This is a genomic window from Gilliamella sp. B3783 (genome assembly GCF_026536125.1).
GTDB lineage: Bacteria > Pseudomonadota > Gammaproteobacteria > Enterobacterales > Orbaceae > Gilliamella.
This window is the reverse complement of sequence record NZ_JAFNOU010000001.1, coordinates 286,623-401,965: the sequence shown is the minus strand read 5'-3', so window position 1 is coordinate 401,965 and position 115,343 is coordinate 286,623. Positions and strand designations below refer to the sequence as shown.

Sequence of the window (115,343 nt, the reverse complement as noted above, 5' to 3'; positions counted from 1 at the left end):
ATGGTTGCAATAATGCGATTTAACATTCCGCTTTGGGCATTTTTTTCAATTTTGTTATCCGTGTTAATGAGTTTTATAAATGCGTTGTAAACTTTTTCAACATTGGTACCAATAACAATCTGAATTTGTCCACCTTTTTCAACTACCGTGATGACTCCTGGCATTTTAGCAATGGTTTCTTTAGCGTGTTCAGGTGTTTTTTGGGTAACAATTCGTAGACGCGTAGTACAGCGAGCTACGGTAACAATATTATTTTCACCTCCTAGCTCATTTAGAATATCAATAGCGAGTTGATTATAGTCTCTGATTTTTGACGACATCGATTTTACTCCTCAAAAAGGTTAGTAAGCTTATCTTATCGATAAAATTGAAATTGTTAATGACCAATTATATTGTTTGTGATCTAGATCTAACTTTTCATTCGCTTAGTTTAAAAATCTTATTAACCTGTATAAAATATATAACATTTACTTATAAGAAGAATAAAGAGTTCGCCATGCTGAAATATCAAGATGTTGCTGAAAAAATTAAGCAAACTATCTATCAACAAAAAATGCCTAAAGATACCCAGTTACCTAATATTGAAGGATTAATAAATCAATATCAGGTTAGCCGGACTACGATTATAAAAGCCCTTAATCGTTTAGAGCGTCATGGTGTTATTTACCAGATTCAAGGTAGCGGTATTTTTGTTCGTCAACCTAAAAAGAGTGGTTATCTTAACTTTCTAGAAAGCCATGGCTTTAGTGTTGATTTAAATGATCTACCCGGATCGTCCGAAGTGTTTAATGTTGATATCATTAAGCCCAACCAGAAAGTTAAAGAAAATCTGCAATGCAGTGATGACGAAGACGTATACTTTATTAAACGTTTACGTTATGTCGATGGTGAAGTCTATGGCTTTGAACAATCTTATTATCGCAAAAAATTAGTCTCTTATTTGAATAAACAAATAGCAGAGCATTCTATATTTAGTTATGTACAAGAGACGTGTAATATCAATATCGGATTTTCGGATAAATATTTTAACGCGATAAAATTAGAGCAAGATGTTGCAACCTATTTAGGGTTAAAAGCGGGTGATCCCGCGCTATGTGTTGAGGAGATCTTTTATACTTCGGCCGGTGAGCCTTTCGATTTTTCCCAGATCATTTATCATTATGATAATGCCAAATTTTATGTGCAAAGTCATTCGAAGTAATAGTTAAAAACCTTTCACCCTCATTTAGTCGATTAACTTATTTATTACTATTGTTTTATCACTGTTTAAGATAAAAAAAGCGCTTTAAAAGCGCTTGATTGAATCTATTTTTAAACAACATCAGCCAGTAATTACCTTATACCATATTCCGCGCGATAAGCCTCGACCTGTTTAACTTGGTCTTGGCGGGCAGGATCTTTATATAAATATTGAATCAAGTCATCTAGTGTGATGATTGAAATGACATCACATTGATAAGTTTGTTTAATCTCCTGAATAGCTGAAAGGTCACCGCGGCCTTTTTCTTGACGATCCAAGCAGATAAGCACACCCGCTAATTTAGATTTGTTGTCTTCAAGTATTCGCATTGATTCACGAATGGCTGTACCGGCTGTAATTACATCGTCAACTAACATAACTCGTTGTTGATAAATAGAACTTCCTACTAAATTACCGCCTTCACCATGATCTTTCGCCTCTTTGCGATTAAAACAGTAAGGCACATCAACATTATGGTGTTCTGAAAGTGCAACAACCGTTGATGAGACGATAGGAATACCTTTATAGGCTGGACCAAAAATGACATCATATTGTAAATTAGCATCGGTTAATGCTGCTGCATAAAAACGACCTAATAAAGCGAGATCTTTGCCAGTGTTAAACAGTCCTGCATTAAAAAAATAGGGGCTTTTACGACCCGATTTTAAGGTGAATTCACCAAATTTTAATGCTTGCCTTTCTAAAGCAAATTCTATAAATTCACTTTTATATGATTTCATCGATTATCTCCAATTAATCTTTTAAGGCCTGCTTTTGTGCTTCAATAATAGCGGCAATGCCGTTTTTAGCTAGATCTAATAATTTCAATAATTCATCGTGGCTGAACGGTTCGCCTTCGGCCGTGCCTTGTACTTCAATTATTCGACCATCGTCGGTCATGACCACGTTCATATCGGTTTCTGCGTTAGAATCCTCAATGTATTCCAAATCACATAATGCTTCGCCTTCAACAATACCAACAGATACCGCAGCGACTAAAGATTTGATTGGGTTTTGTTTAATTTGTCCTTTAACCAACATTTGGTTGATGGCATCATTAAGCGCGACACAAGCACCAGTTATAGACGCCGTTCTGGTGCCACCGTCAGCTTGAATGACATCGCAATCTAAAGTAATGGTATATTCACCGAGTAATTTAAGATCAATCATTGCTCGTAATGAACGCGCTATAAGGCGTTGAATTTCCATTGTACGGCCTGTTTGTTTACCTTTAGCTGCTTCGCGTTGATTTCGTGAATTGGTCGCGCGCGGTAACATACCATATTCGGCGGTAACCCAACCTTGATTTTGACCTTTTAAAAAGCGTGGAACACCTTCATCAACAGTGGCATTACAAAGTACCTTGGTTTCACCAAATTCAACCAATACAGAACCTTCTGCATGCTTAGTATAATGACGGGTTATTTTGATTGGGCGGACTTGTTCCGCAGATCGACCAGACGGGCGCATGCAATTCTCCAGCAGTTTAATTTAAAAAATTATCGTATTGAGCTAATCATTTAGGAGGACATCAACTGGATTACGTTGATGTTTAGCCTAAGCTAAGAGCATATTATACAGAATTTGTGATACAATGCCCAGCAAGTTTTTCAATTTTAGGGTGCAATTATGATTTCAAGTATGACGGCTTATGCAAGAAAAGAACTAAATCAACAATGGGGTAATGCTTCGTGGGAATTACGTTCAGTCAACCAACGATATTTAGAAACGTATATCCGTTTGCCAGAACAGTTTCGATCGTTAGAGCCTATTATTCGTGAACGCTTACGTAATCGTTTAACTCGAGGAAAAATTGAATGCAATTTGCGCTTTGAATTAGACCCTGCTGCACAAGGTCAAGAATTATTACTCAATAAAGAATTAGCAAAACAAATTTTAACTGCTGCTGATTGGATTAAAACGCAGCACCAAGCTGCTGAAGTCAATCCTATCGATGTGTTGCGTTGGCCTGGTGTGTTATCAGCAAAAGAGCAAAACCTTGACACGATTTCACAAGAGATTTTGGCCCTATTGGATATTACTATTGATGAATTTATCACCGTTCGTGAACGAGAAGGTCAAGCTCTTCGTGATTTAATTATTCAACGATTAGAAGGTATTACAGAACAAGTTAGTAACATTAAAAAGTGTATGCCTCAAATACTGGAATGGCAAAAAGAGAAACTGAAAAGTAAACTTGAAGAAGCGAATATAGAACTTGATAACTCTCGTCTTGAGCAGGAAATACTTATGCTTGCCCAACGTATTGATGTGGCAGAAGAGCTTGATCGTTTAACAACGCATGTGAAAGAAACCTATTCGATTTTAAAGAAAAACGAAGCAGTGGGTCGTAGATTGGACTTTATGATGCAAGAATTTAACCGTGAATCGAATACAATTGCCTCTAAATCAATCAATGCTGAGGTGACAGCAAGTGCTATTGAACTAAAAGTTCTCATTGAACAAATTAGAGAACAAGTACAAAACATTGAGTAAAAAACTAACTCACTTTAAGCCACAATGAATCGTTCATACGGTGTTATTGCCGTCATATTGGCATCAATCTTATGGGGTACAACAGGTACGGCAGCAACGTTAGCCCCATCACTCTCTCCTTTATTTATTGGTTCCTTTGCCATGGGGGTAGGGGGATTATTACAGTCTATTTTTGCTCTATCTAATATATTTAAAGAACGTAGGTTAATAGCAAATCACTTAGGTTTTTTACTGGTTGGAAGTATTGCTGTTTCCCTTTATCCGCTAGCATTTTACTCTTCTATGCGACTATCTGGTGTGACTGTTGGTACAGTAGTATCTATTGGAACGGCACCGATTCTTTCAGCAATAATTGAGTATCGTAGCAAGGATTTTCATATTACTAAACAATGGGTTATTGGCGCGGCTTTTGGCATTTTAGGCATTATGCTTCTTTGTTTTTCTGAAAATAGTGCGACATCAACGCAATATAGTCATTTGGCTATTGGTATTTTGCTTGGTTTAATTGCTGGATTCACTTATGCATTATACTCTTGGTCGGCTCGTCAAATGATGTTAAAAGGTATATCTAGCAAATCAGCGATGGGAACGACATTTGGATGCGGAGGTTTATTGTTAATTCCAGTTATGATTTTAGCAGGATCTCAGTTGTTTGATTCATTAATCAATATAACCATAAGCCTTTATATGGCATTGATTCCCATGTTTATCGGGTATTTGTGTTATGGTTATGGGCTGTCAACAATATCATCTAGCACAGCAACGACTATTACACTATTGGAGCCGGTTATTGCAGCTATTTTGGCCATGTTAATTGTCGGTGAGTATCTATCTTTTTTAGGTTGGTTGGGGGTGATATTTATTTTTATTTGCCTTGTTTTAGTTACGCTATCGACCTTAAGTAAAGCATCAGTTTAGACTCAAGATAATTAAATACATTGTTAGTAAATAGTAGTTGTCCTCCACCGATATATTTATAAAATTCATATTATCATTAAATTTTTCATAGCAAAGAGTTACCCTGAAATCAATGACCTATTTTTATTAAATAATTTTGATATTAGTCAAAATTATTAATGCTATCATTTGTTATTAGACAATAATTTTGACAATATTACCAAGTACAACAATAGAAAATAATATAAATTATTTAACCTATAAAGATGATAAGGAAAAAACATGAAAAAAATATTCACCACAAGCTTACTGTTTTTGTTTTTAGCGGGTATAGCCAATGCAGAAACCTCTTTAGAAGATATAGAAAAACTGCCTCGAGAAGAAATTATTAAACTTGCTAATGAAAAAAATGATGCTAAAGCACAATACTCTTTAGCACAAGATTATCAAGACGGTATAAATGTTGAGAAAGATCAAGCTAAAGCGAGAGAATTATACGAAAAATCAGCGGCACAAGGTTATGCACCGGCACAGTCTAATTTAGGTGTTTTTTATGAAAATGGTATTGCTGGTGAACAAAGTTATGAAAAAGCTAAACAGTTATATGAAAAATCAGCAGCGCAAAATGATCAGCATGGTCAATACAATTTAGCAACCTTGTATCAAAATGGTCGTGGTGTATCGCAAAATTTTGCAAAAGCCCAAGAGCTTTTTGAAAAATCTGCAGAACAAGGTTTTGTTAATGCACAATATCAATATGGTCAAATGTATTTGTTAGGCGAAGGTGTCAAAAAAGATTACAATAAAGCAAGAGTTTGGATGGAAAAAGCTGCACAGCAAGGAAAACCAGAAGCACAATTTAACTTAGGTGTGATGTATCAAAACGGTATGGGTGGTTTACCAAAAGATGACGACAAAGCATCAGAATGGTTTGAAAAAGCTTGTGAAAATGGTGTTAATCATCCAATTTGTAAATAATAAACAAAATTTAACTCACTACACGGAGGCAGTCGCCTCCTAAATAATTACGACAACCCCAGTATTGTTTTCATATTTTGCCACTATCGTCCATTTTAAGCATAAACGTAATTTAATAAACTTAATTAAAATTAATTGGTAATCATTATTTATATTGCTAGAATAAAATGTAAATACGATAATCTAAATAATATAACTATCTCGTAGTTAAGGAATAAGAAGTGAAAAAATTATACACAATTATTTTATTTTTTTTATTTTTAACTAATGCAGTAAGTGCACAAGATATCAAAAATTTAAGCATCAACGATTTGTCTAACTTAGCATCAGAACAAAACGATCCTGAAGCACAATTTTATTTAGGTGTTATGTATGAACAGGGTAAAGGTGTTGAACAGGACTATGAAAAAGCTAAGCAATGGTATGAAAAAGCGGCATCGCAAGGTATTGTTGAGGCTCAATTCAATTTAGGACAAATTTACTACACAGGTATGGGAAGTGCTCCAGATTATGTTCAATCTAAAAACTGGTTTGAGAAAGCCGCATCACAAGGTGATGTTGATGCGCAATTTAATTTGGGCATGATGTACGAGAATGGTAGAGGTGTTGAACAAGATTTTACTCAAGCAAAAACATGGTACGAAAAAGCAGCTGCACAAGGTTTTGTCGATGCTCAATTCAATTTAGGCATTATGTATGACACTGGAGAGGGAATAGAGCAAAATTATACCAAAGCAAAAGAGTGGTTTGAAAAGGCAGCACTTCAAGGTGATGCTGAAGCACAAACTAATTTAGCGTGGATATATTATGAAGGCAAAGGCGTTGAAAAAGATTTAAAATTGGCGAAAGAGTGGTTTGAAAGAGCCGCAGCTCAAGATCAACCCGAAGCTCAGTATAATTTAGGTATCATGTATGAAGATGGAAATGCGGTAAAAAGAGATCCAGAACAAGCCCAAAAATGGTACAAAAAAGCATGTGAAAATGGACTGGATAGTGAAATTTGTAAATAAGCTATCAATCCAAAGAACATTTGGTCTAAAGTAAATCTATTTTAATTGAAAAATCGATTACACGGTTTTGTCATCAAATCCATGTTTAATAAAATCTTTCCTGATGCAGAAATACATCTTTAGATTCCTAATTTTCTCTATATCGTTTATGCTTATCATAATAAAACAATTTAAACTGTTCGGTATAAACTTGTTTTCTGAGGTAATAATAATCAAGGAACAAAATAAGAAATGAAGAAATATCTACTAATATTATTACTCATGTCAATAAATTTGGTTCATGCCAATGAGCAAGAAAATTTAAAATTAGATGAGTTGTTACAGTTGGCTTATGAACAACAAGTTCCAAGTGCACAATATGAGTTAGCGGTTCGATATCAAGAAGGCAATGGTGTTGAAAAAAACTATCTAAAGGCTAAAGAATTATTTGAAAAGTTAACTTCGCAAACCAACAATGATGTTAAATTTAGAGTTGGTTTTTTGTATTTTATCGGTGATGAAGGATTAGAAAAAAATTACGCTAAAGCTAAAGAATGGTTTGAAAAAGCAGCCGCTGAAGGTGATAGTAATGCTCAATTTTATTTGGGCGTTTTATATCAACATGGATATGGTGTAATAAAAGATTATAGATTAGCAAGAAAGTGGTTTGCCAGTGCTGCTAATAAAGGTCACAGTGATGCTCAAGCTAATTTAGGGCAGTTTGCACTTTATGGTATAGGGCAGATGCAATATATTGATGGTGCCAAATATTGGCTAAACATTGCCGCTCTGCAAAATCATCCCAAAGCTCAATACTACTTAGGCATAATAAACTATGCAAAAGCACAAGAAGATGCAAACTATTATATTGACGCTAAAAATTGGTTCGAAAAATCTGCTAAGCAGGGCTATGCTTATGCACAATATAAATTAGGTCAGCTATATCTACGTGGTGAAGGGGTAAAGCAAGACGAAAACATTGCTAATCAGTGGTTTGAGGCTGCACGTCAACAAGGTTTATCTCAAGCAGAATTTAACAAAATAGATAACAATGAAGATGTTGACGACCTTAGTCAGGATTATAGTAAAGTTCAGCAATGGTATGAAAAAAGATCATTACAAGGCGATATCAATGCAATGGTATCTTTAGCTTTTAGTTATACCAATCAAGAACCATATGGTGTTGATGTCAATTTTTCCAAAGCCAAACAATGGTTCGAAAAAGCCGCAGAACAAGGCGATCTTGATGGTGAATACGAAACAGGTATCTACTATTATTATGGTATTGGTTCAGAACAAGATTATGTACAAGCTAAGCAATGGTTAGAAAAATCAGCTAAACGAAATGATAAATTGTCGCAATACTTTTTAGCTATGCTGTATAAAAATGGCAATGGTGTAAAACAAGATTTTGTCAAAGCTAAAGAGTTGTTTGAGAAAAGTGCAGCACTTCCTGACTCAAGACCGCAAGAGCAATTAGGATTACTTTATTTAAATGGCGATGGGGTAAAACAAGATTATGTAAAAGCCAAAGAGTTTTTTGAAAAAGCGGCAACAAAAATTAGTGATCATGCTGAATTTAATTTAGGTCTAATGTATCAAAATGGTAAAGGTGTTAAACAAGACTATGTCAAAGCTAATGAGTGGTTCGAAAAAGCCGCTTCACGAGGCAACTCTAATTATCAGTTTTATCTAGGTGAAATATATAAAAAGGGACAAGGTACTGAAATTAATTTCACTAAAGCTCAACAATGGTATGAAAAAGCCGCTTTACAAGGTAATGTGAATGCACAATATGCTTTGGGCAAATTTTATCAATATGGTTATGGTGTTACGCAAGATATTATTAAAGCTAAGCAGTGGTATGAACAAGCGGCGCAGCAAGGGCATGATGATGCGCAGGTGCAATTAGCAAGTTTGTACTTAACAGCGAATGGTACCGATCAAGATTATGTAAAAGCTAAACAGTGGTTTGAAAGAGCTGCTTTAAAAAATAACATGGATGCACAACTAGCATTGGCTAATTTGTATGAAACAGGGCAAGGCGTTGCCCCCAATCCTGCTAAAGCTAAAGAGTGGCGAAAAAAAGCAACAAATAAATCCGAAACTGTAGATGATGTAACAAAAGAAACAACGCTATTATCGCATGAAGCTAAAATGTTAGCCTTGAATGAACAGTTAGCGCTACAAGGCGATGTAACCGCTCAGTTACAGTTAGCATTTTTATATGCAAAGAATAATAATGGAGTACAACAGAATAATAAGAAAGCTAAAGAATGGTTTGAAAAGGCGGCACTACAAGGTAATGCTGATGCTCAATATAATATCGGAAAATTTTATCTTGAAGGTATTGGTGTTGAGCAAAATTCGACCATTGCTAAAGCGTGGTTCGAAAAAGCAGCATTACAAAATGATAGTCGTGCTCAACTGGCGTTAGGACTGATTTATGCCAAAGGTAAGGGGATCGAACAAGATTACACTGCTGCAAAACAATGGTTTGAAAAGGCTGCCGCACAAAATGATGCTAACGCAGCATTCAACTTGGGCTTAATATATGACAAGGGCTATGGTGTTGAACAAGATTATACTAAAGCCAAACAGTGGTACCAAAATGCTGCATTGATGGGGAGTGATGAGGCCCAATTTTATCTAGGTGAAATGTATCGAATGGGGCATGGCGTACCTCTAAAAAACTATACTGAAGCTAATTATTGGTACTGGAAATCCGCTGACCAAGGTAATGTTAAAGCATCATATATGGTGGCTTATTTCGATTTTTATGGTCTAGATAGTACCGAGTTTAATGGATATTCATTAGATTATTTTCTAAATGCCGCTTATCAAAATCAACCTCGCGCTAACAGCGCCTTGGGACAAATTTACTATTATGGCGTTGATGATAAGAGTGGCTATAATAATTATGTTATCAAGCCAGATTTTACTAAAGCAAAACAATTTTTTGAACAGAGTGCAGCACAAGGTTTTGCGCATTCCCAGTATTATTTAGGGGTAATGTATTTACATGGCTTAGGCGTCAAAAAAAATCCTAAATTAGCTAAGCAATGGTTACAAAACGCTTGCGAAAATGGCTTTCAACATCAAATTTGTCAATAATCAAATAGATGATGTGTATATTCAATAAAAAATAGTATTTAAATAAAATAACCTGTTAGCGCTTTTACCTGAGTAAGGGTTTAATCAAAGATAGTTGAAGCCACCATTGTTATGACCTAACAACGGGGATTTCAAGTAATGGAGTTTAGAAATAAAAGATGAATAAAAATGTAACTGCTTTACTCTTATTTTTATTGTCTGTGAGTTCAGCCAACGCTAATGAATTAAAAAAATTAAGTAATGATGAACTTTTGCAAATGACAGCTGAAAGTTTACCAGAAAAACCGCAATATGATTTTGGCATTCAATATCAATATGTTGATGGTAATGAGCTACAAGATAGTATTAAATTAAAACAATGGCTTGACGCTGCTGCTTTACAAGGTGATGCTGGTGCAGAATTTGATTTAGCCACATTGTACCAAAATAGCATTGGTATTGAACACAATAGTCACTTAGCTAAGCAATGGTATGAAAAATCAGCACAACAAGGAAATGCTGATGCTCAATATGCTTTAGGCTGTTATTACTTTTATGGGTATGCTGGTGAACAAGATTATGCTAAAGCAAAAGTGTGGTATGAAAAAGCGGCTCTACAAGGTGATGTACGTGCACAATTGCAATTAGGTTTAATGTTTACAAATGGGTATGGTGTTGAAAAAGATTATCAGCAAGCAAAAAGTTGGTTTGATAAGTCAGTTGCACAAAACGATAATCGCGCTAAAGTAATGTTAGGTCTAATGTATTTAAATGGTAACGGCGTTGAGAAAAATTATAATGATGCAAAATCATGGATTATAGACAGCGCCAAATTAAACATTGAAAATGACCTTGCTCTTATGTATATAAATAATGATGGCAGCCAACCAGATTATGTTCAAGCGATAAAACTATTTGAAGATGCTGCAAAAACTGATGTTCATGCAAAATATTACTTAGGATTAATGTTTATTCAAGGTGTTTTTGTTGAGCCAAACTATGTCAAGTCAACACAATACTTTATTCAAGCATGTGATGACCCTGATGTTGGTGATATTCCAATTTGTTTTTGATCTTTAACCTTAAAACTGGTCATAATTTATATCGATTAAAAAAGTAATGAATTTATTTTTTTATACTAACTATTGGTGACATCGACTCTTTATCGATTTGAAATACCAAAATAGTACCGTAAATGCAACGCCAGTTGATAAAAGATCTGCTGTTGGTGATGAGGCCCAAACTCCATCTAATCCAAAGCATAACGGTAATAGGTATAGTGTTGGCAATAAGATCAAAATTTGTCGGGAAAGACTTAATAAAATGGATATTTTTGCCATACCAATACACTGAAAAAAGCTTGTGGTAACCATTTGAAAACCGACAAAAGCAAACGATAAAGTCGTGTATCGTAAAGCTATCGCCGATATGTGCACTAAATCCTCATCAGAACTAAATGCGCGCACTAACACATCTGGAACAAAAAATCCTAAAATAAAGCCAATGCTAGTAATGACTGTTGCAACTTTGACCCCATAGAAGAAAGTGGCTTTAACTCGTAGATAGTCTTTCGAACCATAGTTATAGCCAATAATCGGTTGCATTCCTTGATTGATACCAATAACAATCATAATAATCAATGTAATTAATCGATTAGCATTGGAATAACCTGCAATTGCATCATCACTTGAAACGTTTGACAAAGGAGCATAATGGGTAAGTTGCCAATTAATAAACACAACCACAATAGAGGCGGCGACTTGCATCGCAAAAGGTGACATACCAATTGATAAAATTGATTTAATATATATCCAATTAAGTCTAAAGTTACATCGATACAGTTTGATATTACTATTTTTACTGATAAAGTGCTGCATCACAAATAAAAAGCTAATGAACATCGATAAAGTAGTTGCAAAAGCTGCACCACGCATCCCCCAACCAAAGCCAATGATAAAAATAGGTGCTAAAATGATATTGGCAATGACACTAATAAACATGGTGACCATTGCTTTAAATGGGTAACCGCTTGCCCGCATCATGTTGTTATAATTAAATGTTAACGTAATAAATATGCTACCGGGCAAATATACTTGCAAAAACTCTTTAGCATATTGATGATTGGTTGGGCTGGAGCCGACAAAATGTAACACGGGATCAACAAAGTAGAGTAGTGATGCTAAAGTTATACCGCTTAAAACAGCCGTTAACATAAATGATGTGCCAGCAATTTTTTCGGCTTTATCCGTTTCTCCACGACCTAAAAAAATCGATATGCGACTGGCTGACCCAATACCTACAAGCATACCGATACCCGCGGTCAGGTTCATTACAGGTAAAATAATACCAGCTCCACTCAGTGCCTCACGACCAATCCAGTGACCAATAAATATCCCATCAATAATGTTATACAGTGTATTGACAATAGTACCAATTACCGCCGGTAAAGCATACTGCCAAAATAACCAACTAATTTTTTTATTTTTGAAATCATTGTAAACATCTTGAGAGTGAGTCATCGATTCTATTTTCCCACAGTTAAATGTTGTAAAAAATATTAAAAAAGCGCGATATTTGCGTTTGAAATAATTTAAATTGCATGACTAAAGGGGTATTAAAAGCGTAATGACTGATCTCAATACCAACTAATTTAAATTTATTTAGTCTAACACGTTATAACAAACGTTTAATAATTCTATCAACACGAATGCGACTTAAGCGTTTAATCAATTTATGTACCTGTTTTGGATAAAATTGACTAGCTTGAATTTGTTGGAAATGAGTAACCAACGTCGTTTTTTGACGAATGGTATCGAGTTCCTGCTTAATTTGTTTTTGTAACTCTTGTTTAGGGTCATGAACTAAAATGCCATTTTCCAGATCTAAACGCCAAGCACGCGGATTAAGATTATTGCCTGTAATAAGCATCCATTGATTGTCTACCCAAACACCTTTAAGGTGATAAGTTTGATCTTCATCTTTCCACAAACGAATAATTAATTGTTGTTTATCAATATAAGGTTGTAAGCGTTCAATAAAGTTTCTTAAATTGATTTCGTATAAATAAGGTAATCCACCCGAAATATTAAAAGGTTTATCTGGCGGAATATAAAAATCATTTGCTTCTTTATCGCCAATAATAATTTCCACTTGTCTCCCTTTTCTAAGTAATCGAATAATATCGCGAACCAAGATATTGGGTAAATTGAAATAAGGGGTACAAAATATAACGTTATGTTGTGTTGTATTAATCAGATGATGAATAATTTTATTTAAACTATTATTGCGCCCAAGTCCTGCAATAGGCGAGACGGTTAATTCATTGTTACTTGCATAACTTTCATATTGATAATTTGCTTCACTAAGGTGTTGGCGTAATGTTTTTATTTCAGCTTTAATTTGTTTACGGGTTTTATGGTGTTCTACATCTAAACGCTGTAATCCCTCAAAAGGTAAAAAATTATCATTGACATATTTTATCATGCAATCAGCTAGCGTTTTATTTGTGATAAAATGGTATCTATCATACCGATATTTATTGAACTTATGTAAATAGACATTATTGATACTTGCCCCGCTATATATGACTGTATCATCAATAATTAACCCTTTAAGATGTAACACACCAAGTACTTCTCGACGGTTAATGGGTACACCATAAACTGGAATGTCAATATCGGGATGCTGCTGCTTCATCTGATTATAATAACGAGCATTGGTTTGGTTTTTATCTTCTCCAAACCGTCCGCGTTGTGCTCGATGCCAGTCGACAAAAATTTTAATGTCTAAATTTGGTTTTTGTTTTTTTGCCTGATAAAGTGCATTTAAGATTTCTTGTCCAGCTTCATCTTGCTCTAAATATAACGCTATTATGTAAATTCGGTGTTGTGCTTTATAAATACTGTCGAGCAAAGCAATTCTGTATGAATTTGGATCAAATAAAATGCGGTATTGACTAGCATCTTGAGGAATTTTTGCTAAATCATCAAGATGCTTTTGATGGTTATATCTAATAAAAGGTATTCTCATTATTTATATATTATTGTAACTGGACTATGTAGTAGCATAGCATAAAATACACCAGAAAATAATACTCCTTTTTACATTACATTAAGGGCATAAATCAAGTTTGTAACAAGCTTCGATTAATGACTATTCAACTTTATTGTTAAGCTTGTTCATCGACCCATGATTCAATAAGCTTATAAGTCAATGCTAACACAACTGGACCGATAAACAATCCCATAATACCAAAGGCGAGTATTCCTCCAATAACACCAAACAATATGAGCAAAAATGGTAAATCGGCGCCTTTTTTTATTAAATATGCACGCATTACACTATCAAGTGTGGTTAAAATAATCGCAACAAAAATTAATACAATCGCCGAAATGGTATTTCCATCCCAAAATTGCCAGATAATGCAGCCTATCATGACAATGACCGGACCAATTTGCGCCACACAGCAGATAAATAAAATGAGCGTCAAAATGCCAGGGAAAGGCATGTTAGTAAGCACAAAACTGATGCCACCAATTAGTGCTAACGTAATGGCGGTAACGACAACACCTAAAGCTACGGCTCTTATTGCTTGACCAGCTAAAGTAACGGTTGTTTTACCATAGTGTTTTGATAAACGATTAGCAAAAACATAGACGTATTTTGTAATACTTTCACCTTTAAGAAATAATAATAAACTAAAAATGATCATTACACCGGCATGGAAGATGAATATACTGATATTGGTCGCTTGTTCTAAAAGCCATCCAACCAAAATACCGATATATGGCTGGATATCAGAAATCAGCTCCGATCCATCTGTTTGAATGATTTCTAGCCACTTTTGGTGTAATTCATTTCCAAACATAGGTAGGCTGCTTAACCAATCTAATGTCGGTAATTCACGATGAGGTAGTGTTCTGGCCCATTCAATTAAATAATGGCCATTTTGTGCAACACTACTAATAATTAATATAAATGGTATAATACAAACGAAAGCCAAAATTAGTGCCATGACTAATAGTGATAACCAGCGTTTATTAAATAATTTTTGTTGGATTTTGATCATTAATGGCCAAGTGGCAATTACCACCATGACCGCCCAAAAAAAACCAAACAAAAAAGGTTCAACTACACGATAAGTAATAATGATTAGTAATCCTATTATTAATAGGTTTAGAATCAATTTAAGTAAATCGTACGTATTGTTTTCAGCTGGCATTTTTGTACCATATTATTTAGTCTAGAAAATGTTATTATACGCAATAAGATTCAAAAAGCATATGTTGTATGTTAACCATTATACTTTTTTCGGAGGTGTAAAAATGAAGAAAATAATGTTATTAATGATGATGAGTGTTGCATTAGCGGCGTGTTCGACATCACCAAAATCAGCTAAAGTTGTACAAAATGTAAATGATACAGCACCTTTCCCAGAAGCCATGCCTGGCTATACTCGCTATGCTATTCATCTTCCTGCATTAAAAGATGAAAATAGTGCCCGTGTCGAAGTATTAGTTGGTAAAGATATGAATGTTGATTGTAATGCGCATAGCCTTAGCGCGACTATTAAACAACAAGAATTAAAAGGTTGGGGATATTCATATTATGTGGTAGATAAAGCCAAAGATGGCATATCAACACTCATGGCTTGCCCAGAAAGTGCTAATAAAAATCAATTTGTAACTATCGGTAACAATATTGGAACGCTAAATTATAATAGCCGTTTACCAATCGTTTTTTATGTACCAAATGATTTAACTGTTAAATATCGTGTTTGGCAAGCAGATGCCAAAATTTTGCAAGCGACTGCCGAATAAAACAGCTAAATTAATTGTCAATTTATGATAAATAGTGGGTTGAGCGGTCAAAATATCGTCACTCAACCCCGAAACTTAGGATATTTGATATTTTAAGTAGACATCTCAAAAAAAAAAGGTATTTTATCCCTCGTAATGCAAGGTTAGCTCTACTCGTTCATTAAATTTATTAATGACTTGTGATTGCCTGATTACCTCGGTTTCGCCATACTTTTTAACGAAGTTATTGGTAAAATTTGGGGGTCCATTGAAGTTATCCAATGGGCTTGTGTCTAACATGTAATATCCCTAAACTAGAGGAGAAGTGGTGAGCATGTTTACTCAACGTAAAACAATTCTTTCAATCGTAGCTGGTGTTTCACTAGCGTTATCTCAATCAGCAATAGCTAAAGATCGAGTCGTCCATTTTTATAATTGGGCAGGACAAATCGGTTCACAAACTATCAGTGATTTTGAAAAATCAACAGGTATAAAACTGGTTTATGATGTTTATGATTCAAACGAAGCATTAGAAGGAAAACTCATGGCAGGGCATTCAGGTTTTGATGTCGTATCGCCTTCTGATAGCTTTTTAGCTAGACAAATTAAATCTGGAATTTATTTACCGCTAGATAAAAGTAAATTACCAAATTGGAAAAATCTAGATCCTAATTTAATGAAATTGATGGCTAACCACGATCCTGATAATACCTATGCCATTCCTTATGTTTGGATGACAACGGGTATTGGTTATAACATCGATAAGGTGAAAGAACGTTTAGGCGATAATGCACCTGTAGATAGCTGGGACTTAGTGTTTAAACCCGAAAATATGGAAAAACTCAAAGATTGTGGAGTCGCATTTTTAGATGCTCCGACCGAAATTTTTGCTAGTGCTCTTCAATATTTAGGTAAAGATCCAAATAGTACAGATGCTAAAGATTACACTGGTGCTGCTTACGAGTTGTTAGAAAAAGTGAGACCGAATATTCGTTACTTCCATTCCTCACAATATATTACAGATCTTGCTAACGGCGATATTTGCGTTATTTTAGGTTGGTCAGGCGATATTTTACAATCCCGAGATAGAGCAAACGAAGCGAAAAACGGCGTACATATTGGTTATCAAATTCCAAAAGAAGGGGCATTAGTCTTCTTTGATACTTTTGCTATTCCAAAAGATTCAGAAAATGTAGAAGAAGCACATGAGTTCTTAAACTTTGTCATGAAACCAGAAATTGCAGCGCAAGTAACCAACGATGTTAACTTTGCAAGTGCGAATAAAGCGGCTAATGATGAGTTTGTTAAACCAGAAGTGAAAAATGATCCAGCGGTTTATCCAAAACCAGAAGTAATGGAAAAATTATTCACTTTAAAAGTAAAAGAACCAAAACTTGAACGTGTTATTACCCGCACGTGGACAAAACTAAAAACTGGTAAATAACCGATATTTTTGGTACTACACTATTTACTAGTCTAATATAGACGGAGAGGTTAATTTGATCTTTCCGTCTCGTTTTTTATGGCTTGTTGTTATGAGGAAAAAAGAGTGAACAATAAAACAACAAATCAGGTACAGCCTAAAAAAAAGATGATAACTCCATTACTGGAGATCAAAAATTTAACGAAAGTTTTTAATGATGATTATTATGCGGTTGATGATGTCAACCTCACCATTTATACCGGTGAGATATTTGCCTTGTTAGGGGCATCGGGCAGTGGAAAATCAACATTATTGCGTATGCTTGCTGGTTTTGAACAACCTACATCCGGACAGATTATTTTAGATGGTAAGGACTTATCGCAAGTGCCTCCTTACAATCGCCCAATCAATATGATGTTTCAATCGTATGCTTTATTTCCTCACATGACGGTTGAGCAAAATATTGCTTTTGGCTTAAAACAAGACAAATTAAATGCGCACGAAATCAAACAACGCGTTGAAGAGATGTTAGCGCTTGTTCATATGGAACAATTTGGTAAACGTAAACCCCATCAGCTATCAGGTGGTCAAAGACAACGTGTAGCGTTGGCTCGCAGTCTAGCGAAAAGACCAAAATTATTATTACTTGATGAACCAATGGGTGCTTTGGATAAACAACTTCGTGATCGTATGCAACTTGAAGTAGTTAGCATTTTAGAACAAGTAGGTGCAACTTGTGTTATGGTTACGCACGATCAAGAAGAAGCAATGACGATGGCAGGACGAATTGCCATTATGAATAAAGGTCAATTTGTACAAATCGGTGAACCAGAAGAGATTTACGAACATCCAAACAGCCGTTACAGTGCTGAATTTATTGGATCAGTGAATATTTTCGATGGTATTTTGCAAGAAACATTAGAAGATGGTTTGATTCTTAACTGCCCAATGATCAAACACCCATTAAAAGTCGATTATGATTCACCAGCGGTTGAAGGGGTTCCTATTCAAGTTGCACTACGCCCAGAAAAAATTAAATTATGTGACGAAATTCCAGAACAAGGTTACAACGTAGCAAGTGGTGAGGTTGTTGAAATTGCCTATCTTGGTGATTTATCAATTTATCATGTCAAATTACCAAGTGGGCAAATTATTATTGCGCAGTTACAAAACGAACATCGTTATCGTAAAGGTATGCCAACATGGGGCGACATTGTCAATCTGAGTTGGGATATTGATAGTTGTGTTGTGCTTACCGAATAAACAAAAGAGGATATCATGATGCGATCCATTTTATTGGGTTTATTGTTGAATGCATTTGTATTACTCAATGTTTATTGGCGTTTTGTCTCAACAGATTCATTTGACAATCTATTTTTAGATGCGCTTTTCACTGCAATGACATTCAGCTTTTTATTGTCATGTTTAGGATTCTACTTAGCCTATTATAAGCCATCTAAATTTGCTTATCGTTTGATTATTGCCGGCAGTATTTTATTTATTCCTGCTGGTTTGGTCGCAATCTATTTTGCTTATAAAAAGATGCGCCAACAACGTAATGACTCAGATTTAATGACGTTATATGGTCGACTAGCAGTGATTAGTATCCCTTATTTATGGATGTTATTACTGTTTTTATTACCATTTTTAATTGTATTTCGAATTAGTTTTTCTGAAATGGCTTCAGCGGTACCGCCTTATACTGATTTATTCAGTTATGATGATGGTTTACTCAATATTGCTTTAAATTTTGGTAATTACTTAAATTTACTGAGCGATACCATTTACATTGATTCTTATTTGCAATCATTGAAAGTAGCGGCTATTTCAACGATTCTATGTATTTTAATTGGCTATCCATTAGCTTGGGCTATTTCACAATGTAAAGCCTCAACTCGAAATATCTTATTATTATTAATTATCTTACCATCATGGACTTCGTTTTTAATTCGAGTATATGCTTGGATAGGTATTTTAAATCCTAATGGGCTACTCAATAATTTCTTAATGTGGTTAGGCGTTATTGATCAACCACTTATCATCATGAAGACCTATTTTGCGGTTTATATTGGTATTGTTTATTCTTATTTACCTTTTGTGGTACTGCCAATTTATACCTCATTAAGTAAAGTGGACTCTACGTTGATCGAGGCAGCATTAGATTTAGGATGTAAACCAATTAAAACCTTTTTTAAAATTATTGTGCCATTAACTAAAAATGGCGTAATTGCTGGCGGTATGTTGGTCTTTATTCCGGCTGTTGGGGAGTATGTGATTCCTGAACTATTAGGTCCATCTGAAGGCATTATGATAGGTACACAACTTTGGACTGAATTCTTTAATAACCATGACTGGCCGGCAGCATCTGCAGTGGCTTCGGTAATGTTATTGATATTAATTATACCTATTTACTACTTTAATAAATTCCAAAATCGACAATTGGGAGGTAAATAGATGAACAATTTACCTGTTATTATGCGATCCGCTGTGATTATTTTTATTGCTTCATTCTTAGGCGCTTTATTGTTAACTGTTTTGATCTCGTCTTCAGGATTAGAATTAATTGGCAATAGTCATTTATACATTGGTTGTTTGATTTTCAGTGTGATTGTTACCTTGATTATCACTTTAGCGTTAATATGTCGCAGTTTAAAGGCGCTGATTTTATTGGTGGTATTTTCTTTTTTATATATCCCAATGATTATTTTAATTGTTTATTCGTTTAATAGCTCTCGTCTGGTAACCGTTTGGGCTGATTTTTCGACTAAATGGTACGTTGAACTAGTGCATAACGAAACCCTGCTTAAAGCGGTGGGATTAAGTTTATCCATTGCCGCAGGGGCTGCAACGCTTGCTATTGTTCTTGGTACGTTAGCATCGTATGCAATTATCCGCTTTAGGCGATTTAAAGGATCTAATCTTTTTTCATTTATGACTACTGCACCATTAGTCATGCCTGACGTTATTACTGGTTTAGCATTATTACTCTTATTTGTTGGAATGGGACAAGTATTAGGTTGGCCAAAAGATCGTGGCGCTATCACCATTTGGATGGCGCATGCAACTTTCTGTACAGCTTATGTCACAGTCGTTATAAGTGCAAGGTTGCGCGAGCTTGATAAGTCAATTGAAGAGGCAGCGTTAGATTTAGGTGCCAATCCTTTAAAAGTATTTTTCATTATTACGTTACCAATGATTGCACCGGCTTTAGTTTCAGGTTGGTTATTGGCGTTTACGCTATCACTTGATGATGTGGTTATTGCTAACTTTGTTACTGGTCCAGGCGCAATGACATTGCCAAAATTAATCTTTTCGAAAGTGAGATTAGGGGTCGATCCTCAGGTCAACGCATTGGCAACAATTATCTTATTCATAGTAGGAATAATTGGATTTATCTCATGGTTATGGATGCGTAAAGCTGAACGACGCAAAATGCGTGAAATGCGCGGACATTAGATAATATTAATGTTTAATGGGATTTTAGGCTTTGACTACCGTTGTTTTTGAGTGTTACAATGCAAGCGCTAAATTCAGGTTATATCCTGTTTTAGCGCTTATACTACAAGTTTAGTCTCGATTTTGTTACGTTAATAAAAGTACATTATGAATCATTGAAAATGATAATTCTTCATCTGCCACAATCTCAACATAATACTTTTAGCCGCATTTGTTTATCTTATTCTCATCCTTCATGTGCCATTGTTAAAAAGATTTAGTCGAAGCTATTTGGCGCTTGAATTGCTGTTGGCCGATTATTAAATCATGATCTGTAATTGTGTTGTATCAGTGCTGATTGGTTCAATGGATTGCGCAACATAAATTATTATGCTGATTTTAACGTATAATAGGATGTTACTTTGCGTGACAATGATAGCCTTTGCTATCTTTGTGTGGTTTATTAACATGAATAGTTAGAATTAAGTGACTCTAAGCTAGCTTTGTTATTGAGTTTATAAACGCCTTTAGCGTTTAGGTCTAGGTTGTTAATGTATAACAATAGGTATCGATATTAATCAATCCTATTAACTGTTATTAAAGTTGTTACCCTAAATAACATTAAGCGATAAGCTAAATAACAGTGGTTAGCGCTTAGTGCAATTAGCTATAAACGTGTTTTTCTAATTGATATAGTACTTTCGATACAATTGCTTGAGGCTAACTTAATAAATTTCCGTGTTTTTTTACTTATTTTGTATTATAGTATATGCCGTCAATTTAACGACAAAGTTCTCAGGGCGGGGCGTAATTCCCCACCGGTGGTATAGCCCACGAGCGCTTAATATTTATCCTATTATTATTTAATATTGATAAACATTAAGGACAAGCAGATTTGGTGTAATTCCAAAGCCGACAGTTAAAGTCTGGATGAAAGAGAGTAGCTTATCTTTTCTTAATTTGCTATTAGCAAAATCATTATGGTCAAGCACTTGCCCTGATTCTGGTATTTAATTTATTTATACTTATAGTTTTACTTAATGATATCTGCTTAATTGTTACAATTTTTCTATGTATCGATATCAGATTTGTTCTGTATTGCTTTGGGATAAATATAATTATTTTATAAAAGGATAGGTATTTACCATGAATCAGTTTAATTTAAAAGAATTTGGAACAGCTATTGAACGGGTAGAGCGTGCAATCAGTTCCATCAAAGCCGGTCAAGGTGTTTTAGTTTTAGATGATGAAGATCGTGAAAACGAAGGCGATATTGTTTGGTCAGCCGAAACCATCACTACGCCACAAATGGCACTGACTATTCGTCATGGCAGTGGCATTGTCTGTTTATGTATGCCAAAAGCTTATTGTGATAAATTACAATTACCTATGATGGTGGCGAATAATACTAGCAAAAATCATACCGCATTTACGATATCAATTGAAGCGGCTCAAGGCGTAACAACAGGCGTTTCAGCCGCAGATCGTGTAACCACTATTAAAGCGGCCGTTGCTGATCATGCTAAACCGTGTGATTTAAATCATCCAGGACATGTTTTTCCATTAGTGGCTCAAGAAGGTGGAGTGTTAACACGTCGAGGCCATACTGAAGCGTCGGTTGATTTAGTGACTTTGGCCGGTTTCAAACCTGCTGCGGTCATTTGTGAAATCACCAATGATGATGGCTCAATGGCAAGAGCTCCGCAAATAGTTGAATTTGCCAAACAGCATAATTTACCCGTTGTAACAATTGAAGATATTGTAGAATATCGTAAAGCTAGATAATGAGATTTTATTATGCCGACTTTGTCGGCGTAATAATATTGATCATCCAATGTTAAAACTTTAAAGCACTGTATAAGTTAATTTCGACTCGGTTATTTAACGGCTTAATACTTAAATTTTATCTGAGATAAGTTTATTGATAACTAAATTTCTTAGTGTAATTTATGACTTATTAACCATTTTTTATAACGCTTTTTTGATGCCAGACAAAAATAATTCCACAGTAAAAGCAAATACTTGACCGGGTTCAACAGCTTGAAATGCAGGAGCTAATTTTTTTGTCAATGTAAAACCTTGCTGAGGCAAATTTTCAATGTCATTAAGATCTGCATCATCAGCAGGGCGAAGTAATCCCCCCGCTTCAGAAGCCGCAAGCCCAATAATACAAGCGTAATAACCTAAACAAAAACGGGTTACTTGATTATCATTAAAGCCAGCATCCGTTAACGCCTGACAAACATATTCAGCTCGAATATAATCGGCAAGTCCTGTACTCCAAAACTGCTGCATTAATTTAAAACTATTTGGATAGGCAAGAGCTATTTGCCGATATTGATAAGCTAAATGTCGAAGGCGTTCATCCCAAGGCATGCTGTTATCAATAGTTGATATTCTACGGGTTAATTCTTCAGCCATTGCCCGTTCCAGTCCTTTTTTTGATTTAAAATGATACTGTAGTGACATTGGATCACAAGCAATTTTGGCGGCAAGTTTACGTACACTAAAAGCGGAATTGCCAACTTCCTCCATAAAATCTATCGCTGCCATTACCATTGCTTGGGCTTCAAGTCCTTTTGGCCCTGTATTTTTCATTTTATCGGAATTTTTCATAGCTAATCTCAAGATGTTACAGCATTAATATTATATCGTTATTGTAATAATTCATGCAAAACTAACCTAATCATGAAAGCTTGAACTATTGAATAATAAACGATTTTAACCTTGCAATTTCTATTTCTTCGTTGTAGAATTATTTTATTATAAACAATTTATAATAGAATTTTGTAAAAAAGTTTAAGTAATTATATACATTTCAGTATAAAACAGGCTTTGTCTTTTTTAACAAATTAACTAATTTCTTTTGGTGGCAACTTTCTTGGTTTGCGAACCATCTTTTGTTTTCTACGATACAAATTCGGTGAAAAAGCAAAACTAAATAATGATAAAAAGAGTTGATGATAGCAATGAGGTAGCTATGTCTAATATAAATAAAGAGTGGGCATTTGTCGTGCTTACCTGTTTTTTTGAGTTGTGTTGGATCTTTGGATTCAGTGTCGCAACCGAATTATGGCATTGGCTTATCATTATCACTTTACTTATTGTTGATTTTACGTTTTTAACAAATGCCTGCAAAACCATACCTACAGGTACTGTGTATGCAATTTTTTCAGGGGTTGGTGCAGTCGGTGCAACCATTTTTGATGTGTTATTATTTGATAAACATATCACATTGCTTCACGTGTTTTTTGTGGCTTTAATTATTATTGGTGTTATTCAACTTAAACGTACTGATAGTTAACAATAAGGATATTAGTAGGAGATAAGTATTCATGGGTTGGCTGTTAATTTTGACTGCATCGATTTTTGAAGTTGTAGGTGCAGTGGGGCTTAAGCTTTATGCAGAGAAAAAAAATATACTAAGATTAATTGCCTATTGGGGCGGTTTTTTTATCTCTTTTGTATTATTTTATTTTTCACTTCATTATCTTGAGTTAAGTATTGTTTACCCTGTTTGGGTAGGGCTTGGAACATCTGGTGCAGTATTAGCCAATATATTTTTATTTAATGAACCTAAAAATATGCAACGTTTATTTGGTTTACTTATCATCATTATTGGAGTAGTTGGATTACATTTGACGATGTGATGCAATATTATCAATCTTAATCAATGCCTGTTATTGATTACATTACTAGAACATAAACCCCACTGTTGCGATCCTACTTATCGATAAGTTGAATTATCCAATTATTTATCATATAAAAAAACTAAAACGTTCAGCATAAACTATGCTTTGATAATTCTAAATTACAATAAAATAATAGATAAAAAAACCGGAGATAAACTCCGGTTAACGCAAAGCTTTTGAATAAAACGTTAGAACGATAATGTAATAATTAAATTTCTTTAGCGTGTTGTTTTAAGTAACTTGCAACGCCGTTTGGATTAGCTTGCATACCTTGTTTACCTTTTGTCCATTGTGCAGGACAAACTTCGCCATGTTCTTCGTGGAATTGGAAAGCATCAACAATACGAATCATTTCATCAATATTGCGACCAATTGGTAAATCATTGATAGTTTCGTGACGAACAATACCCGATTTATCGATAAAGAACGACGCACGTAGAGCAACACCAGCTTCAGGATGTTCAACGCCATATGCTTGCATAATTGCATGTTTAATGTCCGCGACAATTGGGAATTTGACTTCACCAATACCACCTTTATCTTGTGGAGTATTACGCCAAGCGTTGTGAACATACTCAGAGTCCATTGAAACACCAATTACTTCAACTCCACGTTTTTTAAATTCATCTAAACGGTGATCAAAAGCAATAATTTCAGAAGGGCAAACAAAAGTGAAGTCCATTGGCCAAAAGAATACAACTGCATATTTACCTTTGATATGATCAGCTAAATTAAAATTGTTTACAATTTCGCCAGTACCTAAAACAGCTGCTGAAGTAAAATCAGGGGCTTTGCGAGTGACTAATGTCATAATTTTCTCCTTAACAAATAAAATATAAATCAAGCAACGGGAGTTATTATAGCAATTAACGCTATTTGTCCAATTCGTTATAAGCAATTGATTTCATAAGTTCAAACTATTAACTTTGTTGTTTTTGTTCGAAATTACTTATTGATTTTTTCGGCTTCCCTTTATTTTTAGTATCACGATGGCGCAATTTTACTTTTTTATTTTTTGCATCTTGTTTTTTAGTTTCACTTTTTAATCTTGCTTTTTGTGATGGCTTTTTCTTGGTTACGCGTTTAGGGGCTTTGGTTTTCGGTCTCAATTCATCAATAGTTCTTAACTTAATCGGTTCTTGAATGTAACGTTCAATTTTTTGCAATAACTCATTATCATGAGCTTCGATTAGCATTATCGCCGTGCCTTTTTTGCCAGCACGAGCCGTACGACCAATGCGGTGTAAATAGACATCCGCTGTTTTAGGGGCGTCAAAATTAATCACATGGCTAATATCATCAATGTCAATACCGCGTGCAGCGACATCAGTCGCCACTAATACATTAACGGTATTATTGCTCATTCTTTTTATTGCTTCGTTGCGTTTGGCTTGTACCATTTCACCTTCTAAGTAACAACTATTGATGCCAGCCTGATGTAACCAAGTCACCAATTCATGCACACGTTCACGTTTGCGTACAAAGATAATGGTTTTTTTCAACTCGTCTTGTTTTAATAAATGGATTAATAAAGCCACTTTATGCGTTAAATCATCGGCTCGATAATAAAATTGTAAGATCTTTTTGCGCTCTTTGCGTGAAGGATCGGCATTAATTTCGATTGGATCATTTAAGATACGGCTGGCAAAGTTATGCAATCCTTCACCTTCAAGCGTTGCCGAGAATAAAAGTGTTTGTTTACGCCAACGCGTCTCTGCCGAAATGGTTTCAACATCTTGTGAAAAGCCCATATCTAACATACGATCAGCTTCATCTAAAATTAACATTTCAACAGCGCGGCAATCAAAATTTTCTTCTTTGATATATTGTAATAATCGACCGGTTGTCGCTATCACAATATCTTGATTTTTGCTAAACACTTCAGCATGATTCATATAAGCCACACCGCCGGTTATTGTCGCAGTGCTCAGATGCGTTGATTGTGTTAGGCGCTTCGATTGTTCTGCAATTTGCATGGCAAGTTCACGAGTTGGTGTTAAAATTAAAATACGTGGTGGACCAGGTTTGCGTCTAGGAAAATCGAGCAGATGTTGCACCGCAGGGATTAAAAAAGCCAATGTTTTGCCGGTACCTGTGGGTGCAGATCCTAAAATATCTTTACCCTCGAGTGCGGCAGGAATAGTTTGCGCCTGAATGGCTGTTGGTGTATGAATATTTTGTGCTTGCAGGTTTTCGATTAAGATCTCATCTAATCCTAAATCTAAAAAAGTTTGTGCGGTCATAATGATCTTTTTTATCTAAAATTTTGTTACACATTATAGCGGCAATCCCTATAACTACAATCAATAAAAGCGTAGCAATGCTTAATGGTTGAACGGAAAATAAATAATTTGCAGTCCATCAACATGTACCTTTAAGCGTCATCAACGCCTTACAAAACTTTACGGAAAAACACATTACAAAAAAATTCATATCATTTAGTATATTATTAAATTATTATTCGATTAGCGTAATATTGTTATTGAAGTTATTTTTTTTAACAGTATATATTGTTGAATAATTTTAAAAAAATACCCGTTATACTGCTACAAGGAATGGTAAAAATATGTTAAAATATGGTCTTAATCGGGCATCGGGCATCGGGCATCGGGCATCGGGCATCGGGCATCGGGCATTAGCTATCGCCAATTTTCTCAGTTTTTAGCACAGACTCAATCATTATTCCCCCTTAAAAATTATTTATTTCATTGTTTTAATATTTCCAATAATTTGCGAATAAAACATCGCTATTTATCTCTATCCCCTAACAAAATAAATTCATTGCTACAGAAAGTTATAACAATTTTTTGCTTTTGTTTGTTTATCTTTAGTGATGCTAATTCCCTAAATGTAGCAACCGCCAAAATAATAGAAGGCAATGCGCCCCAAGTTGTTAATACTGAACTAGCAGCAAATAAACATGGCTTTACCGTAAATGGTGTTTTTTATAGTGAGGCAAACAATAATATCAACGGGAATAAAGTTAAAGAGTTTAGTGGAGATTTAAGGCTTAAAGATTTTACCATAAAGAATTTTTATTATGATTCATTAGATAACAAACTAAATTTTGCCGATAATGATGGCGATGATATTGACACAACCAGACCATTCTTACTTACCAATACGAGTTTTAAATGGTATGACGCAAATGGTCAGGTCTTAACCGATCAAAGTAAAACCATTAGTACTTGTGAGAATGAGAGTTATAGTTTGCCATTAACATTAGAAATCACAACACAACTCAAGACATATTCTAAGTACGGAATACCCAACGAAAGTGATTTTGTGCCAATAACTAAACGTTATCAGATTGTCACTACACCCGAAATATGTGGAATAAAGCCAAATCAGATGTTTGTCCATCCTAATCGAATTTGGGCAAGTCCTTATATAGTCAATATTAACGGTGTTAAAGAGTGTAATTTTAAGGGGTATGATTCTTTGGAGGAATCTATTTCTGATCCAAAAGGTACAGGATGGAATCAACCTGGTACCGAAAAACGAAATGATTATTGTGGTGGTGGATATGATGCTAATGTGTTCGATCCAAAATTAGGCTTTAAACCCTCAGCTAAACCGTCCTTTCCAACTAGCGGTTTCCCTGGGGCTGAGTTTCGAATATTGGTTAAAGGTTTACAAACCGATTATACCTATAGTGTCATCAATAATTCGGGTGGCGGTGTTAGCGTTGACAAAATGGGCAATGTTACCTTGAATAATAAACCAACAGGTGAGGTGACTGTTCGAATAAAAACAAAATGGGAATCGTCTTTTTTATATGATTATACCTTTAATCCAACCAAGGTCTGGATTGAACCTCAAGAAGGCCTTTATTCTACTTATGCTCAAGCCATAGAACGATGTGGGGGTGAGACAAATATTCCCACCCGAGTTGACATGACTAACTCGCCAAATGCGCCAGCGACATGGACGGAATTACCTTTACAATGGGATACGTTCACGCGTGCTATTGGCGAGGGTTTGTTTGCTGAGTGGGGAGAAACAACCAAAACAGCCTATCCTAAATCTAATTGGCAACAACAATGGCAGTGGTTTTATTCCCGAGATCATTTTGATAATCGTAACCATCCCGGATATTCCGATATTTATGCAATCGATGCTTGGATAGGGCAAATACAGGTATGGGGTAATGGTGTTGAATTACGAGCCATGTGTAAAAGATAACAACATAAATTAGATAAAACCAATTTAATCATAATAAGTTAGTGTATTGGTTTTTCTAAAAAATCGGGATCTAATTATCATGAGAATTATCGAAAAACTCAAACAGAGTAAAAGTATTGATAATATCTACTTTTATCGAGAAAGAATGTTTGTCCAGCTTTACGGTGTATCGCTTTATTTGGCATTAGAGGTGTTAAATTTACCCTTAACTATGCGAATAAAGCGCTATAAAAGTTAGCCAATAAACCGATTTTACAGGCGGCTTTACTTGATAAGGCTATGTTAAATTTGAATATTTCAGGTTTAACAAAAACTGAGTTTGGTTATATATTGCCCAATAGCAGGTCTGTTGATCTTTTAGTTTATCGCTTGTGGCATGATAAACAATTAAAACAATTATTATTTCAAGAGAGATCATGAATGGTGCTTTAATCGATAAAATTTTTCTAAACTTTTGTCATTGGTTAAATGTGTTGTAAGTGATTAATCATAGAGCAGATAGCTAGTGTTTGAATGTTAAAAATTGCTTCCAGCTCGCTTAGCGAGCCGGCGCAATTTTTATAGTTTAAAAAATATACAAAATAAAGCGATGCAAAATTTAAAAAATTTATTTTCGATAAAGCGAATCAAATCATTGTCAAATGAACTGGATTTTTATCGAATACAAGCTAAGTTAAGCCAATCATAATCAGTATTTATTCTTAAATTTGCTAAAGTGTTTAAATGGTATACCAATAACATATTGGTTAATATTATTTGCCATTGTGCTTATGTTATGATTAGTTTGATTTTGTTAAATCACATTATGATTGCTGTTTAAATAGGATTTGAGTTGAATTGTCTTATTTCACTATTTAACTTGATTGATTAGTTAGCCTATAATAAGCAGTATTTCTTTTATCATATTACCCTAATAGCGATGACTTAATGAAGATGACTGAATGTTTTTCCAACGATCAATATAACCGACAATTACAAAACAAAATCAATAATCTAAAAACACTTTTTAGCGATTTTGTGCTACCTGAATTGAAAGTTTATTCTTCTCCAGTAAGTCATTATCGGATGCGTGCTGAATTTAGAATATGGCATAATGGTGAAGATCTTTATCATATTATGTATGATAAAAAAACTAAGAAACGGGTTCGCATCGATAGCTTTCCTATTGCAACAAAGCTTATTAATCAAGCCATGCAAGCTGTTTTACCACTTTTACAGTACAATGAATCATTACGTCATTTACTTTTTCAAATAGACTATTTTTCCACGTTGAGTGGCCAACTATTAATTACGTTGTTATATCATAAAAAACTCGATGAAAATTGGATTGCTCAAGCAAGATTGTTAAAGCAACAATTAGCCGATCAGGGAATTAATGTCAATTTAGTGGGGCGTTCAAGTAATCAAAAAATTTCAATTGATGTTGATTATGTGGATGAAGTTTTGCCAGTGCTGGATAAAACATTTCAATATCGTCAAGTTGAAAATAGTTTTACTCAGCCTAATGCCGCAGTTAATATCAAAATGTTAGAGTGGGCAATTTCAGTGACTAAAGGTTCATCTGGCGATTTACTTGAATTTTATTGTGGTAATGGTAATTTTTCGGTTGCTTTAGCACAAAACTTTCGTAAAGTTTTAGCGACAGAAATTGCCAAAGCTTCGGTCTATTCGGCACAACATAATATTGCGGTTAATCAAATTGATAATTTAGTGATAGCCAGACTATCTGCCGAGGAGTTTACTTGCGCAATTAAAAAAGAGCGTGAATTTAATCGATTAAAAGGCATTGATCTAGACAGTTATCAGTGCCAGACCGTTTTAGTTGATCCACCACGAGGTGGATTAGACCAAGGCACCATCAATAATCTTAAAAACTACGCTACAATCATCTATATTTCATGCAATCCTTATACTTTAAAAGAAAATTTGCAACAACTTATCGCAACACATGAAATTAAACACTTAGCTATGTTTGATCAGTTCCCATATACCGATCATATAGAAATGGGCGTAGTACTACAGAAAAAATAGTTCTTTGCGTACCCAAAATGCTTTAATTTTGTTAGAATAACACATACCTTTCAACGCAAGAATCGGTGTTTGGTTAACAGAACGCTATTTTCTTTATTATTAATAAAAAAAAACCCTAGATAAACTAGGGCTGCATTAAATTGCAAGGAATGGATGAAAGGAAATAAAACAATGAAACAATAATGTCTAGCCTCATGAATCATTGTGTGCATACTATAACAGAGACAAACAAACTAATTAGTGACATTAAAATTACAATATAGTCATTAATTTGTCATGATGTCATTTGGTTTTTTCATATATCCTATTACAGCATTATGCAATTTCGATAATCAACTAAAATAATAAAGGAAATACTCAAAATGAAATTGTTAGTTGTTGAAGATGAACATAAAACAGGCGAATACTTACGCCAAGGTTTAATTGAATCTGGTTTTATTGTTGATTTAACCGATAATGGTTTAGATGGTTATCATCGTGCTATGACCGAAGATTATGACTTAATCATACTTGATGTGATGTTACCCGATATCGTTGGTTGGAAAATTGTCCAATCTTTACGTGAGGCAGGCAAAGATACACAAATTATTTTGCTTACCGCAATGGGTAGTGTTGATGATAAAGTTAAAGGTCTTAATTTAGGTGCTGATGATTACTTAGTTAAGCCATTTTCGTTTGCTGAACTTTTGGCGAGGGTCAAATCATTATTAAGACGTAATGTTCCCCAAGTTAACAATTATCAACTTACCATTGCTGATTTGGTGATGGACTTACCTAAGCGCACAGTTACGCGAGCGGATAAAAGAATCGAATTAACTAATAAAGAATTTTTGTTACTGGAGTATTTTTTACGTTATCCTGGCGAGGTTTTACCTCGATCGCTTATTGCTTCACAAGTGTGGGATATGAATTTTGATAGTGACACCAACGTGATAGATGTGGCAATTAGGCGATTACGAAATAAAATCGATGCTGGGTTTGAACCCAAATTAATACATACTGTGCGTGGAATGGGATATAAATTAGATGTATTGGATGAAGCGGATTAAAATTATCTCATTTCGTTTGCCCTTAATTGTGTGCTTACTGACATGTGGGTTACTTTATTGTTTTAGTTATCTGATCGAACGTTCATTTGAAAAATTTTCGATTCAACAAAATGTCACTGAATTGAATTCGGTAATTTCTTCTATTGAACGAGAGCTTACTTATTATTCTCCTGATGATAATCGTGATGAGTTTTTTCAAAATTTATTATTAATTTTGACAGGTCATCATCATCTGTTTGTCTATATTATTGATGATTCTGGTAAAATATTATATCGGACACGTGGTCCTAATTTAATGCTTGCTCTAAAACCAGATGAATTTGAAAAGATAGTCACTGAGCATACGACAGCAATATCCAATATGGATAAATCATCTTATCGAATTGCCGCTTCACGCGTTATGGTTGAACCACATAATCAATATACGACTATTGTAGCTGTTGGTCGTGATTTACAATTAGAATTTATTAATCGATTAAGAAATGGGCTTGGTTTACTTATTGCAATCTCATGTGTGCTTGCGCTAATTGGATCAATCATTTCGATATATTACACTCAAAAGCCGATTAATCGCTTAATTAAGAAAATTGAGCGTATTAATATGAAAAGCCTTAATTATCGAATTTCAACCTCGACTGTTCCTATCAAATACGTCAGCCTTGTACGCGCATTTAACAATATGCTTAGTCGGATGGAAGATGTTTTTCTTCGTCAGCGTAATTTTACTGCTGATATTGCGCATGAAATGCGAACACCCATTACTAACTTAACTACGCAAACTCAAATCGTGTTAAATAATGCTCGATCAACTGAAGAATACCGAGAAATTTTATATTCTAACTTAGAAGAGTATGAAAGAATGTCATTAATGATATCGGATATGCTGTTCTTAGCTCAGGCTGATAATCGTCAATTAGTGCCAAATTTAATCGATATTGACTTACATAATATGCTCAGCTTAATGTGTGAATATTTTGAACCCCTTACTGATGAAAAGAATATTGCTTTTAATCTGGAAGGTAATTGTGCACATATTCAAGGTGATAAAATGATGCTAGCTAGAGCAATAAGTAATATTTTATCCAATGCTATTCGTTATACGCCTGAAAATCAAATTATCAGAATTGTTTTAAGTCAAGTCACCGATAAACGTGTAAAGATCATCATTTCTAATCCAGGTAAGAAAATTGATAGCCGGCATTTACCTCATCTTTTTGACCGGTTTTATCGTGTAGATGAATCTCGTCATCGTAATGGAAATGATGCTTCTGGAGCGGGTATTGGATTAGCAATTGTAAAATCAATAATTGAAACGCATAAAGGCTCTATTTATGTCGAGTCTGATGAACAATCTACACGGTTTATTATCAATTTACCCACTGCTATGTGACATTAAAGTCGCTAATTAGTAAATTTGCGGCTGCGTAAGCCGCTTTATCTCTTAACTCTTTGGGAACCAGTTGGTTGCTGGCTACTTCATCAAGTGCTTGCATAACAGCACTTAGCGCATCTTCAATGTAACCAAGTTCATTACTGCCAATTTGTGCATATTTTTCACGAATTAATTCACAATAATTATTCATTAATTTTATCCCTTTTTAGTTAAGCAATGATGGATTGACTCATTTATAACAAATCAGTCAATTTTTGGTAAACGTGCTGTGCAGTGATTGTTTTCATGCTTTTTTCTGGCGAAATAATACTGTATTGATTTTTGCCATAACCACCAATTAACTTAGGATCAGTTTGACCAAATAGCGTAATATTTGGTCTATCTAATGCTGCTGTTAGATGACTCAATCCGGTATCAACCGAAACAACCGCTTTAGCACCTGCAATAATGGTCGCAATATCATTTAATGAGAGTTTTGGTAACACTTCAACATGGTTAAAACCTTGCGCAAGGCGAATTGCTCGTTGTTGTTCATGTGGTGCCCCCCAGGGTAATTTAATTTTTAAACCTGTTGGCTCAATTTGTTTGATTAATTCTCGCCATTGCTCCTCACTCCAATGTTTTTCATCCCGCGTTGTAGAATGTAAAAAAATAAGGTATTGTCCTGCATCACTCGGTAAAGTACTTAGAAAGTGGCGAGCAATAGCATAATCGCCAGTGAGGGTTGGAATAGGGTAATTAAGGCTTTGGGCAAATAACATTCTAACACGTTCAATTGCATGCATTTGCTTGGGTATGTGGTGCTTTATATCGTAAAACCAACTCGCTATGGGCTCCTTGATGCTTTGACGGTCTAAGCCATGTTTAATGCCTTTAGCCTTGCGTGTAATCAAAAACGCACTTTTAATTAGCCCTTGTGCATCGATAATTGCATCATATTGCTTCTGTTGAAGTTGTTCAATAAAAGCGTGACGTTCTTGCCGTATTGGTTTTGCAAACCAATTTTTGCGCCAACGTCGGATTGCCACTGGTATAACTGTATCTACCGCAAAATGCCAACTGGGAATTTGGGCAAAGTTCTCTTCTACCACCCAGTCAAAAGTAACATCAGTTAAGCAATTTGCTGCATCAGTTAGTGCAGGTAGTGTGTGCAGCACATCTCCCATCGAAGAGGTTTTAACAACAAGTACACGCATGGCTAGTTACTCTTTTTCACAACGTACGATGAGATTCATTAACGTTTCGAACACTTGAGCGGGTTTTATATCGATCAAACTTTGGTGATACCCTTGATCGCCATCGCCTTTACGTACTTTGTGATATCCGGTGATTAATCGAATAATTTCTGCTCTGTTGGATAAAGGTGGCGTAAAATCAGGACTACTTGGCCCATAAAGCGCCACTAAAGGCCGATCTAATGCGGCAGCAACATGCATTAAACCAGAATCATTAGTAACGATTGCTTTACACCCTGCAATTAAATTAATTGCTTGCTCAAGCTGTGTTTCGCCAGCAAGATTAATACATTGATCGCTATGCGTCATTTTGGCCATAATTTGATTTCCAACTTCCCGATCGTTGGCCGAACCAAATATTAAAATTTTAGCATGTTGGCTTACAATCATATCGGCTAGTGCTGCATAATGGTAATCGGGCCATCGTTTAGCCGGTCCAAATTCAGCGCCGGGACAAAAACCAATTAAAGGTTCATCGTTTGCAATATTGAACAGGGTTAAAGTATTGGTTATATCCTCTTGGCTAACCTCTAATTTTGGCCACAATAATGGTTTAGGCAGATCTTGTGCTGAATGAATTTGTTGTTTAGGATAAGCAAGTGCAACATAACGTTCGACCATTTGTGGAAACGCTGGTTTATCTAATTTGCGCAAGTCATTTAATAATCCATAACGCATTTCACCTTTCCAACCTGTTCGTTTAGGAATTTTGGCGAAAAAAGGAATTAATGCTGATTTAAGCGAATTAGGCAAAATAAAAGCTTGTTCATAATTGTTATTACGTAGCTCTTTACCTAAATGATAACGTTGCATAAGATTAAATTCACCATGACCTAAAGGCATTGCAATCGATTGATTTACTTCCGGCATTTTATTCAGTAATGCTCGACACCAAGCGGGTGCCATGACATCGATTTCAACGCTAGGATCAAGTTGTTTTAAAGTTCGATATAGGCTTTGTGACATCATCATATCACCCACCCAAGACGGGCCAATTATCAACGTTTTCATTTGACTTCCTTTATTGCTCATTAAGCCATTGCATATATTCAGTTGTCCCTTCACTTACTGTTTTAAAATCAATTGGACAACCCGTTTTTCTAAACTTAGTTAAATCTGCTTGTGTAAAACGTTGATAACGTCCTTTTAGGTGATCAGGAAATGGAATGTAATCAATTTCCTCTTTTTTGTGATAACTTAATACCGCATCTGCGACAGCTTGGAATGACTCGGCACGGCCTGTACCACAATTGTAAATCCCAGAGATATTATTTTTCCAAAACCATAAATTGACATCAACTACATCGCCAACATAAATAAAGTCGCGTTTAAAATTATCACTGCCAGCAAATAATTTCGGTTTTTCACCTTTATGGATTTGTTCGTTCAAGTGAAAGGCAACGCTAGCCATACTGCCTTTATGATTTTCGCGTGGTCCGTAAACATTAAAATAGCGAAAACCACACACTTGTGAAGTTGCATCAGGTAGGATTTTTCTTACATATTGATCAAAAAGAAACTTAGAATATCCATAGACGTTTAACGGTTTTTCATAACAGCGATCTTCAATAAAGTTATCACTACGTCCACCATAAGTTGCCGCAGATGATGCATATAAAAAAGGAATATTGAAATCTAAACAGTAATGTAACAAATCTTTCGAATAATCATAGTTGTTTTCCATCATAAACTTGCCATCCCATTCTGTTGTTGATGAACAAGCACCTTGATGGAAGATGGTTTCAATATTGAGCTGTTCTCCCGCAATGATTGCTGAAATGAATTCATCTTTATCCATATAGTCAGCAATATCTAAATCGACTAAATTTGCGAATTTAGTTCCATCGGTTAAATCGTCGACAACTAAAATATCTTGATATCCTTGATTATTTAATCCTTTAACAATATTGCTTCCTATAAACCCAGCGCCACCCGTTACTACGATCATAATCATTTTCCTTAACTAATCTATTTAATCTACTTATGATACCGATTTATGCAAAAATTTTCGAGTAATCATTTAAGTTAAAGTCATCATTGAGCATTAGTAACTAAATTGTACAGAACAATTGACCACTTAACTAACTAAATGGGGTAATTTATACTCGATATTAGAAATATCAAGTATTTCTACTTGTTTTGCTGATCATTAAGTACTAGCAAAGCGGTAATTTGATTTGTTCTATAGTGTTTTGTCAGTGCTATGACGGCATTAGTATATTGGTTATTATTGATAATGCAGTCAGTTAATATGCCACTTTAAACGTATTTATGGCGTAAATCAGAGATAACTGTCGAGCCATTTTCAAATAACATCATAATTAATAATACCAACAAAAGAATTTGTTGTATCAATAATTGTTACAGCGCTAATCCCAGCTTTTGTCAAAGCAAACATTGCCTGCCTATAAAAGCGTTGTATTATTTTTAATATCGATTTTTTATGAATGTCGATTCAGCAACTGTTTAAGCGTTGTTAACCAAACTTGTTCAACGTTGCCACCAAAATGATAACAAGTAGAATGTTTTTGCGTAAATTTTTTAGTTTTTTGACTATCATTGCTAAAGCCTTTAATTAAGGCTAATTGTCGTGCAATCTTGATTGTTTGTGTAAAATTTATAGAGTACGCTTGTTGGCTAATTAACTGCTGATTAGATGAGTCAAAGTAAAAGAACAAATTGAAATTTCGAAAGCAATACCAATTGTTGTTAGGCAGTGCGGACAGAACCTTTATTAATTGTAAAGGCATAATGCTACTTATTTTAGAAGATGAATATAGCCTGATAGAAGGCTATATTTTATCTATCACTCAATCGTCATTGTTTAATTTTGCACTTATCAAAATGTATCTAGCTAAACTCAGATAAGGTTCAGTTTGGCAATACTGTTTTTCTAACTCAAGTAATTGATCAAAATGACTTTCAGCTTTGGATTTATTGTTTAAGTAATCATGAAAAACTCGGATTCCTGTTTTATTGGTAATAACAAAGCCAAGGTGAGTTAACCAAGTGTAGACATCATGAGGTTTTCTTGGATAATCGGGTGAAAGCGTCTTTTTTTTACGTTTACGAAGACCTGATTGGGTGTAGCCAAAATTGCCTAGAGTGACAGTTTTAAATAGTAATGCATCAAGGTTATAGAACATCAAAGATAGATAACCCTCAGGTTTTAAGTATTTTTTTAAAGATGCGATGACCTCAACAGGCTCTGCCACCCATTCTAAAACAGCATGACAAATGACGAGATCAAATTGTTCATGAACATAATTACTGAGCTGTTGAATTGAGCAATGGATGAAACTCATAGCTAGGTTTTCAGTTTGGGCTTTTTGTTTGGCTAAAGCTAACATGTGCCTAGAAATATCACAAAGCGTGACTTGATGTCCCATTTGGGCTAATCGACAAGCAATTTGCCCTTGTCCACCACCGGCATCAAGAATTCTTAATGATTGATTGGCAGGGTAACATGTTAAGATTTTAACTAGCTCTTGCCAAACAATCGCTTCACGAATTTTTCCTTTTGTTGTGCCATAAATGTTTTGTGCAAACTTATCGCTGATATCATCAAAGTTACGGTCTTGTTTAGTCATAAATTATTTTTGATTATCTTGTTGCTTGGCTTGCATATTGATTTGTTCGATTTTGTCACTCATTAATTGGTGGCACTGTTCCATTAAAGTGCGAGCATCCTCTTTTCGTAGGTTTTTCGTTTCGATCGGTGCGAGCATCTCAACAATCATATGGCCGTTGTTTAAACGATTTAATTTAATCGAATTGGTATCAGAAACACAAATAGGCACAATTGGCACACCGGCGGCAATCGCAGCTTTAAATGCACCGGTTTTAAATGGCAGTAAGCCACGACCTTGACTACGGGTACCTTCAGGAAACATCCAAATTGAGATGCCTTGTTTTTTTATTTCATCAACAACTAATGCAATCGTATCATGCGCTTTAGTTTTATTATTGCGATCAATTAGAATATTACCGGTGAGATAATAGAGCTGACCAAAAAAAGGAATCCAAGCAAGACTCTTTTTACCAACTGTAACTGTTTTAGGTTGAAAAATATCGGCAGCAACAATCATATCAAAATTATTTTGGTGGTTGGCGATATAGACGCAACTACCTATTTTTTCGATATCAGGATATTTACGTGTATCAATTTTTAGCCCTAAGATTGGTTTAAAAAAGAAGCTAAAAAGATGAGCAAATCGAGCAATATTTTTTGGATTACGTGGATTAAATAAACAAAAAACTATGCCTAAGACACAAACAATAATCCCTATAACTATTACACTAATTAAGCGAAAAAGAAAAACCATAATTTACCTCATAAGTTTAATGCGCGTATTATATACTTAATCTAGGTTAATATACAGTTAGCTTGTCTGTTTCACACATTAAGGGTATTTATGCAAAAATCGACAATTATTTGGGACAATAATACAGCAATTTCTGGTTATTTTGATGATGTATATTTCAATACTGATGGTGCGGTTGCTGAAACAACATATGTATTTATTGAAGGCAATGAGCTTAATTTGCGATTTTTACAACACAATCATCACACATTTATTGTCGGTGAAACCGGTTTTGGTTCAGGACTGAGTTTTTTAGTTTTATGGTATCATTTTTTACAATTCAAAAAGCACAACCCCGATCACCCACTAAAAAAATTGCAATTTTTTAGTGTCGAAAAATATCCATTATCGATGGATGAAATGAAAAAAATACACAATAGTGTCATTGCAAAAGATCATCCATTAGCGCCATTAGCAAAAAAATTGCGCGAGCATTTGAGTCAATCCACGTTATTAAGTCAAGATGTCAATTTATCGGTTTGTTATGATGATGTTGCACAATTTGCAACATTTTTAACTAAACAACATATTTTAATTGATGCATGGTTTTTTGATGGTTTTTCACCAGCTAAAAATCCCGACATGTGGTCTGAATCTTTGTTTAAGGCTTGCTATAAGCTAACTCGCTCAGGTGGACGTTTTGCAACGTTTACCGCAGCGGGTTTTGTGCGCCGTAATTTACTGAGTGCTGGCTTTGTTGTTAATAAGCAAAAAGGATTTGGGGTAAAGCGAGAAATGCTAATTGGCTATAAATGATAAGTTATGCTAAGTAGATAAAATTGTCATAATCATTTATTATCAATCATCTTGTAATTAATAAGATAAGTCAATACGGTAACAATAATTCAACAATTTACTAAAATTTATAAACTCATTGATATAATATCTTGAAATATAACAATAGATTATTTTTTAATAACATAAGGAAAGTACAACTTAAGTTGAACAGGAGAAAACATGAAAACTTTTAAACTATTACCACTGGCGTTAATAGGCGCTATGGCTTTAGCTGGTTGTGAAGAAAAAAATGAAGAATATTTTCTAAAAAATATTGATGCAGCAACCGAAAAACTTGAACAATGCACCCAAGATTTTAAAAAAGCTTTTATGGCAAAAGATAAAAATGCTGCTGAAAAAGTCAGTAATAATCCAGAGTGTTTGGCGGCAGAAAGTGCTATTAAGAAAGACAAACAATTAAAAGATGAACAAGAGAAACAGCGTAAAGAAGCTGAGCAAAAACAAGCCATTGATTCCGCAATGGCAGATATTCAAAAACAAGTTAATGGCTTGGCATGGACTGACGTTATTGATGAGTATTTAAAGATTGATGAATGTAAAAAAGCTTTATTTTCAAGTACAAGCGGTAATCCTAAATGTGTTGCATGGGAAACTATTTTTAAAGAAAAAGTTGATGAAGGTAAAAAAGAGTTAAAACAATTATCCTTTGATCAACTTAAAACTAAAATGACATCATTATGTAAGTTAGATAAACGAACTATTTCTAATTGTAGTATCGCGCAAGAAGCATTACAAGAAAAAGCAACTGAAGAATTAGCTAACGACGATCTGCAAACAATTAAAGCTAAAGAGCCCATTTATTGTGCTGACGATTTAAAACTTTTAGCGGTGTGTAGAGTTGCTTGGAATAACGCTTGGCAAAATCAACATAACAAGCTTGTTAAGTTTTATACTCAAAACAATACAGAATTTGTGACTACTTATAATGCTTGCATCGATAAACTAGAACAAGTTAAGGCTGAAAATTCAGATTTTTTAAAAGGAATTCAATTAGAAGAAACAATTAGACAAACCTATCCATGCCGTCAAGTAAAAGATGCTTACATCGAAAGAGGTATTGGATATGCGCCTTTCGAAGACGGAAAATTAGAACAATAATCGCCTTAATGACCCCCTGCTTAGCATGGGGTCTGCTCGCTTTTATTCAATAGCAACATTGCAGTAAAATACAATCAATCCACGCTTTCATAAACACTGACTTTCGCTTATTAATTAATAGTATTATTAACTTAACACTATTTTTATTAGTTAATACTAAAATTCGAACTGATAAATAAGATCGAGTGCTTGGGCAAGTCCTGATGTAGCCTCTAAGTAGAGACTTGGCATTAATCTATAACGTAAAGTAAAAGTAGCTAGCGAATCAAAAATACCAACACCATATTTAAGCTGTAAGTTAGGTAAAATATAGCCACTTACAACTACTTTAGAGCTATTACCTGCCCCTTGTGTATCTAAAGTCAAATTTTTGATGCCAAAAACATTCCCTATATCACCAATATATTTCCCTGTTTTCGATGTACCAATCCCCACTAATAGCGCTGTCATCATATCGTTGTCACTTTGATCAGTACTGTCAAGCCCTTGACCTCGCACTAAGTATGACAAAGCTTCTTGCTGTGACATTGCCGGATCTGAAAACACTTCGATTTTCGGATCTTCTGACGAGCCAGTAACACGAATGCCAGCCGTAATTTTATTATTGTCCATTGAATCCGGATTACGGATGGCTTCAACATCAAGCATAGCGTGGTCGGTTGGTCCAGAAAAGGTAATGACACCTTTTCGAATGATTAAATCTTGCCCATAAGCATGGAATCGACCGTTTGGAATATGAATTTCACCGTGCAAATCCAATCCTTTATTTGTTTGAGTAGCGATTAAATTACCTTTTAATGAAGCATTTAGACCAAAGGCATCAACGGTAACATCATCACCAATTTCGATATCTAGGTGACTATTGATTTTCATTCCAAATTTTTGTGGCTCGATCTGATGACGATTTTTATCCAGCATGACCTCGTCAGACGATACATCCACGCTCGATGGTGGCAGTGAATCAACGGTAATTTTACCTTTTGGAATACTGACTTTACCTAATAACGTTAATTCATCTTGAGAGGCATTAATTTTAATATCAGGCACAACATTCATCACAATCATTGGTGGCACTGTGACTTGCATTGCTGCGCCATTGACAGTGATTTCAGCTTGCCATTTATTTAAATTCAGCCAACTAGCATGACCATTAATATTGATATTACCGGCTTGTGTCGTTAAAATTCCTTTTAATGTTGATGATTTACCATTTAATTTTATATCTACCATAGCGGAATTAATATCAACAGGTAGCTGATTAGATTTGATTTCACTTTGTTTTAGGTTAATGTCACCCGTTAAAGACGGATCGATAAGCGAACCGGAAAATTTTACGGCACCATTAATTGCGCCTTTAGCATATTCATTTTTATCCAATAATGGGTTGAGTATAGCTAATGCCAAATTATCAATAATTAATTGGCCACCTAGTTTTTTCTGATTAATTGGATCATCAATTATCAAATTACCTCTTACTTTACCTAGTTGCTTTAAACTAAAACGCCAATCTAATTTTGCTTGTTGTTCATTAAATTCAGCATTAATGTTAAATAAATCAAAAGGGATGGGTAAAGTTTGACTACCTATATTTTGCTGTACATAAACTTTATTACTATTTATGTTGGCTTTGATGGATGGAATTTTGTTATTGTCATTGAACTTAATATCGACTCTTCCATCTAAACTTCCGGTAATTTTAGTATCCCCTTCATTGGGTATCGGTAATTTAGCCAAATCAATGTCTTTAAGGGAAATTGTGCTTGAGCTATTGGCTGATATTGATAATGGTTTGTCTAAACATAGGTTAGAATAATTATTACGCCAACAATGCGCCCCGATTGTTGGGATCTGATTGGTGACATCATAAGATAATGATATCGGTTTGGTTAACTGCCAGTGGTTATTATTATCTAAATTTAACAGTGCATTAGCAATATTTCCGGTCCATTTAGTATGATCTTTATCAATTTGACCTGTTAAGGTTGTCTTTAACGATGCTGGAAGTCCATCAAGCGCCAGCGTTAATGTATGTTTCTTTTCGTTACCTGTCAGTTCGATATTGGCTTTTTTTATTGTTTCGCTTGCTAATTGGATATTATCACCAATTAGTTTCAGTTGACCACTTAACTGATTTTGATATTGAATTTTTCCGGCTAAGTTTGCCTTAGCAATGGACATATTGCCTAAACTTAATGCAGTGACAGTCAAATTCGAGTCAACAATGGGATTTGCATTTGTTCCATTCATTCTGATATTACCAACAATTGCCCCTTGTATATCATCGAACAGTAATCCTAACGACGCTAAATTCAGTTTGGCATTTAAATTCGCTTTTTGGGTTGAACCATCAACACTAATTTGATTTTTCCCCCACATAATAGCGAGATTATTTGCCGATAAAGACTGATTCGAATCAACAAACATATTACCATTAGCTGCAAAATCAGCTTGTTTTATTTTACCTTTGAGTTGTAGATCGGTAATATTCACTTGCCAATTATCACCTTCTAAGCTTCCACTTGTTTTAAGTTGACCATTTAATAGAATCGGATAATCAGGGAGTTCTTTGGTAATGTCGACATGATCAAGCTTAATATTAGTATCCCATTGCAACGCTTTTAGCCAACTAATGTGACCAGCAAGGTCTATGTTGCCTTGCGGTAATTTAATTCTGCTATGATCTAAAGTTGCATCTTGATTTGTACCTTTACCGGCCACATCGAATGTGGTTGCGGGAATATTTTCGCCGGCTACCGATCCTTTTGCTGTTAAATCATACTGCTGAACGTTACCGCCCAGCGTTAAATTAAAATCGTTAAGTTGATATTGGGCTGTCCCTTCAATTGGCCATTGAATGTGTTTACCATTAAGTTTGGTCATTACCGGTAAATATTTTTCGATAAAATTGATATGGCCATCAAGATCAAATTGGTTTAGCCCATCTAAGCGAGTGTGAGTGTATAATTCACCCAGTAATTTTCCAGAAAATTGACCATTAAAATGATTTTGCTCGGTATCAGCTTTGACTAAAGCAACAATTGGCCAATCATTACCGAGAGTAATTTCACCGGATACTAAGGCGTGACCATTAGCATAAGGGGTTTTAATCTCTGTATCCACTTTTTTTACAACAATGTGATTGTTTACCATATCGGTATTTATTGTGACCTGATTGAAGTGATAATCTTCACCTCCAATATGTAACAACCAATCATTTCCAGATAAACTCGTTACATTAATATCTAAAGGAATACTAACTTGAGGTAATGAACTTATTAGCGGTTGATTAAATAATTGATTAATCTGTTCATTAATAGCTAAACTGGTTTCATTTTTTTGCGCTGGCATCGGGGTTGAAGGTGTATCAGCAAATATCGCATAAAGTCCCATTGCAGTAGTAGGGTAAACATAAATTTTTTCATTGACCCACGTTGCTTTACCATTAAAGCTTGATAGACCAAATTGCATATCATCAACACTCACTTTGACATTATTGAGTTGAGTGGATTGTAATTTGATAGGTAAGGGGGTTTTTATTGTAAAACGCGAGGTATTATCAACCACTTCATCAGGTGAGCTTTCAATTTCTTGCGTATTAACATTAACATTGACTCCATCAGCATTAAAATGTTTTAAACACACTACTGTTTGAATCAGGCATGAACCTGAAAGTTCAAGTGATGCATCATCAACTGACACATTAACACCAGTCAAATTAAGAGAAAGCCCTTTGATATGTAAATTATGAAAAGTGCCGTCTACCTGTTCGATTTTTAATTCAGGCAAAAATTTATTTAGCGCAAACATTGTCAATTTTACGCCTAAACTGGTGTAAATCATGACAATGACAAATGTTATCAAGAAGATAAAAATAGACAATATGACAACACTACGCTTTTTCCATTTATGTCGGTTATGCGAGGCTTTAGATTGATTCGAATTAATAGAATTTTCTGCCATATTATAATTCACTTCCTAGACCAATATAGAGATGAATAGAGCCTTTATCTTTCCTATTTAATGGGGTGGCTAAATCTAATTTTATCGGACCAACAGGAGATGCCCATCTTACGCCAACCCCTGTACCTGTATAGAATTTTGCTTTATCAACTTTATCGATTGCTTCACCCGTATCCACAAATACAGCTCCCCACCATGCACCTGTTACATTATATTGATATTCACCTGAGCCGGTGATCAACTTTGAGGCGCCTTTTAACTTGCCTTTTTTATCTTCAGGGGAAATAGATTGATAACTATAGCCACGAATACTACGATCACCACCAGCAAAGAATCTAAACGATGGCGGTACTCTATCAAAATTACTCGCTTGAATAATACCAAAATTACCTCGAGCAATAAATCGATGTGTTTTTTGCAATGACCGGATCCAAGTTTGTTGCGCTTGAAAGCGTACTAAATTGATATCTGAACCCAATGCATCTGCCGCCGCTTCAACTGAATACCGTTGTGAATCGCCCCACATGGCTAATAAATTACCATCACTACGAATTCGCGATAAACTCACAGAAGGATAGTATAAAAAGGTTTTATAACTTGAATCACCTTGGGTAAAGTTATCTCGCAACATGTTCAAACCTAAAGCCGTTTGCCAACCCTCAAAATGATCCCAATTTCGTAGTACCCCAAAGGTATAAGAGCGCGAGTAGGTATCATTATTATCAATTTTTTTGTAACCACCTTGGATCGTGTAATATTGTTCTAATGGAGATTTTTTTAAGGGAATTTTATAACTCATGGATATTGTTTGTTCTGGTGACGATAACGAAAGATTGCTTTGAAAACTTTGCCCACGACTATTTATCCACGGCTTATTCCAGCCAATTTTTCCATGAACGCCATTATCGGTTGAATAACCCAGTCCTAAGTCCATATTATTCTTTTTACGAGGTGACGTTGCGACAACGATCGGGAGTTCTTTATTTGCTGTTAAGTGAGGAAAATCGGGGGTCACAACAACTGAATTGAACCAGTTAGTTGAACTTAAACGCCGATTCAATAACGATAATTGCTCGGCAGTATACCTATCACCTTCTTTAAATGGCACTATGTTAGCTAGATAATCGTTGCGAATTTTGGCATCGGGAAAATTAACTTTACCAAATTTGTAACGTTGACCCGTATCAAAATCAATATTCCAAAAAGCTTGATGTTCATAATTTGAGACGGCTAATTGGTGTTTAGTCATATTGGCATCAAAATACCCCTTGTCGAGCGACAAATTGAGTAATGCTTTTTTGAATGACTCATAGATACCATGATTGAGCACATCGCCAATTTTGGGCAGATTATTGTTAAGTAACGCTTTAAAATCCTCATCATGTTGACCTTCACCCGTGATATTAATATTGAGTTGTTCAACAATGACGGGTTCACCTGGTGTAATTTTTACTTTTAAGACTTTAGGATCTTGTTCGTCATAGTCAAAAGTAGGGGAGTAGTAACCTAAAGCGCGTAGCGCTTTTTGAACTTCACTTTCAAAATAACGTTTAAAATTGGGCGTATTATTAATTTTATTGGACTCAATTAACGAAATACGCGCATCGACATTATCAGCCAGTTCTCCTGATAACCCTTTAATGGATAATTTCATATCAGCATAACTAGACGCTGTGGTTATCATCAAAACTAGACATAATGAACGGGAAAATCGTGACACGTATACCTCGATAAGATTGATTATTTTAAATACTATCTATATTAGGTTAATTTTTCGAATTCGTTTGGATGACAAATTTATCATATTAAGCTTATCATCGTCTATGATAAGCTGAGTAAAAAAGCATTAAATTATCGACTAGTAGTGCTTTGCTGGTTAGTAGTGATTTATCTATTGTTGCGTTGTTTAACTACATTGATAATCTATTCGCATTTGAAATGGCAAAACTCAGCCGTGTAATTGCGTGAATTAAGCAACTTGACCTACTTTAAATCAAGTTAGAGTACGACTTTTTTTCTGGTCATTCGCGTTTTGCTATTGAGATGACAAAATGTCGAGATAAAAGATATATTTTCAATATAAAATGTAATAAGGTTGTTAGTATAAGCCTTATTATCTGTTGCAAAGAGAAATCGGTTTTTTAAATTGCCAATAATAATGATGTGAGGTGATGATCTTAATAAAATTGATCGATACTTGATGAAATTGATAACCGGCAATATTTGATCTCCAGTGAGCTTGCTGGTTCATGCCGGTCAACTCAAATTATGGGACTATCTTAATTTATCGATTGAAAATGTAAGCTAGTTTGGGACATATTTTAGCTCTACCCATTATTGATGTTAATAACCTATTGATTAAGATTCAATTAATGTGACCTGCCCAATATAAGGTAAATGGCGATAATGCTGTGCATAATCTATACCATAACCAACGACAAACTCATCAGGTATAGAAAATCCAATATATTTAACCGGCACCGATACTTCACGACGAGAAGGTTTATCAAGCAAAGTACAAATTTCAATACTGCGGGGATGACGCAATTTTAATATTGCCATAACTTTACTTAAGGTATTGCCTGTATCAATAATATCTTCAACAATTAAAACATCTTTATCACGTATATCCTCATCAAGGTCTTTTAATATCTTAACATCTCGGTTACTTACTACAGCATTGCCGTAACTTGATGCTGTCATAAAATCAACTTCGTGTCCAACAGTGATGGCACGACTTAAATCCGCCATAAAGATGAATGATCCCCGCAAAAGACCGACTAAAATGAGTTCATTTTGGCTATTTTGATAGTCTTTACTGATTTGTTGTCCAAGTTCAAAAACGCGTTTTTGGATATCTTGTGCAGATATCATCATTTCTAAGGTATGCTTTTTCATGAATAGTGCTCGAATTAATTTTCTAAAAATATCGTTTTAGATTCTAACAATATTCCTCGATAAAAAGAACAACTAACCACATTTTTTATTGAAAGTTTAGAATAAATATAAGATTAGCTGATATGAGGATTAGATATTTTCATTTAATGATAATAAACCGAAGCTTTATATTTTTGCTACTGTGCAATTTTGGCTATTGCATATTGTGAGAATCTTGTTTAAGTATTTTATGTGTTCGGGCAAAAAGATTTACTTTAAACCCTTTAAGGACTTTGTAAAAAATTGAAATAATAGTGATTTGACCAACTACTCACTCAATTAATCATATGAGTGAGGATAATTGCTTTGTAGACTGAGTATATTAAAAATTTATTGGATAGTACGCAATAACGTTAATTTGCTTAGTATCTATAAAACTCAAATCAGCAAAATTTGATTCCATTTTGATGCAAATCGATTAATATTTTTTTATTTTTTGCACTTTTTTAAGTTTAGCAAAATCTATTTATTCAACTAACAACAATATCTATCCTTGTTCAGCATTATTTTGACGTGATTGCTTTAATAATTTTTTCTGTAAGCGTCGTTTTTTAAAAAAATTGCTCAATATTGCACTACATTCATCCATTAAAACTCCGCCTGTGACTTCGGCGTAGTGATTAAGACCTTGATAATTGAGGATATCAATAAACGATCCCGCCGCACCCGTTTTTAAATCATTTGCCCCATATACGACACGTTTTATACGACTATGAATGATGGCGCCTGCACACATAATACAGGGTTCCAAGGTGACATAAAGGGTGGTATTAATCAAACGATAGTTATTTAATATAAGTCCTGCTTGCTCTATTGCCATAATTTCAGCATGCGCAGTCGGATTATTTTTAATAATGGAATGATTAAAGCCTTCGCCAATTATTTGATTATTTTCATCAATGATTACTGCGCCGACGGGGATTTCTCCAATAGATTCGGCGCGTTTGGCAAGCATTAATGCATGTTGCATCCAATATTCATCAGACATAGCAATACAATTACAAATCATTCAAATTTAATACATCCCGCATGTCATATAAACCGACAGGCTGTTTAGCAAGCCATAATGCAGCACGCACCGCACCGTTAGCAAAAGTCATACGGCTAGAAGCTTTGTGGCTTATTTCAACGCGTTCACCAATGTCGGCAAAAATAGCTGTGTGTTCGCCAACGATATCACCTGCGCGAATAGTAGCAAAGCCAATAGCACCTTTAGGCCGTTCACCAGTATGACCTTCACGACAATAAACAGCGCGATCTTTCAAATGACAACCTAGGGCATCAGCAATTGCTTCACCCATGGCAAGTGCTGTACCAGATGGTGCATCAACTTTGTGACGATGATGTGCTTCAATGATTTCGATATCGGTATAATCGCCCATAATTTTAGTGGCTTTTTCCAGTAATTTTAAAACAAGGTTAACACCAACACTAAAATTAGCGGCAAATACAATAGCGATTTTTTTTGCTGCATCGGCAATGGCTTGTTTACCCGCTTCATCAAATCCAGTGGTACCAATTATCATCATTTTACTGTGTGCTACACAAAAAGCTAAGTGGGATAAAGTACCTTCAGGACGCGTAAAATCAATTAATACATCAAATTTGTCTTTCGCTTGTTCTAAATTGTCGGTGACTTTTATGTTACAAACCCCGATTCCTGCAAGCTCTCCCGCATCACTACCAACCAATGAAGAGCCCTTTCGCTCAAAAGCCGCACCTAAGGTAACCCCGTCAATTTGCGAAACAGCTTGGATGAGCTGTCGTCCCATCTTGCCACCAGCGCCTGCGATTGCAATACGAATCATATTTGTTGACATATAACTATCCTTAACTTTTTTTTAGATTTAGATAAATAAATATTATAGCGGAAAATAAAAAAGTTATACATAATTCAAAATTATATACTTTTTAAAGTTGTTTTTAAGAAAACGTGATAGGAGGCAATGATGAGATGTCCATGGTATTTTGGCTGGAACATAGTTATTGCAGCTGCACTTTTAACGCTGCTATCAAGTGGACTGAGAATGAGTATGGGGGTGTTTTTTCTACCTATCGCAAATGATCTGGGTTTTAGTCGTAGTATCCTTTCAGGCATTATTGCTATTGGTATGTTGTTTTCGGGTATTGCCATGCCGATAGCCGGCTACTTAGTGGGGAAATATGGTACGCGCTTTGTGTTGTTACTTGGTGCGGTGATGATTATTCTATCAACAATATGGTCAGCAATGTCTCGTGATTATTGGAACTTTCTTTTTTCGTTTGGTATTGCTTTGTCATTTGGTACTTCATTTGTTGGTGCGGTCAGTTTTACGCCTATTGTGGCGAAATGGTTTCATAAGCGAAGAGGGTTTGCACTATTTATTGTATCAACAGGCAGTATGGCGGGCATTGCCGTGATGCTACCTGTATTTGCCTTTTTTATTCCGTTATATGGTTGGCAAAATACATTAGTGGCGTTTTCAGTATTTTTTACGATTCTAGCTATGCCCATTGCACTGTTTATTATGAAAGATAATCACGCCGCTATCGACCAGAGAGAACAAGCGGCAGCGCAAACTCAACCGGTTGATATCAAACTTATTGATGTCTTAAAAACACGTCCTTTTTGGCAACTTAGTTTTGGGCTTTTTACTTGTGGATTTAGTATGAATTTATTAGGTACGCATGGCGTCCCAATGTTGGTTGATCATGGGTTTGATTCGGTAACCAGTTCTACAGGAATTGGCTTGATAGGTTTAGTTGCCATTTTTAGTACTTTAGTGCTGGGTTATATATCTGATATTATGCAACGTAAAAACATTTTGATGCTTGTTTATTTGGTTCGCGCAATCGGTTTTATTGCGTTGGTATTAGCATCGACCAAATGGCAGCTTTTTACTATCGCGGCTGTTGGTGGATTAGTTTGGGCGGGCGCATTATCTACATCGGGCGCAATAACTGCCGATATTTATGGTGTAAAAATTGTTGGATTACTTTCAGGATTAACTTACTTAGGTCATCAAATCGGTGCCATGATAGGTTCATGGTTGGGTGGTTGGGCATATGATAATTTACATACCCATCTAGTCGCTTTTGGTGCAGCGAGCATCTTATTACTTATGGCTGCATTAAGTTCCTATTTTCTACCTAAAAACTTAAAATAGATCGGACAGATTGATAAGTAAAAATGGACGCGAGCAAGCGTCCATGTTTTTTATAATACTTTTAATAACTCGACATCAAAAATAAGTGCACTATACGGTGGAATTGATGCACCTGCACCATGTGCGCCATAAGCTAACTCTTGTGGAATGTATAATCGCCATTTTGAACCTTCTGGCATTAATTGTAATGCTTCAACCCAGCCAGGAATCACGCCATTAACTGGGAATTCAGCAGGTTGTCCACGTTCAACTGAACTATCAAACACAGTTCCATCAATTAATTGTCCTGTGTAATGTACTTGTACGCGATCGGTTGCTTTAGGTAAAGCGCCATTACCTTCGGTAATAATTTGATACTGTAAACCTGACTCAGTCGACTTTATACCTTCTTTTTTTAGATTTTGTGCCAGAAATTCTTTACCTGCTTGTGCAATCTTTTCTGCTTGTTTAGCCTTTTCTTGAGTGGCTTGTTCATGAATTTGACGAAGCGCATCATGTAGTTCTTGCAATGGTAATGCGGGTTGATTACCAGATAGCACATCTTCCATCGCCAATTTTAACGCATTAAGTTCTAAATTTTTTAATCCTGACTCTTTTAATTGTTGTCCAATTTGTAAGCCAATTGCATAGCTGGCTTTTTGTTCGATAGTTTCTAATTTCATTTTTGACCTTTAATGATGAGTAGATAAGGTTTATAAAGAAGTTTATAAGTTTGTAGATACGCGCATAAAAGTCAAGAAGTAATTTGTTTTAGTCGTAAATAATGACCATTTCATCACTTAATAACAAAGAATTTGTTAATTTGGCTAGCACTTAGCCAAAATATCAGCGATAATAGTCATTATTAAATTTCTAAAATGGATTAAGTGTAGATGCAGTTTCGTAAATTTACCTCGCTTGTCATTGTAACTAGTGTGTTATTAACTGGTTGTTCGGTCGTTGATCGTTGGGTTTACCGACCAGATATCAATCAAGGTAATTATGTAACACCAGAGGCAATTGAACTATTAAAAACAGGTCAAACTAAAGATCAGGTTGTATTTATCATGGGATCACCAATGTTAACCTCTATTTTTGGTGATAATGTTTGGTATTATGTATTTCGACAACAACCACAGCATGGTCAAGTAAGCCAAAGAAATTACACTGTTTACTTTAACGAAATGGGTATTGTCACGGATATTAAAGCGACAGAGTTAGAAGGTTCTAAATCGTTAGAAGAAATGAATCAACAACAGATATCCGATCCTATTGATATTAAATCAGATGATGAGCAAAGTAGTGCAGAAGCGAAATCAGAATCTGACTCTCAATAAATACTTCCCCTCGCTAAATAGCGAGGTGAGTATTTATCCTAAAAATTTCAATGTTTATTTTTAATAAAGTATGGCGAGTAGCTAGTAATACATATTTGAACTAAGATAACTGACTATCATTACCAAATATATCACTGTAAATACGATAGAAATAATAAAGGTTATCAGTGAGTACTTCCAAAAACCATATAAATTTTCAAGCGAAGCCACCATATCTTGCTCTTTTTTTCCATAGGTTGTTAATTTAATTGCGCTGCCTGATTTAAACAGTTTAACGCCAGCGATAATTTCTGGAATACCTATTATAGCAGTGATAATACCTAAACAGGTTAACGCGCCAGTAATGATCATAATTACGCCAAAAACTTGTTGTATTCCTGCAATAAAATTCATGTGTTTTTTTAATACTTCTGTTAATTGAAATGAAATTTTATTTGTTTCATTTATATCCATGTTCATTCCTTATATTATTGCACTATTTAAAAGTGGTAGATAGAATATCAACTTTTATATTCATGTCGAGGTTTTTTTGGCTAATTTTTGTCTAAACCGCTTTTCGGTAGCTCCTATGCTTGATTGGACCGATAAGCACTGCCGTTATTTTCATCGCATATTAACTAAGCAAACATTGTTGTATACCGAAATGGTAACAACGGGCGCGATTTTATTTGGTAAGGGTGATTATTTAGATTTTAATTTAGCTGAACATCCTTTATGCCTTCAATTAGGTGGCAGTGATCCTGTTGCACTTGCAAAGTGTGCTAAATTAGCTGAGCAACGAGGCTATAACGAAATTAATCTTAATGTTGGTTGTCCTTCTGACCGTGTGCAAAATGGTATGTTTGGCGCTTGCTTGATGGGCAAGGCTGATTTAGTGGCAAGATGTGTATCGGCGATGCAAGATCAGGTTGATATTCCCGTTACGGTCAAAACAAGAATTGGTATTGATCATTTAGATAGTTATGATTTTTTACGCCAATTCATTGATACACTTTTACCTTTTACTAATACCTTTATTGTTCATGCTCGCAAAGCATGGTTATCGGGGCTTAGTCCAAAAGAAAATCGTGAAGTCCCTCCATTAGATTATGCTCGTGTTTATCAATTAAAGTGCGACTATCCACAACTAACTATTGCGCTAAATGGTGGCGTAAAAACAATTGATGAGATCAAACATCATTTACAATTTGTTGATGGAGTGATGGTTGGCCGGGAAGCTTACCAAAATCCTTTGTTACTGACTAAAATTGATGCCCAAATTTTTGGTATCGATAAACCCAGTATTGATGCTATATCAGCTATAAAAGCTTTATACCCTTATATCGAACAGCAATTGACCCAAGGCGCACAATTAAATCATATCATGCGTCACACCCTAGGTATTTTTAATGGTCGCAAAGGTGCTAAACAGTGGCGTCGATATCTCAGTGAAAATGCTCATAAAAAAGGCGCGGGGATTGAAGTCGTTGAACAGGCGTTGGCCTTTATTCATTAATTTTTGAATAAAAAACATTAAAAAAAGCTTAATTATCGGTATTTGTATCGAGTTATAAAAACAGTATATACTAAATGCCAATTTTTCTAATGGTCAAAATCAGTGCGTTTAAATTCAAGTCAACAACAAGCGGTTGAATATGTATCCGGACCTTGCTTAGTTTTAGCTGGGGCTGGTTCTGGCAAAACTCGTGTTATTATTAATAAAATCGCGTATTTAATACGCGTTAAAGAGTATTTACCTCGTCATATTGTTGCGGTAACGTTTACCAACAAAGCTGCGCGAGAAATGAAAGAGCGGATTGCTTTGTCTTTGACTAAAAAAGAGACGCGGGGGTTAAAAATTTCGACCTTTCATACTTTAGGTCTTGATATTGTGCGTCGAGAGTATCACCATCTCGGCATTAAAGCTAATTTTTCATTATTTGATGATCATGATCAAATTGCCTTACTAAAAGAACTGACTCAGCAATGGCTAGAAGGTGATAAAGATTTAATTAACCAATTGCGATCAACCATTTCGAATTGGAAAAATGATATTATTGATGCAACTGTCGCTATGGCAAGAGCTCAAACTAACAAAGAAAAGTTATTTGCCCATTGTTATCAACTTTATGAAAAACAATTAAAAGCATGTAGTATTTTGGATTTTGATGATCTTATTTTGCTTCCTACTTTATTATTAAAAAACAATCAAGAAGTGCGGGAAAAATGGCAAAATCGTGTACGCTATTTACTGGTTGATGAGTATCAAGATACTAATACTAGTCAGTATGAATTTATCAAATTATTAGTGGGCAACCGAGCTAAATTTACGGTTGTTGGGGATGATGACCAATCGATATATTCTTGGCGAGGTGCTCGTCCACAAAATTTAGTGTTACTCAAGCAAGATTTTCCTCAATTAGCCGTGATTAAGTTAGAGCAAAATTATCGCTCTTCAGGACGTATATTAAAAGTGGCTAATATTTTAATTGAAAATAATCCCCATATTTTTGAAAAAAAACTGTTTTCGGAACATGGTTACGGTGAAGTATTAAGAGTGATTTCGGCCGATAGTGAAGAGCACGAATCTGAAAAAGTGGTTAATGATTTGATTGCTCATCGCTTTGCTAATAATAGCCAATATGGTCAATATGCCATTTTATATCGAGGTAATCATCAAGCGCGTTTAATTGAAAAGATGCTAATGCAGTATCGAATACCTTATCGTATATCAGGTGGTACTTCGTTTTTTTCTCGTATTGAAATTAAAGACCTAATGGCTTATTTACGTTTACTTACTAATCCGGATGACGATAATGCTTTTATTCGCATTATCAATACACCAAAAAGAGAAATTGGTCCAGCGACGATACAAAAACTTGGGGAATGGGCAAATCATCGCGGTGTTAGTTTATTTCAAGCAAGTCATGATATGGGGTTAACAGAAGTGTTATCCGGTAAACGAATGGAGTCTTTACAATTATTTATTCAATGGTTTGACTCACTAATTCAGCAATCACATAGTGAACCTATGAATGCTATTCATGAACTTATACATGGTATTCATTATGAAAGCTGGATCTATGAAACATCAGCTTCACCAACCGCAGGGCAAATGCGAATGCGTAATGTAGAGCAGTTAGTGAGCTGGTTAAATGATATGCTGCAAGGTGATGATCTCGATGAAGGAATGACGCTTGAGCAAGCTGTAGCTAGGTTTACTTTGCGAGATATGTTAGAACGTAATGAATCGGAAGAAGAGTTAGATCAAGTTCAGTTGATGACGTTACATGCATCTAAAGGGTTAGAATTTCCCTATGTCTACCTTGTTGGTATGTCTGAAGGACTATTACCGCATCAAACCAGTATTGATGAAGACAATATTGAAGAAGAGCGCCGTTTAGCTTATGTTGGAATTACGCGTGCTCAACGAGAATTAACGTTTTCATTTAGTCGCCAACGCAAACAATTTGGGGAAACAATGTATGTTGAACCAAGTCGATTTTTATTAGAGTTACCTCAAGATGATTTAGCATGGCAAGATCAATCAACTGAATTATCTCCCGAAAAAAAAATGCAACAAGGACAAAGTAGATTAGCTATGCTCAAAGCTCAAATTGCTAACGCCAAACAATAACCCTGAATATTATCCAAAATATAAAAGCTAATTCATTTAATGGTTTGTAAATAAACTCGTTTAATGCTTTTTGGGGTTAACTATGGTAGTCCTACATGCCAACTTTGTCTGGGGCGCTACCCACTGTAGACTAATTTACAATTTTTAATAAAACCAGTTAGTAAAACCAATAAATTATTATTATAATCTTTGAGAAAGTTGTTACGGGTTATTGGGTCATTTATGTCCAATAAAATAAGAATAAGTTAGCTTGTTTTTACAATAGATATTTTTAAATTATATTTTATAATATGATTTTATTATAAACCATGAATTATGACTGATAACGTTCAAGAAATGGAAGAATTGATGATATTTTGTCAACCTAACTAGATAAAGCATTAAAAATCATTGACGGATCAAAATAGCTTTATATAATGTTCAGCGTCTTTTCTACAAAACATATCATTGTCTCCTTAGCTCAGCTGGATAGAGCAACGGCCTTCTAAGCCGTAGGTCACAGGTTCGAATCCTGTAGGGGACGCCATAAGAATTCTTGATAATAAATAGTTGTCTCGTACTAGTTTAAAAGTTGGTTTTCTGTGATCTATACTTTGAATAAAGCGTTATTGCATCTAATTAGAATCTAGGTAAATAGTTTTGTATTTTTACCATTCTAGTGCATTAAGTAAATCTTGATTTCGCAAAGTAAAAAAATATTTTTAAATTTGATGGAACAACTTAATGATATACGCCTCAAATTTTTAATATTGTTGATTTCATAAATGGTATCGATTTACAACGTGTTTTAATTGTTTTGAGTAAACTAACAAAAGCATTTAGCTATTTATAAATTCTTTATTTTTTGTTCACTCTAGTGCATTAAAATTTTGCTATATCATTATTAACTATAAATAATTTACTTGAAAATAACTTAATAAAGCATCTTAAGTTAATCATTATCATCCAAATAATGGTAAAGCTAGGTTTTATTTATTTCATAGATAGCTATTGATCCCTTGATTTTTAAACATATTTTATGTTTAGTTAATAATTATACGTGATCGTAAAGAAAACCAAATAGTCTTAATAAAAGCGTATCATTAGTAATGAGGAAATAATGAGCAATAATTTAATCTCTAACTTAAATCGACTATTAGATAAAAGTATTAAATTACCTTTATATCAACAAATTGTTGAAATAATTGTTAAGCTAATTACTTCAGGAACATTGAAGAAAGGTGATTTTTTACCGAGTGAAAGGGAGTTTACTCAACAACTCAATATTTCGAGAATTACTATACGTAAGGCTCTAGAAATATTAGAAAATGACGGATTTATTATTCGTGCACGAGGCTATGGTACCTATGTGAATGGTTCATTCGAATATTCACTCAAAAGTCTAAAAGGTTTTTCCGAACAAATTCAAATATTAGGTCAGAAACCAAACACAATTTGGGTTAATAAACAATTAAGTAACGTCAGTCCAGAAATAGCAAGGTATCTTGGCGTTGACTTAAATGAAGATGTTTTTATTCTAAAACGTATTCGTTATATTGATGACTATCCTGTATCGATTGAACAATCCTATGTTCCTAAAGCACTTATTGATAATATTGATGATGTACAAACATCTTTATATACCTTTTTCCAGACACATAACATTATTCCGATGCATGTTAAAAACTGGGTATGTGCTAGTGCACCGAATGAAGAGTTTATGCAAGTGATGTCAGTGGAAAAGTCTGAACCTGTATTGATTATCAAACAGCAGGTTTTTGATGAAAATTACATTCCTATTGAATATAGCATTTGTCACTGCCGAAGTGATTTATATGTCTTTACAACAGAAGAGTAAGCATATTGGATTGATTAGATTTAACTGTGTTTATCTTATTATCGAGTAAAAAATTAGATTATAGTCAAATTGGCGCATTAAAAAGGGGGAATAAGTCCCCCGATTGTCTTTTTGCGATTGTTATGTCTAGTAACGAATGAATAAAAAATTTGTTTAAAAACGGTTCACTTATTCTTGTTTTATATGTTTAATAAGTTGTTGCCTGGTTGGTGAACAGTCCGCACCTTTTTGACCAACAGTGTAAGATGCAACTGCATTGCCTAACGTAACTGCATCGGATAAAGACCAACCAGCTGATAAAGCAGCAAGCACTCCTCCTGCATGATTATCTCCTGCACCAATTGTATCGATTACTGTGACTGGAAATATATCCACCCACTTTTGTTCTCCTTTTTGATAAACGTAGGCACCTTCGTAATCTAATCGAATAATGATTGGTGTATGATGCTTGGTAAACCAATTATGGGCAAAGTTTTGTACAGCATCTTTAAAATTGCTAGATTTACTGTCAAGACCAAGAAATTCAGCCTCTTGTCGATTGACCGATATAATGGGTTTTAAAGCGAATAACCGATCAAAAATTTCGGAATTTAACGTTGATATTCTTGGACCAAAATCAATAAAAAGGTCAAAAGGTTGAGAAAGAGATTCTACCCAATCGAGAATTTCGGATCCTGTTTTACTCGATAATTGGTAACCACATAAATAAATTATTGCGTTTTTTTCTATATGAAGATTAGCAAGTAATTGTTTATTCCAAGTACTTTCAATACCTTCAATAGTAAAAAAAGTTCTTTCACCTGTGGGGTCAACCAGCGCCAAACACCAGCCATTATCCTCTTCAAGATGAGTAAACTCTGATACAATCTGATGATGTTGCATTAATTGGCTAATTTGTGTTGCCCAAATACCCGTTCCAATAGGTAGCGCATTGTATGATTGCATACCTAATTGTTTTAGCATTAATGCAATATTAAAGGCACATCCTCCTATATGTTTTTCTTGCTGTGATAACAAAACTTCACCACCTGAACTGGGAATAAAAGGAGTTTGCATCACTAAGTCAATAACGGCAGCGCCAATAAGACAAATTTGCCGTTTAGTTGTTAAACACTCAATTTGCCTAATGAGCTGTTGGTTGACCATTAGCTGACTCCTTTATCTGTCTTAAACGATAAAACTCTTTGCTATAGTGTGTAAAATCTAAGTGATTAGCTTCATTAAGTTGTTTTATCCATAATGGATTGATACTCTCAACTCCATTTAGTGCACCACAAATTGCGGTCGCCATTGCACCAATAGTATCTGTATCACCACCCAGGTTTGCACAAAGTATGGCTGATTGATTAGGATCGGTTTTTGCAATTTCAACTATTGCTAATGCAGCGGGAACGGCTTCAAGTGTACTGGTGCCAGCACCGACAATATTATAAATATCGGACAGCTTAGACTGAACGCCTCCTGGCTTTTCAGCCAGATTAAGTGCCAGCTCAATTCGTTTTGATATTGAAGGGCTAAACGTGGTTATTTTTCGTGTTTGAGCAATATCAGCAATCGTTGCTAAACCTAATTTAATTTGTTGCCAACTACAATGATCTATTGCTTTAGATATAGCCCATGCGATGGTGACTGCACCAGCAATGGCTATATCTGACTTATGTGTTGGGCTTGAAGCAAGCGTAATTTGTTCGATGAAATCATCTAAATTATCTGCCGGCAACAAACAACCTAGTGGCGATACACGCATTGCCGCCCCATTTGTTGTTCCATTATTTTCTAATGAATCAATTGATTTGCCTTGCGAAATTTGATTAAGTGCAATTTTTGAAGTTGGTCCTAAGACATTTTTGTTAAATGCATCGAAATTTTGTGCCCACTTCATTATATTATTGGCAATAGTGTTTGGCTCAATTTGGCCATTACACTCAATAATGGCATCTGCAAGCGCGAGTGCCATTGAAGTATCATCAGTAAATTCAGCTTGATTGAAATAACAGGCTGCATTATTTTCTTTCGGACCTGGTAAAAAAGTATCTATCCATCCAAAATAGGACTGTACTTTTGTTCTAGGCCACAGTTCAGATGGCATTCCCATTGCATCGCCAATGGCTTGTCCATAGAACGTACCTAATATTTTATTTTCCTTAGAAATTGACATGATATCCTCTATCTTATTCTATGAATTACTCGTAAAGTGATTTATTACCAGCATAAATACGAGATCAATGTTATTGCAATTGATCAACTCTAATTGGTTCAATTTCACGTTTTTCTCTGAAAAATAGAAGAAATATTACTGCAATGACCACAATCATTATTGCACCAAAGCCCCACATGCCAGCCCAGTTGTAAGTTAAACCATTTTCAGGTGTTTCATATTTGAAAAAGTATTCCATCATTGTTCCACCTAAGTTATAACCAACTAAATTTCCTAAACCTAAGCAGAAAAGTGAAAATAATCCCTGAGCAGAGGCTCGAACGTGTGATGGAGCCTTTTTATCAACATAGACATAGCCGGTAACGAAATAAAAATCATAACTAACGCCATGGAGTAAAATACCAATAAATAACAAACTATAAATAAACAGATTATCCACACCGCCATAGACAAACAAGCCATAACGTATGCCTGCGGTTATTAACCCGAGCATCAATACATTTTTTATACCATATCGTTTGATAAAGAGAGGAAGACAAAGCATAAATAGAATTTCAGAAACTTGGCCAAGGGATAGCCATCCAGTTGCATTTGTCATGCCTATTTCAGTAAGGTAACCATTTGAAAAAGTATAATAAAAAGCAAGTGGAATACAGAACAAAAATGAACATAGTGTAAATGTTCTAAATTCTCTATCTTTTAATAAAATAATAGCATCTAAGCCTAAAATTACTCTTAAGCTGATTTTGCCAGTACTTTTTGGTGGTGTATTAGGTAACATAAATGCAAATAGTCCTAATACGGCAGAGCTTATAGCCGTGATGATAAGCGGAATATTACTTTTCGAAATATCACCAAAGCCTAGCAGGGTTGGTAAAAAACCACATACAACGCCAGATGCTATCCAGCCAATTGTGCCTAATACTCGAATACGTGGAAAGTAACGTTCTGCATCACTGACATTTGATAAAGCAATGGTATTGGTTAAAGCCACAGTTGGCATATAAGTTAAAGCATATAAAAATAATATAGGGAAAAATAGGTTGAAAGTTGTTTGTTGTGCTGCAAGGTACATTAAAAGTGCACCGAGTAGGCATAACACAGCTAACACTTTTTGTGCTGCAAAATAACGATCTGTAATCGAACCAATAATGATTGGAGAAATCACTGCTGCCATTGCAGTCGTTGCATAACACAGACTAATTTGCGCAGCAGAAAAACCATGATAACTCAAAAACTGCCACAAAGGCACAAACCACGCGCCCCAAATAAACCACTCAAGAAACATCATAGAAGAAAGCTTTATATTATTCATATTCATATAAATGAACTCCACTTGTATGTTACAATTATCTATAGGTTATATAAAGGTATTGCATCGCGACAATATTAACACAGGAATTCGAAGTTAGTAAGAATTGTTTATTTTTTTAGCAAAATAAATTTAAATTCGTTATTAACAATATAAAAGGATAAAGATAATTTTATTTGAATATTAATCACTTATATCGTTTTTTATTTTTTAAAATAAACTTTCTTGTTATCGATACTATAAGATGGAATATGAGTAATGCTTACTTGATTGAGCAATTTATACGTATTTTTAGCTAACTTTTAGCAAGGATTAAATGTTTATATAACCTTTATAACCAATCATTTTAGCTGCAATTAAATAGTTTTATAATGACTCTTCTCTCAAACGTCTGTAAGTTAATTCGCTTTTTATTTTGCTGTTACTTAGCCTTCATAATAATAAAAAGTCTATCTTCTATGTGTAAAATCTGTTGTGTGGTCTATTTTTTAGCACATAGAATGAAAAATCTACATAATTGTTTGAATCGATAGGTTATAGACTATTTTGTGCCATTAACTATTTTTATCGATATTTGTAAATCATATAATTTTCAGTTTTTATACATTCGCATTGTGCATAATTTTAAATTTATTACTGTAAAAGTAATCAAAGTCAGGTTTAACCTAACTTTGATACTAACTATTGTTGGGATTAAAAATCAATGTCTAAACCTAATTGGAAGGTTCGCCCTGGTGCTGTAAACATATCAAGATATTTATGATCAGAGGTGCTATATAGCTTATTATTACTCAAATAATCCCAATATTTTTGATTGGTAAGATTGTAAATACCCCCGCTTAATTTAACATTCTTGCTAATGTTGACATAACCGGTAAGATCGATAATTCCATGTCCTGGTACTCTAAAATACTCATCTTTTGAGTCAGTGATCGGTTTACCATCATTTCCATACGATTCGCGATTAGTCGATTCCGCTTTTTTCCCTTTTTGCAGCGTTGTTGTAATGGCAACCCCATAAAATTTATTTGGATCATCCCAAGCTAGACCTATAACGCTTTTTAATGGCGCAACAGAGTCCATTTCGACATTTTTATCACCTAAGTAATTGGATTTTGATTTACCTTGGTTATAGCCGATTGCGAATCTAGCACTTAAACCATTTACCGCATTAGACCATGTGCCAAAATTAAATTCACTGCTTAGTTCGGCACCATAAATATAAGCTTTATCGCGGTTTTCAGATTGATAAACGATACGATTACCCGTGCCGACAAAATCTTTTTTATATCGAGTATAGGCAATGAAGTTTTTATAGCGATTATAGAATACGGCTGATGATAACGTTATTCCTGAAACCGGATGTCCTTTTAAACCTAATTCAAAGTTATTACTTGTTTCGGTTTTTAGGTTAGAGTCACCAACTAAAACATACATCTTACTATGAGCTAAATAAGAACCGTATAATTGATTTTGATTCGGCATTTGCGCACTACGTTTATATTGTAAGTAGGCAGTAAAATCAGGATTAATATCGTACATCAATGCAAGTGATGGTAAAATTTGGAAATCGCTATTATCACTGTACTGTTTGCTCAAATTAGATGAGTTGATACCCGTTACAGACATATTATCCAAATTACGCGGTTTAGTGTTTTGATATATCGCTCTAATACCCGGAACCAAATAGTAGTTATTTGTTTCGTTATAGTTAAAGCTAATACGGTCTTCAACAAATCCACCTAATTGATAAGAACGGCTATCGGCTTGAGGTTTGGTATAGTCACCATCAGGAAAGATTTTACTATTTTCAGATTTAGCAGAAGTATAAAACGGTGATTCGTCTTTACCCCATTTAGCATTTAAACCCGCACTAATTTTTTGATTTTCGTAATTTTTTAATAATGTTGTAATAAAGTTATAAGTCTTAGTGTTATAGTTGGTTTGGGTATTAAAGTTTCCTTTAGTTTTATGACGTAAATCAGTATCATCATAAACATTAGTACGTTGATAACTTAATTGGGTCGTTAATATATCGATCCAGCTAAGGTCGGTTGGGCGCCACTGATCTTTGATAGATAAATTGAAGCGATTATTTTTACTTTTTTGGTGATCGAAAGATTCAATCTTGCTACCTGTTCTATTCCATGTATCGTAATGTGAATTTTTTGTTTTACTATTAAAGTCGATGGTTGTATTTAATAAATGTTCATCGGTCATTTGCCAGCCAAAACCGGCTAAAATGGAATTAGAGTGCCAATTTTCAGGATAACTGCTAATAGAATCCCCATGATTTCTTGTTTGCTGACCATCACGACGACTCAAAACTAATATACCATTAAGATAATCATCACCACCTGCCATGGTTAGCCCTTGATGATAACTATGATCTGCTGAATCGTAGTTATTTTGGAAACCAAAATAACTTGTTTTACCTGGGTATAAGTAGTAACTTGCTGTTTTTGTTTGGAATGAAACAGAACCCCCTAAAGCATTATTAGGATTACCAACCGAGGTTGCACCTGATTGAATATCAACTTTATTGTACATATAAGTATCAATATAATCACGCCCGATACCATAAGAACCAAATCCAGCCCGACCGACTGAATTTACGCGCCCTTGTGCAATGGGTAAAGGCATTCCATCAATATCAATCGATACGCGGTTTGCATCCAAACCGCGGATGTTATAACCGGTAAATCCACCTCTATCCCAACTACTTTTTCCACTTCCTGAACCAGAAATAGTGCCTGAAGCCGAAATCAGGGGTTGATAACGCATGATTGTTCCAAAATTTGTTCCGCCATCACGTCTAATATCTTGTTCAGAAATTTCAGTATTTGTGCCCGGTTTTTTGAATGCTTCATGCGCGGTGACAGTCATCGTGTCATTAATTTTATCGTCATCATGTTTTTCAGCGGCAATACTCGGGACTGCAAAAGTCAGACCCAAAGCTAACGTGCTGGTTTTTTTTAAATTTGTAAAATTGAACATTGTAATCCTTTTAGACTTAGTAAATTAAATAAAATGATTCACTTCAATTGCTTCTAATTTGTTGTCAAACATTATTAAAATTTATATAAAAATCAGGATGAACTTCATTTTGGATAGAAGCTTTGGTATAAAATTTTTGTAATCTCATCAACTCTTGGTCCTATCCCAAAAAGATATTGATCATCAACAACAGTTATACGGTGATTTTTGTAAGCATCTGTTTCTGTAATACCTGGGATAGTATTGATTTTGTCTAAACCACCTAACTGTTCAATAGAGTGGGTATTAAATACAATAACCTGCGGATTCATCACAATTAGCGATTCAGGGGTATAACTTTTATAACTTGTATGTGTGGCTAAATTTTCACCGCCAGCAATCGTGATTAACGCATCCGCTGTTGTATTTTTACCCGCAACTGAATTGGTCCCAGCCATGCTCATTAAGAAAAGCACTTTTGTTTTTTTATGATGATTGGAAATGTCTTTTTGGATTTGTGAAAGATTGGTTTTAATTTTATTGATTAATTGCTGTCCTTCGGTTTTTTTATTTAATTTATCAGCGATTTTATCAATATTTTCATATAGTAAATCAACAGTACCAGGGATTCGGTTTAACGCCAATACACTTACCTTAGCCTTGCCAACTTGAGCAAAGATATTATCAGGTTCTATATCTTTAAATGCGATAAAAAGAGAGGGGTGTAAAGATAAAATTCCTTCAATATTTAATAATTTCCAATAACCAATTTGAGGTAGATTTTTTACTGATTCAGGATAGGTACTCGTTTTATCAATACCAACAACTTGCTCACCTGCGCCTAGGGCATAAACAATTTCAGTTAAGCTTGCCCCTGCAATAACGATTCTTTCATTAGCAAAGCTATAATTAATCAAACCATTGAAAACAAAGATGAATAGTAACGCAGTTACTTTTGTCATAATTTTTTTTAACATTTAACACTCCCTGTGTCTCGGTATTGAGGGTAGTAATATAGTGAAAATGATAACTATTATCAATATTGTCATATAAATTATTTTATAAATCTTATTAATTACTACATTTTTTTAGCAAAAAAATTAAATAAATATCAATTAATTATAAAATAAATCAATAAAAAATATTGATAAATGATAATAATTATTATTTAATCTTGGCAAATTTTATTTACACATAGCCGTTATGAAATCGTTAGATGTGAGTGCTTTTTTTGCTGCGAATTCCGTTTTACCTTTTAAAAATCGTTGGGCAGTAATGCCTTTACAAGCAAGTTTACCGCTGGACCAAGACTTAATTGAAAAGCAATGGGAAAATATTCAATTATCTGAATTGAAAGGTAAAAAAAGGTTAATTTATGTGCATGTACCTTTTTGTGATATTCATTGTCAATTCTGTGGTTTTTATCAAAATCCACTACGTAAGCATAATACCGAAACCTATGTTGACTATCTTTTACACGAGATATCGTTAGAAATTACCAATAATGCCATGCAATCGGCCCCGATTCATGCAATCTATTTTGGTGGTGGTACACCATCAGCCTTGGCAGCAGGTCAATTGGCTAGAGTCATTCGCTATTTTAAGCAATTTGCACCCTTAGCTCCCGATTGTGAAATTACTGTAGAAGGGCGCATTTCTGATTTTGATGATGATCGCATTGATAGCTATATTGAAGCTGGAGCCAATCGTTTTTCGATTGGTGTGCAAACTTTCGATACGGATATTAGGCAAAAATTAGGTCGTCAATCTTCTAAACAACAAATTATTGATGGCTTTGAGCGTATAGCAGCTAGAGATAGTGTCGCGTTAGTTTGTGATTTAATGTTTGGATTACCTAACCAAACTTATCAAACTTGGCAACAAGATTTAGAAATAGTCGATAATCTACCTATTGATGGGGTTGATCTTTATGCCCTTAATTTACTGCCAACCACTCCTTTAGCTAAGGGCGTTGAAAATAAACGTATTGAGCTACCTTCAGTTACTGATAAATGCGATTTATATCAACAAGGCGCAAAGTATCTTGAAAAACAAGGTTGGCATCATTTAACTAATGCGCATTGGTCTAAAACCAGTCGAGAACGTAATTTATATAATTTTCTGATAAAGCAAGGTTCTCATTTTTTTGCTTACGGCTCGTGTGCGGGTGGACGATTAGGTGGGCACTCTTTTATGCTTAATCGTGATTTAGCAAGTTATTATGCGCAGCTCGATCAAGGTAAAAAACCATTAATGATGTTAACAGGTAAACCTTTAATTGGCGATTGGTTATATAAATTACAAGCAGGTATTGAAAAGGGTAGAATTGATTTAAATGGTTTAACCGATCATGCCGAATTATTCGATCCCTTAATTGAACAATGGTACCAAGTTGGTCTATTAAAAAATCAAGCACATTGTTTGCAATTAACTTTATCGGGACGTTATTGGTCAAGTAATATTCTTCAAGCTTTACAACAATTATTATTACAATTGAATAATCCAGAACATATTGAATTGCAACAAAAAATGGCAACGGCTAGACAGTCTATGAAAGCAATGCAGGGTATGTCAAAATCGGTTAATCATAAACAACATGTCTAAATAACATCACATCAATAAGGATACTTCTATGGTAGATAAACAAACACATTTAACTCACTTAGCAACTTATATGCAAACTAATCCAGAAGATTTGCTAGAAAAAATTGCACAAGACTATCAAGTTACTTTAACGCAAGTCATTCAAGCTATGTCAGAATCTAAAATTGTTGATGGTGATCATTTCGATGCTATTTGGGATGAAGTAACAACTTGGGGTGATGTAATGTTTTTGATTCATACAGGTGATATTATTGCTGAAATTTCAGGTGAGCTACCGCCTGGCACACATAGTCAAAAATATTTTAATTTACGCCATCAAAAAGGTTTAAGTGGTCATATTAAAGCTGAACATTGTCAATATATTGCGTTTATTGAACGAAAATTTATGAAGATGTCGACAGCATCGATGATTTTTTTAAATCATTTGGGACAGTCGATGTTTAAAATATTTGTTGGTCGTGATGAAAATCATCAACTTAAAGCCGATCAACTAGAAAAATTTAGAGCTTTGATGCAAAAATTCAATTAAAACATATTATGAAAACATTATTTATTTTTGGGGTAAGCCCAAATCAAGGTACGGGTTACCAACTAGCACAGTTGGTAAGACAACGTCATCCTGACTGGCGTTGTATTGTATTAGTTAGGCATGCAGATTTTGCCAAACAGCTTTCGCAACAAGGTATTGAAACTTATGTCGGCGATGCAACGAATACTACTTTGTTAAACGCTATGTTTGAACATGCTGGTGCTGACTCTGTCATTGTTTCAACTTTAGGTGGTGAAACAGGTAACTATACAGCACAGCGAAAGATTATTGATTGTGCAGAGCAAGCAGGTATTACCAACATGGTTTTGGTCACTTCTTTAGGCTGTGGTGATTCGTGGAACACGTTATCTGCTAGGGCAAAACAAGCCTTTGGTCACGCCGTTCGAGAAAAGTCATTAGCTGAAGTGTGGTTGCAAACAAGTTCGTTGTCGTATTTGATTTTACGACCAGGCGGACTACGTAATGGCGAAATTACTTATAGCGCTCAATGTTATTTTAATCAGGAAGTTCATGGCTTTATCCATCGAGCAGAGCTAGCTAATACGATTTTAACCAAAATAGAAAATAAGCAATTTGATAATTGTGCATATAGTGTGGTTGATCCTCATCTGGCCGTTCATAATTAATGCATATAAATATATATGATCAAGTTGATATTATCAGTGAGGTAAGTTGGTGCGTAATGTTAGTCAACGAATAATATTATGGGCATTATTGGTTATCCTTTGTGTGTTGATTATTTTTGCGGCAAACATTGGCGCACTTAAATTTCCCATTACCCAACTTGCAACAATGTCATTTGACGATCCGATATTAAATATTTGGCTCAATATTCGTTTACCTCGCATAATTTTAGCTGTTATTGTGGGAATGGCATTAGCCAGTTCGGGTGCGGTGATGCAGGGGTTATTCAGAAATCCATTAGCGGATTCAGGTCTACTTGGAATTAGTAGTGGCGCAAGTTTAATGGTCGGATTATCGATTTTATTTCCAACCATTTTTCCACCTATTATGATGCTTTACGGTAAGATGGTTGCCGCTTTTATCGGCAGTTTTTTTATTTGCTTGCTGATTTATCTTTATAGCCTGAACGAACAATGTAATTTAGCTAAAATGGTTTTATTAGGTGTAGCAATTAATGCAATTATTGCGGCTGTAATGGGCTGTTTAAGCTATGTTAGTGATGAATCTCAATTAAGACAATTATCTTTGTGGTCAATGGGACATTTAGGTAAAGGCTCTTGGGATTTGGTACTCGTTGCTATGTCTCTAATTGTTCCTGCATTAATTTGTATTTTTAAACTTTCTTATCAACTTAATATCTTGCAGCTTGGTGATGAAGATGCGCACTATCTAGGTATTAATGTCCTTCGTATAAAGCAATATTTATTATTACTTTGTGCATTATTGATAGGCACAGCTGTTGCCGTGAGTGGTATTATCGCTTTTGTTGGTTTAGTTGTTCCACATATGATTCGTTTACGGATGGGGGCCAATCATCAATGGTTACTGCCGGGTTCTGCACTTGGTGGCGCTTGCCTGTTATTATTGGCCGATACACTAGCTCGAACCTTGATTGCCCCAGCTGAAATACCTGTTGGACTGTTCACCAGCCTCATTGGTGGTCCCTATTTTCTTTGGCTGATTTTAAGACAGAAGTAACAGATGGAATTAGATCATGATGTTAATTGCAAATAATTTAACATTTGCTTATGGCAGTAAAACTATTATTAATGAGGTTTCTTTGACCATTAATGCTGGTGAAATTGTCATTATTATTGGCCCCAATGGTGCGGGTAAATCGACTTTGTTAAGGCTGTTAACGGGGTATCAGCAGCCATCATCTGGCGCGTGTTTTTTACTTAATAAACCATTAAACCAATGGTCGGCAAAACAGTTAGCGAAAGTTAGAACGGTGATGCTACAGCATAGTCAACTTACCTTTCCTTTCAGTGTTAAAGAAGTCGTTGCTATGGGACGTGCGCCTTACGGAAAAGACTATGTTGAGCAAGCTATATTTGAGACCATGGAGCAAACTGATTGTTTAAAATTAGCCGATCGCGATTATCGAAGTTTATCTGGCGGTGAACAGCAACGTGTTCAATTAGCAAGAGTGTTAGCCCAGCTGTGGCAACCTACGCCAAGAGAAAAATTACTGTTTTTAGATGAACCGACTTCAGCGCTCGATTTATATCATCAACAGCACACTTTAAGGTTATTAAAAAAATTAGCCAAGCAACAAAATTTAGCTGTGTGTTGTATATTACATGATCTTAATTTAGCTGCTTTATATGCGGATAAGATTTTATTACTTAATCAAGGAAAGATAGTTGAACAAGGCACACCAGCAGAGGTGATAACTGTCAATAACATTAAACATTGGTATGGCGTTGAATTAGGAATATATCCGCATCCAATAAATCAGGTTGTGCCACAAATTTATTTAACACCCTGAATAGAAATAACTATTATTCATCACTGCATTTTATATTGGTTTAGGTATATAATTATCTAAAATTAATTTACAGGTGTAGCTTATGGATCAATTTAACAACCCAAAATCAATTCCTGTTGCTCACTTATTGGCATCTCAGCCTATTTTTAGTTGTCAATTAGATGGCAAAGGCAAAGCTGTAAGCTTAGATGAAAATAGTGAAGCATCGGTTGAAAAACCCTGTTGGATTCATTTAGATTTTGCTAAGCCTGAAACAATCAATTGGATACACTCAACTACGATAATTCCTGATTTAGTCAAAAGCGAATTAATCAAACCTAATCAGATTTCAAAGGAAATTCGTTTTGATTCAGGGATTTTAGTTGTGCTAAAAGGGGTTAATTTCACACCAAATGAATTGCCTGACCCAATTGTAACATTTCGCTTTTATATTATTGATAATTTAATCATCTCCTCTAGACATCAGCAAATTGATGCTATTTTTCAATTAAAAGATAATTTAGAAAAAGGGATAGGGCCTGTCGATGTTGCTGATTGGCTGATTCAAGTTTCTGAACTGATTAGTGATCAAGTTAATTTGTCTTTTGATAGTGTACACAACAAAATTATTAAACTTGAAGATTTGGTGTTAAATCAGCATATTTTTTCCCATAAAGAGATAGGAAGAGTACGTAAACAACTGATTGTTTTACGTCGTTTATTATCACCACAGCGGGATATTTTTGTAAAAATTTCAACAGAAAGAATATCTTGGATTGATGACAATGACCGTCAACGTTTACATGATATTTCTAATCAGCAAAGCCATTATGTATCTGATATTGACAGTTGTTTATTAAGATTGGCATCAATTATGGAACAAATTAATAGCTTTTTGGCTGAATCGACCAATAAACGAATTTATTTAATGTCTCTATTTACCATTATTTTTACGCCAATTACATTCTTAACAAGCTTATTAGGCGTAAATTTAGCGGGTATTCCAATGAGTGAAAAGAGTTGGTCCTTTCTAGGATTAGTGTTAATAATTATTGTGATTTGTATTGGATCGGTAATATGGCTTAAATGCAAAAAATGGTGGTAAAACAGTGAATTTTTTGGTCAAACAGGGTAGATGATGGTGAACTTTCATAACGTTACCGATGTTAAAGCTATCAAGCCATTATTTAAAAAATTTCATCAATCCCTTTTGCAGGCTTATTGGCAAGGCAATATTGGTTATGCATACACTGATAACGCTTTACAACCCAACTCTGCAGTCGTGAATGTTGGTTGTTTCTTTTTTTGTGCAGGTTGCCCCAATCAGGATATGCTCAGCTATATTCCAACAATTTATGGTAACAATTATTTTATTGTTATTGCAGATGATCAAACTTGGCAAAGTTTGATAGAACGGACATATCCCAGTTGTTATGAGAAATTTACCCGTTATAGTTTTTATTCTGAACCATTATTTGAACGCCAAAAACTACAAGCTATCGTTTCACAACTATCTGAAGGTTATCGACTAAAAGCAATTGATGAAAATGATTATCAACAGATTACTTCGCTTGAATGGTCTAAGGACTTATGCAACAATTTTAACGCTTATTCTGAGTTTAGAAAATATGGATTAGGATATGTTATTTTGAAAGATAATATTATTGTTTCTGGGGCGTCTTCTTATTTGGCATATAATAATTGTATTGAAATAGAAGTCGACACAATAGCGCAACACAGACGGAAAGGTCTTGGTTTGATTTGCTCAGCAAAGTTAATTTTAACCTGTCTGGAACGTCAGATATCACCCAAATGGGATGCACATAATCATGCGTCTTTAAAAATGGCGACTAAACTAGGTTTTATACTAAATAAACCTTATCAAGCTTATCATATTTGGCATTCATGATTAATATAACGTATTATGCAATCTAATCAATTCTATCGTCTTTTTATTGCCGAAAAACCAAGTTTGGCAAAAGCCATTGCTGATGTGTTACCTAAGCCTCATCAAAAAGGTAATGGTTTTATTAAAGCCAGCAATGGGGATATTGTCAGTTGGTGTATTGGTCACTTATTGGAACAAGCTACTCCGGAAGCCTATGATCAACGTTATAAAAAATGGACCATTGCTGATTTGCCTATTGTGCCCGAAAAATGGCTATTAACACCAAAAAGCAGTACTGAAAAACAATTCAATATATTGGTCGATTTGATTAAATCAGCCGGTCAAATAGTGCATGCTGGCGACCCCGATAGAGAAGGGCAATTGCTGGTTGATGAAGTGCTCAATTATTGTCAATTATTACCAGAGAAACGTAAAACTATTCAACGTTGTTTAATTAGTGATTTAAATGCTAGTGCTGTAGAAAAATCGTTGGAACAGTTACGTAGTAACCAAGATTTTATTCCTTTATCGACCTCGGCATTAGCAAGAGCTCGAGCTGATTGGCTTTATGGGATTAATATGAGCCGATTATGTACTATAGCTGGGCAACGCAATGGTTACCGAGGTGTATTATCAATTGGGCGTGTACAAACGCCTGTATTAGGTTTAGTGGTAAGGCGTGATTTAGATATTGAACAGTTTGTTCCTAAATCTTTTTATGAAGTCTATGCCGTTTTAGAAACTAAACATAAAGAGATCTTTAAAGCCAAATGGCAACCAAGTGAGGCTTGTTCCCCTTATCAAGATGAGGAGGGACGAATATTAGTTAAAAAATTGGCTGAGAATGTTTGTCAAAGGATAAAAAATCAAACAGGCATTATCGATAAAGTAAGTAATAAAAAGAAAGAGTTAGCTCCACCAATGCCATTTAATTTATCTGCTTTACAAATTGAGATGGCTAAAAAAAATGGATTAAGTGCTCAAGAAGTATTAGATATTTGCCAATCTTTATATGAAAAACATAAATTAATTACCTATCCAAGATCTGATTGTCGATTTTTACCCCAAGATCATCTAAAGCAGATTAATGGCGTAAAATCTGCTATCGAAAATAATTGCCCACAACTGCAAACTGCTGTGGATAATGCTGATTTTACACTACGTTCTAAAGCTTGGAATGATAAAAAAGTCGAAGCTCACCATGCCATTATTCCTACTTTACGCAAAGTCAAAATGAGTAATTTATCAGAGCATGAAAAATCGGTTTATCAAGTTATTGCAACGCAGTATCTGGCTCAATTTTATACGGCTTATAAATATGCAGAATTACAAATTGATGTTGATATTGAAGGTGGTAAATTTGTTGCGAAGGCTAATCAAATGCTTGATGAGGGATGGAAAGTATTATTCAGCACTAAAAATAGTCAAAATGAAGGGGAATTAGAGAGTAGTGAAAATAGCCCTTTATTGACTAAATTAGTAAAAAAAGGTGATAGTGTGCAGTGTATTGATGCTGAACTGGTGGACAAACAAACTGTGCCACCAAGGCCATTTACTGATGCTACCTTGCTTTCTGCTATGACTGGTATTGCGCGATTTGTCAAAGATCCTGAAGTAAAAAAAATATTGCGTGAGACAGATGGATTAGGCACTGAAGCAACTAGAGCTGGCATCATTGAACTTTTATTTAAGCGTCAATTTTTAACTCGACAAGGCAAATCTATTCGATCAACGCAAGTTGGCCGGAATTTGATACTTTCAATTCCAGAAACAATGTCTATGCCAGATATGACTGCCCATTGGGAATTACAATTAGATCAAATAAGTAAAAAGGAATTTTCTTATCAGGAATTTATGTGTCAACTAAATTCATCACTGGTGAATTTAGTTGAGCAACTCAGAAATAGTCGATTAAATATTCAATCTTAATTTTCTTGATTTAAAACTGATACTTAAATCCGGTTATTTGTCAGTGTGACATATTACTTATTTTTAATTATTGTTATCGCTCTCTTGCTCATTTTGAACAAAAACTTGCTCGGCAATGGATATATTGATTTTTTGATCATCTTTAATAATAACGGCAAGTTGGTGATTGGCTCGATTAAGGAAATCGTTATCCTTAAGAATCAATCTAAGCATATTGAGTCTTTTTATTACAGGCACAATAAATTGGCTAATAATAATTGTGATGATAAAAATGGTTAATATAGCAATGATTACACTAATAATTTCAGGTGATTTAAAAATAGTGTTGAGATTAGATAGTACAAAAATAATAGCAATAACAGCAGCTATACAGCTCACAACAAATTCTTTAACGAGAAAAAGTTTTAAAGGGTAAATTTTATTTTTTTCAATAGCAAAGTATTGGGTTAATGAATTTAACTGTGTTAAATCAATAATGTTATAAATATCACTATTGATTAAGGATATAGCAATTCTCTCCTTGTTACGATTGCCTGAACGATAAAAACACACTTTTTCCCAGAGTAATTTCTTTTTAATATTGTTTAAATAGTCTTTTTGATATTGTGGCTGTGGTGTTTTTTCTAAAATATCAGTGTACTTAATAATATTTTCAAAATAGTTACTTTTAGGTTTTTTTTTGAAAACAAACGCAATTATTGATAGTGCAAAAATAACGATTAAGTTGAGCCAATTATCATTAAATAATGTACTTAATTCCATTCTATTTATCCTAGTTTAAACAGTTATCATATTGTAACGGATTATGGATAAAACGTGTATCAATTCTACACTAAAATTGTTGCAGTTAAGGCAATAAGTGCTGTTTTTAAGCGTTCAAAGCCATTATTTGCCATAATAGGTTGACTTCTTTTTTTTAAAAGCGTATAACTTGCCCGCCTTTGGGCTTTTCTTACTTTTTTAACTATTAGGTGGTTAAAAATGAGGGTTAGGGAAAGTTGAAACGCAAAGGGTTTAGTTCAGTTTACAGGAGAAATATGGACGCTCATTCGGGTCACCCCAACAGCTGGGGAGACAAATTAAAACAAATCACCATCGGTTAATGACCTGTCTAAATATTCATTTTTTCAGTTCACAAGCCGAAAATTGATAAACGGTAACGGTGAACGATATGCATTTTTCTACACGCTATCACATAAATTCAAAACATCATTGCGCACATACACATATGCTATGTGTTTTATATCTGTCTGAAAAACATTTAGAACCACCGAGTTGTATCTAATACACATTTAATTTTCTTATTACTAATAGATTTTTGCGACATACCAACCTACAAGGTTAGTTTTGCTATGCAATAAATTTATGGTTATTCACAAATTTTGATTGTCTATAGTTGATTTGCCAACTAGATGACGGGATCTTTTTGTCAAAAAATGATGAGTTAAGGTACAAAAGATGACAAAACATACATCAAATATAAATAACGAAAATCAAGTCGGCGTGAAAGCAATTAAAGAGGCGCAAAATAGTCTTGAAACTATTTTGTCTAAATATCAAACCAGCCTCTCTGGCTTAACGCAAGAAAATGCGAAAGAACGAATCGAACAATATGGAAAAAATGAAGTCGCACGAGAAAAAGTTCCTTCTTTTATTGTGCAATTATTGATGGCTTTTAATAATCCTTTCATTTTTGTATTACTAATTTTAGCCATTGTCAGTTTTATTACTGATTATTGGTTACCTTTACAAAAAGGTGAAGAAACCGATTTAACAAGTATTATTATCATATTAACGATGGTGACACTTAGTGGTTTATTACGATTTTGGCAAGAGTTCAGATCGAATAAAGCAGCGGAAGCATTAAAATCGATGATTCGCACAACCGCTACCGTGTTAAGGCGTCCACATAAAGATATGAATCCTGAACATTACGAAATTCCGTTGAATGAAATCGTGCCAGGGGATATTGTTTATTTGTCGGCTGGTGACATGATACCGGCTGATATTCGGTTAATTGAGTCTCGTGATTTATTTGTGAGTCAAGCAGTGTTAACCGGTGAATCCATTCCCGTTGAAAAATACGATACATTAGGCGCCGTTTCACAAAAAAATAGTGATCAGGTTAATCAAGCAGATATATCTAAAGGTAATATTCTTGATGTGAACAATGTTTGCTTTATGGGAACCAATGTAGTGAGTGGAACGGCAAAAGCAATTGTTGTGGCTACTGGGGCAGATACCCACTTTGGTTCATTGGCTAAATCTATTGTTGGATCTCGCGCTGAAACCTCATTTGACCGAGGTGTGAACAGTGTAAGTTGGTTACTGATTCGTTTTATGCTTATTATGGTACCAATTGTCCTTTTAATAAATGGGTTTTCTAAAGGGGACTGGGGCGAAGCTACACTATTTGCATTAGCTGTTGCTGTCGGGTTAACGCCAGAAATGTTACCAATGATTGTTAGTGCAAATCTAGCTAAAGGTGCGGTTGGCATGGCAAAACGAAAAGTGGTGGTAAAACGTTTAAATGCCATCCAAAACTTTGGAGCGATGGACATTTTATGTACAGATAAAACAGGTACATTAACACAAGATAAAATCATTTTAGAACATCACTTAGACATTAATGGGCAGGTTGATCCCTCTGTTTTACAACTGGCATGGCTCAATAGCTACTATCAAAGTGGAATGAAAAACTTGATGGATAAAGCAATCATTCGTTTTGCTGAAGAAAAAACTAGTGTTAAAAAAGTGGGTGTTGGCCTTTATAAAAAAATTGATGAATTGCCGTTTGATTTTGTCCGTCGCCGTTTATCCGTTGTGGTACAAAATGCTGATTATAGTCATTTAATGATTTGTAAAGGGGCAGTTGAAGAGATGCTGTCTATTTCGAGTTATGTTTATGAAAATGGTGAATATTTACCATTAGACGATAACCGTAAACAAGCGCTGATTGAACTTGCTCATAATTATAATAAAGATGGATTTAGAGTATTAGCCGTTGGTGTAAAAAATATTGCCGTAGGCGAAACAAAAAATCAATACAATGTGCAAGATGAAAAAGCATTAGCAATTCGTGGTTTTTTGACGTTTTTAGATCCACCAAAAGAGAGCGCATATGAAGCTATTTCAGCATTAAATGAACATGGTGTTGCCGTTAAAGTGTTAACAGGCGATAACGAGATTATCACTATTAAAGTGTGTCGCGAAGTGGGATTAGAGCCAGGGATTCCATTGTTAGGAACTGAAATTGAAAAAATGGATGATAATCAGCTCAAAGTACAAATAGAACAACGCACAATCTTTGCTAAGTTAACGCCACTACAAAAATCACGTATTATTCGATTATTACAGGATAATGGTCATACGGTTGGGTTTTTAGGGGATGGGATTAATGATGCACCTGCACTGCGTGATGCCGATGTTGGTATTTCAGTGGACACAGCTACTGATATTGCTAAAGAGTCAGCCGATATCATTTTGCTTGAGAAAAGCTTACTTGTACTAGAAGAAGGTGTAATTTGTGGACGCGAAACGTTCGGTAATATTATGAAATACCTAAATATGACCGCAAGTTCTAACTTTGGTAACATCTTTTCTGTATTAGTGGCTAGTGCCTTTTTACCATTTTTACCCATGCTCGCGATTCATTTATTAATTCAAAACTTATTATATGATATTTCGCAATTATCATTACCTTGGGATAAGATGGATGAAGAGTTTTTACAAAAACCTCGAAAATGGGATGCGTTAAATATTAGACGCTTTATGATCTGGATTGGGCCAACATCGTCTATTTTTGATATTACCACTTATGCTCTTATGTGGTTTGTGTTTAGTGCGAATAGCATTGAAGCTCAGGCTTTATTCCATTCCGGTTGGTTTATAGAGGGGTTACTTTCCCAAACGCTTGTTGTTCATATGCTTAGAACGCAAAAAATTCCTTTTGTACAAAGCACAGCCGCTTTCCCTGTGATAGTGATGACATTATTTATTATGGCTATTGGTATTTATATACCTTTTTCACCGCTAGGGAGCCTAATTGGGCTTGAGCCTTTACCGTGGACATATTTTCCTTGGCTAATTGCAACGCTATTTAGTTACTGTTGTGTGGCTCAATTAATGAAACGTATTTATATAAAACGTTTTGGCCAATGGTTTTAAATTTATTATGTCAATATAAGTGATGTAAGTATTACATCACTTATATCATCAATTCAATTAAGCCATGTAAAGCCTAAATACTCGTCGTTTGGGACTATAAATACAAAGGTTGATTTTTTAAATAAAACCACTATATTATAAAATTAGATTATATAACAATAATAAGAAGGAAATATACATGAAGACACCACATAAAAATTCAATTATGCTAATTAAAAGCCGTAAACAGAAAAAAACACAAGAACAATTGGTGAAAAGTAGCTAATCATATCGTAGATAGTATTATAATAAACCCCAGAATTTGGGGTTTATTTTTTTAGTTCAACAATCGATGTATTCGAAACATAGATTCAATTTGCTAGTCAGACGCTTTTTTTAGTATTTCATAAAGTTCATCTTTTAATTTTAATTTTTGTTTTTTCAATGTTTCTAACATTTCAGTTGTATCGACAGCAATGCCTGATTCAATGTTTTTAATTTTTTGATCTAATTCATTATGCTCATCAAATAATTTTTGAAAGTGTAAATCAGTACTTTTTAATTTTGAGATTAACTCTCGATATTCAGGGAACATAGTAACTCCTTATTTCTACTCGATAAAATAATAATAATAGCAGTTATTGCTGTTTCAGCTTACAATATTCTTAGTTGTTTTAATAGCAATTTTTATGAGGATTAATCCATGAGTGAATCGATTGTTATTGCAAAAAGTGATAGTAAAGATTTGTCTATTCTTGCTTCAATGGCAAATCGACATGGTTTGATAACAGGTGCGACTGGAACAGGTAAAACCGTCACGTTGCAAAAAATGGCCGAGAGCTTTTCACAAATTGGTGTACCGGTTTTTTTAGCCGATGTTAAGGGTGATTTAACTGGTATTGGTGAAAAAGGGGTTTTGACGCCTAAATTACAAGCTCGCTTAGATAATATTCACGTTTCAAACTGGACCCCCGATTCCTGTCCTATGGAATTATGGGATGTTTTTGCTCAGAAGGGAATACCTGTTCGCAGTACTGTTTCTGATATCGGACCGATTCTGATAGCAAGATTATTGAACCTTAATGATACCCAAGCGGGCGTGTTACAGCTTATTTTTAAAATTGCTGATGATAACGGTTTACTTTTAATTGATTTTAAAGATCTACGTTCACTGATTCAGTTTATTGGCGATAACGCAAAAAAATTTACAACTCAATATGGTAATATCTCTGCATCCTCGATTGGTGCTATTCAGCGTAGTTTATTGACGCTTGAGCAACAAGGAGCAGAATTTTTCTTAGGTGAACCTATGCTTGAGATTGCAGATCTAATGCAAATCAATGATCAAGGGCGTGGTGTTGTAAATATTTTGTCTGCAGAAAAATTATATAATTCGCCAAAACTCTACTCGGTGTTTTTATTATGGCTATTATCAGAACTATTTGAGCATCTGCCCGAAGTTGGCGATCTTGAAAAGCCTAAACTTATTTTCTTTTTTGATGAAGCGCATCTACTATTTAATGATACTTCACCGGCATTACTCGAAAAAATAGAGCAAGTGGTGCGCTTAATTCGTTCTAAAGGCGTTGGGGTTTATTTTGCGACGCAAAATCCTACCGATATTCCCGATACAGTACTTGGTCAATTAGGTAATCGAGTGCAACATGCGTTACGTGCCTTTACCCCTAAAGATCAAAAGGCTGTTAAGGTTGCAGCTCAAACAATGCGAGCTAATCCAAGTTTTGATACAGAAAAAGCCATTATGGAACTTGGGGTTGGGGAAGCATTGATCTCGTTTCTCGATGAGAAAGGTCGCCCCAATATGGTAGAACGTGCATTTGTTATTGCACCCTGTTCACAAATGGGCCCTATGCCAGAAGATAAACAAGCCGCCATCATCCATGACTCACCATTCTATAAAAAATATTCGCAAACATTCGATCGAGAGTCTGCTTATGAAAAAATTCAGGCTGGTTTTAGCTTTAATAATTCAACTACCAACCAATTTGAATCTAAACAACAAGGTGATCAAACTGAAGCAAACCAACAAAACCATGGTGGCATAATGGATGTGCTGAGTTCTTTGATTTTTGGTAGCAAAGGACCAAAAGGCGGACAACACGATGGATTAGCACAGCAAGTCGTTAAAAGTGCAACCAGACAAGTTGTGAATCAAATTGGCAAACAAATTACCCGTGGGATTTTGGGTGGATTTAAAAAGTAACTAAACTAAAAACGATGATTGGTTACAATTAGAAAGCAAAATTAGGAGTATTTGCATGTTAAAGTTGTTTATTGAGTGGTATAAAAGGCGATTTAGTGATCCTCATGTTGTTTCATTAATGGCTGTGATCATTTTTCTTTTTTTTATCATCTATTTTTTCAATAAAATATTGTTACCGATTTTAATTGCTATCGTGCTTTCTTATTTACTCAATACACCTGTCAATTATCTGAATAAAAGAAAGGTCCCAAGAACATTAGCGGTTATCATTGTTTTACTTGTTTTTATTTTGATCGTTTTAGCAGGATTTATGATCTTAGTTCCGTTAGTTTGGCAACAAGGTGTGAGTCTTATTACCAATATTCCAAATATGTTGAATTTTACTAATAACTTTCTCACTTCATTGCCACAACATTATCCTGAATTGATTGATGTTGGGCTGTTTGATTCAATTATTCAAGGTATTACCAATAAGTTTGTACAAACAGGTAATTCGTTATTGCAGTTTTCAATAGTGTCGTTATTCGGGTTGGTATCGGTAGTTATTAATGCAGTACTGGTACCTATTATGATGTTTTTTCTATTAAAAGATAAAACTAAAATATGGGGATACTGTTCTAAAATTTTACCAAGAAATCGTAGCATTTTAAACCAAGTTGCTGCTGAAATGGATTTGCAAATATCTAATTATATTGTAGGTAATGTGTTACATATTATTATTTTAGCGGTGTGTGTTTATATTCCTTTTTGGTACTTTGGTTTAGATTATGGTTTATTGCTTGCAGTAATTGTTGGTCTTTCTGTTTTAGTGCCTTATATTGGTATTATTATTTCAAGTATTCCAGTTGTTTTAATTGCCCTTTTCCAATGGGGCATTAGTGCTGAATTTGGGTATTTGATTTTCTTTTATGTTTTAATCCAAGCATTAGATGGTAATTTGCTTGTGCCATGTCTATTTTCTGAAAAACTTAATCTTCATCCTTTAGTCATTATTGTCGCTGTAATAGTATTTGGTGGATTATGGGGATTTTGGGGAATATTTTTTGCTATACCTTTAGCGACGTTAGTCAAAGCTATTATTAATGCCTGGCCAAAAACCGAAGAATTAAATACTAATGAAGTAAAGCAAGAGAAAGCAGATTAATGATTTAATCTGCTTTTTAAATTATTGAGCGTGGTTTTTAAGATAATCTAAAACCACTTCGTGATGGTTGCTAGTTTTGAAATCTTCAAAGACTTTTTCAATCTTGCCATCTTTACTAATTAAAAAACTAATACGGTGTATGCCATCGTATTTTTTACCCATAAACTCTTTTTCACCCCACGTACCAAAAGCTTGGCAAACTTCATGATTTTCATCAGAAAGCAACGTAAAGTTTAATAATTCTTTTTCAGCAAAGCGTGATAATTTTTCTGGCTTATCAGTACTAATTCCAATTATCACCACATTGTATTTTTTAAACTCATCTATAGCGTCACGTAAATTACAGGCTTGTACTGTACAACCGGGTGTCATCGCCTTTGGATAAAAATAAATCAAAATACGTTGACCTTTAAAATCTTTCGAACTTATTAATTCTCCATCTTGATCTGGTAGCGAAAACTGAGGGGCTTTTTCACCTTCTTTTAGTGGATTAACCATATGTTTGTTACCTATGTTAATAGTTTAATATTTTCATTGATAGTAGTATTAATACTCTTTGTTTTTTTGTTTGCTAATGCTGCTAAAAAAACGCGTTGCTGCATCGATGGTTTTATTGATTTCTGTATTAGAATGCTTAAGTGACATAAATCCAGCTTCGAAGGCCGAAGGAGCGAAATAGATGCCTTCTTCGAGCATATAATGATAGAATTTTTTGAATAATTCAATATCACAATTCATTACATCTTGATAAGTGGTTACTTCATCAGCAGTTGTAAAAAATAATCCAAACATTGCGCCAACATGATTGACGACTAAAGGAATATCGTATTGTTTTGCTGCCGATAATAAGCCATTTGCTAGCATCGTTGTTTTTTCATCAAGATCATCATAAATACCGACATCGGTTAACTTGGTTAAGGTAGTAAATCCTGCTGCCATCGCTACCGGATTACCAGACAGTGTTCCTGCTTGGTAAATTGGTCCTGTCGGTGCAAGTTGATTCATTATTTCTGCACGACCACCAAATGCACCAACCGGCATTCCTCCACCAATAATTTTGCCTAAGCAAGTTAGATCTGGCGTTATACCATAATACTCTTGCGCACCACCAAGTGCTATTCTAAAACCAGTCATGACTTCATCAATAATTAATAAACTATTGTATTGATTACAAAGATCTCGAAGGCCTTGTAAAAATGCTTTGTTGGCGGGTATGCAGTTCATATTTCCTGCAACCGGTTCAACAATTATGGCGGCAATGTCATTAGGGTATTGTTCAAATTGTTTTTTTACTGATTCAAGACAATTATAATCACATACAAGTGTATGCTTAACAAAATCATTTGGAACACCTGGGGAAGTCGGATGACCAAATGTAAGCGCTCCAGAACCTGCTTTTACAAGTAAATAATCGGCATGTCCATGGTAGCAGCCTTCAAATTTGATAATTTTATCTCGACCGGTAAAACCTCGAGCAAGGCGAATAGCGCTCATTGTGGCTTCAGTTCCAGAATTCACCATTCGTAGCATTTCTATTGAAGGCATCAGCTCGGTGACAAGCGTCGCTAATTTAGTTTCAATCTCGGTTGGTGCGCCAAAACTTAATCCGTTGTGTACCGCATGGATAACGGCATTCGCAACATCTGGATCGTTATGACCCAAAATCATTGGCCCCCATGAACCAACATAATCGATGTAGGCCTTGTCATCGACATCATAAATATAAGCGCCATTGGCTCGCTCAATAAATAGCGGTGTACCCCCAACGCCATTAAATGCTCGAACCGGTGAATTAACGCCACCTGGCATAACCGATAAGGCTTGTTTGTAACATTTTTCAGATTTGAATTTATTTATCATAATCATGTTTTTTTGATAAAAATTTGTTGCAGTATTTATTCATAAAATGAACTTAAATTCAAGATGATTAGAATAAATTTATCGAATAGCAGTTTCCATTTTGTATTTTGTTGTAGCAAAGGTATATAATAACAACAATTAAATTAGGAGAAAAAAATGAGCGATGCTTTACCGATTAATTTTACAGATGCCGCTGCAAATAAAGTCAAATCATTAGTAACAGAAGAAGAAAACCCGAATCTTAAATTAAGGGTATATATAACTGGTGGGGGTTGTAGTGGCTTTCAATACGGTTTTACCTTTGATGAAAAAGTCAATGAAGATGATCTAGCCATCGAAAAAAATGGTGTTGCATTGGTGATTGATCCCATGAGCCTGCAATATCTTGTTGGTGGCACTATTGATTATGTTGAAGGCTTACAAGGTTCACGATTTGTTGTTGATAACCCGAACGCAACAACTACGTGTGGCTGTGGCTCATCGTTTAGTGTTTAAATTGTCATTATTCTTTATCCATTTTATTTTGTCAGGTTGAATTAAATAATGTTTAATGAGTAAAATTGTTCAATTTTGATGTAGAAGATTAAATATTCTTTAAAAATGTGACAAACATTGAGCAGTTGATCAATTATTTTGATTTTTTTGTTGACGTGAAAATTAAGATGGGTAAAATGCACAGCATTCAAAACGCACTTACATTTAAGTAATTAGTTTTGAGCCCGGGTGGTGAAATCGGTAGACACAAGGGATTTAAAATCCCTCGGCCTTTTTGGCCGTGCGAGTTCAAGTCTCGCCCCGGGCACCATTTAAAACACTTCTCATGCGGGAATAGCTCAGTTGGTAGAGCGCAACCTTGCCAAGGTTGAGGTCGCGAGTTCGAACCTCGTTTCCCGCTCCAAATATAAATTTTTATCGATTAAGCAAGCAATAAGCATAAATTAAAATAACACTTGGTATATTTCTTCTTTTATTTTAAGTGTTTAAAAAACAACTCAAATAAATTTAATGCTAATTTGATTATCAAACTGTAAGCCAGCGTAAAATTCCAATGAATGAAGTTTGGCTAATCGGTTGTTATCAGTCTCTGCTTATGTAAAATTTAGCAAGAAACTGATAATCTTATTGGTCAAAATCAATAGAAATATTTATGCCTGTGTATGATTAAACGTTAATAGATTATTGTTTATTTTTTTCGTTCATTAAAAACTTGATGAGCCGTCTTTAATGCACTGGTGACTTTAGGAAAGCCAACATAAGGCAAGCAATGCACACAAATATCTAAAACTTGTTCCTCTGTTAATCCGGCATTAAGTCCTCCGTGAATATGCATTTTTAATTCATCTTCAACACATCCTTGCGTGATTAACGAAGAAATGGTGATTAATTGTTTTTGTAGTAAAGATAAACTTTTTCTACTATAAATGTCACCATAAGCAAAATCACAGATATATTCATCAAATTTAGGTGCAAGTTGAGCATTTTGTGTTAGTCCATTTGCACCTAATTCACCGTATAGTTGTTCAATATTGTTAAGTCCGTTTTCATGTCTTGATTGAGTCATTTAAATACTCCTTTTAATCTTCATTATTTAATTGATGAGGGATTTTTTGTCGTTTTTATCATGTATGAAAGATTTTTAGCCATTTAATCGCTTAGCAGTTAGCTTAAGCCTACATATACTGAATACTGCTTAGCGCTATTTTATGTGTCTAAATCTATCATCGTATATCCATTTTATTTATTTTTTATGATCTATCGCAAGGTAATATTGATAAATTGCGATTTTGATGTTACAGATTTATGCAACCGCTAGTTTATATAAACTAAATGTTGTTTGTATTGGACAAAAGCTTAGAAGTTACCCTTTTTGGGTTACTGAAGATTTTTAATATCCTTATAGGGCGATGTACCAAACAGACGTTTATACTCCCGATTAAATTGCGTTTGGCTTTCATAACCGACCTCAAGTCCGGCACTATTAGCATGATAATTTTCTGACAACATTAAACGACGAGCTTCATAAAGACGTAACTGTTTTTGATATTGTAATGGGCTTAACGTGGTCACCTGTTTAAAATGACGATGAAAAGTCGCTAATGACATATTGGCTTTTTCGGCTAAAGCTTCAACAGTAATGGGTTGTTTATAGTGATTTTTTAGCCAATCAATTGTTGAAGCAATTTGATGGCTTTGTGTGCCTTTTGTATTGATAGAACGCAAGTGTTGCCCGAAAGGTCCAATAAGCAGTAAATAATGGATTTCTTTGATGATCATTGGGGCTAATATCGAAATTTGTTCAGGCTTATCAAGTAATTGGATCAATCGAAAAAAAGCGGTGAGTATGTCTAATTCAACTTTTTTTATACTAATTCCTTTGAAAGCAATGGCTTTAATATTGGCTAACTGTGGATACTCAGTGATGAGTTGGTTGATAATTTGCGTATTAAGGTATAAGGCAAGGGATAAAAACGGTTTTGTTTGCGATGCAATTGTTATAGAGTTTACTGCTGGAATATCAACTGAGGTAACGAGATAATCGCCTTCACCATAAATGTGTTGTTCGGTGCCAATTAACGAGCGTTTACTCCCTTGAATAATAATAGATACTAGTGGTTGGTAGAAGCAGTTTTCGTTATAATCTGTCATGTCACGGCGATAAATACCCAAACCATTTATCGCAGTAGGGTAGTCACCCGCAGTTTGAGCCCATCGTAACATATGTTGTTTTACTTGCTGATTTATTGTGGTCAGTTCACTGTTTAGATCGCTTCTTTTCATTAGATTTCCTTAACATTCACCCAAACATAGTGAGAACTATTTTAAAGCTTATCAGTAAAAATAATATTGTAACTGAAATTATTAGGCAAGAATTTAATAGAATTGTGTCTATTGATAATTAATTGATATGTTTATAGTAACGCATAGATAATCTTTAATTAACTAATGGGATTGTTATGAGAAAATTATCAATAACATTATTAATCACAACAATGATTGTGACTTGTTTTTCAATCCGAATTTACGCTAAGGAGAATAATGCTATGTCGCAAAAAGTGACCAAAAATGGTACACAGGCTTCCATCAAAGGCTCAGATAAATTTTTTACAGGTGATGTAAGAATCGATCCTCTATTTCCTGCTACGAGTCCATCTCGGACCTCTGGCGCTTATGTGACATTTGAACCCGGTGCTCGTTCAGCATGGCATACTCATCCATTAGGGCAAACTTTAGTCGTCACTTCCGGTGTTGGCTTTACTCAAGAATGGGGCGGTCCTATTGTCGAAATTCATCCTGGAGATGTAATTACTTGCCCACCGGGTGTAAAACATTGGCATGGTGCATCACCACACAATGCTATGACTCATCTTTCCGTGGTTGAGGAACTGGATGGTAAAAATGTTGAATGGTTAGAAAAAGTGACCGATGAACAATATTACGATAAAAAGTAATTATTGAGCAAATAGTGAAGTTAACTTATTCATTTGCATCATTAATCAATGTTTATACTATTAGTTTATACGTAATTTTTTAAGTATAAAAGTGACCGTATGGTAGTCACTTTTATTTTGCTTAGCTTGTTTTAGCAGGAAACACTATGCAAAAAATAGTTCGTGTCATTATTTCTTTTTTTATGATATGGAGTTTATCAACAATTTGTGAGGCATCAACTATGGATAACCATCAATTAACCGTAAAACAACAATTTATTATTCCTATTGCAGCCTTTACCGCTCAAGGTGATATGCCTAAGCTAAAAGTGTCATTAATAGAAGGATTAGATAATGGTTTAACGATAAACGAAATTAAAGAAGTACTTGTTCAAATGTATGCTTACACTGGCTTTCCGCGTAGTTTAAATGCTATTGGAACTTTTAAGCAACTTTTGGATAAGCGTCATCAAAACGGCATTAAGGATATGATGGGTAAAGAGCCTGATCCCTTACCCACTAATAAAACCAGTTTGCAGTTAGGTACCGAGATTCAGACTTATTTAGTCGGACAGCCTGTTTCTGGCGGCTTGATGGATTTTGCTCCTGCGATTAATCAGTTTTTAAAAGCTCACTTATTTGGTGATATTTTTGGACGTAATAATATTGATTATCAAAGCCGTGAAATTGCAACTATTGCTGCATTAGCGAGCCTTGGTGGTGTTGATAGTCAACTTCAATCACACATACATATGGCGATGAACATAGGTTTAACTCAAGCTCAAATCCGTGAAGTTAGAGATATATTACAATCTAAAGTTGGTAATGAGCAAGCTGATGTATTAGCTCAGGCATTCGTCAATGTTTTGAAATAAACAGGCGTTAAGGAGACAAATAATGAAGCAAAATTCACAAAAGGTTATTGTCATAACAGGTGCATCGAGTGGTATTGGTGAAGCTACAGCCAAGTTACTTGCAGCCCAAGGTAATAAAATTGTATTAGGCGCAAGGCGTAAAGATAAACTTGAGAAAATCGTTGCTGAGATCTCTTCTGCTGCTGGCATTGCGACTTATCAATTAACGGATGTGACAAAACGAAATGATGTTGATATGTTAGCGAAAAAAGCGCTGGATGAATATGGTCAAATTGATGTTTGGATCAATAATGCCGGTTTAATGCCACAATCGACTTTTGATAAATTAAAAGTCGATGAATGGGAAAAAATGATCGATGTTAATATTAAAGGAACTTTATATGGCATTGCAGCGGCATTATTACCGATGCGACAAAAGAAACAAGGTCATTTTATTAATATTTCATCTATAGCTGGGCATATAACTCATCCTGGCGGTGGTGTTTATAGTGCAACAAAATCTGCGGTGTTAGCTATTAGTGATAGTTTAAGACAAGAAGAAGCCTTGGCAAAGAGTAATATACGAGTCAGTGTAATATCACCCGGTGCAATTGCAACAGAGCTTACTCATACTATTACCGACCAAGATATTAAGCCCGCGATTGATAAACTTTATCAACAAGTCGCTATTGCCCCAGAACGCATTGCTCAAGTGATTGCTTTTACTATTAATTCACCTGTAGATACTACTTTGAATGAGATTATCATTCGTCCTAGTTGTCAGCAAGTTTAGCTAAGTAAACAGGCTATTTTTTGATATGGATTTTACGCTTTAATTAAAATTAAAAAGCGTAAAAATCCATATCGTTATATAAAAAGTTGGTTTGAATTCAATCCGATAGTTTATCGTCTTTTTTTAATAAAGGCATATAAACAAACAGCGCAGTGATCAAGATAAATGTTGCAAATGTATAAGCTTTGGATTGCCCGTTCATTTTATTAGCCCACATGGAAAAATATTCACCACCAATGACAGCAAAACCAAAGTACCAAATTAAAATGGCTAGCGTTGCACCGACTAAATAAATCACTTGTCCATTCACAAATCGAGATTTGTTGATGGATGCAAACATATAAAGCGAAGCAAATAGACAGACTAAACCGGTAAGTAATTCACCTATAATTATTACCCAATATCCAATTAAATGGAGCGTTGTATTACTGATCGCTCTAGACGTCATAGCAGGACTTCCCGAAAAAAATGGTTCCATCGTATCCATCGATAATACACTTTTTACAAAGGCATAATTAGTATTAAAATCAATAATATTGTCATATCCGACCAATACACAAAAAAAACCAACGGTAAAGGCAATTGTTGCTTTTAAAAGTTGTTGAATTCCAATTAAATTTAATAAATCTTTCACATCCAAACCTTTTTAATATTCAATAAAATTTGTCAATCACGTGCTGTTATTGACACCAGAACGTCACAATTTACACTTAGGTAATTGACAAATCAATACAAACAAATGATTTAGTGATAAGCCTGATATATACTCGAATTAATCAAAGAAATATTATCAGGTATTAAAAATAAAAAAACGAAGAGTTGAACGTTGATAGAAACATTTTAATAACAGCTAATGTTGCTATTTTTTTTATTTATTAGTAGCATGACTGGGCTCGCTTAGTCAAAATATTTTAACGTGAAACTATTTTTCTCAATCATGCAAATAGTAAAAGATGACTAGTGATGTTATTCGTTAAATCAGTCATTTTATTTTCAAATTAATTAGCAAGTTATACCTATCAAGTAAATCGATTTTAACCCATTAAAGATTAAGTAACTTTTATTTTTTTACATAATATTACAAAGTGTGTCTGGAGGTTAGGTATGTATTTATTAGAGATGGCCCCCAAGTTTTTGTTGGCCTTAGTCATTTTACTTATTTATGTCAAATTGTCTGGTAAAAGTCAAATTGCCCCTATGTCTCAGTTAGATCAGGTTGGGAGTATGGTCATTGGTGCGCTTGTTGGTGGTGCTTTACTTAGTCCAACTGTCTCTGCTTTACAAGCTTCTGGACTTGTCGCCATTTGGGCTGGATTATTAGTTTTAATTCGATTTATTAAATCAAAAAATTCACATTTAAGAGATGCGATTGATGGTACGCCTATTCGGTTAGTTAAAAATGGGAAGTTATTAACCGATAACTTTATCAAAGCCAATTTACCCGTTAGAGATTTTGAAACCTTAATCAATATACAGGGAATTTGTACTTTTACTGAATTAAAACATGTCTGGTACGAATTGAATGGATCATTAACTATTATCAAAAACGGTGAAAAAGATATCGCCGTACTTGTGATTGAGGAAGGAAAAATAAGCCAAGAAAACTTGAAAGAATTAAATAAAAACGAAGATTGGGTTGAAGAGGAAATTAAGAAACAGGGTTATGAAAAATCAGAAGACATTTTCTGTGCTGAATGGTTTGATAATAAATTAATTATTTATCCTTACGATAAAGTAAATAAATAAGCATAATTTATTGATTTTATTTTATAAATAGGTGGATAAATAACTATCCACCTTAATAAATTCTAACGTAATTGGCTATCTTTACTACCACGTCGATTATATAAATTTGCCGTCTTAGCTAAAGTTTTATCTATATTTTGCTGGCAAACTAAGCAATATTGAACCCCCGGTAAAGCTAATTGCCGTGCTTCGGGTATAGGATCACCACATTCAATACAAAAATGAGCACTTTCTAAACCTTGATTTAATTGACGCCTTGCGTTTTCTATTGCATCTGCAATAGTACCTTCAATTTGTTGATTAACTGCATCATCCGATGCCCAGCCACTTGCCATGATGGAATTCCCCCCTTACAACTCAATATGGTGATAATTTAATCATTTTCAAGTAAAAAAAAGTGATTAATAATAGAGATGTTTGCAGTAATGGTGGTATTATGTAACTGGCAACGCTTTTAATTAATATCGTTTAATTGGAGGTTTATATGCAACAATATGAACAAGCAACTTTTGCAGGTGGTTGTTTTTGGTGTATGGTAAAACCTTTTGATAAATATGAAGGTGTAATTGATGTGGTGTCAGGATACACGGGGGGGCAAGTAGCTAATCCTACTTATCAACAAGTTTGTCAAGGTGATACAGGTCATACCGAAGCGGTTTTAATCACTTTTGATCCGAAAAAAATTAGCTATAAAACGTTGTTGAATATTTTTTGGCAACAAATTGATCCAACTGATGCAGGCGGTCAATTTGCTGACAGAGGCGATTCTTATCGTCCCGTTATTTTTTATCATAATGAATTTCAGCATAAACTCGCGCTAGAATCTAAACAGGCATTGGAAGACAGTCACCGATTTTCTAGTCCTATTCAAGTAAAGATAGAACCTGCTGTCGTATTTTATCCAGCAGAAGAGTATCATCAAAACTACTATAAAAAACAATCACAACATTATGACCGTTATTATCAACTCTCTGGACGTTCTCACTTTATATCCAAACATTGGTTAGATAAAAACAGTCCAAAGGTAAATAAATAATGCAAAATTATCCTCAATATAGTGCTTGTCAAAAATGGAACCATTGGCTATCTGCGATATTGGTTTGTATGGTGGTATCACTGTTACTATTTAAAATCACTTTGTCGCAATTTTTAGGCGGAATGTTTTCTATTTATTTACTGCATAAATCTTTTGGCGTAGTGGTATTTTTATTGACGATTTGGCGCATTTATATCAACATCAAACAGGGCGTACCTAATGTTTTGCCCTATGATAAAAAATTACAACGAATTTTGTCAAAATCAATACAAGGATTTATCTATATTTTATTGCTTTTAATTCCATTGTCGGGGTATTTGATGAGTAGTCATGATCTTAATGTTTTTGGGGTCATCTCAATTCCTGCTATCGATATGCCAAACGCGGGGTATATGTTTTTTCATCGTGCTCATCTGTTAGGTTGCTATTTGTTAGCAATATTTTTGGTTTTACATATTGCAGGAGCCTTGTATCATTATTTCGGGATGAGAGATAAAGTATTACAATCGATGCTGTAAAGCCAATTTTTACCATTAATTGATGTTTAACTCTTTAAAATAGTTAGGTGCATTATGAATAAGTTAATGAAAGAAAAAGCAGTGTCAGCATTGAGTCCGATGCAATATTATGTTACTCAACAAAATGGTACTGAGCCGCCTTTTGAAAATGAATTCAATGCAAATCACCAAGATGGTTTATATGTCGATATAGTCTCGGGAGAGCCATTATTTACCTCCTTAGATAAATTTGATTCTGGTTGTGGTTGGCCAAGTTTTAGTAAACCGATTGATAACAAAAGCATTATTGAAAAACTAGATCAAAGTCATGGCATGCATCGTACTGAAGTGCGTTCACTAAAAGCCGATTCCCATCTTGGTCATGTTTTTGAGGATGGTCCTAAAGCATTAGGAGGATTACGCTATTGTATCAATTCTGCCGCTTTACGCTTTATACCGAAAGAACAACTTCAAGCAGCAGGTTATGGTCAATACTTACCGCTTTTTGAGTAATTTGAATAATTTTAATCCTATCATCGTATCGACGATTGGTAGGATTTTCAGCTTTTTTCTAAACGCTCTCACTGGTTTCGACTATACTTTAATGACATATGTGAATAGGAAAGCTTAATTCTGAAATAGAATTATCCTGTTAACTTTTGGATTAAATATTGACTGATATCAAGATAAATATTTTTAGCGCAATGCTGATGAGTTTTTGGCTTAATAATTTTTTGTTTTTAGTAATTAGGTAGAAGCAAAGTTATGATATTTAATCTTTCTTTATGACAAACTACATTGAGATGATTAAAATAGAGATAAAAAGCTTAATTATTTTGCCTACGTGTTTACTGAATGATGCGCAAAAATAATTTTTAAAATACTTGTTATCTCTATCATTAAGGATGAACAATATAAAAATTGCTAGCTAATTCTTACGTTTAAATAAAACATAGCTGATAATTAAAAAAACTAAACTGGTTAACATTGATCCTATCACAGGATAGATACCCATAACGATACTTGCTTGTGCAAAAAGATTATCGGCAATATAGAAGATAAATCCAAAACTTATCCCAATGATGACACGTACTCCCATCGATACGCTACGTAAAGGCCCAAAAATAAACGAAAGTGCTAATAACATCATGACTGCAACAGAAATCGGTTTAATAAGTTTTTTCCAGAAAAGTAGATCATAATATTTAGTGTCTTGACCTGAACTTTTTAAATATTGGGCGTATTGGTAAAGTCCAGAAGCAGATAGTGAATCAGGATCGAAAGCAACAATATTAAGTTTGTCTGGTGTGATGTTTGTTTTCCATGGCATCGATACCATATTATTACCAATTATTTTGTTTGGTTGGTTTAGTTCATTTCTTTCAATTTGCAATAAAGTCCATATGTTATCCTTAAATACAGCACTTTCGGCATGAGTAATTGATAATAATTTATTATTATCTACTGAATAAATATCAATATTAGAGATGGAGTTATCATTATTGACATGGCCGATAAATACATAATCGTTGCCATCTTTTGCCCACAGACCATTTTGTTGTGCCATTAATGAATTTCCATATAATTTTTCAGATCGCATATTACGAGCAGTTTGTTCACTCACGGGAGCAACCCATTCACCAATCGCCATTGTTAAAATCACTAATGGTAATGCTGTTTTCATCACGGCTAATGCTATTTTAAAACGACTAAATCCAGACGTTTCCATGACAATTAGCTCACTACGAGACGCTAATATACCTAAACCTATTAATGCACCTAGTAATGCAGCCATAGGGAAAAAAATCTCTAAATCTTTTGGTACCATTAATAAAGAATAGATACCCACAGCAAAAGCATCATAGTCAACTTTTATTTTTCTTAATTGGTCGATAAAACGTATAATGCCCGATAAGCTAATTAATAAAAATAGGCAAATACCAATTGTGCTTAAAATAGTTTTACCAATATAGCGATCTAAAATCGAAAACATCCTTTTTCTCCTTTATGATGCAATATATTTTAAACGAAGTTTACGCATAAATAAGTTATCCCAACAGTTTAAAAACAAAGCTATTATAAAATAAATTAAATTAATGATATAAAACCATAAGGCGGGATCTAATCGACCTTTACCGGCATTTGCTTTAATAGAGCTTGCTAATAGAAAATAAATCAAATACAGCAATAGGGCGGGTAAAATTTGTGCCAAGCGACCTTGCCTAGGGTTAGAAACACTTAGCGGTATAACTAAAAATGCCATAAGTGGGACAGAAATAATAAGTGTTAGTCGCCAATAAAATTCAGCTTCTGCTTTCAGTGTTTTAGTTTGGATTAAATTTGTTAAACTCAATTGTTGGACATCGGTTTTTTCATCATCAATAGAATCCAGCTCTTTGGGCTTTATAATGCCTAAATAATTATGAAAATTTGATATCCGAAAATCTTTTAACTGCGCCGTACCTTCATAACGATTGGCATCTTCTAATGTAATAATCTGGTTACCATCATCATCATGACCGGTTTTACCTTTATTAGCAATAATAATTGAAGGTCGTTGGTTGTTCTTAGGATTGATTTGTGCAATAAATACTTTATCTAAGGCATTATTATTGACGCTGTTGATATAAATGACTGAATTACCATCTGGTGTTTGTTGGAATTGACCCGCTAAAAGCCCCGCTAAACTAGGATTAATTTTAGCATTTTCAATTAATTGATCTTGTTTAAGACTCGACCAAGGCCCAAACCAAAGGCAGTTTATTGAGGTTAATGCACAAGTCAATATACATAGAAAAAATACAACTTGATAGGTTAAATTCTTTTTTACACCACAAGCTTGCATAGCAACCATTTCACTATCAGAATACAACCGGCCAAAAGTCACTAAAATGCCAAGAAAAAGACTCAAAGGTAAAATTAAATCGGCCATATTAGAAATACCTAAAACCAGTAAAGGCATAATCAAATCACGTGGAATATTGCCCTCAATAGCACTGGATAATATTCTAATTAATTTTTGTGAAAAGAAAATTAATAACAAAATAAACAGTATTGCCCCTTGTGTTTTTAATGTTTCTTTAACTAAATATCGACGAATTATCACATTTAACCTATCTAAACGTTTCTATAAATTTGCCTATTATAATCTGATTTGTTTTGTTTAGTTATCTTTTTGTTGCTATCCCCAAATGAACCGATAAAATATTAGTAATCACAACGAATATAATATAAGAGAATCCTTATGGAAATTTTAATTAAAAATAGCCTTACTATCACAGATCAAAAATCAGAATGTTTAGTTATTGCTGTTAACGACGACAAAACTAAGTCTGCAATATTGAAAGAAGTTGATGATGCTACTAATGGTTTTATTCAGCAATTAATTAAATCAGAAGATATCAGCGGTGAACTGGGTAAAACGGCATTTTTATATTCTGGTTCAAATAATTTAAAACAAAAATTATTATTTGTTGGATGTGGTAAATTAAAAGAGTTCGATTTAGCTCGAGCTAAAACTACAATTAAAGCCGTTATTACAACATTAATTGAAAAGAAAGTTAAAAATATTAGTTGGGATTTATTAACGATTTGCTCAGCCATTAATCACGATATCGTTAAGCAATTACCCCAAATTATTAACGATATAACTTATAATTTTGATCAATTCAAATCAAAAAAATCTCCATTACCAAGTTTAAATAAAATAACATTAGTATCCAGTGATAAAAAACAGCTTAAATCTATTACAAATTATTTAGTACAAGGTCAAATTATTGCAGAAGCGGTTAATGCAACTAAAACAATTGCCAATATGCCATCTAATGTATGCAATGCCCAATATTTAGCTGAACAAGGTAAAAAATTGGGTAAAAAGCACACATCTTTAAACGTGTCGTGCCTAGGCGAAAAAGAGTTAGCTAAATTAAATATGAATGCTTATTTAGCGGTAGGTCGCGGTTCAGAGAACGAATCAATTATGACCGTTATTGAATACAACGGTGCCAAAGACAAAAATGCTCAACCTTATGTTTTAGTTGGTAAAGGATTAACATTTGATTCAGGTGGCATTTCAATTAAACCCGCTGCCGGTATGGACGAAATGAAGTACGACATGTGTGGTGCAGCAACTGTTTATGGGGTGATGCAAGCCGTAGCCGAGCTAGCACTACCTATTAATGTAGTTGGTGTCATGGCGGGTTGTGAAAATATGCCAGATGGTAATGCTTACCGCCCTGGGGACATTTTAACCACTATGTCAGGTATCACGGTTGAAGTGATTAATACCGATGCAGAAGGTCGTTTGGTGTTATGTGATGTACTAACCTATGTTGAAAAATATCAACCTAAAGCTGTTATCGATATTGCAACATTAACTGGGGCTTGTATTATTGCTTTAGGCCATCATTATACTGGTGTGATGGGTAATAATGAACAATTAGTTGCTCAATTAGTTACTGCATCAAATAACGTTGATGATAAAGCTTGGGCGTTGCCAATTGATAATAATTTCCAAGATCAAATTAAATCAACGTGTGCTGATATTGTGAATGCTGCTGGTCGCGATGGTGGGACGATTACTGCTGCATGTTTTTTGTCTCGATTCACTGAAAAATATCAATGGGCGCATTTAGATATAGCAGGAACCGCTTGGAAATCTGGCGCGAGTAAAGGTGCGACTGGTCGACCGGTGGCGATGTTAGTTGAATATTTAATGGCTCAGTAAATTCATTTTATTATGAAAAAAGTCATTTTCTATCTTTTACAAAACCAGACACAAGCAGATCAATCAGGTATTTTATATCATGAAAAACTTGCTTGTGAAAAAATTGTTGAAGCATATCAAAACAATCAACGTATACTTGTAACTTGTCATGATCAGACGCAAGCAGAGAGAATTGATGAGTATCTTTGGCAATTAGATACAGATAATTTTGTACCCCATAATTTAGCAGGTGAAGGCATGAAAGGCGGATCACCTGTTGAAATTTGTTGGCCGCAAAAGCGCAGTAATGGTAATCGACAAATCTTAATTAACTTGCAAGAGCAATTTCCTGATTTTTCTGCTGTTTACCATAATATTATAGATTTTGTTCCGGTTGATGAGCGATTAAAATCGCTTGCACGAGAAAGATACAAATCTTATAAAGATGCGGGGTTTAATTTGAAAACTATCCCTGTGTTATGTGAATAAAAAATACTGAGTTAACTCGTTAAACTATATAAAAAATTGGGTAATTAACATCACTAATTCGCGTTTTGTATTGATGAAAATTTAATACTTTTTTACTATCATCTATTTGTTATTCTGTCATTTTATATAAGAAAATGACAGATGTTTATTATCTTTTTATTTTGTTTACTCTCCGTTATTTTGGTGAAGATTGATAATGATTGAAGTTAACAAATCTTAACAAATATCTCAGATTTCTTGTTGCTCAGCCATCTTCAGTTATTTATACTTTAGCAGATTTTTAATCTTAATTAAAAATTAATAAAAAAAAGTAAATAAAATAGAAAAGGATATGCTAATATGTTAAAATATAAGGGATTAGAGGTCAGCCAGCCAGCCAGCCAGCCAGCCAGCCAATAATTCATCAATACTTGGCAACTTTTTAAAAAATAAAAATCTATTATTATTTTTAAGTCTATTTACTTTTATCAATCACACTTCGGCTTTGTCAGCAAAATCGGTTAATGCAATTAAAGGTAATGCCCCTTATATATCATTCAACGGCTTAACCAAAGCAACTGATATTACCCCTCTTTTAAGAATAATATTGCCCGATGGCACAAAAGTCGCGCCTGATAATGATGTCTCAACCTCATCAAATCCTATTCAGCTTGTCACAGCTAAAGCAAAGTTTTCTGATATTAAAACGTTTGTTTCACCTCCTAATGAAAACTCAAGTTATCCACAACAGTCATTAACACAGATTATTACTGCATCGAATTACTGGGGGGACAGAGATGGTGATGGTCAACCAGCGGTTACTGGGAATATAGCGTTAAATTGGTATGATTATGAGGGAAATAACATAACTGATTTTGTAAAAAGTAATTTCAATAGTGAATTAGAAGGCTGTAATGCACCTTACCAGTTGACGCTATCTACACCCGTAGTTGGGTTTATATCAACACAATATGGCATACCAAATACTAGTATGTTTCAAGGTGGAAGTAAAAGTTATTATCTTTATCCGAACGTTGATTCACTTGCAAAATTTTGCTATGCAAAACCCAATTTAGCGAGCGAAGAAGATGTTGGAGATAATTGGAAGTATGGAAAAGGATTTTATTCTTATGATCCTAACAATCCACAAAATAACTTTCCAACAACGGGATCAAATAATTTATTTTTTGATTTGAAAGTTGCTGGATTATCTGCTGATGAACTAATAAATATCAATGGGAGTAGCGTTGGACAAGTGTCTGGTAGTGGTGTGAGTTTAAGTTTGAGTAATTATGGCGGTTTATTGCGTGTAACCCTAAAAGGTCCATCTTTATCGAGTAATGGTGGCGTATTTACACCTTCCACATTTAGATTATATGCGAATAGAGATAAATCTATCGTTTTTTATACCTTTACGATATCGCGCTGGTATATTGGTATTCCTGGTGCCTCAGGGGGTTATTTGAATTCAGAAAATAGATGTAACTCATTAAATGGAGGTTACCGATTACCAGGGGTTTTGGATTTGACCAATTCGAATCGAGTAACCGATGGAAGTGGTAATAATATTAATTGGAATAATGGCGTACCGGGTGTGAAAGAAGTAGATCGACGATTAATTAGTTACCGAAATAGTAGTGGACAGTGGATGGGTGGATTATTTTCTGAATGGGGAAGTGTAACGAATGATTATTATGTTGGTAGTGATTGGGATAATTATCATGATCCCTATTTTGGAGGTGCTTATTATTGGACATCGGATTTAAGAAGTGATCAAAATCATTATGTTGTGGATGCAAGAAATGGCGTTATAGGTAATCGAGGTGATGAAGAGCCTAATTATTTAACAGGATGCGTAACGCCGTAATTATTTTTTATTTAAATTGTATAATTAGCTTAAAATAAAGGCTCTATTTATAAAGTTATAATGGCAAACCTAATATCGTTTTACGATATTAGGTTTGCCAATTTTTTTAGCTTAAAAAATAACCTAAATTAGTGGTTTTATTTGACAAAATATCAAAGAATAACTAGCAACTCAATGCCATATCATTCAATTAGATAGTGATTGAAATTTTATTAGAGTCGATTATATCAATCGCATTGAATATTAAGGCGATTCAGTTATAATGCAGATCATTTTAAAATTGATGTATTTATATGATTATTGGTTTTATTGGAGCAGGTAAAGTTGGGTGCACACTAGCGAAATATTTTAGTTTATCTGGTTTGCAAGTTGCAGGCTTTTATAGCCGAACTTATGAACATGCCAAACAAGCAAGTGATTTTACTCAATCTTATGCCTATTCATCTTTAGCTGATTTAGTGAATGATTGCGATTGTTTATTGGTGACAGTAGCTGATGGTCAAATTGCTTCTGTTTGGCATGATTTATGTCAATTACCTATTACCAATAAATGGATTGGCCATTGTAGTGGCTTATTGACATCACACATATTTCAGCAAAATAAAGTTGTGCATCCATTTGCTTTTTCATTACACCCTTTATACGCTATTTATGATAAGTTCGATTGCTATAATGCTATGTCGGACGTCTCTTTTACACTCGAAGCAAATAAAGCTATTATCGACCAATTACAACGTTTTTTAGCGCTATTACCTAATCGCTTGGCAATTCTTTCAGCAAATAAAAAGCCACTATATCATGCTGCTTGTGTCATGCTAAGTAATCAAGTGCTAGCTCTGGTACAAATAGGTGTAGATTTACTTAATCAATGTGGATTAGATAAAGAGTTTAGTGAACAAGCTTGGCATCCTCTATTTCTTGGTAATGCTAACAACATTTGTAAAGCGGGTGTCATTGATGCATTAACTGGACCTGTAGAGCGTAACGATATTGAAACCATTAAGCAACATATGATGGCAATGCCAAATGAGCTCAAACCAATTTATCAACAATTATCGACTATTTTGCTTAATATTAGTCGACAAAAACATCCCAATAAGGACTATCGACAATTAGAATTGGAGTTGTTACCTTGAAAAATACTATCCTTACTTTACAAAAATATAAACAAAACAAACAAAAAATTACGATGTTGACAGCTTATGACTATACTACCGCAAAACTAATGGATGAAAGTGGTGTTGATTGTCTGTTAGTTGGAGACTCCCTAGGCATGGTTATGCTTGGATATGATAGCACTGTATCGGTCACCATGGAGGATATGATTCATCATTCAAAAGCTGTTGCTAGAGCGGCTAAAACGGCTTTAGTTGTAACCGATTTACCGTTTATGTCTTACCATGCTTCTGTTTATGATGCAGTGTATAATGCTGGTCGATTGATTCAAGAAGGCAATGCTCAAGCCGTTAAACTTGAAGGTGGGCAGGCTTTTTGCGAACATATCAAAATGATAGCGCAAGCTTCTATACCGGTTATTGCTCATATTGGCTTAATGCCACAATCAGTATTAGCATTGGGTGGTTACAAAGTACAAGGTAAAAATTACCAAGCAGCGAAAGCGATTATTTTAGATGCTTTAGCTGTTGAACAGGCAGGTGCTGCGGCAATTTTACTCGAATGTGTACCTGCCGATTTAGCTAAATTCATAACTGAACTTGTTAGCGTTCCTACTATTGGGATTGGTGCAGGTCATGGTTGTGATGGGCAAGTTTTAGTCTATCAAGATATGTTATCTATGTATGATGGTGTATCGTCCAAATTTGTTAAATCTTTTGCCCCAATGGGGGACCAAATGAAACAGGCATTTGCGGATTATTGCCAAGAAGTTAAACAGCAACAATTCCCTGCACCTATTCATGAGTTTGCTATTGATGATGAGATCATGACTAAACTCAAATCTGAATTTTCAAACTAGCTTGGAAGAATAATAAACATGAAAGTTATAACCACTATCGATGAAGTCCGCGATCAGGTTAAAGCTTGGCGTAACAATGGCGAAAGTATTGGTTTAGTGCCGACCATGGGATATCTGCATGAAGGTCATCAAAGCTTAATGGCTAGCGCTAAAAAAGATAATCAAAGAGTGATTGTTACAATATTCGTTAATCCAATGCAGTTTGGTCCTAAAGAGGACCTAGCTAGCTATCCGCGTGATTTAGAAAGAGATAAAAAAGCCTGTCAGCAAATGGGCGTTGATTTGATTTTTTGTCCGTCTGCCGATGAAATATATGACGCGAATTTCAATAGCTATGTCAATGTTAATGGTTTAACTGATGCGCTTTGTGGAAAAAAGCGACCGGGACATTTTAAAGGTGTTTGTACGGTTGTCACCAAACTATTTAATATTACTCAACCTGATCGCGCCTATTTTGGACAAAAAGATGCGCAACAATTAGCCGTCATTCAACGAATGGTTCAAGATTTCAATATTCCCATCGAAATTATTGGTTGTCCGATTGTGCGTGAAAGTGATGGATTGGCTAAGAGTTCGCGCAATAGCTATTTGTCTGATAATGAGCGCAAAGCAGCCGTTTGTCTTTATCAATCGATAGAACTTGCTAATACTATGATCGCTCAAGGGGAAAGATCAGTAGCGACCATTCTTAGCGCGATGCAATTACTTATTGAACAACAGTCACTTGCTAAAATTGATTATATTGAATTTGTCGATCTTAGTTCATTAAAACCCGTATCGCAGTTAACACAAGATACACTATGCGCTTTAGCGGTTTATATTGGTAAAACTCGATTGATCGATAATTTTATTTATCATCATTAACAATCAATTTATTAATATAAAAGATCGCTTATCGACCGGCGATCTTTTTTTAACATATTCTACCCGTCTCGGAAAATCGATTTAATCAACGACTTTATTCGTATAGCAATTTATTGTTATGTCTTTTTACTGTAGAATAATAGCCATTTTTATGCCTTGAATTAGGATTGATGCCTTTATTATGAAAAATACGACTTATAATCCACAAGAAATCGAACAACCTATCTATCAACATTGGGAAGAAAGTGGTTACTTTAAGCCTAATGGTGACAAATCTCAGCCTAGCTATTGCATTGCTATTCCACCACCAAACGTAACGGGTAGTTTGCATATGGGACATGCATTTCAACAGACCATTATGGATGCACTAATTCGCTATCACCGTATGCAAGGTAATAACACGCTTTGGCAATCAGGTACTGACCATGCAGGTATTGCTACCCAAATGGTGGTAGAACGTAAAATTGCCGCTGAAGAAAATAAAACTCGCCATGATTATGGTCGAGATGCCTTTATCGAAAAAATTTGGCAATGGAAAGCCGAATCAGGTGGTAGCATTACTAAACAGATGCGACGTTTAGGGGATTCGGTTGATTGGGATCGTGAACGTTTTACGATGGATGAAGGCCTTTCTAATGCAGTTAAAGAGGTTTTTGTAAGACTTTATCAAGAAGATTTGATTTATCGCGGTAAACGCTTAGTGAATTGGGACCCAAAATTACGCACGGCAATTTCAGATCTTGAAGTTGAAAATCGTGAAGTTAAAGGTTCAATGTGGCATTTGCGCTACCCATTAGCGGATGGTGCAAAAACGGCAGATGGTAAAGATTATCTTGTTGTCGCAACCACTCGTCCTGAAACACTATTTGGTGATACTGGGGTGGCGGTTAATCCTGAAGATCTTCGTTATAAAGATCTCATTGGTAAATTTGTTATATTACCTTTTGTCAATCGTCGTATTCCTATTGTTGGGGATGAACATGCGGATATGACAAAAGGTACGGGTTGTGTAAAAATTACGCCTGCTCATGACTTTAATGACTATGAAGTAGGGCGTCGTCATCAACTACCGATGATTAATATCTTTACCTTTGATGGTGAGATTCGTACGCAAGCAGAAGTATTTGATACTAATGGTGAGTCAAGCACCGCTTACTCAACTGATATTCCGACACAATTCCAAAATTTAGAACGCTTTGCTGCACGTAAATTAGTTGTTGCAGAGTGTGAAGTTCAAGGTATTTTAGAAAAAATTGAACCACATGATCTCACCATTCCTTACGGCGATCGTGGTGGCGTGGTCATTGAACCAATGTTAACCGATCAGTGGTATGTTCGCGCTAAAGTCTTAGCTGAACCAGCAATAGCTGCTGTAAAAAATGGCGATATTCAATTTGTACCTAAACAGTACGAAAACATGTATTTTTCATGGATGAATGACATCCAAGATTGGTGTATTTCGCGCCAATTATGGTGGGGGCACCGAATTCCGGCTTGGTATGATAATCAAGGTAATGTCTATGTTGGTCGTGACGAAGCTGAAGTTCGCCGTGAAAACGGTCTATCTGCTGATATCGAGTTATCACAAGATGATGATGTACTTGATACTTGGTTCTCATCAGCGCTGTGGACATTCTCAACCTTAGGTTGGCCAGAAAAGACCGATGATTTAGCGACTTTCCATCCAACTAATGTTCTTGTAACTGGTTTTGATATCATCTTCTTCTGGGTCGCAAGAATGATTATGATGACGATGCATTTCATCAAAGATGAACATGGCAAACCTCAAGTACCTTTTAAAACAGTTTATGTAACTGGCTTGATTCGTGATGAAGAAGGGCAGAAAATGTCAAAATCTAAAGGGAATGTTATTGATCCTTTAGATATGATTGATGGGATATCACTTGCCGATTTATTAGAAAAACGTACTGGTAACATGATGCAACCACAGCTTGCTGAAAAAATTGCCAAACGTACTGAAAAACAGTTTCCTAATGGCATTGAAGCCCATGGTACCGATGCATTACGTTTTACTTTAGCGGCACTGGCGTCCACTGGTCGTGATATTAATTGGGATCTAAAACGTTTAGAAGGTTATCGTAATTTCTGTAATAAACTATGGAATGCTAGCCGTTATGTATTAATGAACACTCAAGATCACGATTGTGGATTTAAAGGTGGTGTTTTAGAGTATTCATTAGCTGATAAATGGATCTTAGCGGAGTTTAATCAAACGGTGAAAACATACCGCGAAGCATTTGATACTTATCGTTTCGATTTAGCGGCTAATATCTTATATGAATTTACTTGGAATCAGTTCTGTGACTGGTATTTGGAGTTAACCAAATCAGTAATAGCTAATGGCGAGCAAAATCAACAACGAGCAGCTCGTCATACGTTAGTAACAGTCCTTGAAGCACTCTTGCGTTTGGCTCATCCAATCATTCCATTCATAACTGAAGCTATTTGGCAAAGTGTAAAACCATTAATGGTCATCAAAGCAGATACTATTATGTTACAACCAATGCCTGCCTTTGATAGCAAATTAGCTGATAATGAAGCAGTTGCTGATATCAATTGGATTAAAGATGCCGTTATCGCTGTTCGCAATATTCGTGCTGAAATGAATATTGCACCAAGCAAACCGTTACAATTATTGATCAGAAAAGCATCGCCGACTGTGCATCGCATTATTAGTGACAATGTCACCTTTATAGAGTCTTTAGCAAGATTATCCGAAATTGTCTTGTTAGATGAAGGTGAGGCAGGGCCATTATCGGTAACCAAATTGGTTGATGGTGCAGAGTTACTTATTCCAATGGCTGGTTTGATCAATAAAGATGATGAGCTAGCTCGTCTTGAAAAAGAAATAGCTCGCATTGAAGGCGAAATTGCACGTATTGATAACAAGCTTTCCAATGCCAGCTTTGTTGATAAAGCACCAGCAGCTGTAGTGGCTAAAGAGAAAGAAAAACAACAAGGCTATGTGGCTGACAAAGCTAAATTACAAGAGCAGTATGAAGCAATAAAAAGTCTTTAGTTTGAAAAAAAAACTCTCGTTGTTACGAGAGTTTTTTTAGACCTGATAATATTAGAATTTATAACCAACACCAATCATGGCAACCCATGGATCAAGTTTATACTTGGCCGTTACTTTGGTATCACCTAAATGAGTTTTAGCTTTAGTTTCAATATCGATATAACGTAATTGAGCATTGATAAGCCAATTTTCAGTAATGTTATAATCAGTACCAACTTGCGCAGCTAATCCCCAAGAGCTATCCAAATCTAAACCATGAAAACCTGCATTTTTAGCATCGCCACTCAGTTTTTCATCAAAGAAGAAAGTATAGTTAACGCCTAATCCCACATAAGGTTGGAACTCATAGCTACTATCAAGTGGGTAAAATACAGCACTTAATGTTGGTGGTAAATGCTTAATTTTACCAAGATGAGCACCCGCTAAACCAGTAGAGTTGCCCCCTCCAAGTTTTACACGATGACTAAATGGGGTTGCGGCGAGTAGTTCAATACCAAGATTATCAGTCACCATATACTGAAAGTTTAAACCAAGCTGTGTGTCCTTATCTGCCTTAGCTTTTAAATCACTTTTGGCTCCGCCTACTTTAACATGATCACTTGAATCTTTTGGGTGAACGTAAACAGGACCACCACGGACGATGATTTCATTTGCATGATGTGCATAAGCCATAGAACTTGCTAAACCCATTGACATGAGCATTGCAATAGAAGATATTTTCATTTTTGCCTCCTCGTTTTACTTCTAATCCATAATTTATAAATATGCAAAAAATGGAATTTTATTTAATGTTTTTCAGATTTTATGTCTAAAATTATTTTATTAGTATAACTCTTTTAATATTAAAAAAATATCATAATAAATTTGATAATTCTGCAATTTAGTTCACATTTTAAAAAAATGCCAATCATAATTTGCATTGTTTATTAAGTTTATATACAATAGCTCCAATTCTTTCGTGGGTTGTTAGCTCAGTCGGTAGAGCAGTTGACTCTTAATCAATTGGTCGCGGGTTCGATCCCCTCACAACCCACCATTCCTTAATTCATCCAAATTCAAAAACGTTTAAAAAATCTTTATATAACAAGCTTTCTAGCTGATTTACTGTTTAACTAAGTTCAAGAAGATTTAGCGAAATTCAAACTTTTATGTTATATATTATGTTATACGCTCAAATATAGCTTAAATTCGTATAACATCGTCAAGATTTTAAAACCTCTAAATGATACTCAAATCAAGTCAGTCAAGCCAAAGGAAAAGGATTTTACTTTATCTGATGGCAATGGTTAATATTTATTAGTTAAGTCTAATGGTTCTAAAATTTGGCGGTTTAATTATATTAGTCTTGATTCAAAAAAACGTACATTGGTTTGCTTTGGTAGTTATCCAGAAATCACATTACTTAACGCAAGACAAAAAAGAGATGAATATCGTTTTTTAGTATCTCAAGGAGTAGATCCACAACAGCATAAACAATCTATACAAAACCAATCAAAAAAAGAGAAAGATAATACATTTTATAAAGTGGCTGAAAGATGGCTTGAACAACAGAACTCAAGAGATATTACCAGTGGAACAATTAGGCGAATAAAAAATTCATTTGTTAATTATATTTATCCTAGCCTTGGCGATATACCTGTCTCTCAGCTAAAAGCCAAAGATTTTATTGAAGCTTTAAAGCCTCTTGAATGTGCCGGTAAACTAGATATAGTTAAGAGGATATCACAGCGAATTAATAGAGTAATGACTTGTGCTGTTAACAATGATCTGATTGAATATAATCCAACTGGTAAAATAGGGGCTGTGTTTAAAGTTGACCATAATCAAAATGTGCTCTCGTTACCACCGTCAGAGTTACCAAGAGTTATGAAAGCTATTGGCTAATATTGAATCACAAACAAGATGCTTGATTGAGCGGCAACTATTTACCATAAGACCAATTTAGGCAGTATCTGCATCATGGAGAGAAATAGACCTAAAAAGTGAATTATGGATGATACCTGCAGAGAAAATGAGAAGAGATCATACTATTCCACTAAATAAACAGGCAATAAAGATAATTGAAATTATGAAGCCTATTAACGGCCGAGTGAATATGTCTTCCCAATATTAAAAGCAACTTTCAATAAACATATGAATAAAGAAACAGTCAATACAGCATTAAATGAATATGGTTTTGATTATGAATTGATTGAAGTCTCACTTGCTCGCGTCGATAAGAATGCAGTAAGAGCAATTTACAATAGAGCAACCTACTTAGATAAACGTAGAGATATGATGCAATGATGGTGGGAATTTTGTAGAGCAAGCTAGCCAAGGGAAAATATCCTTGTCAGGTAGTTAATATTAAAACTATAAATTTAATTTTGTCATATTCACATATTTAAGCCAGTCAACTAGAATGGTTTTTTATTGTCTCTTATATAAGAATTACTTTATACATATTTTTAATATGACTAATAATATAATTGATTTATATATATTTTTTAAAGTGTTATTAAAAGATAATAATAACATAAAATTATGTCATTAAATTGATTCCAAGTTCGTGCAGTTTCCTAAATGAGATCCTTTTCTTTGGCTAGCTAAATTCCACAAAAATATGGTATTCAAATAAGTGTTTTTTTATACAGTAATGGTATAATTTAAAATTATTCCTAGGCTGTTCCCCGAATATACGTAACTCTAACGGACTGGCGTAATCATTTCATAGGGGATTGTTTGAGGGAACAATGGCTAATTTATTTGATCTTCGAGATAAACTAACATTTTATGAATCATTAAGATATTTCAGTGATGCTGGATTTACTTTTAATCCTCAAGAACTTTTTCATTTTGTTTTAGAGAAAAAAACAATAAAGATATTTTTCAATACTAGAGACACTCAATTTATTATTAGTTCCATTCATCTCTTGCTAAGAAAAAAACCGTACTGCTGTATGCCAGAGAATAGGTCTTTTGGGTTTATTATTGATGTAGACACCGAGAAGTTAAGGCTAACTAAGTATATAGTAAATAGCGATGAATATGGAGATCGCCCTATATCACAGTGTATGTGGGATGCAACAGATTATTATGTTGGTTTTTCTAACTGAAGATATTAGAAGTCTTTTAGAACAAGCTCTAAAAATTAGTGAAAAGCCACAATCAATACCAGATCTAACTAGTTCTATAAAAAATAATCATGGTGATATTAATAACTTTTTATGTCAAATCAAAGAAAATAGCGAAGAAATAAGCAAAAAAGCAGGTAGGCCTGCAAATAAATATAAGTCTGAGGTAATTAGGAGTGCACAATTAAATAGAAAGGAAACACCTAAGATAGGACTCTTTCAATTAAGGGACGAAATATAAACTATTTATATAAAGAATATTTAAGCTACACCAGCAATATACCTTCATTAGATACAGTATACGGCTATTTAGCAAAGGCTGGACTAAAAGGAAACCGCCAAGATCAAAATGGAACTATTCCAGATTTCAAATTATTAACTTAGAATATAGGTTTAATAGCTGTCCTAAAAACATTAAAAACCATTTTCAAAAAAATAAATAAAATCAATTTATTATATGTAATAAAAATAATTTTAACTATGGTTAAAATATTTTTATACACTTATACTGCAGAAAAAAACAGATAGATAATCACCTTGTTAGTTAAACACCAACAAACTTAATGAGGTAAGAAATGCAGTTAAATATTCCAAAATACTATTCCCTTGATGAACTTGCGTTAATCTTAGGCTGTGCTAATAATACATTACGTTATGATACAAATTTCCCTAAAGATATTAAAGTTGGCAAACGTCGAGTAGTTTACGATACGGCTGAAGTTAAAACCTATTTAGGAGGCAACCAGAGATAAATACGGCATTCAATATGATCGCCTGGTTCGTGAAAATGAAAGATACCAAATCACTAGTATCGCCCGTTCTACTGCTTGGCAATTTGAGAAAGAGGGTAAATATCCTTTAAGAAAATCGTTAGGCGCTAACTCTTGTGGTTGGTCATTAGTGGAATTACTTCACTGGATAGATAATCCTCGAGCAGCAGAAAAGATAAATCAACCAACTAAACGACGAGGATTTGCCAATGGGAGCTACTAAGATGATTGTTAAACAAGATGAATTAAGCGTAATTAAATTTGATGACATTGAAGTAAGAATCATTACTCATTTAGGTTAACCTTGGTTTATTGCTATTGATATAGCTAAAGCTTTGGAAATAATAAACTAAAGAAAAGCATTAATGTCATTAAAAGAAGATGAAAAGAATACTGTAACTTTAAGTTACGGAAATAGGAGGGATCCAAATTATGCCATAGTTTCTGAATCAGGATTTTATTAACTAATTTCAATAAGTAGAAAGGCAATTCAACAAGGAACATTTGCTTATCGATTTAGTAACTGAGTATTTTGTGAAGTTATTCCAACAAGTTAAAACAACATTAGGACAAGCTGAGTACCTCACCAAGAAAGAGTTAACCTTTGCTTTGCCTTTACTGGATAACGGCCACAGAGTTTATTAAGATAGATGTCGGTAAACACTTTATGAAAGACTAAAATAAACAGTGTTGTCATTTGAGTTTACTCAAAATTTATCAATTTTAAAAATAAAGAAAAAAATGGTATTTGATATTCATAATACCTAATGATTTTAATGAGAAAGTTTTTTAGCTATTTTTTATTTAACTTCTGGAAGCTCATTTTCCAAAAGTAATTTCTATATTTTTCTATTTATTTTAATCTGTTTTATTATCACAGCAATTTCTAATTATTTGTTATACTTTTTTAAGTTTATTATAAAAAGCTTTTTGAAAATTGTTTAATATATTTTTTAAAATAAAATGAATTAAGTAAATAAATACAGATATGAAATATGATAAAATAGTATAAATTTTGTGTTATTTATTTGAAGAGAATCCTATGAAATCAGTATCAACTCTGTTTTTTATTTCTTTAGTCCCTTTTGTTGCTAAAGCGCAAGAAACATTAATTGCTCCAATGCTGGAGAGTGATTCTGTATGTGAATCAGCAATAAAAAAAGGAATCACTAATGCTTATGATGCAAAAAATTATTGCCAGGCTATTGATGAAACTCCTGCATCTTTAATAGAAAAAAAACTTTCTACATTCGGACCTAAAAAAAGTAGTGACGGTAAATTTGAAATCGGTTATGTACTTACTTTACCTCTTTTATCATTCGTAGATATGAAAGAAAATGGTGAGTTTACTATTAATAAGAAAAATATTAGTTATCAACTTAAAACGATGAAAGATAGTAAATTGCCGGTTGTTATTTATCTCTTTTCAAATCATTTTAGTGTTTCTAAAGGGGCTAAGACCGAAGATATGATAGCCAATTTGGATAGAAAGAATCTGATGCAATTTAGTAATGGTAATATACCTATAGATAACTATTTTGCTGGTAAAACTTATCCATGGGCTATTAATGCAAGTGATTCGTTAATTGACAAAATACGTCAAGCATCTTTAAAAGAAATTCTCACTCAAATATGTGATATGGACAATTCAAACAAAAATAAAATCCGTGCTATGACTGTGCTTGGTGATGTACATTTTACATTTCCTAATTTTTTGGATGGAATGGGATATAAAGAAAAAATTCAACTTACAGATTATTCACCTGAGTCTGTTAAAAGATTTCGTAATTATTTAGTTAAAAAGTATGAAAAAATTGTAAATCTAAATAATAAATTTGGTTCACAATTTGAATCTTTTGAAGATATTAATCTTCCATCAAAAGATATTAATACAGATCATTTAAATAATTTCTTTGAACATCTAAATTATGAATCTTCAGGTAAATTGGCCATTTATGGTTGGGCAGAAAGAACATCAAATGGACCAGCAAAAATTAAAATTTTTGTAGATGGAGTTGATGCAGGGTATGCTGATACAGGGCTTAATCGAATAGATGTTTACCAAGCTTTACCCTCTCTTGGAACATCAGCTGTTGGTTATCGTTACTATCTAGATTTTCGTAACATGGATCATGGAATTCATTCTGTTGATATTGTACATGAAAATTCAGATAAATTGACATTGATGAAGCACCTTGATATTTCAGTTATGGATCGTCAGCAGAGTACTCCTAAACCAGTGGGTAAAGCAGTTGAATTTCCTATAGAAGAGAAAATTCAATTTTGGAATGATTACCCAGAGTCTTTGATAGCTGTTTATTATAATCCTCTTTCTGAAGAATTTTTTAATTTCAGAGAAAAAGAGGTGACTAAGGAAATTTCTAAGTATTCAGATATTGTTAGTTCTTCTTGTATTGGTAAAGATAAAGTTTTTTCACATCAAATTGCACCGGTATTCAATGGTGATTGGAATGAAGAAAAAATAGCTGCAGCAGATTCACTCAAAAAGAATAGTCATTATAATCTCGGTTTTAATACTTATGGTTCAGCTTTTTATGGTGATTATACATTTCAATGGTTGAAAAAATCAGAAATCAAAAAATATGGTCTACCTGAGGCTCATCCGATGCTTGAAGATGAAAGTGTTATAAAGAAGGCCATTTTACGTCATCATAATAACGGAGCAGTCTTTATGGTGCCTTATTATGTTGAATTAGCACCAAATACCTTTGAAAAAGATCAAAATCATGCAAAATTTGAGATAAAAGATGATAATAAGCAATATGGATCTTCACAGTATTTTAGAGCTATCCGCGATGTGATGAACGCTAATTATTAATTTTTATTTATCGTGATTTACTATACAAATTACTCACATATATTTTGTTGAGTTTTTGTATACTAAATCCTGTTAATTGGATATTTATTTTATTAAAAACTTAACTGAAAACTAAATATTAAGATTTTTATGATTAGTATATTACTATAAAAAAAAATTGGTGTTGGTAAATTAGTGATAACTTTCTAAGTATTTAACTTAGAAAATTCAGCTTAAATCAAATTAGTGGTATTAATTTTGACAACATCTGATCAATTATTTAAAAAAAAAAGCATTTTTACCTACTTTGATATTCATTATTGAATCTATAATCAAAATAACAAGGGTTAATGCTTTGTTCTATTAAAAATTAAAGCATATGAAATAATTTCTTAAATTTATCTTAGGAACTTCAAAATAACGAGTTAGTTTTATTATTAAATTGAGAATCTTAATTTGATATCAATTAAATAATAATTAGTTAATATTCTTGGGACTTAATTAATTTTTTTTCTTTTTTGTCAATTAATTTTGGATACTATAATGAATGCATATTTTTTGCTATTTTTGGCTATTATTTGTGAAGTGATTGCTACTTCATCACTAAAATTATCTAATGGTTTTACCAATCTTACTTATTCGGTGGTTACGATAGTGGGTTATAGCGCCTCTTTTTATCTACTATCATTAGCATTAAAGACTATTCCTGTTGGTATTGCTTATGCAATTTGGTCTGGAATTGGGATTGTGTTTATTAGTTTAATTGCCTGGATATTTATGAAACAAACATTAGATCTTGCCGCTTTAATTGGTATGGGATTTATTATGTTTGGTGTGGTTATTATTAACCTTTTTTCAAAAGTTGCTGCGCATTGATGGTACAAAGTTGCTGGTTACCACTTAGTCACCAGCAAAATTTATTGATTATCTAAGGATAAATCGATGTAATAAGATTAAATGACAAGTTTTATTCTGGTTTAATGAGATCTTTGATAAAAAATCACGAGATGTTCTATTTTGTTACCTTTGCTAAAAACACTGATTTTTCATTCTGAAAATAGTTATTTCAATGATTTTATACTTTATATCTTGTATAAATTTTATTGCAACAGAAAGATTGCCAGTATCAAAAATATAGTTGCTAAGAATCTTGAAATTTAAAACCACATCTTTTGATTCACTTTCAAATTGATAAGCAGTCTGACAGCTAGGTTGTTTTTTATCTCATTTTTTGTATGATTGAAAAATTATCCTAAGAATCATTTATTAATGATAATGTTTGGCTAATTACTTAAATACCTTAAATTGGGTTAACCAATAATCGCCTTTATCATGAACACAGCCACATAACACATTACCAGCCGTTTTTATAGTTAATTCACGATTATTACAGTATTGTTGTTCAAAATTCCATTCTATATCTACAATATCAAGACATTTTAAAATAAACTCAAAACTACTTTTAGCATTGATAACTTGATCATTCAACAGTGTGACCGGACAACTAGTTATGTCAAAGCCTAATGAATATATTTTACTGTCAATAATCATCACTTCTAATGCTTGATAAAAATAGCTGAAACCTTTGTTGTGGTTGTCGCTATTATAGTAGTGTTTTTTGCCTAAGGATTTTTTGGGTAAGATTGAATATAAATTGTGTTCAGATAATCCAACAGCTAAGTCTAAGTAGCGACCTGTTTTTAAAAAATCGGTGATATTCATTGATTTTTCCTCTTGGATTCAAGAGCTAAGTACGAATCTTAATGTAGCATGAAGGTGACAATAAAAAAGGTAGGTTGTTTATAATGATTTATCTGTCACCGACCAAAGTTGAGATAGCATCATGAAATATAAACAACTTACCCATAAAGAAAGATACCAGATTTCTTACCTAAAGAGTATGGGTCTTAAGAAAAAGGTCATAGCCCAAATACTAGCAAGGCATGTATCAACAATTTATCGAGAACTATATGAAAATAGCCGTTTTTAAAGATTTCATCCTTACCGTTAAGTACAAATTGTCTTGCATCATAAAGATTAACGTATCAGAAATATTGATTAAATTGCTATTCAGTTGCAAGTTGTCGACTCATAGCTTTAAGCATTTTTTTAAATAAATTATCTTTGCCAATTCTTTTTCTTTTTTAAACGTTCTCGGGTTAAGCTAGCAAAGGCATAATGATTTTACCTAATTTCATTTTTTAGGCTGCATGTTTTGTGCGATGAACTGCTTTAATCGTCTGATTTCGTTAATTAACTTAGGTATATCTTGTCTTGCATGGGCGATAAAGTCTTGATCGTTATTTGTTGCACCAATTAGTTCAATATCCTCACCACGCTCGTGTTCATTCCCCGTCATAATAAAATTGCTACCACTGCTATGATCACGACCTTCCACGTACGATTGCCATGGACCAGGTGTCGCACTATCACATCGGTTTTGAATTAGGTTTAATTCATCGTCCGATAGGCGGTTAGATTGCTTGATTATCTGTTTGGCAAAATCATTATAAATTTGAACAATCTCAGTTTTATTACTCGTTGTACAGCAATTCATTAACCGATTGGTTAAATCTGGATAATCTAGAATAGCCAATAGCTGCACCATTTTGCGGTAGATAATTTGATCATGATCATCAATATAATCATTTAATAGATTGATTATTTGCTGATTAATATAGGGATTGCTTTTCAGCTTTAGTAAAATTTCTTGTGCAAAAATACAGTTATCATTCTTATTATCTAATGCGATAGCAATAATGCTTGGTAGTAAATGGCCTAGCTGCTCATCCTTTAATTTACCCTCACCGATTAATCTTAATGCGACAACTTGTTGCGATGATAAATTCAGGGCGATTTGAAGCTGCATTAAAAAATCTGGACATTGCCGAAAATTGTTCTTAGCGGTTAACAGATCTTGTTCTGCCTGATTTAACGCAAGCCACTCTTTAGCATTAATAAGATATGTTTGTTGTAATTCTCTTATTTTTTTGGTTAGGATTTTCAGATAATAAATCATTGCATATGTTAAGACACAAATTCATGAGTATCTGTTTTTGTACCGTTGAGTAATTATTATTAAGATAAGCGTATAAATATTTAGCTAACCACTCAGATGTTCGATATTTAATTGGGACTTCATATTTCCAGTCTTGACTAAAGGTATCAATAAAGGGGAAATCTAAGTCTTGGCATAATTTAGAGAATTCACTCATTTTTTATTCTTTTATAGAATGATTGTTATTTCATTATAACCAATTGTTTTACAATTGAAATACCATATATCCTGTTCATTTTATTGATAGATGATTGAGCACCTTTAGCTCAAATAAAGCTAATTTGTAATTTATTTTATTAATTTAAGATTGACCGGATTAGCCAATTCGATAATCAGTTGAAAATTGGCGCTTGATTCAACCATAATTGATTGGTTGGTTAATGGTAATACTTTGATAAAAGGATTCGATTTTTCAAAATATATCACCCAAATTAAATCCTGATTAGCCGATAGATAGGCAATAAAACCTTCTGAACCATAACTACCTTCTCCTATAATACATTGATCACCATTAGCAAGAGTGATTTTATCGAAAATATCAATATTGGTTAAATTATCGGCATCGTTATTTAAAATAACATTAAGGTCAAATTTTTCACCTACATGAATTGATAATTGCGGAAAAAATACCGCATCGAGCGCAATAGATTGACCACTGGCAAAATAAATACCGTCTTTAATTGGCAATTGTTGCTTGTGCCATAATTCCACTATTTTAGTCATAAAATCATCCTAGTTCAAAGACAAAATTGATAAGCTCTCGTCCATTTGTAGCGAATATTAAGCAAGCCTGTTTTTACTTGGCAAATATTATTGACCTTGATTCTCAAATGTTAAATAACCGCAACATACAAAGCGCTATCAAATATCTTCATTATCTATAATCGTAAAAGAGTGATGATATATAGTGTTGGCAGATTATTGCAAATACTGATGACGATAGCTTTTAAGTGAAAGCTTAATCAAGTACTTGAGTATCAATGTGATAAATACTTAAGCGAGTTAAAAGTTGATTATCGCTATCCAGATAACTAATAGATAAAATATCGGTAATCTTTCGCACTAAACACGTTATTAAATCTATTGCTAACAGCATTAAGTCCAGTTCTGATTAATTGTCTGCATTAGATAAATGATATTATTTTAATCATCATAATGTTTTGTCTTTTCAAATCGTTGAATAAACTGTTTTCTAAACCATAAACTGACCATTCTTTTCTTTTTATCTTTTTTGAACAGTTTTTTTCTATAATCTGAACGCAATTTAATCTTTGGCGCTCTATCTGTTTGTATTGATGACTTAATTAGGCTTTCTTCATTTGTTGTGATTAAACTAGGTAAAGTTGCATATAATTTAATGCCTGCACATAATCTAAATACTTTAAACATATCTGCTTCATAACGCACAGGGAATAGAAAGTTAATCAACTTTTGCGCCGCGTCCTTTGTAATGATATAACCAGAAGCTCTCACCGCCTTGGTCACTTCAAAAAGATCAAAATTGTTCAAATTAAGTTTTTTGTTTACAAGATAATCAAAATCACCAGTTAATAAAAAAATTCCTTTTTTATTATTTTTTTCTTCAAAAGCTTTTAAAAAATCAGGTAATTTTGTATCAAATAAAGTATCATCCTCAATAATTAGTGCATAGGGTAAGTTATATTCTATAATTTTTTTATAGACATTGATATGACTCAGCGCACAACCGATTTCGCCTTTCGTTAAATAATTATTGGGATAATCATAGACAATGTTTTGAATAAATGATTCAGATAGTGTGTAACCATCGACTGCATTATAGATTTCGAAATCAAGTTTTAATTTTTGACACTCTTTTTTTATATTTTCTCTTTTTTCTGATTCTCTTTCTAAGTTTATAATAAACGTCTTCATTTCATTCACTTTCCTAATTTAATCGCCCGAAAGTATATCATGTTGTTAAAAACATAAAAGTGAGTAAGAAAGTTATTTATAATACCCCTACAAAAATAGGTGACTTAAGTATATACTCATAAAAATTTAAGTCGTTATTCTATCCGATGCCATTATTCCACATAATGAAAGTATCAGGTATTGTGCC

102 protein-coding genes, 4 tRNA genes, 2 pseudogenes and 1 riboswitch (1 of these 109 only partly in view) are annotated in these 115,343 nt (G+C 34.3%); of the genes and pseudogenes, 66 read left to right on the top strand and 42 right to left on the bottom strand.

The features are described 5' to 3' along the window. Positions 1 to 320, bottom strand: the start of a protein-coding gene (locus tag J3U59_RS02045) for a glucose PTS transporter subunit IIA (protein ID WP_267332534.1). The gene continues 1,555 nt to the left of window position 1, outside the view; the window shows 320 of its 1,875 coding nt (coding positions 1-320); the start codon lies at positions 318 to 320; its stop codon lies off the left edge, out of view. A gap of 176 nt (positions 321 to 496) precedes the next feature. Between J3U59_RS02045 and J3U59_RS02040 the strand changes: the two genes are divergently transcribed. Then, the gene (locus tag J3U59_RS02040) at positions 497 to 1,201 is read left to right on the top strand and encodes a GntR family transcriptional regulator (RefSeq protein WP_267332535.1); all 705 of its coding nucleotides are present in this window, start codon (positions 497 to 499) and stop codon (positions 1,199 to 1,201) included. A gap of 131 nt (positions 1,202 to 1,332) precedes the next feature. Here J3U59_RS02040 and pyrE read toward each other — a convergent pair whose 3' ends face one another. Together pyrE and rph are read right to left on the bottom strand one after the other, a co-directional pair. Then, the gene (gene pyrE / locus J3U59_RS02035) at positions 1,333 to 1,980 is read right to left on the bottom strand and encodes an orotate phosphoribosyltransferase (protein ID WP_267332536.1); all 648 of its coding nucleotides are present in this window, start codon (positions 1,978 to 1,980) and stop codon (positions 1,333 to 1,335) included. A gap of 13 nt (positions 1,981 to 1,993) precedes the next feature. Then, positions 1,994 to 2,710, bottom strand: a complete 717-nt coding sequence (gene rph / locus J3U59_RS02030; RefSeq protein WP_267332537.1) for a ribonuclease PH — start codon at positions 2,708 to 2,710, stop codon at positions 1,994 to 1,996. 159 nt (positions 2,711 to 2,869) lie between these two features. On the opposite strand from rph, the gene J3U59_RS02025 reads away from it, so the two are divergent. The 6 genes from J3U59_RS02025 (at position 2,870) to J3U59_RS02000 (ending at position 10,766) form a co-directional block, all read left to right on the top strand. Then, positions 2,870 to 3,736: a YicC/YloC family endoribonuclease gene (locus tag J3U59_RS02025; protein WP_267332538.1), complete on the top strand. Its 867-nt coding sequence runs from the start codon at positions 2,870 to 2,872 to the stop codon at positions 3,734 to 3,736. 24 nt (positions 3,737 to 3,760) lie between these two features. Further along, a complete protein-coding gene (locus tag J3U59_RS02020) occupies positions 3,761 to 4,654 on the top strand; it encodes a DMT family transporter (RefSeq protein ID WP_267332539.1) in 894 nt (297 codons plus the stop codon). A gap of 261 nt (positions 4,655 to 4,915) precedes the next feature. After that, entirely contained in the window at positions 4,916 to 5,611 is a 696-nt protein-coding gene (locus tag J3U59_RS02015) for a tetratricopeptide repeat protein (protein ID WP_267332540.1), read from the top strand. 221 nt (positions 5,612 to 5,832) lie between these two features. Then, positions 5,833 to 6,621, top strand: a complete 789-nt coding sequence (locus tag J3U59_RS02010) for a tetratricopeptide repeat protein (protein WP_267332541.1) — start codon at positions 5,833 to 5,835, stop codon at positions 6,619 to 6,621. 231 nt (positions 6,622 to 6,852) lie between these two features. Continuing rightward, positions 6,853 to 9,714, top strand: coding sequence for an SEL1-like repeat protein (locus tag J3U59_RS02005; protein WP_267332542.1), 2,862 nt, complete (start codon positions 6,853 to 6,855; stop codon positions 9,712 to 9,714). A gap of 158 nt (positions 9,715 to 9,872) precedes the next feature. Then, positions 9,873 to 10,766: a tetratricopeptide repeat protein gene (locus J3U59_RS02000; RefSeq protein ID WP_267332543.1), complete on the top strand. Its 894-nt coding sequence runs from the start codon at positions 9,873 to 9,875 to the stop codon at positions 10,764 to 10,766. A gap of 69 nt (positions 10,767 to 10,835) precedes the next feature. On the opposite strand, the gene J3U59_RS01995 is transcribed toward J3U59_RS02000, so the two are convergent. From J3U59_RS01995 to ydiK, 3 genes are all read right to left on the bottom strand, one after another. After that, on the bottom strand, positions 10,836 to 12,212 hold the full coding sequence (locus J3U59_RS01995; protein WP_267332544.1) for an MATE family efflux transporter: 1,377 nt from the start codon (positions 12,210 to 12,212) through the stop codon (positions 10,836 to 10,838). Positions 12,213 to 12,366: 154 nt separating this feature from the next. Continuing rightward, positions 12,367 to 13,722, bottom strand: coding sequence for a CDP-diacylglycerol--serine O-phosphatidyltransferase (gene pssA, locus J3U59_RS01990; RefSeq protein WP_267332545.1), 1,356 nt, complete (start codon positions 13,720 to 13,722; stop codon positions 12,367 to 12,369). A gap of 139 nt (positions 13,723 to 13,861) precedes the next feature. Next, positions 13,862 to 14,914: an AI-2E family transporter YdiK gene (gene ydiK / locus J3U59_RS01985; RefSeq protein ID WP_267332546.1), complete on the bottom strand. Its 1,053-nt coding sequence runs from the start codon at positions 14,912 to 14,914 to the stop codon at positions 13,862 to 13,864. A 103-nt stretch (positions 14,915 to 15,017) separates the two neighbouring features. Between ydiK and eco the strand changes: the two genes are divergently transcribed. The 6 genes and pseudogenes from eco to ribB all read left to right on the top strand — a co-directional run bounded on the left by eco (position 15,018) and on the right by ribB (position 22,134). Beyond that, positions 15,018 to 15,512: a serine protease inhibitor ecotin gene (gene eco, locus J3U59_RS01980; RefSeq protein ID WP_267332547.1), complete on the top strand. Its 495-nt coding sequence runs from the start codon at positions 15,018 to 15,020 to the stop codon at positions 15,510 to 15,512. Between the two features lie 313 nt (positions 15,513 to 15,825). Beyond that, complete coding sequence (locus J3U59_RS01975) at positions 15,826 to 16,935, top strand: extracellular solute-binding protein (RefSeq protein WP_065635108.1); 1,110 nt, start codon at positions 15,826 to 15,828, stop codon at positions 16,933 to 16,935. A 105-nt stretch (positions 16,936 to 17,040) separates the two neighbouring features. Continuing rightward, the gene (gene potG / locus J3U59_RS01970; RefSeq protein ID WP_218056922.1) at positions 17,041 to 18,177 is read left to right on the top strand and encodes a putrescine ABC transporter ATP-binding subunit PotG; all 1,137 of its coding nucleotides are present in this window, start codon (positions 17,041 to 17,043) and stop codon (positions 18,175 to 18,177) included. A gap of 318 nt (positions 18,178 to 18,495) precedes the next feature. Beyond that, positions 18,496 to 19,368 (top strand): annotated as a pseudogene (gene potH / locus J3U59_RS01965) (putrescine ABC transporter permease PotH); the annotation flags it as partial. A 165-nt stretch (positions 19,369 to 19,533) separates the two neighbouring features. Further along, entirely contained in the window at positions 19,534 to 20,370 is an 837-nt protein-coding gene (locus tag J3U59_RS01960; RefSeq protein ID WP_416379536.1) for an ABC transporter permease subunit, read from the top strand. Between the two features lie 766 nt (positions 20,371 to 21,136). Further along, a riboswitch (FMN riboswitch) is annotated at positions 21,137 to 21,295 on the top strand. A gap of 200 nt (positions 21,296 to 21,495) precedes the next feature. Further along, positions 21,496 to 22,134 (top strand): 3,4-dihydroxy-2-butanone-4-phosphate synthase, encoded by a 639-nt coding sequence (ribB, locus tag J3U59_RS01955; protein ID WP_267332550.1) that lies wholly within the window; start codon positions 21,496 to 21,498, stop codon positions 22,132 to 22,134. A gap of 183 nt (positions 22,135 to 22,317) precedes the next feature. Here the strand turns inward: ribB and J3U59_RS01950 are convergent, their stop codons facing one another. Further along, entirely contained in the window at positions 22,318 to 22,965 is a 648-nt protein-coding gene (locus J3U59_RS01950; protein ID WP_267332551.1) for a TetR/AcrR family transcriptional regulator, read from the bottom strand. 364 nt (positions 22,966 to 23,329) lie between these two features. Here J3U59_RS01950 and J3U59_RS01945 point away from each other — a divergent pair, with 364 nt between their 5' ends. Next, entirely contained in the window at positions 23,330 to 23,653 is a 324-nt protein-coding gene (locus J3U59_RS01945) for a DMT family transporter (protein ID WP_267332552.1), read from the top strand. A gap of 31 nt (positions 23,654 to 23,684) precedes the next feature. Beyond that, on the top strand, positions 23,685 to 23,999 hold the full coding sequence (locus J3U59_RS01940) for a DMT family transporter (protein ID WP_267332553.1): 315 nt from the start codon (positions 23,685 to 23,687) through the stop codon (positions 23,997 to 23,999). A gap of 250 nt (positions 24,000 to 24,249) precedes the next feature. On the opposite strand, the gene J3U59_RS01935 is transcribed toward J3U59_RS01940, so the two are convergent. Together J3U59_RS01935 and srmB are read right to left on the bottom strand one after the other, a co-directional pair. Continuing rightward, positions 24,250 to 24,852 (bottom strand): peroxiredoxin C, encoded by a 603-nt coding sequence (locus tag J3U59_RS01935; protein ID WP_267332554.1) that lies wholly within the window; start codon positions 24,850 to 24,852, stop codon positions 24,250 to 24,252. Positions 24,853 to 24,961: 109 nt separating this feature from the next. Further along, positions 24,962 to 26,284: an ATP-dependent RNA helicase SrmB gene (gene srmB / locus J3U59_RS01930; RefSeq protein WP_267332555.1), complete on the bottom strand. Its 1,323-nt coding sequence runs from the start codon at positions 26,282 to 26,284 to the stop codon at positions 24,962 to 24,964. Positions 26,285 to 26,858: 574 nt separating this feature from the next. Between srmB and J3U59_RS01925 the strand changes: the two genes are divergently transcribed. The 5 genes from J3U59_RS01925 (at position 26,859) to J3U59_RS01905 (ending at position 32,696) form a co-directional block, all read left to right on the top strand. After that, positions 26,859 to 28,226, top strand: a complete 1,368-nt coding sequence (locus tag J3U59_RS01925) for a hypothetical protein (RefSeq protein WP_267346507.1) — start codon at positions 26,859 to 26,861, stop codon at positions 28,224 to 28,226. A gap of 79 nt (positions 28,227 to 28,305) precedes the next feature. Beyond that, positions 28,306 to 28,464 (top strand): hypothetical protein, encoded by a 159-nt coding sequence (locus tag J3U59_RS01920; RefSeq protein ID WP_267332557.1) that lies wholly within the window; start codon positions 28,306 to 28,308, stop codon positions 28,462 to 28,464. A gap of 695 nt (positions 28,465 to 29,159) precedes the next feature. Beyond that, positions 29,160 to 30,257: a tRNA (uridine(54)-C5)-methyltransferase TrmA gene (gene trmA / locus J3U59_RS01915; protein ID WP_416379537.1), complete on the top strand. Its 1,098-nt coding sequence runs from the start codon at positions 29,160 to 29,162 to the stop codon at positions 30,255 to 30,257. Between the two features lie 362 nt (positions 30,258 to 30,619). Further along, positions 30,620 to 31,306: a heavy metal response regulator transcription factor gene (locus J3U59_RS01910; protein ID WP_065635101.1), complete on the top strand. Its 687-nt coding sequence runs from the start codon at positions 30,620 to 30,622 to the stop codon at positions 31,304 to 31,306. Next, positions 31,293 to 32,696: a heavy metal sensor histidine kinase gene (locus J3U59_RS01905; protein ID WP_065635100.1), complete on the top strand. Its 1,404-nt coding sequence runs from the start codon at positions 31,293 to 31,295 to the stop codon at positions 32,694 to 32,696. Before J3U59_RS01910 ends, J3U59_RS01905 begins: the two co-directional genes overlap by 14 nt. On the opposite strand, the gene J3U59_RS01900 is transcribed toward J3U59_RS01905, so the two are convergent. The 6 genes from J3U59_RS01900 to J3U59_RS01875 form a co-directional block, all read right to left on the bottom strand. Beyond that, a complete protein-coding gene (locus tag J3U59_RS01900; protein ID WP_065635099.1) occupies positions 32,689 to 32,889 on the bottom strand; it encodes a YaeP family protein in 201 nt (66 codons plus the stop codon). The two genes, J3U59_RS01905 and J3U59_RS01900, sit on opposite strands and share 8 nt — an antisense overlap. A gap of 43 nt (positions 32,890 to 32,932) precedes the next feature. Then, entirely contained in the window at positions 32,933 to 33,895 is a 963-nt protein-coding gene (gene rfaC / locus J3U59_RS01895) for a lipopolysaccharide heptosyltransferase RfaC (protein ID WP_267332559.1), read from the bottom strand. 6 nt (positions 33,896 to 33,901) lie between these two features. Further along, positions 33,902 to 34,945, bottom strand: a complete 1,044-nt coding sequence (rfaF, locus tag J3U59_RS01890; protein WP_267332560.1) for an ADP-heptose--LPS heptosyltransferase RfaF — start codon at positions 34,943 to 34,945, stop codon at positions 33,902 to 33,904. 10 nt (positions 34,946 to 34,955) lie between these two features. Further along, positions 34,956 to 35,882 (bottom strand): ADP-glyceromanno-heptose 6-epimerase, encoded by a 927-nt coding sequence (rfaD, locus tag J3U59_RS01885; RefSeq protein ID WP_267332561.1) that lies wholly within the window; start codon positions 35,880 to 35,882, stop codon positions 34,956 to 34,958. A gap of 862 nt (positions 35,883 to 36,744) precedes the next feature. Then, positions 36,745 to 37,524 carry a tRNA uridine 5-oxyacetic acid(34) methyltransferase CmoM gene (gene cmoM, locus J3U59_RS01880; RefSeq protein ID WP_267332562.1) on the bottom strand — a complete coding sequence of 260 codons (780 nt, stop codon included), beginning with the start codon at positions 37,522 to 37,524 and terminating at the stop codon, positions 36,745 to 36,747. Between the two features lie 3 nt (positions 37,525 to 37,527). Next, positions 37,528 to 38,259: a 1-acylglycerol-3-phosphate O-acyltransferase gene (locus J3U59_RS01875; protein WP_323849477.1), complete on the bottom strand. Its 732-nt coding sequence runs from the start codon at positions 38,257 to 38,259 to the stop codon at positions 37,528 to 37,530. 90 nt (positions 38,260 to 38,349) lie between these two features. On the opposite strand from J3U59_RS01875, the gene mnmD reads away from it, so the two are divergent. Beyond that, a complete protein-coding gene (gene mnmD / locus J3U59_RS01870) occupies positions 38,350 to 39,054 on the top strand; it encodes a tRNA (5-methylaminomethyl-2-thiouridine)(34)-methyltransferase MnmD (RefSeq protein ID WP_267332563.1) in 705 nt (234 codons plus the stop codon). 201 nt (positions 39,055 to 39,255) lie between these two features. Further along, positions 39,256 to 40,194, top strand: a complete 939-nt coding sequence (locus J3U59_RS01865) for a hypothetical protein (protein WP_267332564.1) — start codon at positions 39,256 to 39,258, stop codon at positions 40,192 to 40,194. 156 nt (positions 40,195 to 40,350) lie between these two features. Here the strand turns inward: J3U59_RS01865 and J3U59_RS01860 are convergent, their stop codons facing one another. From J3U59_RS01860 to dapB, 5 genes are all read right to left on the bottom strand, one after another. Further along, the gene (locus J3U59_RS01860; protein ID WP_267332565.1) at positions 40,351 to 44,154 is read right to left on the bottom strand and encodes a translocation/assembly module TamB domain-containing protein; all 3,804 of its coding nucleotides are present in this window, start codon (positions 44,152 to 44,154) and stop codon (positions 40,351 to 40,353) included. Position 44,155: 1 nt separating this feature from the next. Beyond that, positions 44,156 to 45,838 carry an autotransporter assembly complex protein TamA gene (locus J3U59_RS01855; RefSeq protein WP_267332894.1) on the bottom strand — a complete coding sequence of 561 codons (1,683 nt, stop codon included), beginning with the start codon at positions 45,836 to 45,838 and terminating at the stop codon, positions 44,156 to 44,158. A gap of 674 nt (positions 45,839 to 46,512) precedes the next feature. Beyond that, complete coding sequence (hpt, locus tag J3U59_RS01850; protein WP_267332566.1) at positions 46,513 to 47,052, bottom strand: hypoxanthine phosphoribosyltransferase; 540 nt, start codon at positions 47,050 to 47,052, stop codon at positions 46,513 to 46,515. Between the two features lie 526 nt (positions 47,053 to 47,578). Further along, the gene (gene tadA, locus J3U59_RS01845) at positions 47,579 to 48,079 is read right to left on the bottom strand and encodes a tRNA adenosine(34) deaminase TadA (protein WP_267332567.1); all 501 of its coding nucleotides are present in this window, start codon (positions 48,077 to 48,079) and stop codon (positions 47,579 to 47,581) included. Between the two features lie 10 nt (positions 48,080 to 48,089). Then, positions 48,090 to 48,911, bottom strand: a complete 822-nt coding sequence (gene dapB, locus J3U59_RS01840; RefSeq protein WP_267332568.1) for a 4-hydroxy-tetrahydrodipicolinate reductase — start codon at positions 48,909 to 48,911, stop codon at positions 48,090 to 48,092. 129 nt (positions 48,912 to 49,040) lie between these two features. Between dapB and J3U59_RS01835 the strand changes: the two genes are divergently transcribed. Further along, the gene (locus J3U59_RS01835; RefSeq protein WP_267346509.1) at positions 49,041 to 50,237 is read left to right on the top strand and encodes an MFS transporter; all 1,197 of its coding nucleotides are present in this window, start codon (positions 49,041 to 49,043) and stop codon (positions 50,235 to 50,237) included. Between the two features lie 50 nt (positions 50,238 to 50,287). On the opposite strand, the gene J3U59_RS01830 is transcribed toward J3U59_RS01835, so the two are convergent. Continuing rightward, entirely contained in the window at positions 50,288 to 50,899 is a 612-nt protein-coding gene (locus J3U59_RS01830) for an FKBP-type peptidyl-prolyl cis-trans isomerase (RefSeq protein ID WP_267332570.1), read from the bottom strand. Positions 50,900 to 51,109: 210 nt separating this feature from the next. On the opposite strand from J3U59_RS01830, the gene bamE reads away from it, so the two are divergent. Then, complete coding sequence (gene bamE / locus J3U59_RS01825; protein WP_267332571.1) at positions 51,110 to 51,553, top strand: outer membrane protein assembly factor BamE; 444 nt, start codon at positions 51,110 to 51,112, stop codon at positions 51,551 to 51,553. An 81-nt stretch (positions 51,554 to 51,634) separates the two neighbouring features. On the opposite strand, the gene J3U59_RS01820 is transcribed toward bamE, so the two are convergent. After that, positions 51,635 to 52,006 (bottom strand): DUF5362 family protein, encoded by a 372-nt coding sequence (locus tag J3U59_RS01820; protein ID WP_267332572.1) that lies wholly within the window; start codon positions 52,004 to 52,006, stop codon positions 51,635 to 51,637. 46 nt (positions 52,007 to 52,052) lie between these two features. On the opposite strand from J3U59_RS01820, the gene dusA reads away from it, so the two are divergent. The 4 genes from dusA to J3U59_RS01800 all read left to right on the top strand — a co-directional run bounded on the left by dusA (position 52,053) and on the right by J3U59_RS01800 (position 57,006). After that, positions 52,053 to 53,048, top strand: a complete 996-nt coding sequence (gene dusA / locus J3U59_RS01815) for a tRNA dihydrouridine(20/20a) synthase DusA (RefSeq protein ID WP_416379538.1) — start codon at positions 52,053 to 52,055, stop codon at positions 53,046 to 53,048. 102 nt (positions 53,049 to 53,150) lie between these two features. Beyond that, the gene (gene rep / locus J3U59_RS01810) at positions 53,151 to 55,169 is read left to right on the top strand and encodes a DNA helicase Rep (RefSeq protein WP_267332574.1); all 2,019 of its coding nucleotides are present in this window, start codon (positions 53,151 to 53,153) and stop codon (positions 55,167 to 55,169) included. A 449-nt stretch (positions 55,170 to 55,618) separates the two neighbouring features. Beyond that, a tRNA-Arg gene (locus tag J3U59_RS01805) sits at positions 55,619 to 55,695 on the top strand. Positions 55,696 to 56,268: 573 nt separating this feature from the next. Continuing rightward, a complete protein-coding gene (locus J3U59_RS01800) occupies positions 56,269 to 57,006 on the top strand; it encodes a GntR family transcriptional regulator (RefSeq protein WP_267332575.1) in 738 nt (245 codons plus the stop codon). 168 nt (positions 57,007 to 57,174) lie between these two features. Here the strand turns inward: J3U59_RS01800 and J3U59_RS01795 are convergent, their stop codons facing one another. The 5 genes from J3U59_RS01795 to J3U59_RS01775 all read right to left on the bottom strand — a co-directional run bounded on the left by J3U59_RS01795 (position 57,175) and on the right by J3U59_RS01775 (position 64,429). Continuing rightward, the gene (locus J3U59_RS01795; protein ID WP_267332576.1) at positions 57,175 to 58,152 is read right to left on the bottom strand and encodes a PfkB family carbohydrate kinase; all 978 of its coding nucleotides are present in this window, start codon (positions 58,150 to 58,152) and stop codon (positions 57,175 to 57,177) included. After that, the gene (locus J3U59_RS01790; protein WP_267332577.1) at positions 58,130 to 59,164 is read right to left on the bottom strand and encodes an ADP-ribosylglycohydrolase family protein; all 1,035 of its coding nucleotides are present in this window, start codon (positions 59,162 to 59,164) and stop codon (positions 58,130 to 58,132) included. The genes J3U59_RS01795 and J3U59_RS01790 overlap by 23 nt, the downstream gene beginning before the upstream one ends. Before the next feature lie 70 nt (positions 59,165 to 59,234). Continuing rightward, on the bottom strand, positions 59,235 to 60,485 hold the full coding sequence (locus J3U59_RS01785) for a nucleoside permease (RefSeq protein WP_267332578.1): 1,251 nt from the start codon (positions 60,483 to 60,485) through the stop codon (positions 59,235 to 59,237). A gap of 684 nt (positions 60,486 to 61,169) precedes the next feature. Next, positions 61,170 to 63,473, bottom strand: a complete 2,304-nt coding sequence (locus tag J3U59_RS01780; protein WP_267332579.1) for a TonB-dependent receptor domain-containing protein — start codon at positions 63,471 to 63,473, stop codon at positions 61,170 to 61,172. Between the two features lie 104 nt (positions 63,474 to 63,577). Beyond that, positions 63,578 to 64,429 carry a heme/hemin ABC transporter substrate-binding protein gene (locus J3U59_RS01775; protein ID WP_267332580.1) on the bottom strand — a complete coding sequence of 284 codons (852 nt, stop codon included), beginning with the start codon at positions 64,427 to 64,429 and terminating at the stop codon, positions 63,578 to 63,580. 226 nt (positions 64,430 to 64,655) lie between these two features. Between J3U59_RS01775 and hutW the strand changes: the two genes are divergently transcribed. The 8 genes from hutW (at position 64,656) to J3U59_RS01735 (ending at position 72,857) form a co-directional block, all read left to right on the top strand. After that, positions 64,656 to 66,056, top strand: a complete 1,401-nt coding sequence (gene hutW, locus J3U59_RS01770) for a heme anaerobic degradation radical SAM methyltransferase ChuW/HutW (RefSeq protein WP_267332581.1) — start codon at positions 64,656 to 64,658, stop codon at positions 66,054 to 66,056. 28 nt (positions 66,057 to 66,084) lie between these two features. Further along, on the top strand, positions 66,085 to 66,585 hold the full coding sequence (gene hutX / locus J3U59_RS01765) for a heme utilization cystosolic carrier protein HutX (protein ID WP_267332582.1): 501 nt from the start codon (positions 66,085 to 66,087) through the stop codon (positions 66,583 to 66,585). Positions 66,586 to 66,593: 8 nt separating this feature from the next. Next, on the top strand, positions 66,594 to 67,232 hold the full coding sequence (locus J3U59_RS01760; RefSeq protein WP_267332583.1) for an NAD(P)H-binding protein: 639 nt from the start codon (positions 66,594 to 66,596) through the stop codon (positions 67,230 to 67,232). Positions 67,233 to 67,278: 46 nt separating this feature from the next. Beyond that, positions 67,279 to 68,268 carry a FecCD family ABC transporter permease gene (locus tag J3U59_RS01755; RefSeq protein ID WP_416379528.1) on the top strand — a complete coding sequence of 330 codons (990 nt, stop codon included), beginning with the start codon at positions 67,279 to 67,281 and terminating at the stop codon, positions 68,266 to 68,268. A gap of 16 nt (positions 68,269 to 68,284) precedes the next feature. After that, positions 68,285 to 69,061, top strand: a complete 777-nt coding sequence (locus tag J3U59_RS01750) for a heme ABC transporter ATP-binding protein (RefSeq protein WP_267332585.1) — start codon at positions 68,285 to 68,287, stop codon at positions 69,059 to 69,061. A gap of 82 nt (positions 69,062 to 69,143) precedes the next feature. Further along, complete coding sequence (gene zntB, locus J3U59_RS01745; protein ID WP_267332586.1) at positions 69,144 to 70,145, top strand: zinc transporter ZntB; 1,002 nt, start codon at positions 69,144 to 69,146, stop codon at positions 70,143 to 70,145. Positions 70,146 to 70,175: 30 nt separating this feature from the next. After that, on the top strand, positions 70,176 to 70,949 hold the full coding sequence (locus J3U59_RS01740) for a GNAT family N-acetyltransferase (protein WP_267332587.1): 774 nt from the start codon (positions 70,176 to 70,178) through the stop codon (positions 70,947 to 70,949). Between the two features lie 15 nt (positions 70,950 to 70,964). Continuing rightward, on the top strand, positions 70,965 to 72,857 hold the full coding sequence (locus tag J3U59_RS01735) for a DNA topoisomerase III (RefSeq protein WP_267332588.1): 1,893 nt from the start codon (positions 70,965 to 70,967) through the stop codon (positions 72,855 to 72,857). 63 nt (positions 72,858 to 72,920) lie between these two features. Here J3U59_RS01735 and J3U59_RS01730 read toward each other — a convergent pair whose 3' ends face one another. After that, positions 72,921 to 73,619 (bottom strand): hypothetical protein, encoded by a 699-nt coding sequence (locus J3U59_RS01730; RefSeq protein WP_267332589.1) that lies wholly within the window; start codon positions 73,617 to 73,619, stop codon positions 72,921 to 72,923. Positions 73,620 to 74,315: 696 nt separating this feature from the next. Between J3U59_RS01730 and mgtA the strand changes: the two genes are divergently transcribed. After that, on the top strand, positions 74,316 to 77,024 hold the full coding sequence (gene mgtA, locus J3U59_RS01725) for a magnesium-translocating P-type ATPase (RefSeq protein ID WP_267332590.1): 2,709 nt from the start codon (positions 74,316 to 74,318) through the stop codon (positions 77,022 to 77,024). A gap of 358 nt (positions 77,025 to 77,382) precedes the next feature. Here mgtA and J3U59_RS01720 read toward each other — a convergent pair whose 3' ends face one another. Continuing rightward, on the bottom strand, positions 77,383 to 77,598 hold the full coding sequence (locus J3U59_RS01720) for a YdcH family protein (protein WP_267332591.1): 216 nt from the start codon (positions 77,596 to 77,598) through the stop codon (positions 77,383 to 77,385). Between the two features lie 108 nt (positions 77,599 to 77,706). Between J3U59_RS01720 and J3U59_RS01715 the strand changes: the two genes are divergently transcribed. Next, entirely contained in the window at positions 77,707 to 79,227 is a 1,521-nt protein-coding gene (locus tag J3U59_RS01715; protein ID WP_267332592.1) for a helicase HerA-like C-terminal domain-containing protein, read from the top strand. A 55-nt stretch (positions 79,228 to 79,282) separates the two neighbouring features. Continuing rightward, complete coding sequence (locus J3U59_RS01710) at positions 79,283 to 80,371, top strand: AI-2E family transporter (RefSeq protein ID WP_065633015.1); 1,089 nt, start codon at positions 79,283 to 79,285, stop codon at positions 80,369 to 80,371. A 21-nt stretch (positions 80,372 to 80,392) separates the two neighbouring features. Here the strand turns inward: J3U59_RS01710 and bcp are convergent, their stop codons facing one another. Both bcp and hemL read right to left on the bottom strand, forming a co-directional pair. Next, positions 80,393 to 80,869 carry a thioredoxin-dependent thiol peroxidase gene (gene bcp, locus J3U59_RS01705; protein WP_267332593.1) on the bottom strand — a complete coding sequence of 159 codons (477 nt, stop codon included), beginning with the start codon at positions 80,867 to 80,869 and terminating at the stop codon, positions 80,393 to 80,395. A gap of 48 nt (positions 80,870 to 80,917) precedes the next feature. Continuing rightward, positions 80,918 to 82,231, bottom strand: a complete 1,314-nt coding sequence (gene hemL / locus J3U59_RS01700; protein WP_267332594.1) for a glutamate-1-semialdehyde 2,1-aminomutase — start codon at positions 82,229 to 82,231, stop codon at positions 80,918 to 80,920. Between the two features lie 156 nt (positions 82,232 to 82,387). Here hemL and erpA point away from each other — a divergent pair, with 156 nt between their 5' ends. The 3 genes from erpA to J3U59_RS01685 all read left to right on the top strand — a co-directional run bounded on the left by erpA (position 82,388) and on the right by J3U59_RS01685 (position 83,129). Further along, a complete protein-coding gene (gene erpA / locus J3U59_RS01695; protein ID WP_267332595.1) occupies positions 82,388 to 82,726 on the top strand; it encodes an iron-sulfur cluster insertion protein ErpA in 339 nt (112 codons plus the stop codon). A 222-nt stretch (positions 82,727 to 82,948) separates the two neighbouring features. Continuing rightward, a tRNA-Leu gene (locus J3U59_RS01690) sits at positions 82,949 to 83,036 on the top strand. 17 nt (positions 83,037 to 83,053) lie between these two features. Then, positions 83,054 to 83,129: transfer RNA gene (locus J3U59_RS01685), tRNA-Gly, on the top strand. A 285-nt stretch (positions 83,130 to 83,414) separates the two neighbouring features. Here J3U59_RS01685 and J3U59_RS01680 read toward each other — a convergent pair. Both J3U59_RS01680 and J3U59_RS01675 read right to left on the bottom strand, forming a co-directional pair. Next, a complete protein-coding gene (locus tag J3U59_RS01680; RefSeq protein ID WP_267332596.1) occupies positions 83,415 to 83,792 on the bottom strand; it encodes a carboxymuconolactone decarboxylase family protein in 378 nt (125 codons plus the stop codon). Between the two features lie 311 nt (positions 83,793 to 84,103). Then, positions 84,104 to 85,009: an AraC family transcriptional regulator gene (locus tag J3U59_RS01675; RefSeq protein ID WP_267332597.1), complete on the bottom strand. Its 906-nt coding sequence runs from the start codon at positions 85,007 to 85,009 to the stop codon at positions 84,104 to 84,106. A gap of 176 nt (positions 85,010 to 85,185) precedes the next feature. On the opposite strand from J3U59_RS01675, the gene J3U59_RS01670 reads away from it, so the two are divergent. From J3U59_RS01670 to J3U59_RS01660, 3 genes are all read left to right on the top strand, one after another. Beyond that, complete coding sequence (locus J3U59_RS01670; RefSeq protein WP_267332598.1) at positions 85,186 to 85,680, top strand: cupin domain-containing protein; 495 nt, start codon at positions 85,186 to 85,188, stop codon at positions 85,678 to 85,680. A 146-nt stretch (positions 85,681 to 85,826) separates the two neighbouring features. After that, positions 85,827 to 86,534, top strand: a complete 708-nt coding sequence (locus J3U59_RS01665; RefSeq protein ID WP_267332599.1) for a carboxymuconolactone decarboxylase family protein — start codon at positions 85,827 to 85,829, stop codon at positions 86,532 to 86,534. 22 nt (positions 86,535 to 86,556) lie between these two features. Beyond that, positions 86,557 to 87,306, top strand: coding sequence for an SDR family oxidoreductase (locus J3U59_RS01660; protein WP_267332600.1), 750 nt, complete (start codon positions 86,557 to 86,559; stop codon positions 87,304 to 87,306). A gap of 97 nt (positions 87,307 to 87,403) precedes the next feature. Here the strand turns inward: J3U59_RS01660 and J3U59_RS01655 are convergent, their stop codons facing one another. Then, positions 87,404 to 87,940 (bottom strand): DUF2165 domain-containing protein, encoded by a 537-nt coding sequence (locus J3U59_RS01655; protein WP_267332601.1) that lies wholly within the window; start codon positions 87,938 to 87,940, stop codon positions 87,404 to 87,406. 470 nt (positions 87,941 to 88,410) lie between these two features. Between J3U59_RS01655 and J3U59_RS01650 the strand changes: the two genes are divergently transcribed. Continuing rightward, positions 88,411 to 89,052, top strand: a complete 642-nt coding sequence (locus J3U59_RS01650; protein WP_267332602.1) for a DUF421 domain-containing protein — start codon at positions 88,411 to 88,413, stop codon at positions 89,050 to 89,052. A gap of 62 nt (positions 89,053 to 89,114) precedes the next feature. Here J3U59_RS01650 and J3U59_RS01645 read toward each other — a convergent pair whose 3' ends face one another. Then, positions 89,115 to 89,387: a DksA/TraR family C4-type zinc finger protein gene (locus tag J3U59_RS01645; RefSeq protein WP_267332603.1), complete on the bottom strand. Its 273-nt coding sequence runs from the start codon at positions 89,385 to 89,387 to the stop codon at positions 89,115 to 89,117. A 149-nt stretch (positions 89,388 to 89,536) separates the two neighbouring features. Here J3U59_RS01645 and msrA point away from each other — a divergent pair, with 149 nt between their 5' ends. Genes msrA through msrB form a run of 3 tightly spaced genes read left to right on the top strand, consistent with a single transcriptional unit; the run spans position 89,537 to position 91,098 of the window. Beyond that, positions 89,537 to 90,088: a peptide-methionine (S)-S-oxide reductase MsrA gene (msrA, locus tag J3U59_RS01640; RefSeq protein ID WP_267332604.1), complete on the top strand. Its 552-nt coding sequence runs from the start codon at positions 89,537 to 89,539 to the stop codon at positions 90,086 to 90,088. Continuing rightward, the gene (locus tag J3U59_RS01635; RefSeq protein WP_267332605.1) at positions 90,088 to 90,606 is read left to right on the top strand and encodes a cytochrome b; all 519 of its coding nucleotides are present in this window, start codon (positions 90,088 to 90,090) and stop codon (positions 90,604 to 90,606) included. The genes msrA and J3U59_RS01635 overlap by 1 nt, the downstream gene beginning before the upstream one ends. 54 nt (positions 90,607 to 90,660) lie before the next feature. Further along, on the top strand, positions 90,661 to 91,098 hold the full coding sequence (msrB, locus tag J3U59_RS01630; protein ID WP_323849479.1) for a peptide-methionine (R)-S-oxide reductase MsrB: 438 nt from the start codon (positions 90,661 to 90,663) through the stop codon (positions 91,096 to 91,098). Between the two features lie 415 nt (positions 91,099 to 91,513). Here msrB and lptG read toward each other — a convergent pair whose 3' ends face one another. Both lptG and lptF read right to left on the bottom strand, forming a co-directional pair. After that, a complete protein-coding gene (gene lptG, locus J3U59_RS01625) occupies positions 91,514 to 92,578 on the bottom strand; it encodes an LPS export ABC transporter permease LptG (protein ID WP_267332606.1) in 1,065 nt (354 codons plus the stop codon). 12 nt (positions 92,579 to 92,590) lie between these two features. Then, positions 92,591 to 93,691 carry an LPS export ABC transporter permease LptF gene (gene lptF / locus J3U59_RS01620; protein ID WP_267332607.1) on the bottom strand — a complete coding sequence of 367 codons (1,101 nt, stop codon included), beginning with the start codon at positions 93,689 to 93,691 and terminating at the stop codon, positions 92,591 to 92,593. Between the two features lie 138 nt (positions 93,692 to 93,829). Here lptF and J3U59_RS01615 point away from each other — a divergent pair, with 138 nt between their 5' ends. From J3U59_RS01615 to J3U59_RS01585, 7 genes are all read left to right on the top strand, one after another. After that, complete coding sequence (locus J3U59_RS01615) at positions 93,830 to 95,311, top strand: leucyl aminopeptidase (protein ID WP_267332608.1); 1,482 nt, start codon at positions 93,830 to 93,832, stop codon at positions 95,309 to 95,311. 12 nt (positions 95,312 to 95,323) lie between these two features. Next, positions 95,324 to 95,779 carry a DNA polymerase III subunit chi gene (locus J3U59_RS01610; protein WP_267332609.1) on the top strand — a complete coding sequence of 152 codons (456 nt, stop codon included), beginning with the start codon at positions 95,324 to 95,326 and terminating at the stop codon, positions 95,777 to 95,779. A 484-nt stretch (positions 95,780 to 96,263) separates the two neighbouring features. After that, on the top strand, positions 96,264 to 97,625 hold the full coding sequence (locus tag J3U59_RS01605) for a hypothetical protein (protein WP_267346510.1): 1,362 nt from the start codon (positions 96,264 to 96,266) through the stop codon (positions 97,623 to 97,625). A gap of 293 nt (positions 97,626 to 97,918) precedes the next feature. Continuing rightward, complete coding sequence (locus J3U59_RS01600) at positions 97,919 to 98,761, top strand: Rossmann-like and DUF2520 domain-containing protein (protein WP_267332611.1); 843 nt, start codon at positions 97,919 to 97,921, stop codon at positions 98,759 to 98,761. Beyond that, entirely contained in the window at positions 98,758 to 99,600 is an 843-nt protein-coding gene (gene panB / locus J3U59_RS01595; RefSeq protein WP_267332612.1) for a 3-methyl-2-oxobutanoate hydroxymethyltransferase, read from the top strand. The genes J3U59_RS01600 and panB overlap by 4 nt, the downstream gene beginning before the upstream one ends. 18 nt (positions 99,601 to 99,618) lie before the next feature. Continuing rightward, positions 99,619 to 100,464 carry a pantoate--beta-alanine ligase gene (panC, locus tag J3U59_RS01590; protein WP_267332613.1) on the top strand — a complete coding sequence of 282 codons (846 nt, stop codon included), beginning with the start codon at positions 99,619 to 99,621 and terminating at the stop codon, positions 100,462 to 100,464. Positions 100,465 to 100,645: 181 nt separating this feature from the next. After that, positions 100,646 to 103,504, top strand: a complete 2,859-nt coding sequence (locus J3U59_RS01585) for a valine--tRNA ligase (RefSeq protein WP_267332614.1) — start codon at positions 100,646 to 100,648, stop codon at positions 103,502 to 103,504. 51 nt (positions 103,505 to 103,555) lie between these two features. Here J3U59_RS01585 and J3U59_RS01580 read toward each other — a convergent pair whose 3' ends face one another. Next, positions 103,556 to 104,227, bottom strand: a complete 672-nt coding sequence (locus J3U59_RS01580; RefSeq protein ID WP_267332615.1) for an OmpW/AlkL family protein — start codon at positions 104,225 to 104,227, stop codon at positions 103,556 to 103,558. Positions 104,228 to 104,464: 237 nt separating this feature from the next. Between J3U59_RS01580 and J3U59_RS01575 the strand changes: the two genes are divergently transcribed. From J3U59_RS01575 to J3U59_RS01540, 9 genes and pseudogenes are all read left to right on the top strand, one after another. Further along, positions 104,465 to 104,540: transfer RNA gene (locus J3U59_RS01575), tRNA-Lys, on the top strand. A gap of 161 nt (positions 104,541 to 104,701) precedes the next feature. Next, a pseudogene (locus tag J3U59_RS01570) lies at positions 104,702 to 105,848 on the top strand (integrase arm-type DNA-binding domain-containing protein). Between the two features lie 388 nt (positions 105,849 to 106,236). Then, positions 106,237 to 106,599, top strand: coding sequence for a hypothetical protein (locus tag J3U59_RS01565; RefSeq protein ID WP_267332616.1), 363 nt, complete (start codon positions 106,237 to 106,239; stop codon positions 106,597 to 106,599). Further along, positions 106,565 to 106,858, top strand: a complete 294-nt coding sequence (locus tag J3U59_RS01560; RefSeq protein WP_267332617.1) for a hypothetical protein — start codon at positions 106,565 to 106,567, stop codon at positions 106,856 to 106,858. The genes J3U59_RS01565 and J3U59_RS01560 overlap by 35 nt, the downstream gene beginning before the upstream one ends. Before the next feature lie 334 nt (positions 106,859 to 107,192). Then, the gene (locus tag J3U59_RS01555) at positions 107,193 to 107,369 is read left to right on the top strand and encodes a helix-turn-helix transcriptional regulator (RefSeq protein ID WP_267332618.1); all 177 of its coding nucleotides are present in this window, start codon (positions 107,193 to 107,195) and stop codon (positions 107,367 to 107,369) included. 7 nt (positions 107,370 to 107,376) lie between these two features. Continuing rightward, on the top strand, positions 107,377 to 107,610 hold the full coding sequence (locus J3U59_RS12015) for an AlpA family phage regulatory protein (RefSeq protein ID WP_416379626.1): 234 nt from the start codon (positions 107,377 to 107,379) through the stop codon (positions 107,608 to 107,610). Between the two features lie 281 nt (positions 107,611 to 107,891). After that, positions 107,892 to 108,032, top strand: a complete 141-nt coding sequence (locus tag J3U59_RS01550) for a hypothetical protein (protein WP_267332619.1) — start codon at positions 107,892 to 107,894, stop codon at positions 108,030 to 108,032. A 397-nt stretch (positions 108,033 to 108,429) separates the two neighbouring features. Beyond that, entirely contained in the window at positions 108,430 to 110,226 is a 1,797-nt protein-coding gene (locus J3U59_RS01545) for a beta-galactosidase (protein ID WP_267332620.1), read from the top strand. A gap of 522 nt (positions 110,227 to 110,748) precedes the next feature. Further along, complete coding sequence (locus J3U59_RS01540; protein ID WP_267332621.1) at positions 110,749 to 111,081, top strand: DMT family transporter; 333 nt, start codon at positions 110,749 to 110,751, stop codon at positions 111,079 to 111,081. A 411-nt stretch (positions 111,082 to 111,492) separates the two neighbouring features. Here the strand turns inward: J3U59_RS01540 and J3U59_RS01535 are convergent, their stop codons facing one another. After that, positions 111,493 to 111,927, bottom strand: a complete 435-nt coding sequence (locus J3U59_RS01535) for a hypothetical protein (protein WP_267332622.1) — start codon at positions 111,925 to 111,927, stop codon at positions 111,493 to 111,495. Positions 111,928 to 112,048: 121 nt separating this feature from the next. Between J3U59_RS01535 and J3U59_RS12010 the strand changes: the two genes are divergently transcribed. Beyond that, positions 112,049 to 112,195, top strand: coding sequence for a helix-turn-helix domain-containing protein (locus tag J3U59_RS12010; RefSeq protein WP_416379529.1), 147 nt, complete (start codon positions 112,049 to 112,051; stop codon positions 112,193 to 112,195). A gap of 204 nt (positions 112,196 to 112,399) precedes the next feature. Here J3U59_RS12010 and J3U59_RS12005 read toward each other — a convergent pair whose 3' ends face one another. The 3 genes from J3U59_RS12005 to J3U59_RS01520 all read right to left on the bottom strand — a co-directional run bounded on the left by J3U59_RS12005 (position 112,400) and on the right by J3U59_RS01520 (position 115,156). Further along, entirely contained in the window at positions 112,400 to 112,696 is a 297-nt protein-coding gene (locus J3U59_RS12005) for a hypothetical protein (RefSeq protein WP_416379540.1), read from the bottom strand. Positions 112,697 to 113,551: 855 nt separating this feature from the next. After that, on the bottom strand, positions 113,552 to 113,986 hold the full coding sequence (locus J3U59_RS01525) for a hypothetical protein (RefSeq protein WP_267332624.1): 435 nt from the start codon (positions 113,984 to 113,986) through the stop codon (positions 113,552 to 113,554). Between the two features lie 420 nt (positions 113,987 to 114,406). Next, positions 114,407 to 115,156, bottom strand: coding sequence for a glycosyltransferase family 25 protein (locus tag J3U59_RS01520; protein WP_267332625.1), 750 nt, complete (start codon positions 115,154 to 115,156; stop codon positions 114,407 to 114,409). Positions 115,157 to 115,343 lie beyond the last annotated feature (187 nt).

Coding starts and splice junctions, on each gene's coding strand:
- J3U59_RS01905 (WP_065635100.1), top strand. CDS start 31,293: ATGAAGCGGATTAAAATTATCTCATTTCGTTTGCCCTTAATTGTGTGC.
- pyrE (WP_267332536.1), bottom strand. CDS start 1,980: ATGAAATCATATAAAAGTGAATTTATAGAATTTGCTTTAGAAAGGCAA.
- J3U59_RS01945 (WP_267332552.1), top strand. CDS start 23,330: ATGTCTAATATAAATAAAGAGTGGGCATTTGTCGTGCTTACCTGTTTT.
- J3U59_RS01795 (WP_267332576.1), bottom strand. CDS start 58,152: ATGGTCAACCAACAGCTCATTAGGCAAATTGAGTGTTTAACAACTAAA.
- J3U59_RS01935 (WP_267332554.1), bottom strand. CDS start 24,852: ATGACATTAGTCACTCGCAAAGCCCCTGATTTTACTTCAGCAGCTGTT.
- J3U59_RS01645 (WP_267332603.1), bottom strand. CDS start 89,387: ATGGCAAGTGGCTGGGCATCGGATGATGCAGTTAATCAACAAATTGAA.
- J3U59_RS02000 (WP_267332543.1), top strand. CDS start 9,873: ATGAATAAAAATGTAACTGCTTTACTCTTATTTTTATTGTCTGTGAGT.
- J3U59_RS02005 (WP_267332542.1), top strand. CDS start 6,853: ATGAAGAAATATCTACTAATATTATTACTCATGTCAATAAATTTGGTT.
- J3U59_RS01615 (WP_267332608.1), top strand. CDS start 93,830: ATGGAAATTTTAATTAAAAATAGCCTTACTATCACAGATCAAAAATCA.
- J3U59_RS01975 (WP_065635108.1), top strand. CDS start 15,826: ATGTTTACTCAACGTAAAACAATTCTTTCAATCGTAGCTGGTGTTTCA.
- eco (WP_267332547.1), top strand. CDS start 15,018: ATGAAGAAAATAATGTTATTAATGATGATGAGTGTTGCATTAGCGGCG.
- erpA (WP_267332595.1), top strand. CDS start 82,388: ATGAGCGATGCTTTACCGATTAATTTTACAGATGCCGCTGCAAATAAA.
- ydiK (WP_267332546.1), bottom strand. CDS start 14,914: ATGCCAGCTGAAAACAATACGTACGATTTACTTAAATTGATTCTAAAC.
- J3U59_RS01635 (WP_267332605.1), top strand. CDS start 90,088: ATGCAAAATTATCCTCAATATAGTGCTTGTCAAAAATGGAACCATTGG.
- J3U59_RS01540 (WP_267332621.1), top strand. CDS start 110,749: ATGAATGCATATTTTTTGCTATTTTTGGCTATTATTTGTGAAGTGATT.
- J3U59_RS01710 (WP_065633015.1), top strand. CDS start 79,283: ATGTTAAAGTTGTTTATTGAGTGGTATAAAAGGCGATTTAGTGATCCT.
- bcp (WP_267332593.1), bottom strand. CDS start 80,869: ATGGTTAATCCACTAAAAGAAGGTGAAAAAGCCCCTCAGTTTTCGCTA.
- J3U59_RS01950 (WP_267332551.1), bottom strand. CDS start 22,965: ATGAAAAATTCCGATAAAATGAAAAATACAGGGCCAAAAGGACTTGAA.
- J3U59_RS01855 (WP_267332894.1), bottom strand. CDS start 45,838: ATGATAACCACAGCGTCTAGTTATGCTGATATGAAATTATCCATTAAA.
- J3U59_RS01750 (WP_267332585.1), top strand. CDS start 68,285: ATGATGTTAATTGCAAATAATTTAACATTTGCTTATGGCAGTAAAACT.
- J3U59_RS01995 (WP_267332544.1), bottom strand. CDS start 12,212: ATGACTCACTCTCAAGATGTTTACAATGATTTCAAAAATAAAAAAATT.
- J3U59_RS01900 (WP_065635099.1), bottom strand. CDS start 32,889: ATGAATAATTATTGTGAATTAATTCGTGAAAAATATGCACAAATTGGC.
- hutW (WP_267332581.1), top strand. CDS start 64,656: ATGAAATCGTTAGATGTGAGTGCTTTTTTTGCTGCGAATTCCGTTTTA.
- J3U59_RS01600 (WP_267332611.1), top strand. CDS start 97,919: ATGATTATTGGTTTTATTGGAGCAGGTAAAGTTGGGTGCACACTAGCG.
- J3U59_RS01775 (WP_267332580.1), bottom strand. CDS start 64,429: ATGTTAAAAAAAATTATGACAAAAGTAACTGCGTTACTATTCATCTTT.
- J3U59_RS01785 (WP_267332578.1), bottom strand. CDS start 60,485: ATGAATATGAATAATATAAAGCTTTCTTCTATGATGTTTCTTGAGTGG.
- J3U59_RS01675 (WP_267332597.1), bottom strand. CDS start 85,009: ATGAAAAGAAGCGATCTAAACAGTGAACTGACCACAATAAATCAGCAA.
- J3U59_RS01535 (WP_267332622.1), bottom strand. CDS start 111,927: ATGAATATCACCGATTTTTTAAAAACAGGTCGCTACTTAGACTTAGCT.
- J3U59_RS01830 (WP_267332570.1), bottom strand. CDS start 50,899: ATGAAATTAGAAACTATCGAACAAAAAGCCAGCTATGCAATTGGCTTA.
- zntB (WP_267332586.1), top strand. CDS start 69,144: ATGGATCAATTTAACAACCCAAAATCAATTCCTGTTGCTCACTTATTG.
- J3U59_RS01680 (WP_267332596.1), bottom strand. CDS start 83,792: ATGACTCAATCAAGACATGAAAACGGACTTAACAATATTGAACAACTA.
- J3U59_RS02020 (WP_267332539.1), top strand. CDS start 3,761: ATGAATCGTTCATACGGTGTTATTGCCGTCATATTGGCATCAATCTTA.
- cmoM (WP_267332562.1), bottom strand. CDS start 37,524: ATGACTAAACAAGACCGTAACTTTGATGATATCAGCGATAAGTTTGCA.
- J3U59_RS01555 (WP_267332618.1), top strand. CDS start 107,193: ATGCAGTTAAATATTCCAAAATACTATTCCCTTGATGAACTTGCGTTA.
- J3U59_RS01730 (WP_267332589.1), bottom strand. CDS start 73,619: ATGGAATTAAGTACATTATTTAATGATAATTGGCTCAACTTAATCGTT.
- J3U59_RS01520 (WP_267332625.1), bottom strand. CDS start 115,156: ATGAAGACGTTTATTATAAACTTAGAAAGAGAATCAGAAAAAAGAGAA.
- J3U59_RS01875 (WP_323849477.1), bottom strand. CDS start 38,259: ATGGTTTTTCTTTTTCGCTTAATTAGTGTAATAGTTATAGGGATTATT.
- J3U59_RS01860 (WP_267332565.1), bottom strand. CDS start 44,154: ATGGCAGAAAATTCTATTAATTCGAATCAATCTAAAGCCTCGCATAAC.
- tadA (WP_267332567.1), bottom strand. CDS start 48,079: ATGTCTGATGAATATTGGATGCAACATGCATTAATGCTTGCCAAACGC.
- ribB (WP_267332550.1), top strand. CDS start 21,496: ATGAATCAGTTTAATTTAAAAGAATTTGGAACAGCTATTGAACGGGTA.
- J3U59_RS01760 (WP_267332583.1), top strand. CDS start 66,594: ATGAAAACATTATTTATTTTTGGGGTAAGCCCAAATCAAGGTACGGGT.
- dapB (WP_267332568.1), bottom strand. CDS start 48,911: ATGTCAACAAATATGATTCGTATTGCAATCGCAGGCGCTGGTGGCAAG.
- J3U59_RS01545 (WP_267332620.1), top strand. CDS start 108,430: ATGAAATCAGTATCAACTCTGTTTTTTATTTCTTTAGTCCCTTTTGTT.
- J3U59_RS01670 (WP_267332598.1), top strand. CDS start 85,186: ATGAGAAAATTATCAATAACATTATTAATCACAACAATGATTGTGACT.
- J3U59_RS01565 (WP_267332616.1), top strand. CDS start 106,237: ATGGCTAATTTATTTGATCTTCGAGATAAACTAACATTTTATGAATCA.
- bamE (WP_267332571.1), top strand. CDS start 51,110: ATGCAGTTTCGTAAATTTACCTCGCTTGTCATTGTAACTAGTGTGTTA.
- J3U59_RS01715 (WP_267332592.1), top strand. CDS start 77,707: ATGAGTGAATCGATTGTTATTGCAAAAAGTGATAGTAAAGATTTGTCT.
- J3U59_RS01720 (WP_267332591.1), bottom strand. CDS start 77,598: ATGTTCCCTGAATATCGAGAGTTAATCTCAAAATTAAAAAGTACTGAT.
- J3U59_RS01735 (WP_267332588.1), top strand. CDS start 70,965: ATGCAATCTAATCAATTCTATCGTCTTTTTATTGCCGAAAAACCAAGT.
- mgtA (WP_267332590.1), top strand. CDS start 74,316: ATGACAAAACATACATCAAATATAAATAACGAAAATCAAGTCGGCGTG.
- msrA (WP_267332604.1), top strand. CDS start 89,537: ATGCAACAATATGAACAAGCAACTTTTGCAGGTGGTTGTTTTTGGTGT.
- panC (WP_267332613.1), top strand. CDS start 99,619: ATGAAAGTTATAACCACTATCGATGAAGTCCGCGATCAGGTTAAAGCT.
- rfaC (WP_267332559.1), bottom strand. CDS start 33,895: ATGCGTGTACTTGTTGTTAAAACCTCTTCGATGGGAGATGTGCTGCAC.
- J3U59_RS02040 (WP_267332535.1), top strand. CDS start 497: ATGCTGAAATATCAAGATGTTGCTGAAAAAATTAAGCAAACTATCTAT.
- hemL (WP_267332594.1), bottom strand. CDS start 82,231: ATGATAAATAAATTCAAATCTGAAAAATGTTACAAACAAGCCTTATCG.
- J3U59_RS01660 (WP_267332600.1), top strand. CDS start 86,557: ATGAAGCAAAATTCACAAAAGGTTATTGTCATAACAGGTGCATCGAGT.
- pssA (WP_267332545.1), bottom strand. CDS start 13,722: ATGAGAATACCTTTTATTAGATATAACCATCAAAAGCATCTTGATGAT.
- rfaD (WP_267332561.1), bottom strand. CDS start 35,882: ATGATCGTAGTAACGGGTGGCGCTGGGTTTATAGGAAGCAATATTGTT.
- hutX (WP_267332582.1), top strand. CDS start 66,085: ATGGTAGATAAACAAACACATTTAACTCACTTAGCAACTTATATGCAA.
- J3U59_RS01940 (WP_267332553.1), top strand. CDS start 23,685: ATGGGTTGGCTGTTAATTTTGACTGCATCGATTTTTGAAGTTGTAGGT.
- J3U59_RS01580 (WP_267332615.1), bottom strand. CDS start 104,227: ATGAAAATATCTTCTATTGCAATGCTCATGTCAATGGGTTTAGCAAGT.
- J3U59_RS01800 (WP_267332575.1), top strand. CDS start 56,269: ATGAGCAATAATTTAATCTCTAACTTAAATCGACTATTAGATAAAAGT.
- J3U59_RS01820 (WP_267332572.1), bottom strand. CDS start 52,006: ATGGATATAAATGAAACAAATAAAATTTCATTTCAATTAACAGAAGTA.
- J3U59_RS01560 (WP_267332617.1), top strand. CDS start 106,565: ATGCAACAGATTATTATGTTGGTTTTTCTAACTGAAGATATTAGAAGT.
- mnmD (WP_267332563.1), top strand. CDS start 38,350: ATGCAAAAATCGACAATTATTTGGGACAATAATACAGCAATTTCTGGT.
- J3U59_RS01910 (WP_065635101.1), top strand. CDS start 30,620: ATGAAATTGTTAGTTGTTGAAGATGAACATAAAACAGGCGAATACTTA.
- hpt (WP_267332566.1), bottom strand. CDS start 47,052: ATGAAAAAGCATACCTTAGAAATGATGATATCTGCACAAGATATCCAA.
- J3U59_RS01650 (WP_267332602.1), top strand. CDS start 88,411: ATGTATTTATTAGAGATGGCCCCCAAGTTTTTGTTGGCCTTAGTCATT.
- trmA (WP_416379537.1), top strand. CDS start 29,160: ATGACTGAATGTTTTTCCAACGATCAATATAACCGACAATTACAAAAC.
- J3U59_RS12010 (WP_416379529.1), top strand. CDS start 112,049: ATGAAATATAAACAACTTACCCATAAAGAAAGATACCAGATTTCTTAC.
- J3U59_RS01780 (WP_267332579.1), bottom strand. CDS start 63,473: ATGTTCAATTTTACAAATTTAAAAAAAACCAGCACGTTAGCTTTGGGT.
- msrB (WP_323849479.1), top strand. CDS start 90,661: ATGAATAAGTTAATGAAAGAAAAAGCAGTGTCAGCATTGAGTCCGATG.
- J3U59_RS01920 (WP_267332557.1), top strand. CDS start 28,306: ATGAGAATTATCGAAAAACTCAAACAGAGTAAAAGTATTGATAATATC.
- rfaF (WP_267332560.1), bottom strand. CDS start 34,945: ATGAAAACGTTGATAATTGGCCCGTCTTGGGTGGGTGATATGATGATG.
- J3U59_RS01665 (WP_267332599.1), top strand. CDS start 85,827: ATGCAAAAAATAGTTCGTGTCATTATTTCTTTTTTTATGATATGGAGT.
- srmB (WP_267332555.1), bottom strand. CDS start 26,284: ATGACCGCACAAACTTTTTTAGATTTAGGATTAGATGAGATCTTAATC.
- lptG (WP_267332606.1), bottom strand. CDS start 92,578: ATGTTTTCGATTTTAGATCGCTATATTGGTAAAACTATTTTAAGCACA.
- J3U59_RS01525 (WP_267332624.1), bottom strand. CDS start 113,986: ATGACTAAAATAGTGGAATTATGGCACAAGCAACAATTGCCAATTAAA.
- rph (WP_267332537.1), bottom strand. CDS start 2,710: ATGCGCCCGTCTGGTCGATCTGCGGAACAAGTCCGCCCAATCAAAATA.
- J3U59_RS02015 (WP_267332540.1), top strand. CDS start 4,916: ATGAAAAAAATATTCACCACAAGCTTACTGTTTTTGTTTTTAGCGGGT.
- J3U59_RS02025 (WP_267332538.1), top strand. CDS start 2,870: ATGATTTCAAGTATGACGGCTTATGCAAGAAAAGAACTAAATCAACAA.
- J3U59_RS01865 (WP_267332564.1), top strand. CDS start 39,256: ATGAAAACTTTTAAACTATTACCACTGGCGTTAATAGGCGCTATGGCT.
- J3U59_RS01790 (WP_267332577.1), bottom strand. CDS start 59,164: ATGTCAATTTCTAAGGAAAATAAAATATTAGGTACGTTCTATGGACAA.
- J3U59_RS01740 (WP_267332587.1), top strand. CDS start 70,176: ATGATGGTGAACTTTCATAACGTTACCGATGTTAAAGCTATCAAGCCA.
- J3U59_RS01835 (WP_267346509.1), top strand. CDS start 49,041: ATGAGATGTCCATGGTATTTTGGCTGGAACATAGTTATTGCAGCTGCA.
- J3U59_RS01585 (WP_267332614.1), top strand. CDS start 100,646: ATGAAAAATACGACTTATAATCCACAAGAAATCGAACAACCTATCTAT.
- J3U59_RS01610 (WP_267332609.1), top strand. CDS start 95,324: ATGAAAAAAGTCATTTTCTATCTTTTACAAAACCAGACACAAGCAGAT.